The organism is Streptomyces sp. NPDC021225, assembly GCF_044332865.1.
Lineage (GTDB): Bacteria > Actinomycetota > Actinomycetes > Streptomycetales > Streptomycetaceae > Streptomyces.
In genome coordinates this window covers 173015-263219 of record NZ_JBIRPV010000014.1, presented here as the reverse complement: position 1 = coordinate 263219, position 90205 = coordinate 173015, and the positions used below count along the sequence as shown (strand labels likewise).

The following is a 90205-nucleotide window of genomic DNA, read 5'->3' as shown; positions in this document are numbered from 1 at the left end:
CTTTGAAACCGTTTCACCGGTTTCTCCGGGCGCTTCCCTTCGGTGTTTCCAACCTTACCAGATCCGTTTTCCGGTCCGTTCCCGGTCCGAATTCCGTTTCCGGCCCCCTGTTGGAGCGGGGTTTTTCGCGCCTTCCGGCGTGTTCACTACTTTAGCGGATTTCCTCCGGGGCTCATAATCGAGCTCCGGGGACAGAATTCCGGGCACGCCGAAATCCATCCCGATGAGGGGCCGTGCTGCAGTGGTTTGCCGCCGGTGCGGCGCGAGTGGCTGTCGAAGAACCGCTACGGCTCCGTGACAACTCGAAGGACTGTACACGACGCTCCGATGACGATCAACCACGCGGCCCCGTGGTCATTCGGGCCCCGAGGGAGTACGGTCCGGAGCCATGACTACGCGTGCGCGCAGTAAGCAGTGGTGGCCCGTCTGACCGGCGGCCCACTCAGCGCGCATCGCATCCACACGGCCGCCGCTCCGGCGGCCGTTCATGTGTCCCGTCCCGCACACAAGTCGGCTCTCCGGTCCGCGGCGGTCCCGACCTGACGGGAAGCGGCACAGACATGGCGATCGCACAGGCACAGGCACAGGCACAGGCGAAGACACAGACACCCGCACAGACGCGCTCACGCAGGCGGATCTTCAGTGGGGTCAAACCCACCGGCCATCTGACGCTCGGGAACTACCTCGGAGCCGTGCGGCGGTGGGTCCAGGAGGACCAGCACGGCGCCGATGCGCTCTTCTCCGTCGTCGATCTGCACGCTCTCACCGTGGAGCACGATCCGGCCCGGCTGCGGAGACTCAGTCGGCAGGCGGCCACGCTGATGCTGGCCTCGGGGCTGGACCCGGACCGGTGCACGCTGTTCGTGCAGAGCCATGTGGACGAGCACGCACGGCTGTCGTACCTGATGGAGTGCACGGCCACGGACGGCGAGATGCGGCGGATGATCCAGTACAAGGAGAAGACCGCGCGGGAGCGGGCGGGCGGCGGCAGCGTACGGCTGTCGCTGCTCACCTACCCGGCGCTGATGGCCGCCGACATCCTCGCGTACGGCACGGACGAGGTGCCGGTCGGGGACGACCAGGCGCAGCATGTGGAGCTGGCCCGGGTGCTGGCGCAGCGGTTCAACCAGCGATACGGGGCGGTCTTCACCGTGCCCCGGATGACGCGTCCGCCGGTCGCCGCCCGGGTCATGGATCTACAGGACCCGACCTCGAAGATGGGCAAGTCGCACGCCGAGACGGCGGGCATCGTCTATCTCCTCGATGAGGAGGACACGGTCCGCAGGAAGGTGATGCGGGCGGTGACGGACAGCGGGAGCGAGGTCGTGTACGACCGGGAGGCCCAGCCCGGGGTGGCCAATCTGCTGGAGATTCTCGCGGCCTGTATGGATGGCTTGGATGGCGCAGATGGCACGGATGGCACGGATGGCAAGGCGCCGGAGGAGCTGGCCGGTGAGTACTCGTCGTACGGGGCGCTGAAGAAGGACACGGCCGAGGCGGTGGTGGAGCTGCTGCGGCCGATCCGGGCCCGCCACGCGGAGCTGTGCGCCGACCCGTCGTATGTGGACGGGGTGCTGCGGGCGGGGGCGGAGCGGGCGCGCGGGCTGGCGCGGCCGCGGGTGGACGCCGCGTACGAGGCGGTGGGGCTGCTGCCGTCGGCCGGCTGAGCCCCTCCCACCCCGCCGATCCGGACCCCTCGGCTGTTCTCAGCCGTTGCCGGAGGCGAGCTCGCGGCTGCGGTCGCGGGCCGCCTCCAGGGCGGCGATCAGCGCGGCGCGCACGCCGTGGCTCTCCAGCTCGCGGATGGCGCTGATGGTGGTGCCCGCCGGCGAGGTCACCGCCTCGCGCAGCTTGACCGGGTGCTCTCCGCTGTCGCGCAGCATCACGGCCGCGCCGATCGCCGCCTGGACGATCAGGTCATGGGCCTTGTCGCGGGGCAGGCCCAGCAGGATGCCGGCGTCGGTCATCGCCTCGACGAGGAAGTAGAAGTAGGCGGGGCCGGAGCCGGAGAGGGCGGTCGCGGCGTCCTGCTGGGTCTCGGGGACGCGCAGGGTCTTGCCGACGCCGCCGAAGATCGCCTCCGCGTGTGCCAGGTGTTCCTCGGTGGCGTGGCTGCCGGGCGAGATGACCGACATGGCCTCGTCGACCAGGGCGGGGGTGTTGGTCATGACCCGGATGACCGGGGTGCCGGCGGCCAGGCGCGCCTCGAAGAACGCGGTCGGGATGCCGGCCGCGCCGGAGATCACCAGCCGGTCGACGGGGACGTGCGGGGCGAGCTCGTCGAGCAGGGCGCCCATGTCCTGCGGCTTGACGGTGAGGATGAGGGTGTCGGCGATCTTGGCGGCCTCGGCGTTGGAGACGACCTCGACGCCGTAGCGGGTCCGCAGCTCTTCGGCGCGCTCCGCGCGGCGGGCCGTGACCAGCAGGTCGGACGGGGACCAGCCGCTGCGGATCATTCCGCTGAGCAGGGCCTCGCCGATCTTTCCCGTGCCGAGCACGGCGACCTTCTCCGTCATGGTGCGGCTCACCTCGCGAGTTGCTGTGTGGAGCTGTTGTGCAGAGCTGTGTGAAGGGATGGGGACGTACGGGGCCATCCTCGCACCGGGGCGGGGTAGGTGTGTGGAGTGTCCAGGTGGCGGTACGGGGAGCCCGGCGCGTCGGGGGGTCGCCTCCGCGCGGGCGTCCGCCGGGGTAATCGGAGCTGACCGCTCCTGTTAGATGACTCCGCGTTCACAGATCGGTTACATAGCGACTTGCAAATGGTCACGATCCTTTGGACATAATGGAGTTCGGTGTCCAACTCGTGACCAGAGGGGGGGCGATGGTGAGGACCGTCGGGCATGCCGGCCGTGTGCTGTTCGCCGCGGTGTCTGTACTGCTCGCCCTCTTCATCGCCGCCGATTGCGCATCTGCGCAGGTCACCCACCCGCAGAGGATGGTCACCGCTCCCGTGGCCGAGTCCCGTCCGGCCGTCAAGGTCACCCCGTTCGCGCATCGCGACGCCGGGGCCGACGACTGCAAGGGGCTGCGCGGCGCACGGGCACCACTGACCGCGCCCACCACCACCGGCAAATCCGGATGTGTGTGCGGTTGCGACGCGGGCCGCCTGGAGCCGCGCTCCACGGCCGTCGCGCCTCTCACGGGACGGCAGGCCGTCCCCGTGTCGAGATCAGGCGAGCTGCCGGTCTCCCTCCAGATCTTCCGCTGCTGAGAAGCGCACCGCCCGCAGTGGCGGTCGACCACGCTCTCTCAGCTCATTCAGCCGGCGAACTCATCAGCTAGCGACCGATTCCATCGATCCCAACTGACGCAGCGCTATGCCGCGCCCGCGCCTGCCCATGTGCCGGTGCCGGGGCGCACTGGAGGCAACCCTCATGCCATTTCAAAAGACTCTTCTCAACCGTTTCCGCGGGGCGGGAGGCACCGACGGCTCGTCCGCCGGTGCCGGGACCTTCCGCGCCGACTTCACCGCGTCTCTCGTCGTCTTCCTGGTCGCCGTGCCCTTGTGCGTGGGCGTGGCGGTCGCCTCGGGTGTCCCGGCCGAGCTCGGCCTGATCACCGGCATCGTCGGCGGCCTGATCACCGGTCTTCTGCCCGGCAGCAGCCTTCAGGTCAGCGGACCGGCGGCCGGTCTGACGGTGCTCGTCTACGAGGCGGTGCAGGAATACGGCCTCGCGGCGCTCGGCGTCCTGGTCCTCGTCTCCGGGCTGCTCCAGCTGGCGATGGGCGCGCTGCGCCTGGGCCGCTGGTTCCGTGCGATCTCCGTCGCGGTCGTCCAGGGCATGCTCGCGGGCATCGGCCTCGTACTGATCGCCGGACAGCTGTACGCGCTCGCCGACACCAAGGCGCCGAGCAGCGGCCTGGGCAAGCTGGGCGGGCTGCCCGGTCTCGTCGTCGACGTGGCCGGGTCGAGCGCGGCGCTCAAGGCGGTGGCCATCGGCGCGGGCACGATCGCGGTGCTGGTGTTCTGGCCGCGCTGGAAGCGGGGCGCGCGGGTGCTGCCCGCTCCGCTGGCGGCGGTCGCGCTCGCCACGGTGGCCACGGTGGGGATGGACCTGCCGGTCGCGCGGGTCGAGGTGAAGGGTCTGCTGGACGCCGTGCAGCCGCCCGGCGGCGGTGAGTTCGCGCAGCTCGCGGAGATCGGCGTGCTCGGGACCGTGCTCGCCTTCACGCTGATCGCGTCGGCCGAGAGCCTGTTCTCCGCGGCGGCCGTGGACCGGCTGCACGACGGCCCGCGGACCGACTACGACAAGGAGCTCATGGCGCAGGGCGCGGGCAACGCGGTGTGCGGCGCGCTGGGTGCCCTGCCGATGACCGCGGTGATCGTCCGGAGCGCCGCCAATGTGCAGGCGGGCGCCAGGACGAAGGCCTCGCGGGTGCTGCACGGCGTGTGGCTGCTGGTCTTCGCGGTGCTGTTCCCCTCGGCGCTCGGCGTCATCCCGGTCGCGGCGCTGGCGGGTGTGCTGGTGCACGCGGGCTGGAAGCTGATCCCGGTCAAGGACCTGGGACCGCTGTGGCGTACGCACCGGGGCGAGGCCGTGGTGCTGATGGTGACCGCGACCGCGATCGTGGTGACCAATATGTTCGAGGGCGTGATCATCGGCCTGCTGATGGCGGTCGCCAAGTCGGCCTGGGAGACCTCGCATGTGCATGTCGAGGTGGCCGGGCTGAAGGGCGCGCCGGAGGACCACCCCGTACGCGTACAGGTGCTGGGCAACGCCACCTTCCTGCGGCTGCCCAAGCTGCTCGACGAGCTGGAGGCGCTGCCCCGCAAGCGCGAGGTGCGGCTGGATCTGAGCGGGCTGCGGCATGTGGACCACGCGTGTGAGATGGCGCTGGCCACCTGGGCCGAGCGGCACAACGCGGTGGTCAGCCGCGGCACCGAGAGCGGGCCCAGCAACTCCGGTGCGTCGGATTCGGCCGACACCGAGGACGCCGCCGACGAGCGAGCCCTGGCCTAGCCGCCGCGGCAACACGGAGGGGACAGACAAGGCCGACACGGTCGGTGCGGGCCCCCGACGCTCTGTGCGCCGGGGGCCCGCACCATGTGGTCCTCGGGGACGGCGGGCGCCCGGTGTCACTCGATCGCTTGCTTCCGCTTCTCCAGCGTCTCGATGGACAGCCGGGCCTGGGTCAGCTCGTCGAGGGTGCGGCGGTGCAGCTCCAGGTTGTCCTCCATGAGCTTCGCGTACTTCGTCGCCAGCTCCTTGTACTGCTCCTCGCGCGCGCTCAGCATCCGGGCCCGCCACGTCGCCGCGATCTGCCAGACGACCACGATGAGGAGCACGAAGACGCCCCCCGCGCCGACCACTCCTGCGGCTTCGCCGTTCATTCGGAAGTCTCCTTGAGAGGTTTCGCCCACGCTCGATACTCATCACGCTGGCAGCGCCGTGGACGCGCGTCAAAGGAAACCGGCAGACCTCGGGGGCGGTTGGGGGTGCGTCAGGGGTGACTCAGGGTTTTCCCCGACGGCCCGGAGGCCCGGGCCAGAGCGCCCTGCCGCCCGTACTGACCGCCCTTTAGGCTGAGGCAGCTTCATACGTACGTCATGGCACGTGCCGACGGGCACATGGGGAGGGGTGCGCGGTGCCGCTGAGCGCCGGTGATCCGAAGACCATAGGCGACTACCGGCTGCTGGACCGGCTCGGATCCGGCGGCATGGGCGTCGTCTATCTGGCGCATTCGGCCTCGGGTCGGCAGGTCGCGGTCAAGGTGGTGCACGCGCAGTTCGCCGAGGACGAGGAGTTCCGCACCCGCTTCCGCCAGGAGGTCGCGGCGGCGCGGCGGGTGAGCGGCGCGTTCACCGCCCCCGTCGTGGACGCCGACCCCGACGCCGAGCGCCCCTGGATGGCGACCCTGTACGTACCGGGGTCGACGCTGTCCGAGCGGCTGACCGAACACGGCCCGCTGAACGCCGCGGAGCTGCGGCAGCTGGCGCTGGGCCTGGCCGAGGCGCTGCACGACATCCATCGGGTGGGGGTCGTCCACCGCGACCTCAAGCCCGCCAATGTGCTGATGGCGGAGGACGGTCCGCGCGTCATCGACTTCGGGATCTCCCGGGCGGCGGACAACCAGGTGCTGACGGTGACCGGACGGGTCATGGGGACGCCTCCCTTCATGTCGCCCGAGCAGCTGAGCAGGCCCCGTGAGGTGACCGGCGCCTCGGACGTTTTCTCGCTCGGCACGCTGCTGGTGTACGCGGCGACCGGCAAGGGGCCCTTCGACGGCGAGAGCCCCTATCTGACGGCATATCAGGTGGTGCACGAGCCGCCCACGCTGGACGAGGTCGCACCGCCGCTGTACGGCATCGTCGAGCGCTGCCTGGCCAAGTCCCCCGATGACCGGCCCGGGATCGGCGAGCTGCTGCGGATGCTGGACGAGCTGCCGAGCAAGGGGGATGTGCGCACCGTGGGCGGCGGCTCCGCGAAGAAGAACGGGAGCGCCGACGGGGACGGGAAGAAGAAGGGGAAGGGGAAGGGGAAGGGGAAGGGGAAGGGGAAGGGGAACGGAGAGGGGAAGGCGGGGGCGGACCAGGGCACCTGGCCGACGTGGAGCGGCGTCCGGCGGCGCCGCCCCGTGCTCGCCGCCATCGTCGCCGCCGGGGCGCTGGCCCTCGGCGGCGGCGCCTTCGCGCTGTACACGCCCGGCGACGACGGTGGCGACGGGGTGCGTACGAGCGGCCATCCGGCCGACGCGCCTCGGGAGATCCCGCTCCCCCAGGGCTGGCGGCCGTGGCAGCTGCCCCTCCCCGAGGCCGCGAACTCCGGGCGGGCGGCGGGCGAACTCGCGGACTTCGGCAGCGAAGTCGGCGCCAGCTGCGTACGGCAGGAGACCAAGCTCTACTGCGGTGGCACCGGTTTCCCGACGACCCGCGTGGACGCGCTCACGGGGCGCGTCGACTGGACCACCGACGCGCTGGCCAACAGCAGCCTCTCCGGGACCGGCTCGGAGCCGATCGGGATGCGCGGCGGGCTGGTCTTCGTCCACGACAGCCCGTCGGACACGACGCTCCGGCTGCTCGCCCTGGACGCGGAGTCCGGTGACAAGAAGTGGGCGCGGGAGGTCAGTTCCAGCACCGATTCGGCGCTCTTCGACAGACTGATCCTGTCCAGCGCCTCCGACGACCGGTCCCTGATCGCCCGGGACGCGGCGACCGGCGAGACCCGGTGGGCGTACCAGGTGCCCCAGGGCCAGCAGTGCGGAGCCATCGTGTACGGGAACGCGCCGTACGGCCTGTGCTGGGACGACAACGAGGAGGAGGTCCTGTGGTCCACCCTCGTGCGGCTGGACAAGCGCGACGGCTCCGCCACCGAGCTGGCCCGGCTGAAGGACACCCAGGACGGTCTGGGGGTCGACGGTGACGACCTGCTGATCCTCCCGTTGGTGTCCGACGCCGAGGGCGACCGGTACCCCTATCTCCTCCGGCTGGACACCCGCACCGGGAAGCAGCGGCGAGTCCCGCTCCCGGACGCCGCGCAGGGCACGGGGGCGCTGGTCGACGGCCGGCTGTTCTTCGTCCAGGAAAGCGGCCGGGTCACGGCGGTGGACGCCGACAGCGGCAAGCAGCTGTGGAGCCGGCAGACGACAGTGGAGCGGCTGGGCAGGCCGATGGTCTCGGCCGCCGAGGACACCGTGTATCTGTGCAGCGGCAGCGGGCGGCTGTTGGCGCTGCACCTGCGGACGGGCGAGGAGCTGTGGCAGTCCGCGCCGCGCAGCGAGTACAGCGGGTCGGGCATCAGCCCCGTTCTGCCGCAGCTGCTCCGGGTGGGCGGCGCGATCGTGGCGGTGTCGAGCGACGGAACGCTCTTCTCGGTCGACCCGCGCCACCCGGAGGCCAAGCCCGCGGACTCCGCCAAGGCGACGAAGTCCGCGGCGTCCACCGCGTCCACGACCGCGCGGCCCTGACGGCTCCGACCCCGGTCGTGTCAGCCGCAGACGACGGTGACGAAGCCGTCGCTGCCGGTCTTCACATACGCGTCGGAGACGTACTGCCCCGGCGCGATGCTGTCCCAGATGTCCGAGGTGCCGTACGGGCCCGTGACCTTCTGCCCGCGGCGCTGGCAGCGGATCGGGACGCGGGTGTTGTAGGGCAGCACCTTGATCAGCTTGCTGGTCGTGCTGGGTCCGCTGCGGACGTTCACCTGGTAGCCGGGCGCGATCGGATAGGTGACCGTCGTCGCCTCGGCCGTCTCCACCTCGACCGTTCCCGCCTCAACCGTCCCAGCCTGAACGGTTTCCATCTCTTCCGTGGCCATCAGCCCACCCCCGTCGAACTTCATTCCGATCTTGTGCATATCTTGTGCACATGTCGCGTTACGTGACACGACCAGCGGAGGCTAACAGGGCTCGCACGTGTCATCGACTAGGCTCGCCGAGTCGCGACTGCGGCCGAATTCACGGGGGTGGGGAATGCCGCCGGTGCGCAGAGCCGGGACGGGCCCGGAAGCGGAGGATCCGGAGTACGCCGGTCAGTACCGGCTCGAGGCGCCTCTCGGCTCCGGCGGCATGGGCGTGGTGCACCTGGCGCGTTCGGCCTCGGGGCGGCGCCTCGCGGTGAAGGTCATCCATGCGGAGTTCTCCGAAGACCCCGAGTTCCGGGCGCGGTTCCGGCAGGAGGTGGCGGCCGCCCGGCGGGTCAGCGGGGCGTTCACCGCGCCCGTCGTGGACGCCGACCCGGACGGCGAGCGGCCCTGGATGGCCACCCTCTACATCCCCGGCCCCACCCTCGCCGAACACGTCAAGCGGAGCGGCCCGCTGCCCACCGGCGACATGGTGCGGCTGGCCGCCGGACTCTCGGAGGCGCTGCGCGACATCCACCGCGCGGGCGTGGTGCACCGCGATCTGAAGCCGAGCAATGTGCTGCTCGCCGCGGACGGGCCGAAGGTCATCGACTTCGGCATCTCGCGCCCGTCGGACAGCGAACTGCGCACGGAGACGGGCAAGCTGATCGGCACGCCGCCGTTCATGGCGCCCGAGCAGTTCCAGCGGCCGCGCCATGTGGGGCCCGCGGCCGATGTGTTCGCACTCGGGTCGGTGCTGGTGCACGCGGCGACCGGGCGCGGGCCGTTCGAGTCCGAGAGCCCGTACATCGTGGCCTACCAGGTGGTGCACGACGAGGCCGATCTGGCGGGCGTGCCGCACGTACTGCTGCCGCTCATACAGTGCTGCCTGGCCAAGGACCCGGACGAACGGCCCACGCCGGACGCCCTGATGACGGTCCTGCGCGCCATCGGCGGCCCCCATCCGCCCGCCCTGCGCGGGCCGCTCCCGCGCGTACCGGCCCAGCGCGGGCGTGGCACGGGCCCGCTGTGGGGCGATGACGACGACGGTGGCCCGTACGACGAGCGGGACCCGGCCCCCGAGGCGGGTCCGGACGCGGACCCTCAAACGGAAGCGGAGGGGGAAGCGGAGGCGGCTACGGCTGCGGAGGCCGAAGCCGAGCCCGATGTCGAGGACGAGGACGAGGACAAGGACAAGGACAAGGATGGTCCGGCCGGTGCCGACGACCGCGCCCGGTACGGCGGGCCGGACGCGGACACCCGGATCAGGGACGGCTCGGCCCACGGTGAGGCAGGGCGACGGCGGAGCCGAACGGCGCGGCGGTGGGTCGCCGTCGGGGTGCTGGCCGCCGTGATGCTCGGCGCGGGCACGGTCTGGGCGCTACAGCGGGACCACGGCGGACGGCGCTCGGCGCACGGCCAGCCGGCCGGCGCCACGAAGGCGGCGGCCTGGCGGCCGTGGAAGGGCACGCTGTCGGCCGAAGCATCCGGCGCGGAAGGCGAGGGCATCCGGGCGGCGTTCTGCTCACACGGAGACGGCGCGCTGTACTGCGCCGGGCGCGGCGTCGAGGCCGCCCGCCTCGACCCGGCCGACGGCGAGGTGGTGTGGTCGCGCCCGGCCACGGCGAGCCGCCCCGACGACGGCACGCCGACCGCCCCCGCGCTCTCCGGCGGCCTGGTCCAGGTGGTGTCGCCGGACGGGACGCGGCTGCGGGCGCTCGACCCGAAGACGGGGCACGTCCGTTGGAGCCGTGACGTCGCCTCGTACCAGGGCCGGGTCTACCCCTCGGGCGACACCGTGCTGATGGTCGCGGCGGACGGTGTGGTCACGGCGGTCAGCGGGGCCACGAACAAGCGGCGCTGGAGTCACACCGTCCCCGGCCACACCCGCCCGGCCTTCGTCTCGTACGGCGACGGCCGCACCGCCTACGCGCTCACCGCGTCGGCCGACGGCTCCCACACGCTGGTCACGGCGATCGACGCGGAGCGCGGCACGGTCCGCTGGAAGCGGTCGTTCAGCGGCAATCTCACCCCGGCGGGGACGAGTTCGGCCGGTACGAGTTCGGCCGGTACGAGTTCGGCCGGTACGGATTCGGCGGAGGTCCTGTACCTCACCGGCGCCGACGAGCAGACCCGCACCGCCGAGGTCGTCCGGTACGACCCGGCGCGCCACGCCGAGCACCGGGTCGCGCTGGCCGCGCCGGTCTCCTCGACCAGCGTGGCGGTGCGCGGCGACACGGTCTATCTGCTGTGCTCCGACGGCGGTCTGGTGGCGGTCGACCCGCGCCGTACGGATCCGGCCACGGCGCAGCGCTGGCGGCTGGAGACCTCGGTGGGCAATGCGTCGCCGCTGGTGGCGGCGGGCGACCGGCTGTACTTCTCGGCGGCCGACGGGCGGCTGCTCGCCGTGGACGCGGTGCGGGGCGAGGTGCTGGGGCAGACCCCGCCGCGTACGGGCAAGGCCGGGAAGAGCTATCTGGAGTTGGTGCCCGCGCCGGTGGCGGCGGACGGCAAGGTGTTCGGATCGGCGCCGGACGGCACGGTCTTCGGGGTGGCGGGACGGGACCCGGCCCGCTGGTGAAGACCCCGGTTACGCCGCGGCGCACGCGGTTAAAGTGATGCCGCACTGTGTGCCGGCCGGGCCTGCCCCGGCCGTGAGTTGGTCCGGCCGGGGCTCGATCCGGCCCGGCTTCCGGGCGGTTGGTGCGCGCCGGACACGACCTGGAGAAGACGGATGGCACTGCGCGCAGGGGATCCGGAGTCCATCGGCGGCTACACGCTGGAGCGCCGGCTGGGGGCCGGCGGGATGGGCACCGTGTATCTGGCTCGGTCGGAGTCGGGGCGGCGGATCGCGCTGAAGGTCGTCCACCAGCAGTTCGCCGATGACGACGAGTTCCGGGTGCGGTTCCGTCAGGAGGTGGCGGCGGCGCGGCGGGTGAGCGGGGCGTTCACCGCGGCGGTCGTGGACGCCGACCCCGAGGCCGAGCGCCCCTGGATGGCCACCTCGTATGTGTCGGGCCCCACCCTCTCGGAGCGGATCGGTGCGGGCGGCCCGCTGCGCGGCGAGGAGTTACGGAAGCTGGCGATCGGGCTCGCCGAGGCGCTGCGCGACATCCACCGGGTGGGCGTGGTCCACCGGGACCTCAAGCCCGCGAACATCGTGCTGTCGGACGAGGGCCCGCGCGTCATCGACTTCGGCATCTCGCGGGCGGCGGACCACCAGACGCTCACCATGACGGGGCGGGTGATGGGCACGCCGCCCTTCATGTCCCCGGAGCAGTTGCGGACCCCGCGCGAGGTCGGCCCGGAGTCGGACGTCTTCTCGCTGGCGGCGGTGCTGGTGTTCGCGGTCACGAGCCATGGCCCGTTCGCCGCGGACAGTCCGTACATCGTCGCGTATCAGGTCGTGCACGAGCAGCCGTCGTTGGACGAGGTGGCGGAACCGCTGCGGGGCTTGATCGCGGACTGCCTCGCCAAGGACCCGGCGGCCCGGCCGGGGATCGACCGGCTGCTGGAGCGGCTGCGGGCGCTGCCCGCCGCGGACTACACCGGCATCGGTACCGCGAAGGGAACCACCAAAGGAACCGCGAAAGGCGGCGCGAAGGGCGCCGCCGCGAGCACCCTGACGGAGAGCCGCCGGGCGCGCTGGGTGCGGGGAGCGCTGGTCGCGAGCGGCTTGGCCGCCGCCCTGGCCGGGACCGTCCTCGCGGCGCTGACCGCCTTCCGCCCCGGCACCCCGGGCGATGACGACGACGGGCCCGTCCCGGTGGCCGCCGCCTCGCTCCCGTCCGGCTGGCGGCCCTGGGACCGTGAACTCCCCTCTTCGTCCCTCGGTCCGGCCGTCGACGACCCGCGGTACGACAGTCGCTGCCTGGTGTCCGACGGCGACCTGTACTGCGGGGCGAGCGGGGTTCCCGTCACCCGGCTGAACGCCGCCACGGGGCGCACCGTGTGGCGCCATCCGGCCGGCGAGCCGACCGCCGAACTCGTCGGGGTGTCCGAGGGACTGGTGCACGCCGCGGTCCAGTTCGACAGCGGCCGGCAGCGGCTGGAGGCATACCGGACCGGGGACGGCGAGCGGGTGTGGCGGACCGACATCGGCGACACCGCCCAGGGCGCCACGTTCGCCAGGGGCCGCGGCCATGCCGTCCTCACCCAGAGCTGGGACGACGAGACGTTCCAGGCGGTCGACGCGCGCACCGGCGACATCCGCTGGACGCGCCGGATCAGCAAGAGCCTGAGCTGCCAGCCGAACGTCCTGGGCGGCCGCCCCTACGCCAAGTGCCACCCTGTGGACGATCCGTCACTCGAGCAGATCGAGATCTACGCCCTCGACCCCGGCTCGGGCAAGCCGAAGCGGATCGTCTCCCGCGCCACCCGGCTGGACTCGCTCGGCGTGGGGTCGGGCAAGCTGATCTACCTGGAGGGCGGGAAGGAAGACGACAGCTACACCGCCGTCCTGTCGATCGACCCGGACAGCGGGGCCGTCCGGCGCGCGCCGCTGCCCTCGGGCCTCCACTCGCTTCAGCTGAAGGTCTCCCTGGCGGGCGACACGATGTTCTTCATCCGGCAGAACGGCGAGGTCATGGCGGTCACGACCGGCGGCAAGCGGCTGTGGACCAAGGCCACGCAGGTGGAGTGGCTGACCGGCGCCGCCGTCTCGTCCCGGCGCGGCGCCGTGTATCTCGCCACCGCCAGCGGCCGGGTGGTCGCCCTGGCGCTGGCCGGGGGCCGGGAGCTGTGGCGGGGGGAGGCGCGTACGGATCCGGGCGGGGCGCCGGCCGATGTGATGCTGATCGGCGACGCGCTGTACGGGGTGTACGGGTACGACAGCCTGTCGGTCTTCAGCCAGGACGTCACCAAGCACCCGCTCACCGAAGAGCGGGACTGAGCTGACTGCCCCGGAGAAGCGGGGCCGGGCAAAGGAAACGGCCGAGGCGGCCCCCGGACGGCTCGCGTCGCGTCCAGGAGGCCGCCCCGGCCGAACAGCCGAGGCGCGGGGTGGCTAGCCGAGCTTGCTGACGTCCCGCACGGCGCCCTTGTCGGCGCTGGTGGCCATCGCCGCGTACGCCCGCAGCGCGGCGGACACCTTGCGGTCGCGGTTCTTCGGCGCGTACACGCCGCCGAGGGCCGCGCGCCGGGCCGCCAGCTCCTCCTCGCTCACCAGCAGCTCGATGGTGCGGGCCGGGATGTCGATGCGGATCCGGTCGCCGTCCTCGACCAGGGCGATGGTGCCGCCGGAGGCCGCCTCGGGCGAGGCGTGGCCGATGGACAGGCCCGAGGTGCCGCCGGAGAAGCGGCCGTCGGTGATCAGCGCGCAGGCCTTGCCCAGGCCCCGGCCCTTGAGGAAGGAGGTGGGGTAGAGCATCTCCTGCATGCCGGGTCCGCCCTTGGGGCCCTCGTAGCGGATGACGACGACGTCGCCCTCCTTGACCTGCTTGCCGAGGATCTTCTCGACGGCCTCTTCCTGGGACTCGCAGACCACGGCCGGGCCCTCGAAGGTCCAGATGGACTCGTCGACGCCGGCGGTCTTCACCACACAGCCGTCCTCGGCGAGGTTGCCGTGCAGGACGGACAGGCCGCCCTCCTTGGAGTAGGCGTGCTCGTTGTCGCGGATGCAGCCGTTCTCGGCGTCGGTGTCGAGGGTGTCCCAGCGCTCGGACTGCGAGAAGGCGGTCGCGGAGCGCACACAGCCGGGGGCTGCGTGGAAGAGCTCCACGGCCACGGCGGAGGGCGAGCCGCCGCGGATGTCCCACTGCTTGAGCCAGTCGGCGAGCGACGACGAGTGCACGGTGTGCACGTCCTCGTTGAGCAGACCGGCCCGGTACAGCTCGCCCAGGATCGCGGGGATGCCGCCGGCCCGGTGGACGTCCTCCATGTAGTAGACGCCGCCGGGGGCGACGTTCGGGGCGACCTTCGCCAGGCAGGGCAGGCGGCGGGAGAGCCCGTCGATGTCCTTCATGTCGAAGTCGAGCCCGGCCTCCTGGGCGGCGGCGAGCAGGTGCAGGATCGTGTTGGTCGAGCCGCCCATGGCGATGTCGAGGGCCATGGCGTTCTCGAACGCGGCGCGGGAGCCGACGGCGCGCGGCAGGACGGTCTCGTCGTCCTGCTCGTAGTAGCGCTTGGTGATCTCCACGACGGTGCGGCCGGCGGTCTCGTACAGCGCCTTGCGGGCGGTGTGGGTGGCCAGCACCGAGCCGTTGCCGGGGAGGGACAGGCCGATCGCCTCGGTGAGGCAGTTCATGGAGTTCGCGGTGAACATGCCGGAACAGGAGCCGCAGGTCGGACAGGCGTTGTCCTCGATGCGGGCGATGTCCTCGTCGGAGACGCTGTCGTTGACGGCCTCGGAGATCGCGGTGATCAGGTCGAGCTTGCGGACGGTGCCGTCGACCAGGGTCGCCCGGCCCGACTCCATGGGGCCGCCGGAGACGAAGACGGTGGGGATGTTCAGCCGCATCGCGGCCATCAGCATGCCGGGCGTGATCTTGTCGCAGTTGGAGATGCAGATCAGCGCGTCCGCGCAGTGCGCCTCGACCATGTACTCGACCGAGTCGGCGATCAGGTCGCGGGAGGGCAGCGAGTAGAGCATTCCGCCGTGGCCCATGGCGATGCCGTCGTCCACGGCGATGGTGTTGAACTCGCGCGCGATGCCGCCCGCGGCGTGAATCGCCTCGCTCACGATCCGGCCGACCGGCTGGAGGTGGGTGTGGCCGGGCACGAACTCCGTGAAGCTGTTGGCGACCGCGATGATCGGCTTGCCGAAGTCCTCGCGCGCTACGCCCGAGGCCTGCATAAGGGCTCGGGCGCCCGCCATGTTGCGGCCATGGGTGACGGTGCGGGACCTCAGCTCGGGCACGGTGCTCCACTCCCTCGTTTCCGGGTTGTCCCGGTGGTACGGGTTCTTGAGTCTTCTGAGCGTACGCCTACCACCGGGAAACGGACGGACCGTCCGGATCCCAAGACGCGCGGCTCAGTCCTCGGGCAGCCCCTCGTACTGACCCCGGGCTGCTCAGCGCATCGAGGTGGCTCAGTCCTCGGCCATGTAGCGCTGGAGCGTCGGCCCCACCATGGCGATGATGTCCTCCACCGGCGCGGAGGCCATCGGCTCCATCCGGACCACGTACCGCAGCATCGCGATCCCGATGATGTGCCCGGCCGCCAGCTGCGCCCGGAACTCCGGGTTCGGCACATCCAGCTCGTCCGCCATCCGCAGCAGCAGCCGCCGCTCGATCATGCCCCGCAGGACCGCGGCCGCCGCCTCGTTGGTCAGCGCGGAGCGCATCACGGCCAGCAGCGGCAGGCGGGTGACGGGGTTCTCCCAGACGCCGAACATGAAGCGGGCCATCCGCTCGCCCGCCCCGTCCCGGCTGCCGCCTTGCACCGCGTCAGGGGCGCCCATGGTGGGCGCGAAGATCAGCTCGACGGCCGCCCCGAAGATCTGGTCCTTGGTGCCGAAGTAGTGGTGGACCAGGGCCGGGTCCACCCCCGCGGCCTTCGCGATGCCGCGGATCGAGGTCTTGTCGTAGCCACGCTCGGCGAACTCGTTGCGCGCCGCGGTCAGGATCCGGTCGCGGGCGGCGGGTACGTCGGCGGCGCCCTCGGCACGGGGCGGACGGCCGCGGCGGCGCGGAGCGGGGGACTGCGCGGGCAGGGCCGGGGTCACGGGCCGGGCACCGCCCCGGTGGACGAGGCGGGCGAGTCCGGCGCGGCGGCCGGGCCCGCTGAGCCGGCCGCGCCCGGTGCGGCGGCCGCGTTCGCCGAGGCGAGATGGAGCCGGGTGAAGGCCAGCGCCTCCGCCAGGTCGGCCTCGCGCTCGGCCGTGGACATGGCCCGCCGGGTGTTGACCTCGACCACCACATTGCCGTCGAAGCCCGTGGCGGCCAGCCGCTCCAGCAGCTCGGCGCACGGCTGGTTGCCGCGCCCCGGCACCAGGTGCTCGTCCTTGTTGGAGCCCATGCCGTCGGCGAGGTGGAGGTGGGCCAGCCGGTCGCCCATCCGGTCCACCATGCCGAGCGCGTCCGTACGGGCGGTCGCCGTGTGCGAGAGGTCGATCGTGAAGTGGCGGTAGTCGTCGTGGGTGACGTCCCAGTCGGGCGCGTACGCGAGCATCTCCCGGTCGCGGTAGCGCCACGGGTACATGTTCTCGACAGCGAACCGCACGTCCGTCTCGCCCGCCATCCGCCAGATTCCGCGTACGAACTCCCTGGCGTACGCGCGCTGCCACCGGAAGGGCGGGTGGACGACGACGGTGGAGGCGCCGAGCTTCTCGGCGGCCGCCTTCGCGCGCTGTAGCTTCACCCACGGGTCGGTCGACCACACCCGCTGAGTGATCAGCAGGCATGGCGCGTGCACCGCGAGAATCGGCACCTCGTGGTAGTCGGAAAGCCGGCGCAGCGACTCGATGTCCTGGCTGACCGGATCGGTCCACACCATGACCTCGACACCGTCGTAGCCCAGGCGTGCGGCGATCTCGAAGGCCGTCGCCGTCGACTCCGGATAGACCGAGGCCGTGGACAGCGCGACCTTCGCATCCGGGATGCGCACCACTGGCTCTGTCACGAGGGACAGGGTACGGCGCTCCCCCGGACGGCTAAACCGCCACCGCTCGCGACGGCGCGAGCGGTGTGAGCGGCATCACCCCGGGAGGTGGTCCAGACGGCGCAGGATGACGCCCTCGCGCAGCGCCCACGGGCATATCTCCAGCGCGTCCACCCCGAACAGATCCATCGCGCCCTCCGCCACCAGCGCCCCCGCCAGCAGCTGCGGCGCCCGGCCCTCGGAGACCCCCGGCAGCTGCTCGCGCCTGTCGACGGGCATGGCGGCCAGCTTCGGCACCCACTGCTCCAGCGCCTGGCGGGTCAGCCGGCGCTGTATGTACAGGCCCTCGGTGGAGCGTGCCGCGCCCGCGATCCTGGCCAGCTGCTTGAACGTCTTGGACGTGGCGACCACGTGGTCGGGGGCGCCGTGGCGGCTGAAGTCGCCGACGATCCGGGCGATCTGCGCCCGTACGTGCCGTCGCAGCGCCCGTACCTCCTCCGGGGCGGGCGGGTCGCCGGGCAGCCAGCCGGCCGTCAGCCGGCCCGCACCCAGGGGCAGCGAGACAGCCGCGTCCGGCTCCTCGTCCATCCCGTACGCGATCTCGAGCGAGCCGCCGCCGATGTCCAGGACCAGCAGCTTTCCGGCCGACCAGCCATACCAGCGGCGGGCCGCGAGAAAGGTGAGCCTCGCCTCCTCCTCACCGGTCAGGACGCACAGCTCCACCCCGGTCTCCTCGGCGACGCGGGCCAGCACCTCGTCGGCGTTGGCGGCCTCCCGGACGGCGGAGGTGGCGAAGGGCAGCACATCCTCGACGCCCTTGTCCTCGGCGGCCTGAAGCGCCTCCTTGACCACCGCGATCAGGCGGTCGACGCCGTGGGAGCCGATGGCCCCGCCGTCGTCGAGCAGCTCCGCAAGCCGTAGCTCCGCCTTGTGCGAGTGGGCGGGCAGCGGGCGTGCGCCGGGGTGCGCGTCCACCACGAGCAGGTGGACCGTATTCGAACCCACATCCAGGACACCGAGTCTCATGGCCAGAACGCTACTGCGCGGATCGCCTGGTCAGGTACGGGTCCCGGCCCTGACCCGCTCCTCGTAAGCATCCGCGTGGGCATACGCTTGGCCCGTGGCAAAGACGAAAAAGGCGAAGCAGGACAAAGTCCGGAAGCGGCGTCCCGAGGCCGGGCAGCAGGCCGTGGCCGACGCTGCCGAGGACGAGCCGGTCATCGCGTTCGCTCCGGACCTCGCGGACACGTCGGGCGGCCCGGTATCGGGCGGCCCGGCGTCCGCCGACCTTGCGTCGGACGCCGATGACGAGGTCGGCCTGGACTTCGCCCGCGCCTGGGTCGAGTTCCCGGACCCCGCCGACGACGAGCAGGTCTTCCGCTGCGATCTGACCTGGCTGACCTCGCGCTGGACCTGTGTTTTCGGCCAGGGCTGCCAGGGCATCCAGGCGGGGCGCGCGAGCGACGGCTGCTGCACGCTGGGCGCGCACTTCTCGGACGAGGACGACGAGAAGCGCGTCGGCCGCCACGTGGCCCGGCTCACCCCGGACATCTGGCAGTTCCACGACGTGGGGCACGAGACGGGCTGGACCCAGTCCGGCGACGAGGACGACGAGCGCCAGACCCGCCGCTACGAGGGCTCGTGCATCTTCCAGAACCGGCCGGGCTTCAAGGGCGGCGCGGGCTGCGCGCTGCACATCCTGGCGCTCAACGAGGGCCGCGAGCCGCTGGAGACCAAGCCGGACGTCTGCTGGCAGCTGCCGATCCGCAGGTCGTACGCCTGGATCGACCGGCCCGACGACACGCGCGTGCTGGAGATCACCATCGCCGAGTACGACCGGCGCGGCTGGGGCCCGGGCGGCCATGACCTGCACTGGTGGTGCACCTCGGCGACCTCCGCGCACGGCGGCGGGGAGCCGGTGTACGCCTCGTACCGGGCGGAGCTGACGGAGCTCATGGGCAAGGAGGGCTACGACCGGCTGGCCGAGCTCTGCGAGCAGCGGCTGGCCTCCTCGCTCCCCCTGGTGGCCCCGCACCCCGCCGATCCGGTGGGCTAGGCCGGCGGTCGGGTGAGCCGGGTGGCCTAGGGCTTCGAGTGCTCCGGTCGTGGGCCGGAGGGGGCCCGGGACGGGTCGCTCGTCGGCGGCGTGGGCCCGCCGGGCGAGTCCGAGGGCTCGGGTGTGGGCTCGGGCTCGGCGCCGCGCCCCTCGATCACCACCACCGCCGCCGCCGGCCCCACCCTGACCCGCGCGCTCCAGTGCCCGGGCGGCTCGCGGTCCCCGTCCACGGACACGTTGATCGTCGTCGTCTCGCCGGGCCGCAGCACCCCGGCGGTGTGGCTCAGCTGGAGCCAGGGCGCGTCGGCTGCCGCCGACCAGCGCACCGGGGCGCCGCCCGAGGCCCTGAGCCTGATGACCGTGACCTCGCCACTGGGCTGTGCCTCGACCGTCAGCCGCCCCGGGCCCGGCTCGGTCCGCCCATGGCCCGATCCGGACCCGGGGCCGGACCCCGGCCGGCCGCCCGCGCCGCCGGGCGTGCCTCGCGGGCCCGGCGCCCGCTCGCCCGGCGCGGTGCCGGACCGTTCCGCCTTCCCGTCTCCGTCCCGGTCGCCCTTCCCGTGGCCCTCCCCGGCCCCGCCGACGACCTCCGCGGACGCGTCCGGCGACTGTTTACCCGCGGTGCCGCCGCGGCCGGGTTTCAGCCGCGAGCGGGAACGGTCCTGCGCGCTGCCCGCCGGGCCGTACGGGCGGCCGGTCTGCTCGCCGCGGGCGTCGCCTGACCGGTCGGGGGTGCGCTCGGCCGTGCCGTCCGCGTTGGCGGCGGCCACGGAGTCCGTGTCGTGGTCGTCGCCCGCCGTCGGGGTGCCCCGATAGGCGGCCCACAGCGCGAGCACCGGGGCCGCCACCACCGAGGCGACCACCGTCGTGGTGAGCACGCGGCTGCGCAGCCGGCTGCGGCGCGCCGCCTGCTCCTTGGGATCCATGGGGAAGCCCCGCCGGTCGAAGCGCGGCCGGGCGCTCAGGGCGCGCGCCGGGCGCGCGCCGGGCGCGCCCACCATCGCGGCGTGCACGGCGGCGCGCGGCGCCTCCAGGACGGGAAGGGCCGCGGGCGCGGCCGCCGTACCGGGCCAGGGGCCGCCCGCGGTAGCCCGCTCGGCCATCCCGCGGCACTCACGGCAGTCGTCCACATGACGTACGAGCTCACGGCGCAGCGCGGCGGAGAGCAGCACCTGGGTGTCGCCGGCCAGCCGGGAGACGACGGGGCAGTGGCCGAGCTCGACCACGGCGAGCGCGGCGCGCGTCCGCTCCACCTCGCACGCGGCGCTGGCGAGCAGGGCGCGGGTCTCATCGCGCTCCTTGCCGAGCGCCGCCGCGACCTCGTGCGGGCTGAGCCGGTGGCGCACGGCGAGCTCCAGCGCCTCGCGCTGCTCGGGAGTGGTCCCGGCGGCCTCGGGCCACGCGAGCGCGGCCAGCTCGCGGCGGCGCCGCGCGGCGGTGGACGAGGCCGGTCCGGCCGGGGGCGCGGACGCACCCGGGACGCGCCGGTCGCGGTGGCGCCGCTGGGCGGGCACCTCCGGCGGCCGGGGCCGGCCGACGGCGCGCTCGTGCTCCTCGGCGCCGGTGGGCCCGTCGGGGACCTTGGCCTCCTCCCGGTCCCCTCGGTCGCCGGGACCTCTCAGATCCTTCAGCTCGGTGAGCTTGCGCAGGCAGGCCCAGCGTGCGAGGGCGTAGAGCCAGGGCCGCCGCAGATCGCCCTCGGCGGCCACGCGCCCCCGCCCCCGGCCGTGCTGCCGCTCGGCGACGGCGAGCGCCTCGCCGAGGGCGGCGGTCGCGGCGTCGTGCTCGCACAGGACCGACAGGCAGTACGTGAACAGGCCGTCCAGATACGGTTCGTAGCGCGCCGGGGGATGCTGCGGGCGCGCGGCGGAGGCGCGCGACGCGCGGCGCGGCGCGCCGGATGCGCGGGACGCACCGGATGCGCCGGGCGAGTGTGTCGAGTGCTCGGGCCTGCTGCTCATCACTCGGCGACGGTAGGCGGATGATGCAGGCTCCCTCGCGCTTCTTGCGCTGTTTTAACCCTTACGGGTGACCATCTCCCTCATAAGGGGACAGGTGTCCTCCCAACGCGCCCCGGATCTGCTAAGCGCGGCCCGCCCACGCGTACCACCCGCCCCCGCCCGTGCACACGGCTGTCGGTGCCCGGCGCTAGCGTTACGGCATGGCTGCCCGTAGCTCCTCCCGTTCGTCCGCCAAGGACCGGCCCTCCTACCGCTGCAAGGAGTGCGGCTGGACCACCGCCAAGTGGCTCGGCCGCTGCCCGGAGTGCCATGCGTGGGGCACGGTCGAGGAGTTCGGCGCGCCCGCGGTGCGGACGACCGCGCCCGGCCGGGTCACCTCGGCGGCCCTGCCCATCGGGCAGGTGGACGGCCGTCAGGCCACCGCCCGCTCCACGGGTGTGGACGAGCTCGACCGCGTCCTGGGCGGCGGCCTGGTCCCGGGCGCCGTGGTGCTGCTGGCCGGGGAGCCGGGGGTCGGCAAGTCGACGCTGCTGCTCGACGTCGCCGCCAAGGCCGCCAGCGACGAACACCGGACCCTCTACATCACGGGCGAGGAGTCGGCGAGCCAGGTGCGGCTGCGCGCCGACCGCATCGGCGCGCTGAGCGAGCATCTCTACCTCGCCGCCGAGACCGACCTGTCGGCCGTCCTCGGCCATCTCGACTCCGTCAAGCCGTCCTTGCTGATCCTGGACTCCGTCCAGACCGTCGCCTCCCCCGAGATCGACGGCGCGCCCGGCGGCATGGCCCAGGTCAGGGAGGTGGCGGGGGCGCTGATCCGGGCGTCCAAGGAGCGCGGGATGTCCACGCTCCTGGTCGGCCATGTGACGAAGGACGGCGCCATCGCGGGCCCCCGCCTCCTGGAGCACCTGGTGGACGTCGTGCTGCACTTCGAGGGCGACCGCCACGCCCGGCTGCGCCTGGTGCGCGGTGTGAAGAACCGGTACGGGGCGACGGACGAGGTGGGCTGCTTCGAGCTGCACGACGAGGGCATCACCGGTCTCGCCGACCCGTCCGGGCTGTTCCTCACCCGCCGCGACGAGCCGGTGCCCGGCACCTGCCTGACCGTCACGCTCGAAGGCCGCCGGCCGCTGGTGGCCGAGGTGCAGGCGCTGACCGTCGACACCCAGATCCCGACCCCGCGCCGCACCACCTCCGGCCTGGAGACCTCGCGGGTGTCGATGATGCTCGCCGTCCTGGAGCAGCGCGGCCGGATCAGCGCGCTCGGCAAGCGCGACATCTACAGCGCCACGGTCGGCGGCGTGCGGCTCTCCGAGCCCGCGGCCGACCTGGCCGTGGCGCTCGCGCTGGCGAGCGCGGCCAGCGACACCCCGCTGCCGAAGAACCTGGTGGCGATCGGCGAGGTGGGCCTGGCGGGAGAGGTCAGGCGGGTCACGGGCGTGCAGCGGCGGCTGTCCGAGGCGGCCCGGCTCGGCTTCACCCACGCCCTGGTGCCCGGCGACCCGGGGAAGATCCCCGACGGCATGCGGGTGGTGGAGGTGTCGAACATAGGGGACGCACTGCGCGTACTGCCCCGCCGTAAGCGGGCCGAGCGGCCCGAACGGACGCCGGAGGAGGCGCCGCGCGGCTGAGGCCCTGCCTGGTGAACGCGGGCGCGGAAGCCGCGCTCCCGCCCCTGCCCACAGGCGTACGCCGGGAGACCCGGCGGGAGGGCGGTGACCGCCGGTAGACTTTGCCCTGGTCTCGCCCGTACGTAGCCCGCGCACCGGCACAGCAGGGCGGCCCGCGGCAGCGAATGACCTTGCGACGGAGGAGTGCAGTGGCAGCAGGCGACCGGGCAGCGGCTCCCGGCAAAGCCGACGGTCTGATGCGCGCCTCTCTGAGCGCCGTCGCCCCTGGCACGGCGCTGCGCGACGGCCTCGAGCGCGTCCTGCGGGGCAACACCGGCGGACTGATCGTGCTCGGCACGGACAAGACCGTCGAGTCGCTGTGCACCGGCGGCTTCGTGCTGGACGTGGAGTTCACCGCGACGCGGCTGCGCGAGCTGTGCAAGCTGGACGGAGCGCTGATCCTCGACAAGGACATCGCGAAGATCGTGCGGGCGGGCGTGCAGCTCGTTCCGGACGCCGCGATCCCCACCGAGGAGACCGGCACCCGCCACCGCACCGCGCAGCGCGTCTCCATCCAGACCGGCTTCCCGGTGGTGTCGGTCAGCCAGTCGATGCGGCTGATCGCCCTGTATGTGGACGGTCAGCGCCGCGTCCTGGAGGACTCGGCCGCGATCCTCTCCCGCGCCAACCAGGCGCTGGCCACCCTGGAGCGCTACAAGCTCCGCCTCGACGAGGTCGCGGGCACGCTCTCCGCCCTGGAGATCGAGGACCTGGTCACGGTCCGGGATGTGACGGCGGTCGCACAGCGGCTGGAGATGGTCCGCCGTATCGCCACCGAGATCGCCGAGTACGTGGTCGAGCTGGGCACCGACGGCCGTCTGCTGTCGCTCCAGCTGGACGAGTTGATCGCGGGCGTGGAGCCGGAGCGCGAGCTGGTGGTGCGGGACTACGTGCCCGAGCCCACCGCCAAGCGCACCCGTACGGTCCCCGAGGCGCTGGCCGAGCTGGACCGGCTGACCCACGCCGAGCTGCTCGAACTGGCCAATGTTGCCCGCGCCATGGGCTACAGCGGCTCCCCCGAGACCCTCGACTCCGCGGTGTCGCCGCGCGGTTTCCGGCTGCTGGCGAAGGTGCCGCGGCTCCCCGGCGCCATCATCGAGCGGCTGGTCGAGCACTTCGGCGGGCTGCAGAAGCTGCTCGCGGCGAGCGTGGACGACCTCCAGATGGTGGACGGCGTGGGCGAGGCGCGGGCCCGCTCGGTGCGCGAGGGGCTCTCGCGGCTGGCGGAGTCGTCGATCCTGGAGCGGTACGTCTAGCGGGCGCCTCGGTACGTCCAGCGGGCGCCCCGGTCCGGCGCCCGGCCCCTCCCTAGGCCCCGTCCGGGCCTAGGCCGTGTCCGCAAAGTCCCGCCGGGCCCGCGACGCCTGGCACGCTCCCCCAGCTACCGCTGGGGGTGCCCCCGCGCTGCGTTGTCGGGCTCGCCCAAGTACGCCCAGTACGAGGGCGACCCTCCGCCTTGCGATCGCACGCGCCCCCAGCTACCGCTGGGAGGTGCCCCCGCGCCGCGGGCTGATCCGACGCGACTTTGCGGACACGACCTAGCCCTTGTTGAGCACGAACGACACGCGCGCGGTGCCCAGCCCCTCCACCTTCGCCTCGACCAGGTACGTACCGGGCTTGGCCGACGCGTCGCCCGACGGCTTGGCGCAGTCCTCGGCGCTGCGCTTGCGGTCCCAGTCCACCGTGCGCTTGGTCTGGCCCTTGCCGGCCACCTCGACCAGCACGGACTTGCTGCCCTTCGGGCAGTCGTCGGACGCCCACACATGGTCGTTCTCGGCGTCCGTGATGGTCAGTGACGCCGCCGCGCGGCCGAAGTCCACCTTGCAGGCGGTGTCCGAGGAGTTCTTCACGATGATCTCGAACGTGGGTTCCTCGCCCGGCTCGTAAGTGTTCTTCACCCGCGAGTCCTTGACGCTGCGCACCGTCAGCTCGACCGCGCCCGGGGTGCAGGCGGCCAGGCTGGACCCGGCCGGGACGCTCTGCCCGTCCCCGATGCCGAGGGAGCCGCCGGTCCCGCCGCCGTCGCCGTCCGATCCCGCGGCGGACCCGTCACCGCCGGCGCCGCCCGTGTCGGTGCCGTCCCCGCTGCCGCCGCTGTCGGCGCCACCAGTGTCGTCGCCGCCGGTCCCGGCGTCGTCCGACTCGTCGCGCCCGCCCGGCCGTTGGCTGTTGACGGGCGTGGAGGAGGTGGGCCCCGGGGTGATGGTGCTCGCGGCGCCACCGCCGCCCGACCCCTTGCCCTCGTCCTTTCCACCGCCCCCGCCGGAGCCACCCCAGCCGAAGGCCCAGATGGCGAGCAGGAGGACGAGAATCAGAAAGGCCAGCGCAACAGCCCTCCGCCGCCAGTAAATGGAGGAGGGAAGCGGCCCGATCGGATTGCGCAGAGATCCCACGCGGAAACTCTACGAGAGATCCGCTCCGGTGCCCGCCAATAACCGCCGCTAGCTGCCCTACTTTTCTCATCATCCGACCGGATCCCGGCCGGACCCCGACCGGATCCCGGCCGAATCCACGGGAGAAGCGCGTCCTATCCGCCGTCTCCCGCGTCGGCGACCAGCCCCGCCTCGTACGCCACGATGGCCGCCTGGACGCGGTTGCCGACCTCCAGGCGGTCCAGGACCGCGCTGACGTACCCCTTCACCGTGCCCTCGACCAGGTGCAGCCGCCGCCCGATCTCCGCGTTGGACAGGCCCGCGCCGACCAGGGCCAGCACCTCGCGCTCCCGTGTGGTCAGGACCTCCGTGCGGGCGCGGGCCGCGGCACCGCGCGTCAGGCGCTCGCCGCCGAGTTCGGTGATGACGTGGCGGGCCACCTTGGGCGACAGAAACGCCGCGCCGCCCGCCACCGCCCGTACCCCCGCGATGAGTTCGTGCGGGTCGCCGGACTTCAGCAGAAAGCCGGTCGCGCCCCCGCCCAGCGCCCGGGAGATGTACGCGTCCTCGGAGAAGGTGGTGAGCATGGCGACCGCGGTGTCCGGCAGCGTGCGGCGGATCTCCTCGCACGCGGACAGCCCGTCCAGCCTGGGCATCCTGATGTCGAGCAGCGCGACGTCGGGGCGGTGGGCGCGCGCCGCCTCCACCGCCTCCCGGCCGTCGGCCGCCTCGGCGACGATCTCGATGCCGGGGCCGGCGGCCAGGACGGCCCGTACCCCGGCGCGGATCATGGCCTCGTCGTCCGCGAGCAACACCCTGATCGTCGGCTCGTTCCCCATCCGCATCCCCATCGGCGCCCGCCATCCCTATTCACTGCCGTTCAGCGGACTCAGACGCTACAAGCGGACGTACGCCGCCGCCCCTGACGAAAGTCAGGCCCGCCGGCCGGGCCTGACACGCCCCGAGCCGGCCCCGTGGTTTCCGGGGCGGGCGGCCGGCGTGCCAGGATCGTGGGTGACATGACTGCCATCCCCGCCGATTCCAAGCCCTCCGCCGACTCCGCCGAGACCGCGGGCGCAGGCGGCCCGGCCGGCCCCAGCGGGCCGGTCCTCCACAGCGCCGTCATCGACTGGTTCGACGGCCACGCCCGCGATCTGCCCTGGCGCCGCCCCGATGCCGGTCCCTGGGCCGTGATGGTCAGCGAGTTCATGCTCCAGCAGACCCCGGTGAACCGGGTGCTGCCGGTGTACGAGCAGTGGCTCGCCCGCTGGCCGAGCCCCGCCGACCTGGCCGCCGAGCCGCCCGGCGAGGCGGTCCGCGCCTGGGGGCGGCTCGGCTATCCGCGCCGCGCGCTGCGCCTGCACGGCGCGGCGGTCGCCATACGGGAACGGCACGGCGGCCGGGTGCCGAGCGACCACGCGGAGCTGCTGGCGCTGCCGGGGGTGGGCGAGTACACCGCGGCGGCCGTGGCCTCGTTCGCGTACGGGCAGCGGCACGCGGTCCTGGACACCAACGTCCGCCGCGTCTTCGCCCGGGCCGTCAGCGGCCGGGAGTTCCCGCCGGACGCCACGACCGCCGCCGAGCGCAAGGTGGCCCGCGCCCTGCTCCCCGACGACGAGCCGACCGCCGCCCGCTGGGCCGCGGCCACGATGGAGCTGGGCGCGTTGGTGTGCACGGCGCGCACGCCCCACTGTGTGCGCTGCCCGATCACCGCGCAGTGCGCCTGGCGGGCGGCCGGTTCCCCGGCGCACGACGGACCGCCGCGCCGCGGCCAGACCTACGCGGGGACGGACCGTCAGGTGCGGGGCAAGCTGCTCGCCGTGTTGCGGGAGGCGGTCGCGCCGGTTCCGCAGGCGGCGCTCGACAGGGTCTGGGACGAGCCGGTGCAGCGGGCCCGCGCGCTGGACGGGCTGGTCGCCGACGGCCTCGTGGAGCCGCTCGACGGCGGGCTCTACCGGCTGCCGCTGAGCTGACCCGCGCGGGCTTCCTTTCCCCGCCCCAAGTCGTTTCTGTGACAAGGCTGTGACAGGGCCACGACCCGACTCTGACACTCCGTCCGAACACCCCCGGCTGTTACACAACCTATGGGTAGCTGTGCATTCGCCGCAGGTCAGATGCACATGGTGTCGCAACAGCCGCTCCGTAGCGTCCTCTTCGTGCTCGGTGACCGCCGGGCACACAGGGTGGGAAAACGGCGGGATGGAGGCTGGCGATGTCCGGCAGCGGCAAGGTTCTGGATTTTGAAGAGTACGTACGCAACCGGCAGGACGCGCTCCTGCGCAGCGCCCGCCGTCTGGTCCCCGACCCGATCGAGGCACAGGACCTCCTCCAGACCGCGCTGGTGCGCACGTACGGCCGCTGGGACGGGATAGCCGACAAGTCGCTGGCCGACGCGTACCTCCGCCGCGTCATGATCAACACCCGCACCGAGTGGTGGCGCGCCCGCAAGCTGGACGAGGTCCCGACCGAGCAGCTGCCGGACGCGCGGGTCGAGGACGGCACCGAGCAGCACGCGGACCGCGCGCTGCTGATGGACATCCTCGGAGTGCTGGCTCCCAAGCAACGGAGCGTCGTGGTGCTGCGACACTGGGAGCAGATGACCACGGAGGAGACCGCGGAGGCGCTCGGGATGTCGACCGGCACGGTCAAGAGCACGCTGCACCGGGCGCTGGCCAGGCTGCGGCAGGAGTTGGAGAGCCGCGAGCTTGACGCCCGCGCGCTCGGCCGCCCGGAGGCCCGGGGCGGCGGCCAGGAGGGCGGCCAGAAGGGCGGTCGGGAGAGCAGCCGCGAGGGCGTCCGGGATCCACGCCCGCGCCGCCAGATCCCCCGGAACCACCAGATCCGCCAGACCCCGCAGGACCGGCGCCGAGGCCACGAGCGGGGGCAGGATCGGTGCGCGGCCTGATCAAGGCCTCTTCCAGCAAGGAAGCTCCCCGTAAGGACGCTCCACACAGGGTGGCTCCCCGCAGGGCCGCCCTGATCACGGGCGGCGCGGTCGTCGGCTTCGCCGCCGTCGGCGGGCTGGTGCTGGCCGGATGCGGCGACGCCGGCCAGGGCGTGCGCAAGGAAGGGCCGGCGCGTACGTCATGGGCCCCGGACAGCACCGACTCCCCGGAGTCGTATGTCCACGGCACCACCCCCTCCTCGACATCGACCCAGCAGAAGGTCGACGCCGTCGCGCTGGTCAAGAAGGACCCGAAGGTGAGCGAGCACCTGAAGGCGAGCCTGAAGCCGTGCAGCGCGAAGAGCGCCAAGAAGAGCGCGAAGAGGTCGGGGGGCTACCCGGTCGACGTGGCGTACGGCCGGCTCACCGGCTCCACCGCGTCCGATCTGGTGATCAACGTCATGACCTGCTCCGAGGGTTTCGGCATCGGCTCGTACGTGTACCGCAAGGTGGGCGGGACGTATGAGAACGTCTTTATGGACGAGCGCCTGCCCGTCTACGCCGACACCGTCAAGGGCAGCCTCCGCGTCACCAAGTTGATCTACGCCTCGAGTGACTCGGTGTGCTGCCCCTCGCGCCAGGATGTGACGACGTACCGGTGGGCCGACGCGCGTGGGCAGTTTCGCGTGGCCGACCACAAGGTCAGCAATGTGAACGAGGACGAGCTGCCCACGCCCGACGACGGAACGGAAGGCTGAAGTAAGGCCGTGGCCGAAACCCATGTGCTCTTCGTCGAGGACGACGATGTCATCCGCGAGGCCACCCAGCTCGCTCTGGAGCGCGACGGCTTCGTGGTCACCGCCGCGCCGGACGGGCTGACCGGGCTGGAGCGGTTCCGGGCCGACCGGCCCGACATCGCGCTGCTCGACGTGATGGTTCCGGGGCTGGACGGGGTGAGCCTGTGCCGCCGGATCCGCGACGAGTCCACGGTGCCCGTGATCATGCTGTCGGCGCGCGCCGACTCGATCGACGTGGTGCTCGGCCTGGAGGCGGGCGCCGACGACTATGTCACCAAGCCCTTCGACGGCGCGGTCCTGGTCGCCCGGATCCGCGCCGTGCTGCGCCGCTTCGGGCATGCGAGCGGACCGGGCCGGGGCGCGGAGCCGGAGCCCGAAGACCCCGAGGGCGGGGTGCTGCGCTTCGGCGACCTGGAGGTGGACCCGGAGGGGATGGAGGTCCGCCGGGCCGGTCAGCAGGTCGCGCTGACGCCGACGGAGATGCGGCTGCTGCTGGAGTTCTCGGCCGCGCCGGGCACCGTGCTCTCCCGCGACCGGCTGCTGGAGCGGGTGTGGGACTACGGCTGGGGCGGCGACACCCGGGTCGTGGACGTCCATGTGCAGCGGCTCCGGGGAAAGATAGGCCAGGACCGGATCGAGACGGTCCGCGGCTTCGGCTACAAGCTCAGGGGCTGAGCCCGGATGGTGAGGCTCGCTCTGCGCTCCGGACTGCGCTGGAAGGTCAGCCTGGCGATCGCGGCCGTGAGCGCGCTCGTCGCCATCGCGCTCAGCCTCGTCGTGCACAACGCCGCCCGCGTCTCGATGCTCGACAACAGCCGTGCGGTGATGGACGACCGGGTACAGGCCGCCCAGAAGTGGTACGAGAAGTCCGGATACCTCGGCTTCGGCGCGAAACTCGACGACCAGCGGCTTCCCGAGCAGCTGAAGAAGGAGGCCGCGCGCGGGCTGCGCGCCACCTACCTGGGAGATACCGGCGCCGCGGGCCCCGAGGTCTGGGCGTCGGTGCCGCTGCGGGACGGCCGGGTGCTGTCCGTGCACGCCCAGTTCAAGGACCGCGCCAAGATCCTGGGCGACCTGGACCGCGTCCTCGTCCTCGGCTCGGTGTCGGTGGTGCTGGGCGGTATCGCGCTGGGCGTGCTCATCGGCGACCAGCTCTCGCGGCGGCTGCGCAAGGCCGCCACCGCGGCCCGCAAGCTCGCCGAGGGCGACTCCGAGGTCCGGGTGCGGGACGCGATCGGCGGCCGGGTCCGGGACGAGACCGACGACCTGGCGCGCGCGGTCGACGGCATGGCCGAGGCGCTTCAGCAGCGGCTGGAGGCCGAGCGGCGGGTGACGGCCGATATCGCGCATGAGCTGCGCACCCCCGTCACCGGACTGCTCACCGCCGCCGAGCTGCTGCCGCCGGGGCGCCCGACCGAGCTGGTACGCGACCGGGCGCAGGCGATGCGCCAGCTCGTCGAGGACGTCCTGGAGGTCGCCCGGCTGGACGGCTTCGCGGAGCGCGCCGAGCTCCAGGAGATCGCCCTCGCCGAGTTCGTCACCCGCCGGGTGCGGGTCGCGGCCCCCGACGCCCAGGTCAGCGTGTTGCGCGACGCCCATGTCTCCACCGACCCGCGCCGCCTGGAGCGGATAATCGGCAACCTCCTGGCCAACGCCGCCCGGCACGGCAAGCCGCCCTTCGAGGTCACGGTGGAGGGGCGGGTGCTGCGCGTCCGCGACCACGGGCCCGGCTTCCCCGAGGCGCTGCTGAAGGACGGGCCGAGCCGCTTCCGCACCGGCAGCAAGGACCGGGCCGGGACGGGCCACGGCCTGGGTCTGACCATCGCGGCGGGCCAGGCGCGCGTCCTGGGCGCCCGGCTGACGTTCCGCAACGCGGAGCCGACGGCGGAGGGGCGGGAGGGCGCGGTCGCGGTGCTGTGGCTGCCGGAGTCCGCGCCCACGAACACGGGCAGCTTCCCGGTCATCGAGGTGCTGGACTGACCGGCCGGGCAGGGCCGTAACGCGTGAGGCGCGGCCGGTGCATCTCGCACCGGCCGCGCCTCACGCCGTTCGGGCTTCTCGCCCGTACCGCCGGGTCAGACCGCCTCGACCACCGGCGTCTGGTCGGCCGGGGCCTGGGCGTCGGCCTCCTTGGCCTTGGGGCCCGCCCCGCGCAGCGGGACCTCCTTGATGAACCAGGCCGCGAGGAAGCCGGCGATCGCGATCACCGCGCCCCACAGGAAGACCTGGTGCGCCCCGTTCGCGACCGCGTGGGTGTACGCGTCCCGGATCTCCGGGGGCAGCTTCGGGAGCATCGCCGGGTCGAGGTTGGCGCCGCCGGAGGTGACCGCCGCGCCCTTCTCCCCGGCCCGCTCGGTCATCGTGTCCTTCACCTGGTTGGTGAAGAGCGCACCGAGGATGGCGACACCGAAGGAGCCGCCGAGGGTGCGGAAGAGGGTGGCGGAGGAGGAGCCGACGCCCATGTCCTTCATCTCGACGCTGTTCTGCGCGATGAGCATCGAGGTCTGCATCAGGAAGCCCATGCCGGCGCCGAGCACCGCCATGTAGACGCCGGAGGTCAGGCGGGTGGTGCCGGTGTCCATCTGGGCCAGCAGGAACATGCCGGCCACCATCAGGCCGCCGCCGAGGATCGGGAAGATCCGGTACTTGCCGGTCTGGGTGGTGACCCGGCCCGCGATCAGCGAGACGACCAGCATGCCCAGCAGCATCGGGAGCAGCAGCAGGCCGGAGTTGGTGGCCGAGGCGCCCTGGACGGTCTGCTGGAAGAGCGGCAGGAAGGTCATCGACCCGAACATCACAAAGCCGGTGAGGAAGCCGATCACCGTGATGAGCGAGAAGTTGCCGTTACGGAATATGTGCAGCGGCAGCACGGGCTCGGCGACCCGGCGCTCGACGCCGACGAAGGCGATGAGCGAGGCGACCCCCAGCGCGCCGAGACCGATGATCTGGGCCGAGCCCCACGCGTACTCGTTGCCGCCCCAGGTGGTGATCAGCACCAGCGAGGTGATGCCTATGGTGAGGAGCGCCGCGCCGATGTAGTCGATCCGTGCCTGCGCGCGCTTCTTCGGCAGGTGCAGGACGGCGGTGATCGCGGCCAGGGCGATCGCGCCGAGCGGGACGTTGATGTAGAAGATCCAGCGCCATCCGAGGTGGTCGGTGAGGGTGCCGCCGACCAGCGGTCCGCCGATCATGGCCACGGCCATGACACCGGCCATCATGCCCTGGTACCGGCCGCGCTCCCGGGGCGGGACCAGATCGCCGATGATCGCCATCACACCGACCATCAGACCGCCCGCGCCCAGGCCCTGAAGGGCCCGGAAGCCGATCAGCTGCCCCATGTCCTGGGCCGCGCCGGACAGGGCCGAACCGGCCAGGAAGATCACGATGGACGTGAGGAACATGCCCTTACGCCCGTACATGTCGCCGAGCTTTCCCCAGATGGGGGTGGAAGCGGCGGTCGCCAGGGCGTACGCGGTGACCACCCAGGAGAGGTGTTCGAGCCCGCCGAGATCGCCGACGATGGTCGGCATCGCGGTGCCGACGATCATGTTGTCGAGCATCGCCAGCAGCATGGCGATCATCAGTGCGAAGATCACGACGCCGGTGGAACGGGGCTTGCGACCGGGCGGGGTCTGCGAGCCGGCTTCGGCCGCCTCCGCGCTGGGCTCTGGCGACGCGGTCGACGCTCCGCCTCCGGACTGATTCTGGGACATGATCTCCACTTCCCCCTGGGGTGCGGCGCTTTGTTGTGCCCGGCTACTTACTTGCCGCCCGGCTAGTTAAGTACAGTGGAGAAGGTACGACGCTAACTAGCCGGGCGTCAAGTAAGTTTTGTTCGGCCGCGCGCGGCCCCAGGACCACAGGAGAGCACCATGGGCAGCACACCGCAGGCGCGCCGGGGCGACACCCGGCAGCGCATCCAGGACGTGGCCATGGAGCTGTTCGCCGAGCAGGGCTACGAGAAGACCTCGCTGCGCGAGATCGCCGAGCGGCTCGACGTCACCAAGGCCGCGCTGTACTACCACTTCAAGACGAAGGAAGACATCCTCATCAGCCTGTTCCAGGACCTGGCCCGGCCGCTGGACGAGCTGCTCGACTGGGGCCGGCAGCAGCCCCGCACCCTGGAGACCAAGCAGGAGCTGGTACGCCGCTACAGCGTGGCCCTACAGAGCGCCCTCCCGCTGTTCCGCTTCATGCAGCAGAACCAGGCCGCGATGAGCCATCTGCGCCCCGGCGAAACCCTCAAGGACCGCATGATCGCCATGACGAACCTGCTGAGGGACCCCGACGCCGCGCTGCCCGACCAGGTCCGCAGCCTCAGCGCGCTCTTCGTCATGCATACGGCCATCTTCGCCATGCAGCACATCGAGGCCGACCCCGAGGACAAGCGGAAGGCCGTCCTCGAAGTCGCCCTCGATCTGCTGGCGCAGGCGCACCCGGGCGAACAGGCGCACCCGGGCGAAGGGGTTGGCGACGCCCCGGACGCGTCCTGACGGGCCCGCGTCCGGGGCGTGACTTGGGGGGGCCGGCGCCCGTGCGGCGACGCGTCAGATCTTGACGCCGTGCGCGCGCAGGAAGGCCAGCGGCTCGACGGCCGAGCCGTAGTTCGGCGTCTTGCGGATCTCGAAGTGCAGGTGCGGGCCGGTGGTGTTGCCGGTGTTCCCGGACAGGCCTATCAGCTGACCGGTCGTCACGGTCTGGCCCACCCACACCTTCACCTGCGACAGGTGGGCGTACTGGGAGTACGTGTTGTCGGCGTGCTTGATGACGATGGCGTTGCCGTACGCCGGGCCGTCACCGGCGCCGTTGCCGCCGGCCTTGACCACGACACCGCCGTGGACGGCGCGCACCTGGGTGCCGGACGGCACGACGAAGTCCTGTCCGCTGTGGTTGTGGGACCACAGGTTGCCCGCGAGGCCGAAGGCGGCGCCGATGTGGTACGAGGCGACCGGCGTCTCCCAGGAGAGGGCCTTGGCTTCTGCGGCCTTCTTGGCGGCCGCCGCGGCCTTCGCCGCGGCCTCCTGCGCCGCCTTCTTCTTCGCGGCCGCTTCCTCCGCCGCCTTCTTCTTCGCGGCGGCCAGCTCAGCGGCCTTCTTCTGCGCCGCGGCCTTCTCGTCCGCCGCCTTCTTCTTCGCCGCGGCCTCCTTGGCGGCCTTCTCGGCCGCCGCCTTCTTCGCGGCCGCCTTCTCGGCGTCGATCGCCTTCTGGAGGGCGTCGGCCTGCGCCATCACCGACTTGCCGACCTCACCGGCCGGGGTCACCGACAGCACGCTGTTGCTCTGCGACGTGTCCGCGGCGAGCGCGACCCCCGCGCTCAGCGCCAGCGAGGCACCCATTCCCGCGGCCAGCACGGCGGCGCGGGTACGCAGAACGGACTTGCCAGTTTTACGGGATTTGAGGTGCCGGGATTTGGCGCGCGGGGACATAGGGGGACTACCTCCAGAAACATGGGTGAGTCCCGGCCGGGGACCGGAACAGACGTTCTTTGGTAACCCGCCCGGGCCACGAGGCCAACCCCTGTCACTACTAATCCACGCCGTACGAAAAGCAGTCGCACCCGCAATTCGACCAGGGCCACGGACCCCGTCCGATATCCGTGATCACCCACCCAAGAATCCGGAACATCCACCTCCGCCCACCCCTCTGACCTGGCCAGACGCCACGTCCGGTGATCACATCGGGAATCTCGTACCACCGCGCGCGCCGTACGCGCGCCCCATAGTCGAAGGCACTCACTATTTTCCGTAGTAGGGCGCGAGTGATCTGTGGGCCATATCACCGCGCCATAAGATCGCCGATCGTCCGTCCCGGCCTTTCGATGTCCGTTTCGGGACCAAAGACCTTACGGCCCCGGTACGCTGTCCGATCAGAAGCCGTCGGCCGTCGCGCCGCACCAACCATCGGGGGGATGGGGACGTGGATCCCGCAACCATTGGCGCTCGCCTCACCTCGGCCGCCGTCACGCCGCTGATCAAGAAGCTCTTCCGGCAGGAGGGGCCCGGCGCGGGTCTGGTCGACAGGCCGGTCCGTGTCTCGGGGCTCGTCTCGTTCAAAGGCGAGAAGCGCACCCTGACGGAGAAGAACCTCCAGAAGATCGCCGCCGAGCTCGTCGCACAAGCCGTCCAGCACGCCGGACCGGGGGAACGGCCGTGCCCCGCCGACGAGGACGAGATCGTCGCCATGCACCTGGCGACCACGCTTCAGGCGCTGGGCGACCTCGACATGGACGATGTGCAGGCCGTGCGGCTCGGCCATGAGGCCCTCGCCCGGATGCTCATCGACGCCACCCTGGCCAAGGGCAACAAACTCTTCCTCAGCCAGGCCGCAACGGTGCTCTACCGACGTCTCGTGGACACCGCCTGCCTGCACATCCTGCACTTCTTCACCCAGCGCTCGACGTTTGTACCCCGCACCCTCGTCGAGCAGAGCGGCCAGCTGACCGACCTCATCACCAAGATCGACATCCTGATCGAGCGGATCCCCTCCCAGTCGGCCGAGGACGCGGGCTTCGAAAAGGACTACGCCGATTTCGTACAGAAGAAGTACGGGACGCTGACCATCGTCGGTATCGACCTCAGCCAGGCAGAGGCCAGCTGGCCCCTGGACGCGGCGTATCTGAGCCTGGAGGCGATCACCGCGGCGCGCGACCGGGCCCCGGCGGCGCTCGGCAGGGAGGTCGCCGCCCTCGACGGGGAGATCTCCGCCGGCCCCGAGGCCCCCATCCCCGCCGACCAGGCCCTGTCGGGCCACAGCCGGGTCCTGCTGCGCGGCGTCGCGGGCTCCGGCAAGACGACCCTCGTCCAGTGGCTCGCCGTCTGCGCCGCCGGCCAGGAGCCGCCGCGCGGCATGGAGCAGCTGATCGGCCGCGTCCCCTTCGTCCTGCCCCTGCGCACCATCGCCCGCCAGGACGCCCTGCCCACCCCCGACCGCTTCCTCGCCGCCGTCCACAACCCCCGCCACGGCGCCCAGCCCGCCGGCTGGGCCGATCGCGTGCTGACCGCCGGGCGCGGGCTGCTGCTCATCGACGGCATCGACGAGATCCCCGAGCCCGACCGGGAGCGCACCCGCACCTGGCTGGGCGATCTGCTCCTCGCCTACCCCGACAACCTCTGGCTGGTCACCTCGCGCCCCTCCGCCGTGGCCGACGACTGGCTGGGGGCCCAGGACTTCACCGAGTTCGCCCTGGCCCCCATGAGCCACGACGACCTCGGTGCCTTCATCGACCGCTGGCACGACGCCGCCCGCGCCACCTGCCGCAAGGCCGGGGAACGCGCCGCCCTCGACGGCTACCAGTCGGCCCTCCACACCGCCGTACGCACCAAGCCGGACCTCGGCCGACTCGCCACCAACCCCCTCATGTGCGGTCTGATCTGCGCCCTGCACCGCGCGCGCAACGGCTATCTGCCGCCCGGCCGCAAGGCGCTGTACGACGCGGCGCTGTCCATGCTCCTCACCCGGCGCGACACCGAGCGCCATATCTACACCCAGGGCGACGTCCAGCTCGACGAGGAGCCGCAGGTCCAGCTTCTCCAGCGGCTGGCCTACTACCTGATCCGCAACGGCGAGGCCGAGCTCGACCGCGCCCGGGCGGAGCGCATCATCGCCGACGCCCTCTCCTCCGTCCCCTCGGCCACCGCGCTCGGCGACGCCCCGCGCATCCTGAACCATCTGCTGTTGCGCAGCGGTCTGCTCCGCGAGCCGACGGTCGGCACGATCGACTTCGTCCACCGCACGTTCCAGGACTTCCTCGGCGCGAAGGCGGCCGTGGAGGAGGAGGACTTCGGGCTGCTCGTCGAGCACGGCGCCGACGCCCAGTGGGAGGACGTCATCCGCATGGCGGTCGCCCACGCCCGCCCGCGCGAACGGGCCAAGATCCTCAGCAAGCTGCTGGGCCGGGCCCGGGAAAACCCCCAGTCGGAGCTCCGCGTCTCCCTGCTCGCCCTGGCCTGCCTGGAGCACGCGCCCGATCTGAACTCCGAGGTGCGCGACGCCGTCACCGCGGACGCCCAGCGCTTCATCCCGCCCCTGAGCGCGTCGCGCGCCCGCGAGCTGGCCACGGTGGGCCCGCTCGTCCTGGAGCTGCTGCCGCCACCGGCCGACCTCACCGACGACCGGGCCTACTCCTGCGTGGTCGCCGCCTCCCACATCGGCACCGACGCAGCCATCCCCTATCTCTCCCGGTTCACCAACCACCCCGCGCTGCTCGTCCGTTCACAGCTCACCGCGAGCTGGGGGCGGTTCGACACCGAGCGCTACTTCACCGAGGTGATCGCGCGCCTCGCCCCGGACGATCTGTACTTCACGGCGGAGACGTGGGAACACCTGCGCCTCCTCGACAGCATGGGCGGCGTGTCCAAGCTCCAGCTGCGCGGCGACTTCGGCGAGGAGGAGCTCCGCACCAACCGCTCGCTCGCCCAGGTCACCCATCTGAGGCTGGACCGGAACGGTGCCCTCACCGACCTGAGCGCCCTGAGCCATCTGTCGGGCCTGCGCACCCTCGTCCTGACCAGGTGTTCCGGGGCCCATGACCTGACGCCGCTGTCCGCGCTGTCGCTCCGGAGCCTCGACTTCGCCCAGTCGCCGGCGAGGGGAGGGCCGTTCCCCAACGGTCTGAACACGCTGACGACGCTGAAACACCTGAAGATCGACATCAGCGTCGGCCGTCTCCCGTCGTCTCTCTTCCCCCACCAGATCACCTGGCTCGACCTGCACGTCTTCACACCGAGCCTGGACGCGGCCTGGATCGCCGAGGCTTTCCCGGAACTCCGCCAGCTGGGCATCACCTTCCGAAGCAGCGGCCCGGGCAGGGCCCGGCTCGACCTGACCCCCCTGGCCGCCCTTCCCGCCCTCGAGGCCGTCACCGTCGCCCGCGCGGAGATCACCGGCGCCGAATCGCTGACCGATGTCACCGTCACGGCACTCGACACCGTGCCATTGAGCACGGGGCTCCCAGCCGACCCCGCGGGGGCGGCTGAGGACTGACACCACGCTTCTCTGACTAGAGTCAGAGAATGGATGTGGCACAGATCGACCAGGTGCGGCGGTTCAACCGCACCGTCACCGAACGCGTGGGCGTGCTCCACGACCACTACCTGGGCCGCGACCGGCCCATCGGCGAGGCCCGGCTGCTCTGGGAGATCGGCGAGCAGGGCCAGGACGTACGGCGGCTGCGCGAACGCCTCGGGCTCGACTCGGGGTACGTCAGCCGGCTGCTGCGCGCCCTGGAGCGCGACGGCCTGGTGACGCTGGAGCCGCACCCGGAGGACAGACGCGTGCGCACCGTCCGGCTCACCGACGCGGGCCGCGCGGAGCGCGCCACGCTCGACCGCCGCAGCGACGAGCTGGCCGGCTCCCTGCTGGAGCCGCTCAACGACGCCCAGCGCGCCCGGCTGGTGGCGGCCATGGCCGAGGTCGACCGGCTGCTGACCGCCGCGACGGTCACCCTGGACGCGGTGGACCCGGACCACCCCGACGCCCAGCACTGTCTGCTGGCCTACTTCACCGAGCTTCAGGAGCGCTTCGAGACCGGCTTCGACCCCGCGCGGAGCCTGCTGCCCGACGCGGGCGAACTCCGTCCGCCGCGCGGCCTGTTCCTGGTCGCCCGGCTGCACGGCGAACCGGTCGGCTGCGCCGGCCTGAAGCTGCCGCCCGGCGCCCCGGCCGAGATCAAACGGATGTGGGTCGCGCCCCACACCCGTGGCCTCGGCCTGGCCCGCCGTTTCCTCGCCGAACTGGAGGCGCGGGCCGCCCGGCACGGACGCGACGTACTGCGCCTGGACACCAACAAGGCGCTCGACGCCGCGATCGGCCTCTACCACTCCGCCGGCTTCGCGGAGGTCCCGGCGTTCAACGACGAGCCGTACGCCCACCACTGGTTCGAGAAGCGGATCACCAAAGGCTGATCACCGAAGCCCACCGCCCTGCTCAACGGCTTCTACAGCCGGACCGCCCCCTCCCCGACGCCTGACGGCCGTCTCCGCGCCGGGCGGTGCTAGCCGGCTGTCCGGTGGTGTGCGAGGAGATACGGCTCGTCGAGGCGCGCGTCGTCGACGCGGTCTCGCGCGTCGGTGAGGAGCCAGTCCAACAGCTCCGGGGTGGCGTGGTACTCGTCGTAGAAACCCATGTGCAAGTCGGTGATCTCGAACTCGAACATCACGTCGTCGACGAGGTCTGCCAGGTGGGCGTCGGCGGCTGGGGTGCGGGTGGCGGTCCACAGGTCCAGCCAGGGGCGCAAGGTGTCGGTGGCGACGGTGATGAGGCTGAGGGTCTCCCTGACGGAGACGGGGCTGGGGTGGGTGTGCAGGGTGGTCCGCCACCAGGCGGACCAGACGTCACGGAGGGCGTCGGCCAGAGGCGCGTCCCATGTGGTCCAGCCCGCCTCCCGCAAGCGGGAGGCGATCAGGTTCTCGTCGACGTGGAACTGGCCGGTGACGACGGGGCGGATGATGCGTGGGGTCAGACGGCGAAAGAGCCTGGGGAAGTCGTCCCAGTGGCTGGGCACCTCCATGGCCACGGAAGTGACCATGTCGTCGGATATCAGGTGCAGGGGTCCGGAGAGCTCGGCGAGGTCCTGCTCGCCGTAGCAATACGTGCATCCCTGGACGGGGAAGGGCTCCTCACCGGCAAACGCACGGTCCAGGGCGTCGAGGGCTGTCGTGAGCTGCTGCTGGAAGTGGGACATTGCGACCTGCCGGGACTCCGTCCGGGCAACCGGCGAAGATCGCAGGGTATCAGCGGGGCCGCGTTGGACTGACGGGAAGCCCCCGCTCAGCGCGGCGAACTCGTCCCGGACGGCTGCCCGCCGAACACCGCCGCCGCCTCGACGAAACCGCCTGACGGGCGGGCCGGCCGACGTATCGTGAAAAGCCGACGTCCGCAGGGATGAGGGGGGCAAGGGGACACATGGAGCCGCAGATCGCAGATCTGGCACGGACAGCCGGGTCCACCGTGGTGGCCCTGATGGCCACCGACGCATGGCAGCGCGCCCGGGAGCGGATCGTCGCGTTATGGCGCCGGGCCCAGCCGGACCGCGCCGACGGGATCGACGGCGAGCTCGAGACCACGCGCGACGACCTGCTGGCCGCGCGTGACGCGGAGGACTCGGAGGACGAGGAGACCCGGCGCGAGCTGAGCGAGGAGTGGGCGGGCCGTATGCGGCGGTTCCTCGTCGCGCATCCGGAGGTCGTCGAGGAGTTGCGCCGGGTCCTGGACGAGTTGAGCCCGGCCCTGCCGGGCAACGATCAGGCGATGAACACCACCATCCATATGCGAGCCGAAGCCTCCGGCAGCGGCCGGGTCTACCAGGCGGGCCGCGACCAGCACATCACCGAGCGGTGAGCGCCGAAGGCCGAGCCTCCGGGCACGGACGGGTCTTCCAGTCGGCCGGCGACCAGCACATCGCCGAGCACCATCACCACTACGCGCCCGGCGCCTCTCTGTTCGCCGGGGCACCGACCCCGGGGCTCGGCGGCCCGGACACCGTACGCGTCCCCCCGGTGGGCCGTACCCCGGCCGTCCTGCGGGACCGGGCGGACCTGATGCGGCGATTACGTGCGGCGGTCGAGGGCGGCGGACAGATCCACGTACTGCACGGCATGGGCGGCTGCGGCAAAACGGCGGTGGCCCACGCGCTGTTCACCGAGGCCGTACGCGACCGGGCCAGGGTCGGCCTCTGGGTCAACGCCTCCGAACGGCTGTCCCTGCGCGCGGGCATGCTGGCCGTCGCCGCCGACCGGGGCGCGGGCCCCGGCGAGTTGGCCGCCGCGCACAGCGGGCAGCGCGCCGCCGCGGACCTCGTCTGGCACCACCTGGACCACTCCGCCGAACCCTGGCTCTTGGTGATCGACAACGCCGACGACCCGGCGATCCTGCAAGAGGGCGCCTGGCTGCGCCCCAGCCCGCGCGGCACGGTGCTGGTCACGACCCGGTACGCCACCTCGCGCGCCTGGCGGGGCGCGGTCCTGCACCCCGTCGGGGTGCTGCCCACCGAGGACGCGGCCCAGGTCCTGTGCGACCTCGCACCCCACGCGGGCACCCCGGCGGCGGCCGAACAGGTCGCCCTCCGCCTCGGCTGCCTCCCGCTCGCCCTGACCCTCGCGGGGTCCTACCTGCACCACCAGCTACTGGAGTCCTGGTCCATGGACGAGTACCGAAACCGCCTAGAAGCCGACCCGACCGGCCTCATCGACCAGGGCGCGGCCTTGGATTCCGGCCGCCCCGAGTCCCGCCACCTGGTCAGCCGCACCTGGCACCTGTCCCTGGATGCCCTCGCCGACCAGGGCCTCCCGGAGGCGACGACGCTGCTACGGCTCCTGTCCTGCTGGAGCCCGGACCCGCTGCCGCTCGCGGTGCTGAGCCCGGCGTCGCTGGGCGCGACGGGCCTGCTGGACGCCGCCCGCGTAGAGCCTGCTTTGCGCGGGCTGCTGGATCATTCCCTGGCCACGATCGTCTCCGCGCCGGGCGGTACGGATGGGGACCAGCCGGTGCGCTGCGTCCAGGTGCACGGCGTACTCCTGGACAGCGTCGCCTCGGGCACCCCTGCGGAGCAGCGTGCTGCTCTCGCGGAGGCGGCAGTCGCCCTGCTGGAGGCCGCGCTTCCGGCGGACGGCGGGGTCGGGGACGGGTTCGTTGCGCTGCTTGTGCCGCATGCGGTGCGGTTGCTGCGCGAGGGAGACGTTAGGACGGCGGAACGGGTGGTGGGGTTGGCCGTACGCCTCGCTGAACGCGTTCATGAGACGGGTGACTACGCCGCCGCCCTGGACCTGGCCCAGGAGGCCGCGGGGGCGGCGGAACGGGTGCTCGGTGCTGAGCACCGGCTGACGTTGAGCGCGCTGCAGCGCGCGGGGCGCTCGTTGTTCCGGCTCGGTCGCATCGCGGAGTCGGAGGAGGTTCACAGCCGGGTGCTGCGCGTCCGCGAACGCGTCTTGGGGCCTGACCACCCCGACACGCTCGAGTCGTGTCACGGGCTCCAGCAGCCGCTCTTCAGACTGGGGCGGCGGCCTGAGGCGCTGTCCTTGCTGCGTCGTGCGGCGGAGGGGCTGCGGAGCGCTTTGGGGGTGGAGCATCCCAGGGGGCTACGCAGCCGGGCGATGCTGATTGAAGGTCTTGCCGTGTGCAAGGAAGAGGCAGAATTCGACCGGACGTCTCCACAGACCGTCGAAGACTGCGCGCAGTACCTGGGCTGCGACCATCCCACAACGCTTGCGGCCAGGCATACGTACGCCTTCGGGGTCGCCCACTTCGGCAGAGCGGAAGAGGCCGAACCACTCGCTCGACGCGCACTGGCCGACCGCAAGCGCATCCAGGGGCCGACCCACCCCAAAACGCTCGCCGTCACGGCCCTGCTCGGCTACGTCACGGCGTCGCTCGGCCGTTGGGACGAGGCCATCCAGCTAACTCGACGCTGCATCGAAGCACGAGAGCGAGTACTCGGGCCCGAGCACCCCTTCCTCGTGGAGAACTACTCGGAACTGGCCGACTACCTCGCTCGCGCGGGGCGGACGGACGAGGCCGAAAGACTGGCGCGTGAAGCCTTCCCGCTGTGTGAGCGAGTTCTCGGCCCCGATCACCCTGCAACCCTTCGCGCTCTCCGGGTTCTGGAAGCCTGAGCGTGATCTAGCCAGCCTCGATGCCAGTGACTTTGCGGTGAGTATGGGACAGCGACACGCCGTGGTATCGGCGTGTCGCTGTCCCATACTCACCGCAACTCAGGCTTCGGGCGCGAATTGAGGCTGACCCCTCTGCCCTGACCGGGCTCGCTCAGCCTTCAGCAGCCGCTTGTAGTCCGCCAGTACGCGCAGCATCCCGAAGCCTGTCCCCAGCGGGACCGTCCCGATGACCAACAGCGGCCGCTGCGGCTCCCGAAGGTCCGCACGTATGTCAGGCAGCCACACGCCCAGCGCGGCGAACTCGTCCCGAACGAGTTCGGCGACCCGCTCGCCGGGTGCCTGAGCGTTCACGTCTTGACCCCGGGCGGGAGTCCGAGCTCGAACCACACGGCCTTGCCTGTGCCGTCGAGTTGTTCGTCGACCGTCAGGCCGCATACGTCCGAGAGCGCGGTGACCAGGAACAGGCCGCGCCCGTGCGTCTCGTCGTTCGTCGCGCGGCGGGGCGACGGCAACGCGGGGCCGTCATCGTGGATTGCGACCCGCACGCGGGTGCACTCAATGGTGGCGGCGAGCCGCACGTCTCCCTTGCCGTGCTGATGCGCATTGGTCACCAGCTCTGATGTGCACAACGCTGCCGCGTCGGCGAGTTGGCCCAGTCCGGAGGCCACGAGCAGGTTGCGTACGAAGTCTCGGCACAGCCTGGGCGCGATAGGGATGCCGGGGGCGGACAAGGTGTATCGGTGCGGAAGTTGCTCGGTTCCGCCGATGGAATTCCCGGGGTCAGCCGCCCCCGGTTCGGTACGTACTCCCATGAGACGCCTCCGTGGCGTTCCGTAGGTGAGGGATCTGACGGATCCCCTACGTGATTCAGCCAACACACACTGTAGGGATAGACTCATCAGATCTGCAACCTACTCCCCCTATCGAGTGGACCGAGCCCACACCCGCAGGCAGACTGTGGGCGGAACCTCCAGGAGGCCTCGTCTTGGCACTGCGAACCGTTATCACTGAGCGGCAACGCCGACTCGGTTCAGAACTCCGAAAGTTGCGCGAGCAGGCTGGCTTGTCCATCAACGAGGCAAGTTCGCGGGTCGGCATGGGCGCCACACATCTGAGCCACGCAGAGGCGGCCCGCACCGCAATCGCGTTCGATCGGCTGCGCGCCTTGATGCAGGCCTACGAGGTCAGAGATGAGCCCTACGCCGACGCCCTTGCCAGCCTCTCGGAGGACAAGGGCAAGGGCTGGTGGAGCGGCTACAGGGGCGGCCTCTCGCCAGCTGCGTTGGACTTGGCCGAACTCGAATCCCGGACCTGCAGCATCCGTTCTTACGAGTCACTGTTCATCCCGGGCATCCTCCAACTCGAGGACTACACGCGTGCGATCTTCCGAGCCAACGACACGGTCACCACTCCGGAAGGCATCGACGCAGCAGTCAACTTCAGGCTGAGACGCCAAAAGGTCCTCACCAGCGATGATCCGCCGGAGGTCCACGCCGTGATCCACGAGGCTGCGCTACACATGCGCTTTGGCGGTGCGTCAGTAGCTCGCAAGCAGCTCCTGCGCCTCGTAGAGCTGGCTGAACTACCGCACGTGAGGATTCAGGTCCTACCCTTCACGGCAGAGGGGGTGTCCGCCGTGAACACCCCGTTCTGTCTCCTCACCTCGCACGGGGGAGCGCTTGAGACCGTGCAGATGGATCACGCGGACCAGTCCATGTTTCTGCACACCCCAGATTCAATCGCCCAGTACCAGAAACAGTTCGACCAGCTCTGCTCGATCGCTCTTCCTCCGGTGAACGCCAAGGTCACGTCCTCCCTCGATCGCGAGGGGCGGGATTCACTGGGGCTGATCCAATACGTCCTCTACAGCCACTATTAGGAATCGCGATCATGCCCATACGCAACTGGCGTAAGTCTTCCTTCAGCACCTCCGGGGCCAACTGCGTGGAACTCGCCACCGCCCACGACCGCATACACATCCGGGAGAGCGACGAGCCCGACACGACGCTCCGCACCACCCCCGCCACCCTCCGCTCCTTCATACGGGCCGTGAAGACCGGCGGACTCGACCACACCACCTGACCCGCCCGGGCAACCACACGCCCTCCAGGGCGCAACCAGGGAGAGTAGTGGCATATGGACGAATTTCTGGTGGAGCTATGCCGAAGCGGAACATTCGACCCTCTGGTTTTGGGCATGCCCCCCCCCGAAGCACTCGTCAGGGTGGTCGGCGACAGGGACGGGTTCGTGTCGCAGACGGAGCTCAGCTGGTGGCCCAGGCCCGGCGGCTGGTTCTACTCCGAAGAGAACGAGTCGGGAGTTTGGGTAACCGGCCCCCCTGGGCCGTAGCGCCGGCGCGGGGGCCGCAGTCGCTAGGGGCGGACCTGCTTGGGATCGGCGTCGAGCGCATCGAGCATTGCGTCGCCGTTCGTCCTCGCCCACTCGGTCAGCATGTGGATCGGATCGTTCAGCGCCGCTCCGAGCGGAGTGACCGGCCGAAGTCGCCGAGGCCGCCGCCTGGCTGCTCAGCGACCGTGCCTCGTACGTGACCGGCGTGGTCCTGCCGGTCGACGGCGGTGCGCTGGCCTAGCCCGCCACCGTCGCCGCCACCGGAGACCAGGGTTCCGCCGGGGGCGAAGGGCTTGGCGATAGAACATCCGTACGCCCAGACTGGCCGCATGCGCAGCCTCGTTGTGATCGATGCCCCGTCCAACCTCGGCCTCAGGCCGCCCGCCGAAGGCACCGTGCCCGGGTGTTACAAGCTCGCGGGCGCGCTCCGCGAGCAGCGGCTGCCGCAGCGGCTCGGGGCGCACGAGGGCGGGGTGGTCGTGCCGCCCCGCTACGACCGGGGCGGGTGGCGGGAGGGCGACGGCGTGTTCAACGCCGGGGCCATCGCCGCGTACACCCGCAAGCTCGCCGACCGCATCGAGCACCACGTCCGGGCCGGGAACTTCCCCGTGGTCCTGGGCGGGGACTGTTCCATCCAGCTCGGCGCCTCGCTCGCGCTGCGGCGCATCGGGCGGTACGGGCTCGCCGCCATCGACGCCTCCGCGGACTTCCGGCACCCCGGGAACTCCGAGCGGGTCGGCGCCGCGGGCGGCGAGGAGCTGGCGCTGGCGACCGGCCGCGGGCAGGCGGACCTGACGGACCTGGAAGGGCTGCGGCCGTATCTCAAGGACGAGGACATACGGATCCTCGGCATCCGCGACTACGACGAGGACCGGGTCGAGCTCTCCGAGCTGAAGATCATGAACGCGTCGGTCGGGGAGATCAGGGAATCGGGCCCGGAGGAGCTGGCGCGCGAGGTTCTGCGCTCCCTCGAAGCGCCCGTGACCGAGGGGTTCTGGGTGCATCTGGACGCGGATGTGCTGGACCCCTCCGTCATGCCCGCCGTCGACAGCCCCGACCCCGACGGGCTGCTGCCCGACGAACTCGCCGCCGTACTGCGCATTTTGGTGCGGTCGAAGCGCTGCGTCGGCCTCAACGTCACCATCTACGACCCCGATCTCGACCCCGAGGGCTCCTGCGCCGCCCTCCTCGCCGACCTCCTCCACACGGCGTTCACCTCGCCCTGAACCGGTCACGGGCCTTGCCCGGCCGCAGTAGCAGCGCAGCCAACAGGGCCGTCAGGGCCAGGGTGGCCGCCGCCACGAGGGTGACCACCGTGAAGCCCCGGTCGTACGCGTCGCGGGCCGCCGCGCGCAGCAGGTCGGCGGCGGCCGGGGCGAGGTGGTCGGCGGCGGTGTCGGCCGCGCCGATGGACTCGCGCGCGGCGGCGTGTTCGGCGGGCGGCACGCCGGGGACGGAGGAGGGCAGCGCCGTGCGGTAGGTGGCGGCCAGGACGGTGCCGAGGGCGGCGACGCCGAGGCCCGCACCGAGTTCGAAGGAGGTCTCCTGGATCGCGGCCGCTTCCCCGGCGCGATCCGGGTCCGCCGAGGACATGATGGAGTCCGCGCCGAGGGTCATCACCACTCCCGCGCCGAGGCCCGAGGCGAGCAGGGCGGCAGACGTCACCCCGTGGTGCGCGGGGCCGCCGCCCGCGTACAGGAGGAGCAGCGCGCCGGAGAAGAGCGCGAGCGCCCCGGTCAGGGCCCGGCGGTTGCCCCAGCGGCGCGCCGCCGACGGGGCGGCGACGGCGCCCACCGCGTTGGCCACGGCCAGGGGCAGCAGCGCGAGCCCGGCGCGGAGCGGCGACGCGCCGCCCACGAGCTGGAACCACTGGGTGAGGAAGAAGAGCAGAGCCGTATAGCCGCCGAAGCAGCCGACGACGCACACCGTGGCCGCGGTGAAGCGACGGTCGGCGAACAGCGAGAAGTCCAGCAGCGGCTGCGCCAGCCGGCGCTGCCGCCGTACGAAGAGGAAAAGCAGCGCCAGGCCCGCCGCGCCCGCGAGGGCGGGTCCCGGCTCGGGGCGCAGCTGTGCTCCGGTCTGCTTGAGGGCGTAGACGACGCCCGCCAGCCCCGCCGCGGAGAGCGCGACGCCCGCCAGGTCCCAGGAGCGGGGCAGGGGGTTGCGCGATTCGGGGATGAGCCGGGCCCCGGCGGCCAGGATCACCGCGATGACCGGCACATTGACCAGGAAGACCGAGCCCCACCACCACCGCCCGAGCAGGGCCCCGCCCACCAGCGGGCCGATCGCCGCGCCCGCGCTGTGGGCGGCGGTCCAGACGCCGAGGGCCAGGGCGCGCTCGCGCGCGTCGGGGAAGACGACGCGAATGATCGCGACGGTCGAGGCCATGATCATGGCGGTGCCCGCGCCGAGCAGCGCCCGGGCGAGGATCAGTTGCCCGGTGGTCTGGGCGAACGCGGCGCCGGCCGAGGCGAGGCCGAACAGCACGAAGCCGGCCAGCACCAGTCGTCTGCGGCCGATGCGGTCGCCCAGCGTCCCGCAGGTCACCAGCAGCGCGGCGACGGTGAGGGAGTAGACGTCCACGATCCACAGCAGCCCCACGCCGCTGGGGTGCAGGTCCCGGGTCAGGCTCGGGGTCGCCGCGTGCATGACGGTCAGATCGATCCCGGCCAGCAGCAGGCTCGCGCTCAGAACCGCCAGCACGGCCCACCGCCGCGGCGACGCCGGCGCCTCGGCGGAGGGGCCATGGGGAGGCTTGCCGGGGGTCCGGGCGGGGCGCGGCGTGCGAAGGCTCATGTCGGCACTGTCATCGGGCGGTTCCCGGCCCACAAGTACGGTCTTTTTTGTGCCGTAGTACCACTCTGGATACCTTTGCTGGATGCGCGGCAGCGTGGATGACACCCAAGATCAGTGCGCGGTCGAGATCGCGATGGAAATCCTCGGCGGCCGGTGGAAACTGGCGATCGTCAAGCAGCTCCTCACCGGCACCCACCGGTTCGGGGAACTCCGGCGCGCCCTGCCCGGCGTCACCCAGCGGATGCTGACCCGGCAACTGCGCGAGCTGGAAGCGGACGGGCTCATCGTGCGAACGGTCTATCCGGAGGTGCCGCCGAAGGTCGAATACGCGCTCACCGAAACGGGCCGCAGCCTGGAGCGCATCACGGATCTGCTCGACGCGTGGGGGCGCTGGTATCGGGACGCACGGCCGCGCGGCGAACAAGCCTGAATGAGCCGGTCGCGCAACAACCCGCCGCCCAAACGCCGTTGATATCCATCTGGTAGCGGCGCGGTCACGCGACGGAGCCGCAATTGAATCAGCGCGGCCGCAATGTGATCCGCGGCGCTCCGCCCTTTCCACGCTTCTGGATCGACCGCGGCAGCGAGCGCTCCATGCCGTCGCCGGACGGAATCGATCTCGTTGGATGCCCGCCGGCCCCGCACCGGACTATTGCGCGAGCCCGCCCCGGGAGCGATCGATTTCGTGCGCCGGACCTTCCGCCGTGCCTTCCACTCGGCCTTCCGCCGGGCCTTCCAGCGGACCCTCCGGGCCTATCCGAGTGCGAGACCGGTCGCCGAGCGGCACGATTTTCGACTTCCTGATCGAACACAGCCGCCAGGGCGGCCGGGAAGAGACGGCCGGGGAGGGGTGATCGGAATGCCGGCGGCCGGCCCGGCGCGATGAATGCGCGTACATCGTGAAGGTCCTGCTCGCCGCCCGGAAAGGCGCCCGCCCGGTACCCGCACGCCGTCGGAAACTCCGGAGGTACGCGCCCCGGGTGCGCCGCTTTACCCGGGATCCGGTCCGTCCGGCCATCTCGGAAGAGGCCCGGGCACTCGGCCGGATCGGTCCTGTCGGGCCGGAAATGCTGCCCTATCCGGCAGCCGTCCTGAACGAGGGGCCACACGCTCCTGATCGGCGCCCCAGCCGATGCCCCAGCCAGTCCCGCAGCCGACCCGCAGCCGACCCGCAGCCGACCTCCCAGGAGGGCCCTGACGGCCCGCTGACGGCCCGCTGACGGCTCTCGGGGCCCACCCCCACCCAAAGGGGCTGCCCCGGACCGTGAGAACGGTTCGGGGCAGCCCCTGTGCGCTCTGGGCGGGAGGTCACGCCTCCTTGCTGAGGTTCGGACCCGCGCCGCCCGCCGCGGACTCGATCGGCGGGGTGTCGGGCAGGGCCGACTTCTCCTCGCCGCGGAAGGTGAACTTCTTCTCCTCACCCTCGCCCTCGGTGTCCACGACCACGATGTGACCGGGGCGCAGCTCGCCGAAGAGGATCTTCTCCGACAGCACGTCCTCGATCTCGCGCTGGATGGTCCGGCGCAGCGGCCGGGCGCCCAGCACGGGGTCGTAGCCCTTCTTGGCCAGCAGCTTCTTGGAGTCGCCACTGAGCTCGATGCCCATGTCGCGGTCCTTGAGCCGCTCGTCCACCTTGTCGATCATGAGGTCGACGATCTGGATGATGTCTTCCTCGCTGAGCTGGTGGAAGACGACCGTGTCGTCGACGCGGTTGAGGAACTCGGGCCGGAAGTGCTGCTTGAGCTCCTCGTTGACCTTCGCCTTCATCCGCTCGTAGCCGGTCTTCACATCGCCCTGGGCGGCGAAGCCCAGGTTGAAGCCCTTGGAGATGTCCCGGGTGCCGAGGTTGGTGGTCATGATGATGACCGTGTTCTTGAAGTCCACGACCCGGCCCTGGGAGTCGGTCAGGCGACCGTCCTCCAGGATCTGGAGCAGCGAGTTGAAGATGTCCGGGTGGGCCTTCTCGACCTCGTCGAAGAGGACCACGGAGAACGGCTTGCGGCGCACCTTCTCGGTGAGCTGGCCGCCCTCCTCGTAGCCCACGTATCCGGGCGGGGAGCCGAAGAGCCGCGAGACGGTGTGCTTCTCGCTGAACTCCGACATGTCGAGCGAGATCATCGCGTCCTCGTCGCCGAACAGGAATTCGGCGAGGGTCTTGCTGAGCTCGGTCTTACCGACACCGGACGGGCCCGCGAAGATGAACGATCCACCGGGGCGCTTCGGGTCCTTCAGACCTGCACGCGTGCGCCGGATGGCCTGCGAGAGCGCCTTGATGGCGTCCTTCTGGCCGATGACGCGCTTGTGCAGCTCGTCCTCCATGCGCAGCAGCCGGGAGGACTCCTCCTCGGTGAGCTTGAAGACCGGGATGCCCGTGGCCGTGGCCAGGACCTCGGCGATCAGCTCCTCGTCCACCTCGGCGACGACGTCCATGTCGCCGGCCTTCCACTCCTTCTCGCGCTTCGCCTTGGCGGCCAGGAGCTGCTTCTCCTTGTCGCGCAGGCCCGCGGCCATCTCGAAGTCCTGCGAGTCGATCGCGGACTCCTTCTCCCGGCGCACATCGGCGATCTTCTCGTCGAATTCGCGCAGGTCCGGCGGTGCGGTCATGCGGCGGATGCGCATCCGGGAGCCGGCCTCGTCGATCAGGTCGATCGCCTTGTCCGGGAGGAAGCGGTCCGAGATGTAGCGGTCGGCCAGGGTGGCGGCCGCGACCAGGGCGGAGTCCGTGATGGAGACGCGGTGGTGCGCCTCGTAGCGGTCCCGCAGGCCCTTGAGGATCTCGATGGTGTGCGGCAGCGAGGGCTCGGCGACCTGGATGGGCTGGAAGCGGCGCTCCAGGGCCGCGTCCTTCTCCAAGTACTTGCGGTACTCGTCGAGCGTGGTCGCGCCGATGGTCTGGAGCTCGCCTCGCGCCAGCATGGGCTTGAGGATGCTCGCCGCGTCGATCGCGCCCTCGGCGGCGCCCGCACCCACCAGGGTGTGGAGCTCGTCGATGAACAGGATGATGTCGCCGCGGGTGCGGATCTCCTTGAGCACCTTCTTCAGGCGCTCCTCGAAGTCACCGCGGTAGCGGGAGCCGGCGACCAGGGCGCCCAGGTCCAGGGTGTAGAGGTGCTTGTCCTTGAGGGTCTCGGGCACCTCGCCCTTGACGATGGCCTGGGCCAGGCCCTCGACGACCGCCGTCTTGCCGACGCCGGGCTCGCCGATGAGGACCGGGTTGTTCTTGGTGCGGCGCGAGAGCACCTGCATGACCCGCTCGATCTCCTTCTCGCGCCCGATGACCGGGTCGAGCTTGGATTCGCGGGCGGCCTGGGTGAGGTTGCGGCCGAACTGGTCCAGGACGAGGGAGGTGGAGGGGGTGCCCTCCGCCGGGCCGCCGGCCGTGGCGGCCTCCTTGCCCGAGTACCCGGAGAGCAGCTGGATGACCTGCTGCCGGACCCGGTTCAGGTCGGCGCCCAGCTTCACCAGGACCTGGGCGGCGACGCCCTCGCCCTCGCGGATCAGGCCGAGCAGGATGTGCTCCGTGCCGATGTAGTTGTGGCCGAGCTGGAGGGCCTCGCGGAGCGACAGCTCCAGGACCTTCTTGGCACGGGGGGTGAAGGGGATGTGCCCGGACGGGGCCTGCTGGCCCTGGCCGATGATCTCCTCCACCTGCTGGCGGACCGCCTCGAGCGAAATCCCGAGGCTCTCCAGGGCCTTAGCGGCGACACCCTCACCCTCGTGGATCAGGCCCAGGAGGATGTGCTCGGTGCCGATGTAGTTGTGGTTGAGCATCCGGGCTTCTTCCTGAGCCAGGACGACAACCCGCCGCGCGCGGTCGGTGAACCTCTCGAACATCGTTAATCGCTCCTCAGAGCGGTCAGGCAGTAAGGGGGCGCTCCCCTCTCTGTCCTTCCGCAGCTTAGTCCCGCAAGCGGGGACCGCTCATTCCAACTGCCGACGCCCATCCGGATCACCCCGCTCTCGCGAGGAAGGCAGCACACGCTCCCTTTCCCCGAACAGCCGACAACAGCTCCAACCCGATGGTGCGAGACGATGTTCCCGCAGGCCAGGCATCTACGCCCGCCGCCACTACGCCCGTGGCGAACGCGACCGCCTCCCGGCCCAGGGACCGCCCCTCCCACTAGGCATCTCTTACCCGCATGGGCTGACACTCCATGCGGCGCGGGCCGGTTCCCTCCGCTACGGGCGAACAACCTTGCGCCCGTTCACCACTCCTGTAAGCCCCTTGGCGGATACGGGGCGCGTACGCGTCGCGACATTGCGCGATCTGCGGCGCGGGGCTCTCGAAGGACCTCTCGGAGCACATGGCTCTCGAAGGACGTGATATTCGGAGCACGTGACTTTCGGAGAGGGACGGAGTTACTCCGGGCATGCCCCTCACGACTCCGGGCCTCGCTCAGTGGTACGAGAACGAGCTGGGATGGCCGACGACCGGCAGCAATCCCGTCGAACTGCTCACGGGGGTGCGCTTCGACGTGCTGGAGCTGCCGGCCGACGCCGGTTTCGCCTTGCTGCGGCGCGTACCGCGGACCGGTCCGGTCGCGGTGGAGGGCCCCAGGATGCGGCTATGGGTGGCCGCGGGCGGCGCAGACGAGCTGCCGGGGCTGCTCGACTGGCTGGAATGGGGCGATGTCCCCCTCGATCTGACCGCCATCGGTGCAGGCGGCCGGATCACCGCGCCGTGCCCCTCCTCCCGGCCGCTGGGGACGGCACGTGGAGAGCAGGGCCCGCAGGAGGCCGCCGTGTGGCTGCGACCTCCCGAGCCGGGGGGCGGGGTGGAGCCGATGCTGCCGGTGGCAGGGTTCGGGGGCGATGGGGACGCCCCCGATCTCGTACGGCTCGTGGGTGCGGCGGCCACGGAGTGCCACCGTGCCCGGTTGCTGCGCGCTCGGCCACTGCCGGGACAGCGGGGAGCCCGGCCGACCGGAGAAGGTGACGCAATCAGGCGTTGGCCTTCTCGTATGCCTCGCGCACAGTCGCCGGGACACGCCCGCGGTCGTTGACCTCGTAGCCGTTCTCCTTGGCCCAGGCGCGAATCTTCGCGGTGTCCTGGCCGGCACCGGCCGCCGCGGGGCGGGCCTTGCCGCGGGTGGCGGCAGCGCGGCCACCGGTGCGACGGCCGCCCTTGGTGAAGGGCTCCAGGGCGTCACGGAGCTTGTCCGCGTTGTCCGTGGTGAGGTCGATCTCGTAGCTCTTGCCGTCCAGCGCGAACGTCACAGTCTCGTCCGCCTCGCCGCCGTCGATGTCGTCGACAAGAAGGACCTGAACCTTCTGTGCCATGAGGTTCCTTTCTTCAGAAACCGGGAGCTCGGGCCGCAGCGTTAGGCGCTGATGTCCCCACCCCCAGGTAATTACACTACGGGAGAATAGGAAACCGCTTTTCCCGGAAAAACACAAACCCCCCGGGAAGGTTCGGTCGATGGACCACAGGGGAACGCTCTGTTCCGGAGCCATGCGATAGGGGAGCGATTCGGACATAGGGCCCGCGATCACAGTTGCAGAAGCATCCGGCTGTTGCCAAGGGTGTTCGGCTTCACCCGTTCGAGCCCCAGGAACTCCGCGACGCCCTCGTCATAGGAACGCAGCAGCTCACTGTAGACATCACCGTCGACCGGCGTCTCGCCGATCTCCACGAAGCCGTGCTTGGTGAAGAAGTCGACTTCGAAGGTGAGGCAGAAAATGCGCCGTACGCCGAGCCAGCGCGCCGTTTGCAACAGCTTGTCGAGCACCAGGTGGCCTACACCACCACCCTTCACGGCGGGATCCACCGCGAGAGTGCGAACCTCCGCCAGGTCTTCCCACATGACATGCAGCGCACCGCAGCCAATGACCTCCGCGTCGCCGTCCCGCTCCGCCACCCAGAACTCCTGGATGTCCTCGTAAAGCGTCACCGTCGCTTTGTCGAGGAGGATGCGATCAGCCACGTAGACGTTGATGAGGCGACGGAGGGCCGGCACATCACTGGTCCGGGCACGGCGGACGGTGACTGCTTTAGATTGAGCCAAGGACATGCTCGGACGCTATCGCCGGTCTCATCGCCCGGACTCACCGGGGCTCTCACGGGGCTCTTCGAGTTGTACGACGCGCATCGCATCCCGCAGCGCATCTCGCTGCTCTTCGGACATCATCCCGAAGAACGCGACGAGCGCGGCGGCCGGGTTGTCACTGGCGGACCATGCCTCGTTCATCAGTGCGGCCGAGTAGGCGGCGCGCGTGGAGACCGCGGCATATCGATAGGCGCGCCCTTGCACCTCGCGGCGCAGCCAGCCCTTCTGATGGAGGTTGTCCATTACGGTCATGACCGTCGTGTAGGCGATCGAGCGTTCCTGTTGAAGGTCTTCCAGGACTTCCCGGACCGTGACCGGGCGGTTCCACTTCCACACCCGCGTCATGACCGCGTCTTCAAGGTCTCCCAATGGCCGAGGCACACGTGAATAATAGTGGGAGATGTCGCGAATGTCGGGTTCATGCGCGCAAAAAAGGGGCGCACATCCCGGGACGATGTCATCCCGGGACGTACGGCCCCATCGGTTCCGGGCGGGTCAGGAAGCGCTGGGCCGCGCCTGCTGCTCGGCCTCGGCGCGGGCGAGCGCCGCGTCCACGGCGGCGTCCTCCTTGGCCTTGTTGGCACCGCCCTGGCTCTTCACGATCGTCCTGATCAGCGCGGTGAAGGCCACGGCCATCACCACGGGCGGGACCAGCGCGGAGACGTAATCCATGGCTGTCGCTCCTCCAGACTCGAGGCGTCCAGATTACGGGGTGCGCCCGCCCGGCCTCAGGCGGGGACCCGTCCGAGCCGGGAGTCGCGGTCCGGCGGCGCGGCCGGGCGGCGGCGCTTGGGCGGGAAGACCTCCGCCGGTGTGGGCACCGGCCGGCCCGGACGCGGCGCCTTGTGGCCCGGCTCGCCGCGCTTCGGTTCGCCACGCGTCGGTTCGCCACGCGTCGGCTCGGCGCGCCCGGGTTCGCCCTTCTTGGGCTCCTCCCGCTTGGGCTCGCCCTTTTCGGGCTCTTCTTTTTTGGGCTCGCCCTGGGCCGGGCCGCCCCGCTTGGGCTCCTCGCGGGCCCCGCGCTCGGGGGCGGACGGCTTCTTGCGCGGCTCCCGCGCGGGTTCGCCGCTCTTCTGCACCGCCCGGACGCCGCCCGCGGGGGCCCCGCCGGGCAGCACCCTCAGACGGACCGCCGCGGACCGGCCGTCACGGGGCCACAGGGCCCCCGCCGCGCGCTCCGCGAGCCGGGCCCGCACCCCTCGCTCGGCGAGCCGCTCGCAGTGGCGCAGCAGGGCGCGACGGCGCTCGGCCTCGCCGGTCCCGGCCGCGGACCGGCACAGCGCGCGCAGCGCGGCCAGGTCCTCGGGAAGCGGCTCGTAGCCGGCCGCCAGGACGCCCTCGAGCTGGTCGAGATAGCCGACGGCGGCGCCTGGGAGGGCGGCGCGGTAGCGGGCGAGCTCGTCGAGCAGAAAGGCTCGCAGCCGCCCGCCCTCGCGGACCGCTTCGTCCACGGCCTCGGCGAGGCGGAGGCAGTCCTGGACCTCCTCCGTCCGGTCCGGGCCCCCGTGGCCGGGGGAGAGGGTGACGGGATGGGGTTGGAGGGCGATGGCGAGGGCGCGTCGGAGCACACGCAGCTCATCCGCACTGAACGCCATTCCGCCGCGGGATCCATATGGCGTGGGCATGGGCCGACTTTAAGTGCTAAGCGGACAAAATTCGCTGAGCGCGGGGCGGTGCGGCGCGTTGCGGAAACATACGGATGATGTGACGGATGACGCGGAAGGCGCATGGTGCCGCGGCGGGCGCGGAAACGTGCGGGGCGGATGTGAAAGGTCCGGTGAACGCCGGCGCCCCCGGCCTCGGCCGCTCGGTGTGCGAGCGGGCCGACGGCCGGGGGCGCCGGGGTGGGTGAGTCGGGGTGGGTGAGTCGGGGTGGGTGAGTCGGGGTGCGCGGGCCGGGGTCAGACGCGGGCCGCTCGGCGGCGGCGGGTGACCACCACCGCGGCGCCGCCCAGCGCGAGCGCCACCGCGGCGCCGCCCGCCATCAGGCCGATGCCGCCCGCGCCGGTCAGGGCCATCGTGCCGCCCTTGGAACCGTCGTCGGAGGAGCCGCCGCCCGTGGCGGAGTCGCCGGAGCCGGACGTCCCGCCCTTCTGGGAGCCGGAGGCCGAGCCGTCACCGGAGCCGCCGTCGGTCGAGCCGGCCGTGCCGTCACCGCCCGTGGAGGAGGACTCGTCCGGGCCGCCGGACGCGCCCTTGAAGGTGATCTTCGCGGTGTCGTTGGCCGAATTCGGGTCGTTGGTGCTGAAGCCCGCCGGGCCGGGGACCAGCTTGACGGTGCCGGTGGCGTTCTGGTCGGCGCCCTTGGCGATCTTCACGCCGAGGCCGTACATCTGGCCCTCGCCGGGCAGCTCGGTCGAGGCCTCGGGGCACAGATAGCGGCTGTGGCCCGGCTCGAACTTCTTGGTCTCGGTCTCGCTCACATACGTCAGGCACTCGCCGGTGGTGTCCTGATCCGGCTCCTCGTCGATGTGGTTGGTGAGCCCGGTGACGCCCTTGGGCAGCGTGATGTCGGCGTACAGAAGCGGCTGGCCGTCCTTGCGGTACGCGGCCGCCGGGCCGCCGTTGGTCAGCCCGAACCGCAGCCCGCCCGTGGTGCCGTCGGCCTGCGGGGTGATGGCGCCGCCCACGGCGCGGAAGTCGGCGTGGTTGTCGGTACGGAGGGAGACGCTGCTCTTGCCGCCGGTCTCGAAGTCACCGCCCGGGGCGGCCGTGAAGGCGATCGGGGACCCGGTGCCGGGGGTGCCGTTCGGGTTCGCCTCGCTGCCCGCCGGGACGGCCTCGACCGCGTAGTCGATCCAGGGGGCCAGGGCGGCCTTGGTCACCTTGACGGTCAGCGGGGTGTCGAGCTTCGCGGACCGGCCCGGTTCGATCGCGGTGTCGATGGAGCAGTAGACGCGCGCGGAGTCGTCCCATTCGGAGCCGAAGCTACAGTTCTTCGGCTTGGTCGTGAATTCGATGCCCGGGACGCTGCTGAGTTCGATATTGACGCGCTCGGCGGGCAGATCCCCGGTGTTCCGCACCGTCAGGGGCAGGTCCACCGTGGAGCCGGTCTTGAGGCCGTCGCGGTCCGGCAGTTTACCCACGACCAGTTGGGGCGAGCCGACCACGACCTTGGAGGAGCCCTTGTCCCCGGTCGCGCCGTCGGCCGTCACCTCGTAGCTGATGGTGCCGGAGGCACCGGGCTCGGCGTCGGAGTCGGCGGTGAGCGTGAACGGCTCCCAGGGGCCGTGGAGGTTGCCGTTGTCGAGGCAGGTGACGACCGCGCCGGAGGCGGTGCACTGCTCGTTTTTCGCCTTGATGGTCGCGACGCCTTCGAGGCCGCTGGCGTCGATGACCATCTTGGCGTTCTCGGGCAAGGGGAATTCGGCCCCGCCGTCAGCGAACGAATAACCCACACTCGGGGCGACGGCCTCCTGGCCGGCGGCCGCCGACGGCAGGGCGATCTGCCGGGGCGCGGTGATCTCGGCCCAGGGTTGGGTCGGCTCGTCCTCCGCGTAGGCGGAGGGCGCGCCGACGGCCGTCCCGAGCGCGATCACCACTCCGACGGCCGCCACATGAATCGTTTTCCCCTTATGCCACATGCGTCCCATGCCCATCTCACGACGACCCGACTACGTTCGCCCGCAAGACCGTTCCGCTGACCGGATGGTTGCCCTCCGGTGAACGGAAAGTTGTGAGCAGGGGTGGGAGAGGGTGAGGCGGGACCGGGGCGGGTCAGCCTCGCGCGACGTTGCGCTCGTACACCAGGCGCAGGCCGATCAGGGTCAGCCACGGCTCGTGCTCGTCGATGACCGAGGACTCGCCCAGCACCATGGGGGCCAGGCCCCCGGTGGCGATGACCGTCACATCCTCGGGGTCGTCGGCCAGTTCGCGCGCCATCCGCCGGACCACGCCGTCGACCTGGCCCGCGAACCCGTACAGAATGCCGGCCTGCATCGCCTCGACGGTGTTCTTGCCGATGACGCTGCGCGGCCGGGCCAGCTCGATCTTGCGCAGCTGCGCGCCGCGCACCCCGAGCGCCTCGACCGAGATCTCGATGCCGGGCGCGATCACCCCGCCCACGTACTCGCCGCGCGCGCTGACCGCGTCGAAGGTCGTCGCCGTGCCGAAGTCGACGACCACGCACGGGCCCTCGTAGAGCTCGACGGCCGCCAGGGCGTTGATGATCCGGTCGGCGCCGACCTCCTTCGGGTTGTCCATCAGGATCGGCACCCCGGTCTTCACCCCGGGCTCGACCAGGACGGAGGGCACGTCCCCGTAGTAGCGGCGGGTCACCTCGCGCAGCTCGTGCAGCACCGAGGGGACGGTGGAGCAGATGGAGATGCCCTCGATGCCGTCGCCCAGCTCCTCGCCGAGGAGAGGGTGCATGCCCATCAGGCCCTGGAGGATGACGGCCAGCTCGTCGGCGGTGCGGCGGGCGTCCGTGGAGATCCGCCAGTGTTCGACGATCTCGTCGCCGTCGAACAGGCCCAGCACGGTGTGGGTGTTTCCCACGTCGATGGTCAGCAGCATCGTCAGTTCGCCTCGGCCTCGCGCAGGTCCAGGCCGATGTCGAGGATCGGGGAGGAGTGGGTGAGCGCGCCGACGGCGAGGTAGTCGACACCCGTCTCGCCGTACTCCCGCGCGTTGGCCAGGGTGAGGCGGCCCGAGGACTCCAGGGCGGCGCGGCCCGCGACCAGCTCGACCGCCTGCCGGGTCTGCTCCGGGGTGAAGTTGTCGAGCAGGATCAGATCCGCGCCCGCGTCGAGCACCGGCGGGATCTGGTCGAGGGTGTCGACCTCCACCTCCACGGCCACGTCCGGGAACTCGGCGCGCACGGCCTTGAACGCCTCGGCCACGCCGCCCGCCGCGATCACGTGATTGTCCTTGACCAGGGCCGCGTCCGACAGCGACATGCGGTGGTTGACGCCACCGCCGCAGCGCACCGCGTACTTCTCCAGCACGCGCAGCCCCGGGGTGGTCTTGCGGGTGTCGCGGACCTTCGCCTTGGTGCCCTCCAGGGCCTCGGCCCAGGCGCGGGTGGCGGTGGCGATGCCGGACAGCCGGCACATCAGGTTGAGCGCGCTGCGCTCGGCGGTGAGCAGATCGCGGGTGCGGGTGCGGACGGTGAGCAGCTTCTGGCCGGCGGCGACCAGGTCGCCGTCCTCGACATGCCGCTCGACCTCGAACGCGTCGGTGCAGACGATGGACAGCACCGCCTCGGCGACATGCAGCCCCGCGACGACGCCCGCCTCGCGGGCGGTGAAGTCGCCGGTGGCCATGGCGTCCTCGGGGATGGTGGCCACGGTCGTCACATCCACGCCGTGGTCGAGGTCCTCCTCGATCGCCAGGTGCGCGATGTCCTCGACCTTGACGGGGTCGAGCCCGGCGTCGGCCAGGAGCTGGGCGAGGTCGGGGTCCAGGCCGCACTCCATCGGGTCGAGGTCGTACGCCTCGTCGTCGGCGCCGCAGCCGCAGGCGTCACCGCAGCCGGGGCCCCCGCCGGGGAGGCCGATCTGAAGCAGCGGGAGTTCCACGGGCTGGGGGCGGTCGTCGGGGGTGCTGCTCACGGGTGGGACTCCGTATCCGTTCGGGGGGTGGTGAGTGGGGGGAACGCCCCGGTCGCGGGGGACTCCCCGGTCTTCGGGGACACCCCCGTCGCCGGGAACGCCTCCGAGTCCGTCGTACGGACGTCCAGCGTGTCGTCGGGGCGCAGGGTGACCAGGAGGTGGCGGTGCCAGGCCCGGTCGTCCCGGTCGGGGCGGTCCTCGCGCCAGTGGCAGCCGCGGGTCTCCTCGCGGCGGAGGGCGGCGGCCACCAGGACGCGGGCGACGAGGAGGAGGTTGGTCGCCTCCCAGGTGTCGACCCCGGGCTCGGCCGTCTTGCCGTCGCGGCCGAGCGCCTCGGTGGCCTCGCCGTGGACCTGCTCCAGCCGGGCCGCGGCCTGGGCCAGGCTCTCGGCGGACCGGATCACCCCGGCCCCCTCGGTCATGATCCGCTGGATGGTGTAGCGGGCCTCGGGCGGCAGCAGCGGCCCCTCGCCGGGGGCCACCCGCGGGGCGGGGGCCCGGTGCGCCTGCGGGGCCGGGGCGGAGGCGATGTCCTCGGCGATGCGCTCCGCGAAGACCAGGCCCTCCAGGAGGGAGTTGGAGGCCAGCCGGTTGGCGCCGTGGACCCCGGTGCAGGCGACCTCGCCGCAGGCGTAGAGCCCGGGGACGGTGGTGCGGCCGCGCAGGTCGGTGCGTACGCCGCCGCTCGCGTAGTGGGCGGCGGGCGCCACCGGGATGGGCTCGGTGACCGGGTCGATGCCATGGGCGCGGCAGGCGGTGAGGATGGTCGGGAAGCGGTGCTCCCACATCCGCTCGCCGAAGTGGCGCGCGTCCAGATACATGTGCTCGGCGCCCTGCTCGAGCATCCGCCGCAGGATGCCCTTGGCGACGATGTCGCGGGGCGCGAGCTCGGCCAGCTCGTGCTGCCCCTGCATGAAGCGGACGCCGTCGGCGTCGACGAGATACGCGCCCTCGCCCCGCACTGCCTCCGAGACCAGCGGCTGCTGCCCCTCCGCCTCCGGGCCGAGCCACAGCACGGTGGGGTGGAACTGCACGAACTCCAGGTCGGAGACCTCCGCCCCGGCGCGCAGCGCGAGGGCCACGCCGTCGCCGGTGGAGACGGCGGGGTTGGTGGTGGCGGAGAACACCTGGCCCATGCCGCCGGTCGCGAGGACCACCGCGCCCGCGCGGACCGCGCCGACGCCGTCCCGCCGGCCCTCGCCCATGACGTGCAGGGTGACGCCCGCCGCGCGGCCGGACGCGTCCTTGAGGAGGTCGAGCACCAGCGCGTTCTCAACGGTCTCGATGCCGGCCGCGCGCACCGCCTCGACCAGCGTCCGGGAGATCTCCGCGCCGGTCGCGTCGCCGCCGGCGTGTGCGATGCGGCGGCGGTGGTGGCCGCCCTCGCGGGTCAGCAGGATCTCGCCGGTGTCGTCGTCGGCGTCGAACCGGGCGCCGGTGCCGATCAGGCGGCGTACGGCGCCGGGGCCCTCGGTGACCAGGGCGCGCACGGCCTCCTCGTCGCAGAGCCCGGCGCCGGCGACCAGGGTGTCGTCGAGGTGCTGCTCGGGGGTGTCGCCCTCGCCGAGGGCGGCCGCTATGCCGCCCTGGGCCCAGCGCGTGGAGCCGTCGTCGAGGCGGGCCTTGGTGACGACCGTGACCTTCGCCCCGGCGGCGGCGCAGCGCAGCGCGATGGTCAGGCCGGCGACGCCCGAGCCGACGACCACGACGTCGGCCTCGATGGCCCAGCCAGGGGCCGGGGCGCGCAGCGCCGCGCCGGCGGGCGCCGGCTTCTTCTCTTGGATCATCACGCGGCTCCGAACCACAGACGGACGTTGTCTATCAGGCGCGTGGTACCGACCTTGGCGGCGACGGCGAGGACGGCCTCGCCGGTGTGGTCGTCGGCGACCTCGGTGAAGTCCGAGGGGTCGACGAGCGCCAGATAGTCGAGGGCGAGGGGTGGTTCGAGGGCGGCCGCCTCGTCGAGCGCCGCGCGCGCGGCCGTCCGGACCGCCTGGGGGGAGGCGACAAGGGGGAGCCCGCCGGGGCTGCCGGGGTTCTCGGGGCCGCTGTGTTCCGGCGCCGCCTGCCGCCCCGCGTCCCGGCCCGCGAACAGCGCACGGGACAGGGTCAGGGCGGTGCTCCGCTCCGGCGCCGACAAATAGCGGTTACGGCTGGAGAGCGCGAGGCCGTCGGCCTCCCTGACCGTCGGAGCGCCGACGATCTCGACGGGGAAGTCCAGGTCGAGCGCCATGCGGCGGATCACGGCCAGCTGCTGGGCGTCCTTCTCGCCGAAGAACGCGAAGTCGGGGCGGGTGAGGTGGAGCAGCTTGGCCACGACGGTGAGCACCCCGTCGAAGTGCCCGGGGCGCGAGGCGCCCTCGTACCCCTCCCCCATGGGCCCGGCGGCCATCCGCACCGAGGGCTCGCCGCTCGCGTACACCTCGCCGACCGGCGGGGCGAAGACGATGTCCGCGCCCGCGGCGGCCGCGACCTCGAGGTCGGCGTCGAGCGTGCGCGGATAGCGCTCCAGGTCCTCGCCCGCGCCGAACTGAAGGGGGTTGACGAAGACGGTGACCGTCACCATGCCCTTGGCGCCGACCCGGGCGCGGGCCGCGCGTATGAGGGAGGCGTGGCCGTCGTGGAGCGCGCCCATGGTCATGACGACGGCGACGCGCCCCGGCGCGGCGAACTGCGCCAGGGCGGCGTCGAAGTCGGCGCGGCTGGTGAACAGCTCCACATCGGGCTCGCCGGGCCCGGCCTTGCGCCACAGCTTCGGGCTCATGCTCCCGCCCCTCCCCTGCCGGGGGCGTCGGAGACGTCCGACAGGACGCCCAGCAGGTCCTCGGCGAGCTCGGGCTTGAGCAGCCCGTGGGCGAGCGCCCGGTCGGCGGTCGCGCGGGCCATCGCGAGATAGCCGGGCACGGCCTGGGGGGCGTGCCGGTGCAGCTCGGCGACATGGGCGGCGACGGTCCCGGCGTCGCCGCGCGCGACCGGGCCGGTCAGCGCGGCGTCACCGCTGCGCAGGGCGTTGTCCAGGGCGGCGCCCAGCAGCGGGCCGAGCATCCGGTCGGGGGTACCGACCCCGGCGGCGCGCAGCAGGTCCATGGCCTGGGCGACCAGGGTGACCAGGTGGTTGGCGCCGATGGCGAGGGCGGCGTGGTAGAGCGGCCGGGCGTCCTCCGCGATCCACTCGGGCTCGCCGCCCATCTCGATGACCAGGGCCTCGGCCGCCATGCGCAGCTCCTCGGGGGCGGTGACCCCGAAGGAGCAGCCCGCGATCCGCTGGACGTCGACAGGGGTGCCGGTGAAGGTCATGACGGGGTGCAGCGCGAGCGGCAGCGCCCCGGCGCGCAGGGCGGGGTCCAGCACATCCGTGCCGTACCGCCCGGAGGTGTGGACGAGCAGCTGCCCGGGGCGCACCGCGCCGGTCTCGGCGAGGCCGCTGACCAGGTCGGGCAGCGCGTCGTCCGGGACGGTCAGCAGGACCAGCTCGGCCCGCGCCAGCACTTCGGCGGGCGGGACGATCGGGACCTCGGGGAGCAGGGCGGCGGCCCGGCGCACCGAGGCGTCGGAGACGCCGGAAGCGGCGACGGGGCGGTGCCCGGCGAGCCGCAGCGAGGCGGCGAGGGCGGGGCCGACGCGACCGGCGCCGACGACCCCGACGGTGAGCCGGGCCGGGCGGTCCTGTGGCTCGGGAAGTGGATGTGCGTTCACTCGACGACGGCCTTCCGTTCCAGTCCTCAGGGGGTACCGGACGATTCCCCGCCATGCTACGCGAGTACCTGGGGATGATCCGGACCCGTCCCCAGGGCTGTGGAAAACCCTGTGGCCCGGCGGATCCCGGGTAGGCCATGCTCGGCGCATGGCGGACAGCGCGGACCAGCAGGAGCAACCGGAACAGCCGGGGCGGCCGGACGGGGCACGGGCCCGCAGGCTCGCGGCATGGCACGGCTCGACACGGGCACTGACCAGCCTCGCGGTGGGTGAGCGGCTCGGCGAGCGGCTGGCCCGGCTGACGGCGGACGCGGCCGAGGCGCACGACCTGGACGACTGGCTGGACTTCTACGGGGACGGGGTCGTCGAAAAGCTGGAGCGGCGGGTCGCCGACCTGCTCGGCATGGAGGCCGCCGCCTTCTTCCCCACCGGCACCATGGCCCAGCAGATCGCGCTGCGCTGCTGGGCGGGGCGCACCGGCAATCCGGCCGTGGCGGTGCATCCGCTCTCGCACCTGGAGATGCATGAGCGCGACGCCTATCTGACGGTGAGCGGGCTGCGCGCGGTACGGCCGACGAGCGAGCCGCGGCTGCCCACGGCCGAGGAGATCCGGGAGCTGGACGAGCCCTTCGGGACGCTCGCCCTGGAGCTTCCGCTGCGCGACGCGGGGTTTGCGCTGCCCACCTGGGACGAGCTGACCGCCGTGGTGGAGGCCGCGCGGGAGCGGGAGGCGGTGGTCCACTTCGACGGGGCGAGGCTCTGGGAGTGCGCCCCGCACTTCGGGCGTGAGCTGTCGGAGATCGCCGCCCTCGCGGACTCGGTGTACGTGTCGTTCTACAAGTCCCTGGACGGCATTTCGGGGGCCGCGCTGGCCGGGCCCGAGGCGCTGGTGGAGGAGGCGAAGGCGTGGCGGCACCGGTACGGCGGGCAGCTGTTCCAGCAGTGGCCCGCGGCGCTGGCCGCGCTGGCCGGCCTGGACCGTGAGCTGCCCCGGCTGCCGTCGTACGTGGCGCACGCCAAGGTCGTGGCGCGGGCGCTGGACGAGGCGTTCACGGCCGCCGGGGTGGCGTGGTTCCGGGTGCATCCGCACCAGCCGCACATCCACCAGTTCCAGGTGTGGCTGCCGTATCCGGCGGCCGACCTGGACGAGGCGGGGCTGCGGCTGGCGGAGGAGACGCGGACGACCCTGTTCGGCCGGTGGTGGGAGCCGGGGCCGCCGGGGCTGGCCATGACCGAGGTGACGGTCGCCTCATCCGCACTGGAGTGGACGGCTGACGATGTCGCGGCCGCGGTCGCCGCCTTCCTGGAGCGGCTGCCGGGGAGCGACTTGGCGGTCGGCTGAGGCGGTTGCCGCCTCAGCCCGCGCCGGGCGGCGGGCGAGGCGGGAGAAGAGGGCGGCGAGCCGGGCCACCCCGCGCGCCGGGCGTTCCTCGACCACCGCGCGGAAGTCGCGGTGCCGGCTCAGCTCGCGGATGGTGCGCCAGTCGCCGGGGCGGGGCGCGGGCGGGGCGGGTTCGCCGCGCTGAGCGGCTCGGTACAGGTCGAGTGCGTACTGCTCGGTGAGGCTCATGACACGAGGCTGCGCCCGCCCCCGGCCGCCGGTCACCTCGATTGACGATCGCCGTCAAGCGACGCCGGAGACCGCCGGCGCGGACCGCACCATAGGGGCATGGCCAACGTCATCGACATCACCGGGCTGCCGCCCGAGCGCATCGTCTTCAGCCCCTCCCCGCTCGCCGAGCTGGGCGCCGCGCTGCATGTGCTGTCCGAGCCCGGCCACCACCCGGGGCTGCACGGCTGGGCCACCGCCACCGCCTCGGGCCTCAAGCCGGACCTCGCCGACCGGCTCCACGAGGCGGACTTCCTGTGGCGCTCCTCCCGCTCCGATCTGCTGCTGCCCGCCGAGCCCGGGGCGACCCTCGCGGAGGAGCTGGACGCGCTGGACCGGATCGACGACGAGACGTTCGTGGCGGCGGCCTTCGAGATCGCCTGCTCCTCGTACGGACAACCCGTGCCGTCCCCGCTGGTCGACGCGGGCGAGCGGGCGCGGGCGCGCGAGATGGCCTCGGCCCGTGGGCCGAAGCAGGCCGCGTTCGTCAACCGGATGCTGGAGGACCCGGACGGGCTGCGGGTCTGGCTGCGCCGCCTGCTGGAGGACTGCGACCGGGCGTTCTTCGCGGACACCTGGCAGCGGGTACGGATCCAGCTGGCCGCCGACGCCCGCCACAAGGCGGAGCTGCTGCGGCACAAGGGGCTCGATGAGGCGCTGGCGGCGACCTCGGCCGCGCTGTCCATGACGCCGGGCGAAGGCGGTGGACGGCGCATCCTCGTGGACAAGCTCGCCGGGGGCGAGACGACGGCCGCCGGCCAGGGGGTCACCCTCATCCCGACCACCTTCGGCTGGCCGCATCTGCTCGTGGTGTACGCGCCCGGCCGGCGCCCGGTGATCCAGTACCCGATCGCGGCCCCGGACCTGCCGCCGCCCGCCGCGCTGGAACTGGTCCAGCGCAGGATGGACGCGCTGGCCCACCCGATGCGGATGCGCCTGTGCCGCTCCCTGGCCCGCGGCCCGCACACCACCGGCGAGCTGGCCGACGGCTGCGGCATCACCCCGCCGGAGGTCTCCCGGCACATCGCCGTCATGAAGAAGGCGGGGCTGCTGACCACCCGCCGCCGCGGCCGGTACGTGCTGCATCAGCTGGAGCTGTCGGCGGTGGCCCGGCTGGGCAGCGACTTCCTGGAGAGCGTCCTGAGGTAGCGGCGCCCACCCGACAGCCGGGCGTCAGAGCCGGGGGCCGCCGCCCGGGCCCTGGGCCCGTACCAGCCCCGACTCGTACGCCAGCACCACCACCTGCACCCGGTCGCGCAGCTCCAGCTTGGTGAGGATGCGGCCCACATGCGTCTTGACGGTCGCCTCGGAGAGCACCAGGCGCGCCGCTATCTCGCCGTTCGACAGCCCCTGCGCGACCAGCAGCATGACCTCCCGCTCGCGGTCGGTCAGCCGCTCCAGCTCCGGGCGGGCCGAGCCGCCGGGCCCGTTGCCGCCCGCGCCCGGCAGCATCGGCGCGAAGCGGTCCAGCAGACGGCGAGTGGTGCTGGGGGCGACGACCGCGTCACCGCTGTGCACGGCGCGGATCGCGGCGAGCAGCTCACCGGGCGGCACATCCTTGAGCATGAAGCCGCCCGCCCCGGCCTTGAGGGCCGAGAAGGCGTACTCGTCGAGGTCGAAGGTGGTCAGGATGAGCACCTTGGGCGCGTCCGGCTGCGCGCAGATCCGGCGGGTCGCCTCCACCCCGTCGAGCCTGGGCATCCGGACGTCCATGAGGACGACGTCCACCTCGGCGGTGCGCAGCGCCTCCAGGGCCTCCGCGCCGTCGCCCGCCTCGGCGACGACCTCCATGTCGGGCTGGGCCGCGAGCACCATCCGGAAGCCGGCGCGCAGCAGCGCTTGGTCGTCGACGAGCATGACGCGGATGGACATCCGGTCGGGTCCCTTCCCTTGGTTCCCTCAGCGAGCGGGTCTCGGTGAGCGGGCTTTCGGTGAGCGGCTACTTCGTGAACGGCGTCTCGGTGAACGCTCACCGCGAGCGTGACAGTACTGACTGGGCCGACCGGACCGGACGGCCGTGCCGCTCAGCCCGTCGGCTTGAGCGGCAGCAGGGCGCTGATCCGGAAGCCGCCGCCCGGCCGGGGGCCCGCGTCGAGGGTGCCCCCCACCATGCCGACCCGCTCCCGCATCCCGATCAGGCCGTGCCCCTGGCCGTCCGCCCCGCCGTCCTTGTACGTCTCGTGCCGCGCACCCCGCCCGTCGTCCTCGACGAGGAGGCCGAGCCCGTCGTCGAAGTAGGTCAGCCGCACGCTGGCCCCGACGTCCGGGCCGCCGTGCTTACGGGTGTTGGTGAGCGCTTCCTGCACGATGCGGTAGGCGGTCAGCTCGACGCCGCTGGGCAGCGGGCGCGGGCTGCCCACGATCTTGAAGTCCACCGGCAGGCCGGCGCCGCGCACCTGCTCCACGAGGTCGTCTATCTGTTCCACGTCGGGCTGCGGCACATAGTCGCTGTCGTCGCTCGGCGCCCCCGAGCGCAGCACGCCCAGCAGCCGCCGCATCTCGGCGAGCGCCTGGCGGCCGGTGCCGGAGATCGTCTCCAGGGCCTGCCTGGCCTGGTCGGGGGCGGCGTCCATGACATACGCGGCGCCGTCGGCCTGGACCACCATCACCGACACGTTGTGGGCCACGACATCGTGCAGCTCGCGCGCGATCCGCGCCCGCTCGGCGGCGACCGCCACCTTCGCCTGCGCCTCGCGCTCCTTCTCCAGGCGCGCGGCGCGCTCCTCCAGCTGGGCGTAGTAGGCGCGGCGCGTGCGGATGGAGTCGCCGAGCACCCAGGCCAGGAGGAACGGAATGACGGAGAAGACCATGGCGATGACCCCGCCGAGCAAGGTCCGCTGCTCCGGGCCCGGCCAGCGGATGGCGGCGATGACCGGCGCGACCAGGGCGGCGATCAGCGCGAAGCGGGACGCCCGGCGATCGCCTTCAACCGCCACCGTGTACGCGACGACCAGCATCGCGAAGTCCGAGGGGTTCACCGCCACATCGAGCGCGACCTGGAGCAGCCCGCACCCGATGACGAGGATCAGCACCTTCTCCGGGGCGCGGCGGCGCAGCGCGACGGCGGAGCACAGCGCGAAGACGACCGGCACGGCCACGACGCGCGGTACGGGATGCATGGGCGCCTTGACGATCCACACGAGCGAGAAGCCGAAGAGGATGACGGCCCAGAAGCCGTCCACCCCTGTCGGGTGCCTGCGGAGAAAGTCATAGAGGCGCTGCACGTCACCCAGCGTAGGCATGGTGGACACGTCCGGAGGTCAGCCGGACGGGCGATCCGTGAGTCGCCTCCCTACGACCCAAGGTGGATACCGGCTCCGTTTAGCGTGGTCCTGTGGCGAGCGAGACGCGGAATTGGCTGGGGTGGCGTGCCGCCACCGAACACGCACTCTACGGTCCGGAAGGGTTCTTCCGGCGCGCGGAAGGGCCGGCCGGGCATTTCCGCACATCGGTGCATGCCTCGCATCGGTACGCGAGGGCGGTCGCCGAGCTGCTGGGCCGGGTGGACCGGGCGCTGGGCCACCCGGACGAGCTGGCCCTGGTGGACATGGGCGCGGGGCGGGGCGAGCTGCTGACCGGCGTGCTCGGGTGCGTGGCGGACCTGCCCGCCCGGCCCGGCCCCCGGCTCGGCGAGCGGCTGCGCCCTTACGCAGTGGAGCGCGCGCCGCGCCCGCCCGGCCTCGACCCCCGGATCGGCTGGCTCGGGGACCTCGGTGAACTGCCGCCCGGCGGCGTCGACGGCCTCCTCTTCGCCAACGAATGGCTCGACAACGTCCCCGTCGACGTCGCCGAGACCGACGCGGACGGCGCCTGGCGGCGGGTCCTGGTCTCGCCCGAGGACGGCGCGGAACGGCTGAGCGGGCCGGTCGGCGGCGCGGACGCGGACTGGCTGGCCCGCTGGTGGCCGCCCGCGGGGCACGAGCCGGGGCTGCGGGCGGAGATCGGCCGGCCGCGGGACGAGGCGTGGGCGGAGGCGGTGCGGGCCGTGCGGTCGGGGCTCGCGGTCGCCGTCGACTACGCGCATGAGCGCGGGGCGCGGCCCCTGTTCGGGACGCTGGCCGGCTTCCGCGAGGGGCGTGAGGTGAGGCCCGTGCCGGACGGCTCCTGCGATCTGACCTCCCATGTGGCGCTCGACGCGTGCGCGGCGGCGGGCGCGTCCGCCCTGCGGGGTGCGGCAGCACATCGCGCGCTCGGGGATTCCCCGCTCGCGGATTCCGCGCTCGACCCTGTGGCCCTCCCCCAGCGCGACGCGCTGCGCGCCCTCGGGGTCGACGGGCGGCGGCCGCCGCTCGCCCTGGCGTCGAGCGACCCGGCGGCGTACGTCCGCGCGCTGAGCGGGGCGGGCGAGGCGGCGGAGCTGCTGGACCCGGCGGGCCTCGGCGGGTTCACCTGGCTGCTCCAGCCGACGGTCGCGGCGTGCGGCGGGCTGCCGGGGCCGGGCGACCAGGACTGAGAGACGGCGGGGCTGAGAGACTGGGCCCATGACGGAGACGACAGTCGGCATCGGCGGTGCCGCGGAGAGCACCGACATGGTGCTCAACATCGGCCCGCAGCACCCGTCCACCCACGGCGTGCTGCGGCTGCGGCTCGTCCTGGACGGGGAGCGGATCCAGCACGTCGAGCCGGTGATCGGGTATATGCACCGCGGCGCGGAGAAGCTGTTCGAGGCGCGGGACTACCGCCAGATCATCATGCTCGCCAACCGTCACGACTGGCTCTCCGCCTTCTCCAACGAGCTGGGCGTCGTCCTCGCCGTCGAGCGGATGCTGGGCATGGAGGTGCCGGAGCGCGCGGTGTGGACGCGCACCCTGCTGGCCGAGCTGAACCGGGTGCTCAACCACCTGATGTTCCTGGGCTCGTACCCCCTGGAGCTGGGCGGCATCACCCCGATCTTCTACGCGTTCCGCGAGCGCGAGGACCTTCAGCACGTCATGGAGGAGGTCTCCGGCGGCCGGATGCACTACATGTTCAACCGGGTCGGCGGCCTCAAGGAGGACCTGCCCGCGGGCTGGCTCGGCCGGGCGCGCCAGGCGGTGGCCGAGGTCCGCTCGCGCATGGACGTGTACGACCAGCTGGTGCTCGGCAACGAGATCTTCCGGGGGCGCACCCGCGGGGTGGGCGCGCTGGCGCGCGAGACGGTGCACGCCTACGGGGTCAGCGGGCCCATCGCCCGCGCCTCGGGCGTCGACTTCGACCTGCGGCGCGACGAGCCGTATCTGGCGTACGGAGAGCTGGGGGACACCCTGAAGGTCGTCGTCCGCGAGGAGGGCGACTGCCTGGCGCGCTTCGAGTGCCTGCTGGAGCAGACGCACAACTCCCTCGACCTGGCGGACGCCTGCCTGGACCGGATCGCCGAGCTCCCGCCGGGACCGATCAACCAGCGGCTGCCCAAGGTGCTCAAGGCGCCCGAGGGCCACACCTACGCCTGGACCGAGAACCCGCTGGGCCTCAACGGCTACTACCTGGTCTCGAAGGGCGAGAAGACGCCGTACCGGCTGAAGCTGCGGTCGGCGTCGTACAACAACATCCAGGCGCTGACCGAGCTGCTGCCGGGCACGCTGGTGGCCGACATGGTGGCCATCCTCGGCTCGCTCTTCTTCGTCGTCGGCGACATCGACAAATAATCGGCGAGGAGTCGGCGCGGCCCTACGAGATCGCGCTGCGCAGCTCGGGGATGTCGATGTGCTCGTCCTCGTCGTGCGCGGTCAGGTCGATGACCTCGCCGACCTCGCTCTTCCCGGCCTCCGCGAGGGTCTCCGCGCCGATCACGTCGGCGAGATCCTCGTCCGACGCCGCCTCCGGGCGCCCGGCAGGCTTGGCGGCCTTGGCCGGCTCGGTGGGCTCAACGGCCTTGGCGGGCTCCGGCTCGACGGGCTCGGGGGCGGCCTCGGCCGGCGCGGGCGACTCGGCGGCGGGCCCGACGGGCTCCGGCTGCCGCTTCTTGGGCTGCTGCTTCTTCTGCGTGCCGAAGTAGTCGAAGCCGCCCTCCGAGCGGGAGGCGGCCCGCCGCGCGGCGGCGTACGGCACGACCGCGGAGGCCGCCGTACGGGCGTGGGGCCGGGGCTCACCGGCCGGGTACTCACCGGCCGGGTGCTCACCGGCCGGATGCTCCCCGGCAGGCCGGTCCTCGACCGCGGGCTCCTCGGCGGGCAGTTCCTGCGCTACGGGCGCCGCGGCCGGACGGTCCTCGGTCGGCCGGTCATCAGCCGGTCCGTCCTCGGTCAACCGGTCCTCGGCCCGCGGCTGGCGCGGCACCCGCCCCCGCTCCTCGCGCTTCTCACGCTCCTCGCGTTCTTCGCGCTCTTCCCGCTCCTCGCGCTCCTCGCGCTGCCTGCGCGCATTGTGCAGCAGGTGACGCATCGCCTCATCGGCCCGCGCATAGGCCTCGGCGGTCGGGGCATCGCCCACCGGGGCGCCGATGGCCGGGGCCTCGGAGACCGGCGGCATGGCCTCCAGCTCCTTGGCCGGGGCCGCGGCCTCCAGCTCCAGCCGACGGCGGCCCTCCAGGGCCCTGGCCCGCTCTGTCTCGGCCGTGGCGTAGCGGCGCAGCAGCGCGGCGTGCTCATTGCGCAGCCGGGCCAGCTCGGCCCGCTTGGTGCGCAGCTTGCTGTTGAGCGCGGTCTGGAGCTCGGTGTTCTTCTCGGCGGCCGCCTCGAGTTCGGCGATCCGGTCCTCGTACTTCAGCTCCTGCCGCGCGCTCTCGCTCGCGACCTCGGCGACCCGCCGCCCGGCAGCGCGGTCCCAACTGCGCATCAGGATGGCGCCGACCACCGCGGCGGCGGCCGCGGTCGCGGCAAGGCCACGGATCACGACCGTATCGCCGACCAGCCAGGCACCGGCGGCACACGCTATTGACGCTGCTGCGACCGACGTAGCGGGAAGTAGCCTGTGCAGCGGTGGGGAATGGCGGTGGCGTCCACGTGGCATGGGCCGAAACTTACCGTGCGGGCGGCTCACATGGGGCCCCGCCCCGCCAAATTCCGGGCCGATCTGTGATGGATCCGAGATGGATCCGCCACGGTTCCGCCATCGAACCGCCGCCGATAGGCCCGAGAAGTGCCCGCCGGGCCCCGCCAATACCCCATCCGCGTCCCGTGTTTCACCAGTCCTTCACGGGACTAGCCCTTCACGAGTCCCTTCTCCTTCAGGTAGTCCTCGGCGACGTCGGACGCCTTGAGCCGCTCCGCGTCCACCTTCTTGTTGAGTTCGGTGAGATCAGCGGTGGTCAGCACCTTGTTGAGCTTGTTGAGCGCGTCAGCGATCTTCTTCGAGCCCGCGGACTTCGCATTCACGACGGGCAGGACGTTGTCGGCATTCTGGAGTTTCTTGTCGTCCTCCAGCAGGACGAGGCCGAACTGGCCGAGGGTGGCGTCCGTGGTCGTGGTCAGCACCATCTGGTCCTTGCCGTCCTTGACCGCCTGCTTGGCCTGGACGCTGCCGATATCCAGAGAGTCGATGCCGGTGATGTCTATCCCGTACGTCTTCTCCAGGCCGGGCTGGCAGAAGGGGCGCTTGGGGCATTCGTCGCCCGCCGCCAACTTGATCTTCTGCTTGGACTTTCCGAGGTCGGAGAGCGTCTTGAGGCCGTGCTCCGAAGCGAAGTCCTTGCGCACCGCGAAGGCGTTCTGATCGACGGCCTCGCCGGCCTCGAGCACCTTCAGTCCGCGGGGCTCGGCGAGTTCGCGGAGCGCCTTCACAGTGGCGTCGACGTCCGGGGAGGCGACGGGCTTGGCATTCTTGTCCTTCTTCAGATTCAGATATTCGGCCATGGTGGCCGCGTACTCCGGCACGACATCGATCTCGCCCTTCTCCAGAGCGGGTTCGTACAGTTCGCGGGTGGCGAGGGTCTTGATCGACGTCTTATAGCCGGCGTCCTCCAGCAGCCCCACGTACAGCGCCGCCAGGATCTTCGACTCGGTGAAGCCGGCCGACCCGACCACCACCGAGTCCTCGCTCTTCTTCTCCAGGCTGTCGCCGCCGCACGCGGTGAGGCCGGCCGCCAGCGCCGCGACGGTCGCGGCGGCCCCGGCCACTCGGAAGATCTTGCTCATTGGGATTCCCTATCCATATCCATAGATGACATGCGACGGCATGAGACGTCACGAATATTCAGCGCGCCCACATCTCCGCGGACATCGCCGTGAACATCGCGGTGAACATCGCGGTGGGCCGGGTGCCCGCTCACGACGGCGGGCCGGCCGCGCCGGTCAGCGCCGGCGTCTTCGACACCTGGCCCGCGGGCGGGCGCGGCTCCGCGGCCGCTACCCGGCCGCGCCTGCGGCGCATCGGGTCCAGCAGCCACTGAAGGCCGACGAACACGCCCTCGACCGTCAGCGCGAGGGCCGCGACCAGCACCGCCCCGGCCACCACCTGGGCGGTGTCGGTGACCCGGAAGCCCGCCGTGATGATCCGGCCGAGCCCGCCGCCGCCGGGCAGCGCCGCGAGCGTCGCGGTGGCCACCACCTGCACGGCCGCCGAGCGCACCCCGGTCATGATCATCGGGAAGGCGAGCGGCAGCTCGACCCGGGCGACCAACTGGCCGCCCGTCATCCCCATGCCGCGCGCCGCCTCGACGACCTCGCGGTCCGCCTCGCGCATCCCCACGTAGGCGTTGGTGAGCAGCGGCGGGATGGCGAACAGCACCAGCGCTATGACGGTGGGCCAGTCGCCGTGTGTGCCCAGCGGGCTGAGCAGCAGCAGGACCAGGACCGCGAAGGTGGGCACCGCACGGCCCGCGTTGGAGATGTTGACCGCAAGGGCGCCGCCCTTGCCGATGTGACCGAGCACGACGGCCACCGGCAGCGCGATCGCGCACGAGATCGCCAGACAGACGAAGGTGAGATACAGATGCTGGCCGAGCCGGTGCCAGACGCCGTCGACTCCCGACCAGTGCGACCCGGTGGCCAGCCACGACCAGGCCTCGCCGATGACCCCCATCAGGCCGTCCTCGCCTTCTGCCGCGCCTCAGGCCCGCTCTTCCGCCCCTGCTTCCGCGCCTGTTTGCGCGTTTTCTTCGCCCCGCCCCGCGCCCAGGGCGTCAGCAGCCGCTGGAGGGCGAGCAGCAGCACATCCGCCGCGACCGCCAGGGCCACGCACAGCACCGACGCGGTGAGCACCTGGGCCTTGAAGAAGCTCTGCATGCCCTCGTAGATGAGATTGCCGAGGCCGCCATAGCCGACGATCGCGCCGACCGTGGTGAGCGAGATGGTCGAGACCGTGGTGATCCGCAGGCCCGCCATCAGGGCGGGCAGCGCGAGCGGCAGCTCCACGCCGAGCAGCAGACGCACCGGGCCGTAGCCCATGCCGCGGGCCGCCTCGCGGGCCTCCTCGGGCACCGAGGCGAGACCGGCCATGATGTTGCGCACCAGGATCGTGAGCGAGTAGAGCACCAGGCCGGTGATCACCACCGCGGCCGAGATCCCGAAGAAGGGCAGCAGCAGGGAGAACATCGCCAGCGAGGGCACCGTATAGAGAATCGTCGTCAGCCCCAGCACCGGGCCCGCCACGGACCGCCATCTGCGGGCCAGCAGCGCCAGTGGAAAGGCGACCACGAAACCGATGGCGACCGACGCCACCGTGATCCACACATGCTGGACCGTCGCGTCCGTCAGCTCCTGACTTCGCGTCCGTACATATTCCCCGCAGATCCAGTCGTTGCTGATCAGGCAGCTCTGCCCGGCCACACGGTCACCTCCCCGTCAGTTTCCGGTGACCTGGCGACCCTAACCCCGGGCACCGACAATCTCGTCGGCTCGCCACACAACAGCAACAATTCAAACCCGGAATGCGGCCACAATGGGGGGCGTGATCCGCTTCGAGAACGTCACCAAGCGCTACGCCGACGGCACGACGGCCGTGGACGATCTGTCCTTCGAGGTCGCGGAAGGCGAGCTGGTCACGCTCGTCGGACCCTCGGGCTGCGGCAAGACCACGACCATGAAGATGGTCAACCGCCTCATCGAGCCGACCTCGGGCCGGATCTTCCTGGACGGCGAGGACATCGCCGCGGTCGACCCGGTGAAGCTGCGGCGCCGCATCGGCTATGTCATCCAGCAGGTCGGCCTCTTCCCGCACAAGACCGTGCTGGAGAACACCGCCACCGTCCCGGCGCTGCTGGGCTGGCAGCGCAAGAAGGGCCGGGACCGCGCCGCCGAACTCCTCGACCTGGTCGGCCTCGACCCGTCCGTCTACGGCGACCGCTACCCCGACCAGCTCTCCGGCGGCCAGCGCCAGCGGGTCGGCGTGGCCCGGGCGCTGGCAGCCGACCCGCCGGTGCTGCTGATGGACGAGCCGTTCGGGGCCGTGGACCCGGTGGTGCGCGAGCGGCTCCAGAGCGAGTTTCTGCGGCTTCAGTCCCAGGTGCGCAAGACGGTGCTGCTGGTGACCCACGACATCGAGGAGGCGGTCCGGCTCGGCGACCGCATCGCGGTGTACGGGGCGGGGCGGATCGAGCAGTTCGACACGCCCGCTTCGGTGCTGGGCGCGCCCGCCACGCCGTACGTCGCGGACTTCGTCGGCGCGGACCGCGGCCTCAAGCGGCTGTCCGTGACGCCGATCGAGCCGGGCGACCTCGAACAGCCCCCGGTGGTCCACCTGGACGACCCGCTGGCCAAGGCCGCCGCCCGGCTGTCGGGCGAGGGGGCGCGCTGGGCCGTCGTCCTGGACGACGAGGACCGGCTGCACGGCTGGATCCCGGCGGACGCGGCGGAGAAGCCGGGTGCGCCCGGGACCGTACGGAACCACGCCCGCCGCATGGAGGCGTGGCTTCCGGTCGGCTCCTCGCTCAAGCAGGCGTTCAGCACGATGCTTCAGCACGACGCGGGCTGGATAGCGGTCCTCGACGACGACCGCTTCCTCGGGGTGCTCACCCCCGCCCGCCTCCATGAGGCGCTGCGCCGCTCGATCGACGCCGACGCGGGCGGTATCGCCCGGGCGGAGGTGGAGCTTCAGACGGTCGCCGACGCGTGAGCGGGCGCGGCGGCCCGGCGGGCGGGTGACGCGGGGGTGACGCCGGCGTGGCTCAGCGGTCGCTGAGCCGGCCGCCCAGCCACTCCAGCGCGCTGGGCACCTCGCGCTTCCAGGTGTTGAAGTTGTGGCCGCCGCTCTTCAGGATGATGGAGGAGATCCTGGTGGGCTCGCCCCGCCCGTTGACCTCCTTGACCTTCTCGATGAACTTCACGGTGTCGTTGTAGTTCTTCTCACCGTGCTCGCTGCTGGAGACCAGCAGGGACACCGGCGGGGCGGGCAGGTGGTCCAGCCGCCACATCAGGTCGTTCTCCCGTTCCAGCCGCTTGCTGCCGCCGAACAGATCGCCGGTGGTCGCGTCGATCGGGGACTTGTACGAGGGGGAGAGCCCGGCCGCGGCGGAGAAGGTCTCCGGGTGGCGCATGGCCATCTTCAACGCGCAGTAGCCGCCGGTGGAATTCCCGATGACGCCCCAGTTGCGGGCGCGCTTGCCCACCCGGTAGTGGCCCTCCACCGCGGTCGGCACGTCCTGGGTGAAGAATGTCTCGGTCTGCGGGCCGCCCGGCACGTCCATGCACTCGGTGTCGCGCGGCGGGGCGACGGTCGGACGCAGCATCACCAGGACCATCGGCTGCATCCTGCCGTCTTTGACCAGCTTATGAGCGTTCTGAGGGTATTTCAGCCCGTTGATGAGTGCCTCGGTGGTGCCGGGGTACCCGGTCAGCACCAGCGTGGCCGGGAAGTCACGTCTGGAGTACTCCGGCCGGAAGTACTCCGGCGGCAGATAGACATACGCCTGGCTGCCCAGCCCGGACTGCGGCCCCTTGATGGTGACCTTCTCGATCCGCCCCGCGACGGCCGGCGAGGAGTTTCCGGTGATGTTCATCTTCCGTATGTCGGTGACCTGCACCCGGGTGTTGCCCGCGGCGTCGTGGTTGACCACCACGCCCGGCGTGGTCTCGGTGCCGAACAGGTCCGACCAGGAGCCGTAGAAGCCGAAGGACTGGTTGGCGAACAGGCCGAGCGCGGCGAACAGCGACACCTGGGTGACCAGCAGTATGCCGATCCGGCCGAAGACCGGGGCCACTCCGCGCCGGGCGAGCCGGGGCCAGAGCCATACCGTGGTGCCGAACAGCAGCACCGACGCGACGACCGACAGCATCACGACGTTGTTGCTCGTAAGACCCATCACTATCTTTCTGCCGGGCGGCCGGCTCCCCCGTGCCGCGATGGAACCCCGCCCGGTCAATCGCCGTCTTGCTAGGCGCAAAATGTCCAGATGCTGCGTCAGAGAGACGGTTCTCCTGACCGGAGCGACGGGAAAGCGGATGTCTGACAGTCAAGATGCCGAAAAGTCCGGAAGGGTTGCCTCCCGTCCGCGGAGGCGGCCGCGCGGACCCCGGCCGGAGGCGGTGCCGACCGCGGTCGGCACCGCCTGCACGCTGATCGGGCTGCTGAACATCGTCTTCCCACGCATCCGCTACAGCAGGGTGCACGCCCTCGCCGACGTACTGCCGGGTGCGGTGAGCTCGCTGGCCGCCGCCGCGTCCATCGTGGTCGGCCTGCTCCTGCTGATGCTGGCCCACGGCCTGAAGCGCCGCAAGCGACGCGCCTGGGTCGCCGCCGTGGGTCTGCTGCCCGTCGGCGCGGCCGCCCAGCTGCTGTACCGCCACTCGATATGCGGGACGGTGCTCTCGCTGGTGCTCCTGGGCGTCATGATCCGCTACCGGAAGGAGTTCGCGGCGCTGCCTGACCCGCGCAGCCGCTGGATGGCGCTGGCCAACTTCGTGGTGCTGGGCGCGGTGAGCGTCGGGATCGGTCTGCTGATCGTACGTGCGGACCCCGACGACGTGGTGGGCCGGCCGTCGTTCGGCCAGCAGCTGGACCATGTGCTGTGGGGGCTGATCGGCTTCGAGGGGCCCGTCGGCTACCGGGACGGCGCGGACTACACCGTCGGCTACTCCCTCGGCGCGCTCGGCCTGCTGACCGTCGCCACCACCGCCTACCTCGCCTTCCGCCCCGAGCACCCCGCCGCCCGGCTGACCGCCCAGGACGAGGAGCGGCTGCGCGAACTGCTCGCCGCGCACGGGCGCCGCGACTCGCTGGGCCACTTCGCGCTCCGCCGCGACAAGGGCGTCGTCTTCTCGCCGAGCGGCAAGGCCGCGGTCTGCTACCGCGTCGTCTCCGGTGTGATGCTCGCCAGCGGCGACCCGGTCGGCGACGTGGAGGCCTGGCCGGGCGCCATCGCCCGCTTCATGGAGGAGGCGCGGGCCCACTCCTGGACGCCGGCGGTCATGGGGTGCAGCGAGACCGGCGGCGAGGTGTGGACGCGGGAGACCGGTCTCGACGCGCTGGAGCTGGGCGACGAGGCGATCGTGGACGTCGCGGACTTCACCCTGTCCGGACGCGCCATGCGCAACGTCCGCCAGATGGTCAAGCGCATCGAGCGGGCCGGATACGAGACCCGGGTACGGCGCGCCGCCGATCTGAGCGAGGAGGAGCTGGCGGCCATCCGGAAGGCCGCCGCGGACTGGCGGGGCACCGACACCGAGCGCGGCTTCTCCATGGCGCTGGGCCGGATCGGCGACCCGGCGGACGGGGACTCGGTCATCGCGACCGCCCACAAGGCCCCCGAGGAGGGCGCCGCGCCCGGCCCGTACGGGGACCTCAAAGCCGTGCTGCACTTCGTGCCATGGGGCCGGGACGGGATGTCGCTGGACCTCATGCGGCGCGACCGCAGCGCCGACCCGGGCATGAACGAGCTGCTGATCGTGGCCTCGCTCCAGGCCGCCGGGGGGCTCGGGGTCACCCGGGTGTCGCTGAACTTCGCGATGTTCCGCTCGGCGCTGGCGCGCGGCGAGAAGCTGGGCGCGGGCCCGGTGCTGCGCGGCTGGCGGGCGCTGCTGGTGTTCCTGTCGCGCTGGTTCCAGATCGAGTCGCTGTACAAGTTCAACGCCAAGTTCCAGCCGCGCTGGGAGCCGCGCTTCGTGGTCTTCCGCCATACGCGCGACCTGCCGCGCATCGGCCTGGCGGCGATGCAGGCCGAGGGCTTTGTGTCGCTGGCCCTGCCCCGGCTGCTGCGCCGCGGGCGGCGCGCCGAGCCGAGGCCCTGCGCGCACCAGTCCGGGGCCACCGCGCACGGCCACCTGGAGCAGGCCGCGTGACGCGCCCCGGGCGGGCGAGGCGGCTGGTCCGGGTACGCCTAGTCTGGGGTGCATGAGGACGTTGCGTGGACGGGGGCGGGTGGCCGGACTGCCGGAGTGGGACCGGTGCGCGGTGATGGGCGTGGTCAACGTCACGCCCGACTCGTTCTCGGACGGCGGTCAGTGGTTCGACACCGAGCTGGCCGTCAAGCACGGTCTGGAGCTGGCCGCGGCCGGAGCGGACCTGGTGGACGTCGGCGGCGAGTCGACCCGCCCGGGCGCGCCCCGCGTCGACGAGGCCGAGGAGCTGCGGCGGGTCGTCCCGGTGGTGCGCGAGCTGGCCGCCGCGGGGCTGGTGGTGAGCGTGGACACCATGCGGGCCTCGGTCGCCGAGCGGGCGGTCGAGGCCGGGGCGCGGCTGGTCAACGACGTGAGCGGGGGCGGCGCCGACCCGGCGATGATCCCTGTGGTGGCCGCCGCCCGGGTGCCCTTCGTGGTGATGCACTGGCGCGGCCAGTCGATCGACATGAACAACCGCGCGGTCTACGGCGACGTGGTCGGCGAGGTCGTCGCGGAGCTGCGGGCGAGCCTGGAGCGGGCGGTGGCCGGCGGCATCGACCCGGAGCGGATCGTGATCGACCCCGGCCTCGGCTTCGCGAAGGACGCCGAGCACGACCTCGCGCTCGTCGCCCGGCTGGGCGCGCTGCGGGAGCTGGGGCGGCCGCTGCTGGTGGCGGCCTCGCGGAAGCGGTTCCTGGGGCGCGTACTGGCCAGGGACGGCGGCAGCCCGCCCCCCGCCCGGGAGCGGGACGCGGCGACGGCGGCCGTCTCGGCGATCGCGGCGCGGGAGGGCGCGTGGGCGGTGCGGGTGCACGAGGTGCACGCGAGCGCCGACGCGGTGCGCGTGGCCCGGGCCATCGAGGCGGCGGACACGGCGGGAGCGGTGTGACTTCCCTGACCGACAGCGAGCGGGTGGCACTCGCCAACACCGCGCTGTACGAGGCCATGGAGCAGGGCGACCACGGGGCGATGTCGCGGCTGTGGCTCGACGATCCGGCCACCGAGGTCTCCTGTGTGCACCCGGGCTGGCCGGTGCTGCGCGGGCGCGGCGAGGTGCTCCGTTCCTACGCGCTGATCATGGCGAACACCGACTACATCCAGTTCTTTCTGACGGATGTGGAGGTGTCGGTCATGGCCGACACCGCGATGGTGACCTGCACGGAGAACATCCTCAGCGGTGCCCCGGCGGAGGAGGAGGGCCAGCTGGGCCCGCTGGTGGGGCAGCTGGTGGTGGCCACGAACGTCTTCCGGAGGACCGGGGACGGCTGGAAGGTGTGGGCGCACCACGGATCGCCGGTGCTGGCGGAGCGCGACGAGAACGATGCCGCGGCCGACGCCGAGGGCCCGGACGACGGCCTGGACGGCGGCCCGGACCGACTTCTGCCCTGAGTTCACCCCTTTTTCGCCTCACCGGTTTTTTCGGCTCACCCGCCAGTGGTGCGCTCGTTCGAGGTGCGGCATGGACGGGTAGGGGGAACTCGCGCGGGGGCTCGGGGAGCGCGCGCCACGGCCCCCCGTGAGCGAGTGCTGTCCTTGCTCGCAGGTAGATTCGAAGGAGGTGCCCCCGCCGACGGCGGGGGACAGGTGGTGCGTTCCAGGCAGATCGGACGCACCCCGACCGACGACAGCAGGAGTGATTCGGGTGGATCGTGTCGCGCTGCGCGGCCTGAAGGCCCGCGGGCATCACGGGGTTTTCCCCCATGAGCGCGAGGAGGGCCAGACCTTCGTCGTGGACCTGGTGCTCGCCCTGGACACCCGGCCCGCCGCGGCCACCGACGACCTGACCAGGACCGTCCACTACGGCGAGGTGGCCGAAGAGGTCGTGGCGGTGGTGGAGGGGGAGCCGGTCGCCCTGATCGAGACCCTCGCCGACCGGATCGCCGAGCGGTGCCTCAAGCACGAGCTGGTTCAGGAGGTCGAGGTCGTGGTGCACAAGCCGGAGGCCCCGATCACCGTGCCCTTCGACGACGTGACCATCACCATCACCCGGAGCCGTCCATGATGAGCAGCAGCGACCCGACCGTGCAGCCCGTACCGGCCTCCGTCGTGGAGCGGGTGGACGCGGCCGATGTGACGTTGTCGAACCCCAAATGGGCGGTGATCGGGCTCGGCAGCAATCTGGGCAACCGCCTGGAGACCCTCCAGGGCGCGATCGACGCGCTGGAGGACACCCCGGGCCTGCGGGTCAAGGCGGTCTCCCCGGTGTACGAGACCGAGCCGTGGGGCGTGGACCCCGGCGCCCAGCCGTCGTATTTCAACGCGGTGGTGCTGATCAAGACCACGCTGCCGCCCTCCTCGCTGCTGGAGCGGGGACACGCCATCGAGGAGGCCTTCGAGCGGGTGCGCGACGAGCGCTGGGGCCCCCGGACGCTGGACGTGGACATCGTCACGTACCAGGACGTGATCTCCGACGACCCGGTGCTCACCCTGCCGCACCCCCGCGCCCACGAGCGCGCCTTTGTGCTCGTCCCCTGGCACGATGTGGACCCGGCGGCCGAGGTCCCGGGGCTCGGGGCGGTCTCGGGGCTGCTGGCCCAGGTGGGCCGGGAGGGCGTACAGCCGCGGGCGGACCTGGAACTGCGGCTCCCCGAATAGACGTTGATCCCGTAGATTCCGGCGCGATGGCGTACGACGTCGCGTCCACGTACGACTTGAGGGGCGACCGCTCGGTGAGGCAACTTCGGATCAGGGTCCTGGTCGGGCTGTTCGCCGCGGCCGGCGTGGTGTCATGGGCGGGCTCCCGGCTCTGGGACACGCTGGGTTCGCTGCCGAGCGTGCCGGTGGCCGCGCCGATCGTGCTGGCCCTGATCGCGGTCGTGCTGACCGCGACCGCCCTGTCCCTGCGGTCGCGGCTGCGCGCCCAGCGCGAGCGCCGGCCCGGCGCCAAGGGCGTCGACCCGCTGGTGGCCGCCCGGGCGTTGGTCTTCGGCCAGGCGAGCGCGCTGGTGGCGGCGCTGGTCTCGGGGATGTACGGCGGCGTCGGGGTCTTTCTCCTGATGGAGCAGTTCGACGTGCCCGCCCGCAAGGACCAGGCGATCTACGCGGGCGCCTCCGTGCTGGCGGGGGCGGCCGTGGTGGCCGCCGCGTTCTTCCTGGAGCGGGTCTGCAAGCTGCCCGAGGACGACGACACCGGAAACGGCCCGGGCGCGGCCGCCCGGGCCTGAGCCGCGCCCCAGGGCGCCGGCTGGGCCTAGCGCGCCATGATGAGACTCATCGCCTCGGCGCGGGTGGCCGGGTCGCGCAGCTGGCCGCGCACGGCCGAGGTGAGCGTCTTGGCGCCCGGCTTGCGCACCCCGCGCATGGTCATGCACATGTGCTCGCACTCCACCACCACGATCACTCCGCGCGGCTCCAGAATCCGCATCAGCGAGTCGGCGATCTGTGTGGTCAGCCGCTCCTGGACCTGCGGGCGGCGGGCGAAGACATCGACGAGCCGGGCCAGCTTGGACAGCCCGGTGATCTTGCCGTCGTTGGACGGGATATAGCCGACGTGGGCGACGCCGACGAAGGGCACCAGGTGGTGCTCGCAGGAGGACATCACCTCGATGTCCTTCACCAGCACCATCTCGTCATGGCCCAGGTCGAAGGTCGTGGTCAGGACCTCCTCGGGCTTCTGCCACAGCCCGGCGAATATCTCCCGGTACGCGCGGGCGACCCGCCCCGGCGTCTCCCGCAGCCCCTCCCGGTCCGGGTCCTCGCCGACGGCGATGAGCAACTCACGGACCGCCTGCTCGGCGCGCTTCTCGTCGAAGACGCCGACGGGGCCCTGGCCGTCCAGCGAAATGGGGTCGGTCATGGAGCTGCCTCGTTCCTCATGCGCACGGAAAACCAGAAAACCAGGAACCTGGAACCTGAAAAACGGCGGATGCCGCGCCCCCCAGGCTAAAACCTGGGGAACGCGGCATACATTCCGGGCCGGTATGGACCGATGAGGCCCACTCCGGGCCGCCGGGGCCGGGGCCCCGGGCGGCCGGGAGGATCAGCTCTCGGGTCCGGCCTCTTCCGGGCGCTCCGCACTGTCCTCGGGGGCGGTGGCCTTCGCGAGGCCGGCCGCCGCCGGGGGCTGGGTGCCATTGGCCGGGGCGAGCTCCCGAGGGGAGAGCACCGGCGGCCGGGTGGAGGGCGTACGCCGCGAGGAGCCGGTCCAGGCCGGGCGGGCCGGGCGCTTGACGATCGGGGCGAAGATCTCGGCGATCTGCTCCTTGTTGAGCGTCTCCTTCTCCAGCAGCGCCAGGACCAGGTTGTCCAGGACGTCGCGGTTCTCGACGAGGATCTCCCACGCCTCGTTGTGCGCGGCCTCGATGAGCTTCTTGACCTCCTCGTCGACCAGCGCGGCGACCTCTTCGGAGTAGTCGCGCTGGTGAGCCATCTCACGGCCCAGGAACGGCTCGGAGTTGTCGGAGCCGAACTTGATCGCGCCGAGCCGCTCGGTCATGCCGTACTGCGTGACCATCGCGCGGGCCGTGGCCGTCGCCTTCTCGATGTCGTTGGACGCGCCCGTGGTCGGGTCGTGGAAGACGAGCTCCTCAGCGGCGCGGCCGCCCATCATGTAGGCGAGCTGGTCGAGCATCTCGTTGCGCGTGGTCGAGTACTTGTCCTCGTCCGGCAGGACCATGGTGTAGCCCAGGGCCCGGCCGCGGGAGAGGATGGTGACCTTGTGCACCGGGTCGCTGTTCGGAGAAGCCGCCGCGACCAGGGCGTGACCGCCCTCGTGGTACGCGGTGATCTTCTTCTCCTTCTCGCTCATGATCCGGGTCCGCTTCTGCGGGCCGGCCACGACGCGGTCGATCGCCTCGTCCAGGAAGTGGTTGTCGATCAGCTTCTTGTCGCTGCGGGCCGTCAGCAGAGCGGCCTCGTTCAGCACATTGGACAGATCGGCACCGGTGAACCCGGGGGTGCGGCGGGCGACGGCGGAGAGGTCGACGTCCGGCGCGACCGGCTTGCCCTTCTGGTGAACCTTGAGGATCTCCAGACGGCCCTGCATGTCCGGACGGTCGACGGCGATCTGCCGGTCGAAGCGGCCCGGGCGCAGCAGCGCCGGGTCCAGGATGTCGGGCCGGTTGGTGGCGGCGATCAGGATGACGCCGCCCTTCACATCGAAGCCGTCCATCTCGACCAGCAGCTGGTTCAGTGTCTGCTCGCGCTCGTCGTGACCGCCGCCCATGCCGGCGCCGCGATGGCGGCCGACGGCGTCGATCTCGTCGACGAAGACGATCGCCGGGGCGTTGGCCTTGGCCTGCTCGAACAGGTCGCGGACGCGGGAAGCACCCACACCCACGAACATCTCGACGAAGTCGGAGCCGGAGATCGAGTAGAAGGGGACACCCGCCTCGCCCGCGACGGCGCGCGCGAGCAGTGTCTTGCCGGTGCCGGGCGGGCCGTACAGCAGCACGCCCTTGGGGATCTTGGCACCCACGGCCTGGAACTTCGCCGGCTCCTGGAGGAACTCCTTGATCTCATGGAGCTCCTCGACCGCCTCGTCCGCCCCGGCCACGTCCGCGAACGTCGTCTTCGGGGTGTCCTTGGTGATCAGCTTGGCCTTCGACTTGCCGAAGTTCATCACCCGGGAGCCGCCGCCCTGCATCTGATTCATCAGGAACAGGAAGACCACGACGATCAGCACGAACGGGAGCAGCGACAGCAGAATCCCGACGAACGGGTTCTGCTTCGAGGTCGAGACGTTGTAACCGTCCGGGATCCCGCCCTGCTTCTGGGCATTGGCCTGCAAGGTCCGGGCGATGTCGAGGCCCTGGTCACCGATGTAGGTGGCCTGGAGCTTGCTGCTGCCCGAGATCTTGGCGACGTTGTCCTTGAGCTCGATCTTGATCTTGTGCTCGTCGCCGGTCGTCAGCTCGGCGGACTGGACCTGGTTCCTGTTGATCGCCTTGACGACCTGGCTGGTGTCCACCGACTTGTAGCCGCCGGACGAGCCGACGACCTGCATCAACACGACCACGGCGAGGACGGCCAGCACGATCCACATGACCGGCCCACGGAAGTAGCGCTTCACGTCCATCCATACGGGGCGATTCCGCCCCGTCCCTCCTGCCACAGTGAGGCACGGCAGCCCTGGAGGGGCGGCCTGTGCGTGCGGTGTATTGCGGTGTATTTGCGGTGTATGAGCTGTGTAATCCTCAGTCTCAAAAAAGACTGACCTTCGGACGGTACCCCAGCATTGTCACCCGACGCCGCCGTGGACTGTTAACAAATCCGCCTTCCCCTGCTCCAACGGCGGGAAACCGCGCCAGGTTCCCAGAGGCCCCGGAAGGGGTCATCCGCCGTAGACGTGCGGGGCGAGCGTGCCGACGAAGGGCAGGTTGCGGTACTTCTCGGCGTAGTCCAGGCCATAGCCGACGACGAACTCGTTGGGGATGTCGAATCCGACCCATTTCACATCGATGGCGACCTTGGCCGCCTCCGGCTTGCGCAGCAGCGTGCACACGTTCAGTGAGGCGGGCTCGCGCGAGCCCAGGTTCGACAGCAGCCAGGACAGCGTCAGACCGGAGTCGATGATGTCCTCGACGATCAGGACGTGCTTGCCCTTGATGTCGGTGTCCAGGTCCTTGAGGATGCGGACCACGCCGGAGGACTGGGTGCCCGCGCCGTACGAGGACACGGCCATCCAGTCCATGGTGACCGGGGTGGACAGGGCGCGTGCCAGGTCCGCCATCACCATCACCGCGCCCTTGAGGACTCCGATGATGAGCAGGTCCTTATCCGCGTATTCCGCGTCGATCTTCGCGGCCAGTTCGGCCAGCTTCGCGTTGATCTCTTCCTCGGTGATGAGGACCGACTTCAGGTCGGTGCCCATGTCCTTGTCGTCCACCCGCGCCACTCTCGTTAGGGTTACCGGCTTCACTGGCTGGGCGCGTCAGCCCTGCCGGATGACCAGTCTGCCACCCTCCCGGCGGACCTCCACGCGGCCGGGGAGGTTGAGGGCCCGCTGACCGCGCCAACCGGTGATCAGGCGGTCCACCTCTTCGATGTGGCGGGCGAAGAGCGAACCGGCGGGGGCGCCCGCGGCGATCGCGGCGCGGCGCAGCACCCGGCGGCGGACGGCGGGGGGCAGCGCGTGCAGCCCGACGGCGTCGAGCTCGACGGCGTCCGGCTCGGCGGCATCGGGGCGCGCGGCATCGGGGCGGGCGGCAGCGGGCTGTGCGACACCGGGCTGAGCGGGGCCGGGGCGGGCGGCCTCGGCCCGTACGGCGGCCCGCACATCGGTGCGCACCTCCGCCTCCGCCCGGGCCGCCCAGGCGTCGAGGGCGTCGGCGTCGTCGCGCGAGAGCTGGGCGGTGCGGGCGAGCGCCTCGACGACGCCCTTGCCGAGGGCCTTCTCCAGGACGGGCAGCGCCTCATGGCGGACCCGGGAGCGGGTGTAGGCCGGGTCCACGTTGTGCGGGTCGTCCCATACGGGCAGCGACTGGGCCAGGCACGCCCGGCGCGCGGTCTGCCGGTCGAGCCGCAGGAAGGGGCGGCGGTAGCGGCCGCCGGCGCCGGAGACCTGGGCCATGCCGGACAGCGAGCGGATGCCGGAGCCGCGGGCCAGCCCCAGCAGGACCGTCTCGGCCTGGTCGTCGCGGGTGTGGCCGAGCAGCACGGCGACCGCGCCGTGGCGCTCGGCGGCGGCGTCGAGGGCGGCGTAGCGCGCGTCACGGGCGGCGGCCTCGGGGCCGCCTTCCCGGCCGACGGACACGGCGACGGACTCGACCGGCTCCAGGCCGAGCAGGCGCAGCCGCTCGGCGACCTCGGCGGCGCGCACATCGGAGCCGGTCTGGAGGCCGTGGTCGACGGTGACCCCTCCGGCGCGCACCCCGAGCTTGGGGGCTTCGAAGGCGAGGGCGGAGGCGAGCGCCATGGAGTCGGCGCCGCCGGAGCAGGCGACGAGCACCAGTGGCACGGCGCCGGCGGCGAAGGCCGGGGCGGGGGCGGGCTGCGAGGTCGGCGAGGTCGGGAAGTCGACGAGTACGTCGTGGAGGACGCGGCGGACCGCCAGGCGTATCGCGGCGACCGCTGGATGGGGACCCATGTCCGTTTCCCATCTGTCGTTCGAGGGGGTGCCTCGGGGCCGTTACGAGGATGTCGTCACGCTGAGTACGTCGATGGTGACAGAAGCGAGCTGTTCCCCGAGCATCGCACGCCTACCCGTCGCTCACGGTCCCTCGGACGAGTGATTTCGGATGAGTGATCAAGCGAATGATCAAAGGGTGCGTTCGCCCGTCGCCGCGGGTGCTCCGTCCCCTTTTCCCATCACCTTCCCGTTTCTTTCACGGGCCGTTCTTTCCCGCACCGTCCCGGCGCGGGACTACAGCTCCGTTCTGCGGTGCACGCGCGCGACCCAGTCCTCGGGTTTGCTGATCTCCGCCTTGGTCGGAAGGGTGTTCGGGGAGGTCCAGACGCGGTTGAAGCCGTCCATCCCGACCTGGTCCACGACGGCCCGCACGAACCGCTCCCCGTCCCGGTACTGCCGCAGCTTGGCGTCGAGCCCCAGCAGCTTGCGCAGCGCCTGGTCCAGTCGGCCCGCGCCGCTGGCCCGGCGCTTCTGGAACTTCTCGCGGATCTCCGCGACGGACGGCACGACCTCGGGCCCCACGCCGTCCATCACATAGTCCGCGTGCCCCTCCAGCAGCGACATCACGGCGGTCAGCCGGGCGAGGATCTCCCGCTGGGCCGGGGTCTGCACCAGCTCGATGATGCTGGGCGTGCTGCCGTCCCGGTCGCCGTCCGCCTCCGGCCGGCCGCCGCCCAGCGACTGGACCGCCTCGCGGAACCGCTCCAGGAGGGTGGCCGGGTCCACCTCGGTCTCGCCGAGGAAGGCCTGGATCTCGGACTCGATGTGGTCCCGCAGCCAGGGCACCGCGGTGAACTGCGTGCGGTGCGTCTCCTCGTGCAGACACACCCACAGCCGGAAGTCGTGCGGGGCCACGTCCAGCTCACGCTCGACATGCACCACGTTGGGCGCCACCAGCAGCAGCCGCCCGCCGCCCGAGGAGGCGGGCAGGTCGCGGCTCGGCGGCGCGAAGGTCTCGTACTGGCCGAGCACCCGGGAGGCCAGGAAGGACAACAGCATCCCCAGCTCGACCCCGGTCACCTTGCCGCCGACCGCGCCGAGCACGGCCCCGCCCGGCAGCCCCCCGCGCCGCTCCTGCACCTTGCCCAGCAGCGGCTTGAGCACCTCGCGGAAGCCCGCCACATTGGCCTTGATCCAGCCCGCCCGGTCCACGACGAGAACCGGGGTGTCCGAGCCCGGTCCGCCCGCCGGGGCCATCCGGGTGAACGCCCGGACGTGCTCCTCCGACGACTTGGCGTACCGGCGCAACTCCGCGACCACGGCGCGCGCCTCGTCGCGGCTCACGTCGGGGCCCGGCCGCACCAGCCGGGTCGCGGTCGCGACCGCGAGGTTCCAGTCGACCATCTCCGCACCACCGATGCTCGTCATGGCTTCACGGTACGTGGCGCGCGGTCCATCCGGGAGGCGACGAGGGCATCAGCGGCAGCCGCAGTTCGCGAGTGCGGACGCCATGCGGTCCAGCGCGCGCTGTGCCCCCTGGGGGTCGGTGGTTCCGTTCGTCATGAACGCGAAGACCAGAAGGCGGCCGTCCGCGTCGACGACGGCGCCCGCGAGCGTGTTGACGCCCGTCAGGGTCCCGGTCTTCGCGCGGACCACGCCCCGGCCCACCGCGTCCTGTGCGTAGCGGCCGCGCAGCGTGCCGGTGAAGCCGGCCACGGGCAGGCCGGTGAGGACCGGGCGCAGCTCGGGGTGGTCGGGGTCGGCGGCGCGCACCAGGACCTGGGCGAGCAGGGCCGCTGACACGTGGTCGGCGCGGTCCAGGCCGCTGCCGTCGGCGATCCGGGCGCCGGACAGCGGCAGCCGGAGCTTGTTCAGCCGGGCCATGACGGCCCGCCCCGCGCCGTCGAAGCTGGCGGGTTCACCGGCGGCGACGGCGGTCTGCCGGGCGAGGGCCTCGGCGATGTCGTTGTCGCTGTTGGTCAGCGCCCGCTCGACCAGGGCGGACAGCGGCTGGGAGCGTACGGTCGCGAGCGGCCGCACCCCCTTCCCGTCCTTCCCGTCCTTCGCGGCCTTGACGGACCTCGGCTCGCCCTTCACGGCGATCCCGCGGTCGCGCAGCATCGTGGCGAACTCCTCCGCCGCGTCGGCGGCGGGGTCGTGGGAGCGGGGGGCCGGGCCGTGGTCGCTGTCGTCCAGGCGGCCCTCGTCGACCATGAGCGGGGTGACCGGCGAGATGTTCTCGTTGGGGCCGATCGGATGCAGGACGGGCCCGGAGTAGAGGGACGTGTCGTAGCCGAGCCGGACGCTGTCAGTGCCGCTCTTCTTGAGCGCGGATGCCGTCTTGTCGGCCAGCTTGCGCAGGCTGGCCGGGGCGTCGGGGCCCTTGGCGGGGCGGGCGGTGAGGGTGGGGTCGCCGCCGCCGACCAGCACGATGCGGTCCTTGTCCTTGCCCTTCCCACCGCCCTCGGGGACGACGACGGTGGTCTTGATGCGGTGGTCGGGCCCGAGGGCGGAGAGCGCCGCGATGCCGGTCGCCAGCTTGATGATCGAGGCGGGCACGGCCTTGGCGTCCGCCCGCGCCCCGTACACCTGCCGCCCGGTCGCCGCGTCCACGACGGACACCGAACCCGTACGGCCCAGCGCGCCGGCGGCGCCGTTTTCGTCCAAGAGCGGCTCCAGCGCGTCGGCCAGGCCCGCCTGGGTGGGCGCCGGGACCGCGTCGTCGCCGCTGTCCGGGGAGGGCGCGACGGCGGCCGTGCCCAGGGGGGCCAGCACCGGCGCGGCGCCGGGCGCCGACCGCGCGTCGTCGCCGCCGTGACGCTCGCCACCTGTGCCCGGACTCCCGGCGGCGCGGGCCCGCTCGGCCTTACGCTGCCCGTTGTCCCACGGCCCGGCCGCGAGCACCGAAGCGACCGCCACCACCAGGCCGACAAAGGCGGAGACAGCCGACAGTCGCCACGTACGCCGCTGCTCCACCGTGGCGCTCCGCCACCGGCCCGTGGCGTTCTGCCACTGGCTCTGCCACCACCTGACCTGCCACGATCTGGCTTCAGGCACGTCGGACCAGCCCCTTTCGCCACCACACACCTGCGTGGGGGACACTTAATCACCAGACGTATGTGTTGATCATGGAGGAGCCACCCGTGGAGTTCGACGTCACCATCGAGATCCCGAAGGGTTCGCGCAACAAGTACGAGGTGGACCACGAGACGGGGCGCATTCGTCTCGACCGTCGACTCTTCACTTCGACCAGCTACCCGGCTGATTACGGCTTTGTGGAGAACACCCTCGGCGAGGACGGCGACCCGCTGGACGCGCTGGTCATTCTGGACGAGCCGACCTTCCCCGGCTGTCTGATCAAGTGCCGTGCGATCGGCATGTTCCGGATGACGGACGAGGCGGGCGGCGACGACAAGCTGCTGTGCGTGCCCGCGTCGGACCCGCGTGTCGAGCACCTGCGTGACATTCACCACGTTTCGGAGTTCGACCGCCTGGAGATCCAGCATTTCTTCGAGGTCTACAAGGACCTTGAGCCGGGCAAGTCGGTGGAGGGGGCCAACTGGGTGGGCCGCGCCGAGGCCGAGGCCGAGGTCGAGGCCTCCGTCAAGCGCCTGGAGGCGGCGGGCGGCGCGCACTGAGCGTGCTCGTGACCGCGCTTTGATGAGCTGAGCTTTGACGGAGGGCGGGCCGGGTTTTCCGGCCCGCCCTTTGTGCTGTCCTGTGCTGTGTGGGGGCCTGTGTGTGTGGGCTTGTGGGGGCTTGTGGGGGGGCTTGTGGGGGGCTTGTGGGGGCCTCAGAAGCCGCGGGTGCGCTTGGCGG

Annotated in this window: 79 protein-coding genes and 2 pseudogenes (1 of these 81 only partly in view); 37 read left to right on the top strand and 44 right to left on the bottom strand. The window is 71.9% G+C overall.

From position 1 onward, the window contains the following. Positions 1–560: 560 nt before the first annotated feature. Positions 561–1667 (top strand): tryptophan--tRNA ligase, encoded by a 1107-nt coding sequence (gene trpS / locus ACH4S9_RS40280; RefSeq protein WP_398376670.1) that lies wholly within the window; start codon positions 561–563, stop codon positions 1665–1667. A 39-nt stretch (positions 1668–1706) separates the two neighbouring features. On the opposite strand, the gene proC is transcribed toward trpS, so the two are convergent. Beyond that, on the bottom strand, positions 1707–2516 hold the full coding sequence (gene proC, locus ACH4S9_RS40275) for a pyrroline-5-carboxylate reductase (protein ID WP_311727216.1): 810 nt from the start codon (positions 2514–2516) through the stop codon (positions 1707–1709). Positions 2517–2821: 305 nt separating this feature from the next. On the opposite strand from proC, the gene ACH4S9_RS40270 reads away from it, so the two are divergent. After that, positions 2822–3211, top strand: a complete 390-nt coding sequence (locus ACH4S9_RS40270) for a hypothetical protein (protein ID WP_385351230.1) — start codon at positions 2822–2824, stop codon at positions 3209–3211. Between the two features lie 163 nt (positions 3212–3374). Then, positions 3375–4961 (top strand): SulP family inorganic anion transporter, encoded by a 1587-nt coding sequence (locus tag ACH4S9_RS40265; RefSeq protein WP_398376669.1) that lies wholly within the window; start codon positions 3375–3377, stop codon positions 4959–4961. A 116-nt stretch (positions 4962–5077) separates the two neighbouring features. Here the strand turns inward: ACH4S9_RS40265 and ACH4S9_RS40260 are convergent, their stop codons facing one another. Next, positions 5078–5332: a hypothetical protein gene (locus ACH4S9_RS40260; RefSeq protein WP_311727213.1), complete on the bottom strand. Its 255-nt coding sequence runs from the start codon at positions 5330–5332 to the stop codon at positions 5078–5080. A gap of 254 nt (positions 5333–5586) precedes the next feature. Between ACH4S9_RS40260 and ACH4S9_RS40255 the strand changes: the two genes are divergently transcribed. After that, positions 5587–7905 (top strand): PQQ-binding-like beta-propeller repeat protein, encoded by a 2319-nt coding sequence (locus ACH4S9_RS40255; protein WP_398376668.1) that lies wholly within the window; start codon positions 5587–5589, stop codon positions 7903–7905. Between the two features lie 20 nt (positions 7906–7925). Here ACH4S9_RS40255 and ACH4S9_RS40250 read toward each other — a convergent pair whose 3' ends face one another. Continuing rightward, positions 7926–8255 carry an SH3 domain-containing protein gene (locus ACH4S9_RS40250; RefSeq protein WP_398376675.1) on the bottom strand — a complete coding sequence of 110 codons (330 nt, stop codon included), beginning with the start codon at positions 8253–8255 and terminating at the stop codon, positions 7926–7928. Between the two features lie 154 nt (positions 8256–8409). On the opposite strand from ACH4S9_RS40250, the gene ACH4S9_RS40245 reads away from it, so the two are divergent. Beyond that, positions 8410–10860: a PQQ-binding-like beta-propeller repeat protein gene (locus ACH4S9_RS40245; RefSeq protein WP_398376667.1), complete on the top strand. Its 2451-nt coding sequence runs from the start codon at positions 8410–8412 to the stop codon at positions 10858–10860. A gap of 153 nt (positions 10861–11013) precedes the next feature. After that, positions 11014–13170, top strand: coding sequence for a protein kinase (locus tag ACH4S9_RS40240; RefSeq protein ID WP_398376666.1), 2157 nt, complete (start codon positions 11014–11016; stop codon positions 13168–13170). Between the two features lie 114 nt (positions 13171–13284). On the opposite strand, the gene ilvD is transcribed toward ACH4S9_RS40240, so the two are convergent. From ilvD to ACH4S9_RS40220, 4 genes are all read right to left on the bottom strand, one after another. Further along, positions 13285–15135 (bottom strand): dihydroxy-acid dehydratase, encoded by a 1851-nt coding sequence (gene ilvD / locus ACH4S9_RS40235; RefSeq protein WP_311727208.1) that lies wholly within the window; start codon positions 15133–15135, stop codon positions 13285–13287. A 171-nt stretch (positions 15136–15306) separates the two neighbouring features. Next, positions 15307–15942: a TetR family transcriptional regulator gene (locus tag ACH4S9_RS40230; RefSeq protein WP_311727207.1), complete on the bottom strand. Its 636-nt coding sequence runs from the start codon at positions 15940–15942 to the stop codon at positions 15307–15309. Beyond that, complete coding sequence (locus ACH4S9_RS40225; protein ID WP_311727206.1) at positions 15939–16838, bottom strand: sugar phosphate isomerase/epimerase; 900 nt, start codon at positions 16836–16838, stop codon at positions 15939–15941. Before ACH4S9_RS40225 ends, ACH4S9_RS40230 begins: the two co-directional genes overlap by 4 nt. A gap of 75 nt (positions 16839–16913) precedes the next feature. Next, positions 16914–17843, bottom strand: coding sequence for a Ppx/GppA phosphatase family protein (locus ACH4S9_RS40220; RefSeq protein WP_311727204.1), 930 nt, complete (start codon positions 17841–17843; stop codon positions 16914–16916). 94 nt (positions 17844–17937) lie between these two features. Here ACH4S9_RS40220 and ACH4S9_RS40215 point away from each other — a divergent pair, with 94 nt between their 5' ends. Next, positions 17938–18873 carry a hypothetical protein gene (locus ACH4S9_RS40215; RefSeq protein WP_311727203.1) on the top strand — a complete coding sequence of 312 codons (936 nt, stop codon included), beginning with the start codon at positions 17938–17940 and terminating at the stop codon, positions 18871–18873. A 26-nt stretch (positions 18874–18899) separates the two neighbouring features. Here ACH4S9_RS40215 and ACH4S9_RS40210 read toward each other — a convergent pair whose 3' ends face one another. Beyond that, positions 18900–20834, bottom strand: a complete 1935-nt coding sequence (locus ACH4S9_RS40210) for a sigma-70 family RNA polymerase sigma factor (protein WP_398376662.1) — start codon at positions 20832–20834, stop codon at positions 18900–18902. Between the two features lie 200 nt (positions 20835–21034). Between ACH4S9_RS40210 and radA the strand changes: the two genes are divergently transcribed. Both radA and disA read left to right on the top strand, forming a co-directional pair. After that, on the top strand, positions 21035–22462 hold the full coding sequence (gene radA, locus ACH4S9_RS40205) for a DNA repair protein RadA (RefSeq protein WP_311727201.1): 1428 nt from the start codon (positions 21035–21037) through the stop codon (positions 22460–22462). Between the two features lie 236 nt (positions 22463–22698). Further along, complete coding sequence (gene disA, locus ACH4S9_RS40200; protein ID WP_311727229.1) at positions 22699–23757, top strand: DNA integrity scanning diadenylate cyclase DisA; 1059 nt, start codon at positions 22699–22701, stop codon at positions 23755–23757. Between the two features lie 282 nt (positions 23758–24039). Here disA and ACH4S9_RS40195 read toward each other — a convergent pair whose 3' ends face one another. Together ACH4S9_RS40195 and ACH4S9_RS40190 are read right to left on the bottom strand one after the other, a co-directional pair. Next, positions 24040–24894, bottom strand: coding sequence for a hypothetical protein (locus ACH4S9_RS40195; RefSeq protein WP_311727200.1), 855 nt, complete (start codon positions 24892–24894; stop codon positions 24040–24042). A gap of 134 nt (positions 24895–25028) precedes the next feature. Then, on the bottom strand, positions 25029–25712 hold the full coding sequence (locus ACH4S9_RS40190; protein WP_361193534.1) for a response regulator transcription factor: 684 nt from the start codon (positions 25710–25712) through the stop codon (positions 25029–25031). A gap of 180 nt (positions 25713–25892) precedes the next feature. Here ACH4S9_RS40190 and ACH4S9_RS40185 point away from each other — a divergent pair, with 180 nt between their 5' ends. The 5 genes from ACH4S9_RS40185 to cseC all read left to right on the top strand — a co-directional run bounded on the left by ACH4S9_RS40185 (position 25893) and on the right by cseC (position 30534). Then, positions 25893–26846, top strand: coding sequence for an A/G-specific adenine glycosylase (locus tag ACH4S9_RS40185; RefSeq protein ID WP_311727198.1), 954 nt, complete (start codon positions 25893–25895; stop codon positions 26844–26846). A gap of 239 nt (positions 26847–27085) precedes the next feature. Next, entirely contained in the window at positions 27086–27778 is a 693-nt protein-coding gene (locus ACH4S9_RS40180; protein ID WP_398376659.1) for a SigE family RNA polymerase sigma factor, read from the top strand. 50 nt (positions 27779–27828) lie between these two features. Next, a complete protein-coding gene (locus tag ACH4S9_RS40175) occupies positions 27829–28515 on the top strand; it encodes a hypothetical protein (protein ID WP_358848778.1) in 687 nt (228 codons plus the stop codon). Positions 28516–28524: 9 nt separating this feature from the next. Continuing rightward, a complete protein-coding gene (gene cseB, locus ACH4S9_RS40170) occupies positions 28525–29229 on the top strand; it encodes a two-component system response regulator CseB (protein WP_311727195.1) in 705 nt (234 codons plus the stop codon). A gap of 6 nt (positions 29230–29235) precedes the next feature. Further along, positions 29236–30534 (top strand): two-component system sensor histidine kinase CseC, encoded by a 1299-nt coding sequence (gene cseC / locus ACH4S9_RS40165; RefSeq protein WP_311727194.1) that lies wholly within the window; start codon positions 29236–29238, stop codon positions 30532–30534. A 95-nt stretch (positions 30535–30629) separates the two neighbouring features. Here the strand turns inward: cseC and ACH4S9_RS40160 are convergent, their stop codons facing one another. Further along, positions 30630–32267 (bottom strand): MDR family MFS transporter, encoded by a 1638-nt coding sequence (locus tag ACH4S9_RS40160; protein ID WP_311727193.1) that lies wholly within the window; start codon positions 32265–32267, stop codon positions 30630–30632. Positions 32268–32426: 159 nt separating this feature from the next. Here ACH4S9_RS40160 and ACH4S9_RS40155 point away from each other — a divergent pair, with 159 nt between their 5' ends. Continuing rightward, the gene (locus ACH4S9_RS40155) at positions 32427–33047 is read left to right on the top strand and encodes a helix-turn-helix domain-containing protein (protein ID WP_311727192.1); all 621 of its coding nucleotides are present in this window, start codon (positions 32427–32429) and stop codon (positions 33045–33047) included. A gap of 54 nt (positions 33048–33101) precedes the next feature. Here ACH4S9_RS40155 and ACH4S9_RS40150 read toward each other — a convergent pair whose 3' ends face one another. Then, positions 33102–33905 (bottom strand): M23 family metallopeptidase, encoded by an 804-nt coding sequence (locus tag ACH4S9_RS40150; RefSeq protein WP_361186691.1) that lies wholly within the window; start codon positions 33903–33905, stop codon positions 33102–33104. 565 nt (positions 33906–34470) lie between these two features. Between ACH4S9_RS40150 and ACH4S9_RS40145 the strand changes: the two genes are divergently transcribed. Beyond that, positions 34471–37536, top strand: a complete 3066-nt coding sequence (locus tag ACH4S9_RS40145) for an NACHT domain-containing protein (RefSeq protein ID WP_398376658.1) — start codon at positions 34471–34473, stop codon at positions 37534–37536. A 29-nt stretch (positions 37537–37565) separates the two neighbouring features. After that, a complete protein-coding gene (locus tag ACH4S9_RS40140; RefSeq protein ID WP_398376656.1) occupies positions 37566–38456 on the top strand; it encodes a GNAT family N-acetyltransferase in 891 nt (296 codons plus the stop codon). An 89-nt stretch (positions 38457–38545) separates the two neighbouring features. On the opposite strand, the gene ACH4S9_RS40135 is transcribed toward ACH4S9_RS40140, so the two are convergent. After that, positions 38546–39235 (bottom strand): hypothetical protein, encoded by a 690-nt coding sequence (locus ACH4S9_RS40135; RefSeq protein ID WP_398376655.1) that lies wholly within the window; start codon positions 39233–39235, stop codon positions 38546–38548. 221 nt (positions 39236–39456) lie between these two features. Here ACH4S9_RS40135 and ACH4S9_RS40130 point away from each other — a divergent pair, with 221 nt between their 5' ends. Together ACH4S9_RS40130 and ACH4S9_RS40125 are read left to right on the top strand one after the other, a co-directional pair. Beyond that, entirely contained in the window at positions 39457–39891 is a 435-nt protein-coding gene (locus ACH4S9_RS40130; protein WP_311727186.1) for a hypothetical protein, read from the top strand. Beyond that, positions 39888–42161: a tetratricopeptide repeat protein gene (locus tag ACH4S9_RS40125; protein ID WP_398376653.1), complete on the top strand. Its 2274-nt coding sequence runs from the start codon at positions 39888–39890 to the stop codon at positions 42159–42161. The genes ACH4S9_RS40130 and ACH4S9_RS40125 overlap by 4 nt, the downstream gene beginning before the upstream one ends. Before the next feature lie 99 nt (positions 42162–42260). Here ACH4S9_RS40125 and ACH4S9_RS40120 read toward each other — a convergent pair whose 3' ends face one another. Both ACH4S9_RS40120 and ACH4S9_RS40115 read right to left on the bottom strand, forming a co-directional pair. Then, positions 42261–42512 (bottom strand): hypothetical protein, encoded by a 252-nt coding sequence (locus tag ACH4S9_RS40120; protein ID WP_311727184.1) that lies wholly within the window; start codon positions 42510–42512, stop codon positions 42261–42263. Beyond that, the gene (locus ACH4S9_RS40115) at positions 42509–42973 is read right to left on the bottom strand and encodes an ATP-binding protein (protein ID WP_311727183.1); all 465 of its coding nucleotides are present in this window, start codon (positions 42971–42973) and stop codon (positions 42509–42511) included. Before ACH4S9_RS40115 ends, ACH4S9_RS40120 begins: the two co-directional genes overlap by 4 nt. A 173-nt stretch (positions 42974–43146) precedes the next feature. Here ACH4S9_RS40115 and ACH4S9_RS40110 point away from each other — a divergent pair, with 173 nt between their 5' ends. Together ACH4S9_RS40110 and ACH4S9_RS40105 are read left to right on the top strand one after the other, a co-directional pair. Further along, a complete protein-coding gene (locus tag ACH4S9_RS40110; RefSeq protein ID WP_311727182.1) occupies positions 43147–44040 on the top strand; it encodes a helix-turn-helix transcriptional regulator in 894 nt (297 codons plus the stop codon). Between the two features lie 11 nt (positions 44041–44051). Beyond that, entirely contained in the window at positions 44052–44243 is a 192-nt protein-coding gene (locus ACH4S9_RS40105) for a DUF397 domain-containing protein (RefSeq protein WP_385351628.1), read from the top strand. Between the two features lie 290 nt (positions 44244–44533). On the opposite strand, the pseudogene ACH4S9_RS40100 reads toward ACH4S9_RS40105, so the two are convergent. Beyond that, a pseudogene (locus tag ACH4S9_RS40100) lies at positions 44534–44653 on the bottom strand (transcriptional regulator); the annotation flags it as partial. On the opposite strand from ACH4S9_RS40100, the pseudogene ACH4S9_RS40095 reads away from it, so the two are divergent. Together ACH4S9_RS40095 and ACH4S9_RS40090 are read left to right on the top strand one after the other, a co-directional pair. After that, a pseudogene (locus ACH4S9_RS40095) lies at positions 44653–44751 on the top strand (SDR family oxidoreductase); the annotation flags it as partial. The pseudogenes ACH4S9_RS40100 and ACH4S9_RS40095 overlap by 1 nt on opposite strands. Before the next feature lie 88 nt (positions 44752–44839). Further along, positions 44840–45736, top strand: coding sequence for an arginase family protein (locus ACH4S9_RS40090; RefSeq protein ID WP_385351625.1), 897 nt, complete (start codon positions 44840–44842; stop codon positions 45734–45736). Here ACH4S9_RS40090 and ACH4S9_RS40085 read toward each other — a convergent pair. Beyond that, entirely contained in the window at positions 45723–47306 is a 1584-nt protein-coding gene (locus ACH4S9_RS40085) for an MFS transporter (RefSeq protein WP_398376651.1), read from the bottom strand. The two genes, ACH4S9_RS40090 and ACH4S9_RS40085, sit on opposite strands and share 14 nt — an antisense overlap. An 82-nt stretch (positions 47307–47388) precedes the next feature. Between ACH4S9_RS40085 and ACH4S9_RS40080 the strand changes: the two genes are divergently transcribed. Then, positions 47389–47736 (top strand): helix-turn-helix domain-containing protein, encoded by a 348-nt coding sequence (locus tag ACH4S9_RS40080; protein ID WP_311727177.1) that lies wholly within the window; start codon positions 47389–47391, stop codon positions 47734–47736. Between the two features lie 878 nt (positions 47737–48614). On the opposite strand, the gene ACH4S9_RS40075 is transcribed toward ACH4S9_RS40080, so the two are convergent. Continuing rightward, complete coding sequence (locus ACH4S9_RS40075) at positions 48615–51140, bottom strand: ATP-dependent Clp protease ATP-binding subunit (RefSeq protein WP_311727176.1); 2526 nt, start codon at positions 51138–51140, stop codon at positions 48615–48617. Positions 51141–51676: 536 nt separating this feature from the next. Between ACH4S9_RS40075 and ACH4S9_RS40070 the strand changes: the two genes are divergently transcribed. Beyond that, a complete protein-coding gene (locus ACH4S9_RS40070) occupies positions 51677–52309 on the top strand; it encodes an SCO3374 family protein (RefSeq protein ID WP_311727175.1) in 633 nt (210 codons plus the stop codon). On the opposite strand, the gene ACH4S9_RS40065 is transcribed toward ACH4S9_RS40070, so the two are convergent. From ACH4S9_RS40065 to ACH4S9_RS40015, 11 genes are all read right to left on the bottom strand, one after another. After that, positions 52248–52586 carry an Lsr2 family protein gene (locus ACH4S9_RS40065; RefSeq protein WP_311727174.1) on the bottom strand — a complete coding sequence of 113 codons (339 nt, stop codon included), beginning with the start codon at positions 52584–52586 and terminating at the stop codon, positions 52248–52250. The two genes, ACH4S9_RS40070 and ACH4S9_RS40065, sit on opposite strands and share 62 nt — an antisense overlap. A 209-nt stretch (positions 52587–52795) precedes the next feature. After that, positions 52796–53317, bottom strand: a complete 522-nt coding sequence (locus ACH4S9_RS40060) for an amino-acid N-acetyltransferase (protein ID WP_311727173.1) — start codon at positions 53315–53317, stop codon at positions 52796–52798. Between the two features lie 21 nt (positions 53318–53338). After that, positions 53339–53734 (bottom strand): BlaI/MecI/CopY family transcriptional regulator, encoded by a 396-nt coding sequence (locus ACH4S9_RS40055; RefSeq protein WP_311727172.1) that lies wholly within the window; start codon positions 53732–53734, stop codon positions 53339–53341. A 114-nt stretch (positions 53735–53848) separates the two neighbouring features. Further along, positions 53849–54025, bottom strand: a complete 177-nt coding sequence (locus ACH4S9_RS40050) for a hypothetical protein (protein WP_311727170.1) — start codon at positions 54023–54025, stop codon at positions 53849–53851. Positions 54026–54081: 56 nt separating this feature from the next. Next, positions 54082–54978, bottom strand: a complete 897-nt coding sequence (locus tag ACH4S9_RS40045; RefSeq protein ID WP_361186729.1) for a hypothetical protein — start codon at positions 54976–54978, stop codon at positions 54082–54084. A 276-nt stretch (positions 54979–55254) separates the two neighbouring features. After that, positions 55255–56910, bottom strand: a complete 1656-nt coding sequence (locus ACH4S9_RS40040; RefSeq protein ID WP_398376650.1) for a hypothetical protein — start codon at positions 56908–56910, stop codon at positions 55255–55257. A gap of 160 nt (positions 56911–57070) precedes the next feature. Then, complete coding sequence (locus ACH4S9_RS40035; protein ID WP_311727167.1) at positions 57071–57868, bottom strand: type III pantothenate kinase; 798 nt, start codon at positions 57866–57868, stop codon at positions 57071–57073. Between the two features lie 2 nt (positions 57869–57870). Beyond that, complete coding sequence (gene nadC / locus ACH4S9_RS40030) at positions 57871–58905, bottom strand: carboxylating nicotinate-nucleotide diphosphorylase (protein WP_398376648.1); 1035 nt, start codon at positions 58903–58905, stop codon at positions 57871–57873. Then, the gene (locus tag ACH4S9_RS40025; protein ID WP_398376646.1) at positions 58902–60692 is read right to left on the bottom strand and encodes an L-aspartate oxidase; all 1791 of its coding nucleotides are present in this window, start codon (positions 60690–60692) and stop codon (positions 58902–58904) included. The genes nadC and ACH4S9_RS40025 overlap by 4 nt, the downstream gene beginning before the upstream one ends. Beyond that, positions 60692–61669: a pantoate--beta-alanine ligase gene (gene panC, locus ACH4S9_RS40020; RefSeq protein WP_398376644.1), complete on the bottom strand. Its 978-nt coding sequence runs from the start codon at positions 61667–61669 to the stop codon at positions 60692–60694. Before panC ends, ACH4S9_RS40025 begins: the two co-directional genes overlap by 1 nt. Continuing rightward, positions 61666–62601, bottom strand: coding sequence for a DUF2520 domain-containing protein (locus ACH4S9_RS40015; protein WP_311727163.1), 936 nt, complete (start codon positions 62599–62601; stop codon positions 61666–61668). The genes panC and ACH4S9_RS40015 overlap by 4 nt, the downstream gene beginning before the upstream one ends. A gap of 148 nt (positions 62602–62749) precedes the next feature. Here ACH4S9_RS40015 and ACH4S9_RS40010 point away from each other — a divergent pair, with 148 nt between their 5' ends. Then, the gene (locus tag ACH4S9_RS40010) at positions 62750–63943 is read left to right on the top strand and encodes a threonine aldolase family protein (RefSeq protein ID WP_398376642.1); all 1194 of its coding nucleotides are present in this window, start codon (positions 62750–62752) and stop codon (positions 63941–63943) included. Here the strand turns inward: ACH4S9_RS40010 and ACH4S9_RS40005 are convergent. Next, entirely contained in the window at positions 63851–64171 is a 321-nt protein-coding gene (locus tag ACH4S9_RS40005) for a hypothetical protein (protein ID WP_361186744.1), read from the bottom strand. The two genes, ACH4S9_RS40010 and ACH4S9_RS40005, sit on opposite strands and share 93 nt — an antisense overlap. 99 nt (positions 64172–64270) lie before the next feature. Between ACH4S9_RS40005 and ACH4S9_RS40000 the strand changes: the two genes are divergently transcribed. Continuing rightward, positions 64271–65359: a DUF5937 family protein gene (locus tag ACH4S9_RS40000; protein WP_398376640.1), complete on the top strand. Its 1089-nt coding sequence runs from the start codon at positions 64271–64273 to the stop codon at positions 65357–65359. Between the two features lie 24 nt (positions 65360–65383). Here the strand turns inward: ACH4S9_RS40000 and ACH4S9_RS39995 are convergent, their stop codons facing one another. Together ACH4S9_RS39995 and ACH4S9_RS39990 are read right to left on the bottom strand one after the other, a co-directional pair. Beyond that, entirely contained in the window at positions 65384–66082 is a 699-nt protein-coding gene (locus ACH4S9_RS39995; protein ID WP_311727158.1) for a response regulator transcription factor, read from the bottom strand. 152 nt (positions 66083–66234) lie between these two features. Beyond that, the gene (locus ACH4S9_RS39990; protein ID WP_311727157.1) at positions 66235–67434 is read right to left on the bottom strand and encodes a sensor histidine kinase; all 1200 of its coding nucleotides are present in this window, start codon (positions 67432–67434) and stop codon (positions 66235–66237) included. A gap of 110 nt (positions 67435–67544) precedes the next feature. On the opposite strand from ACH4S9_RS39990, the gene ACH4S9_RS39985 reads away from it, so the two are divergent. Continuing rightward, positions 67545–68663: an SAM-dependent methyltransferase gene (locus ACH4S9_RS39985; RefSeq protein WP_398376639.1), complete on the top strand. Its 1119-nt coding sequence runs from the start codon at positions 67545–67547 to the stop codon at positions 68661–68663. 28 nt (positions 68664–68691) lie between these two features. Beyond that, a complete protein-coding gene (locus ACH4S9_RS39980) occupies positions 68692–69834 on the top strand; it encodes an NADH-quinone oxidoreductase subunit D (RefSeq protein WP_398376638.1) in 1143 nt (380 codons plus the stop codon). A 22-nt stretch (positions 69835–69856) separates the two neighbouring features. Here the strand turns inward: ACH4S9_RS39980 and ACH4S9_RS39975 are convergent, their stop codons facing one another. The 4 genes from ACH4S9_RS39975 to ACH4S9_RS39960 form a co-directional block, all read right to left on the bottom strand. After that, positions 69857–71020: a hypothetical protein gene (locus ACH4S9_RS39975; protein ID WP_398376637.1), complete on the bottom strand. Its 1164-nt coding sequence runs from the start codon at positions 71018–71020 to the stop codon at positions 69857–69859. Positions 71021–71328: 308 nt separating this feature from the next. Further along, on the bottom strand, positions 71329–72261 hold the full coding sequence (locus ACH4S9_RS39970) for an ABC transporter substrate-binding protein (protein ID WP_311727152.1): 933 nt from the start codon (positions 72259–72261) through the stop codon (positions 71329–71331). A gap of 130 nt (positions 72262–72391) precedes the next feature. Next, complete coding sequence (locus tag ACH4S9_RS39965; RefSeq protein ID WP_398376635.1) at positions 72392–73147, bottom strand: ABC transporter permease; 756 nt, start codon at positions 73145–73147, stop codon at positions 72392–72394. Further along, positions 73147–73893, bottom strand: coding sequence for an ABC transporter permease (locus ACH4S9_RS39960; RefSeq protein ID WP_358843845.1), 747 nt, complete (start codon positions 73891–73893; stop codon positions 73147–73149). The genes ACH4S9_RS39965 and ACH4S9_RS39960 overlap by 1 nt, the downstream gene beginning before the upstream one ends. A gap of 121 nt (positions 73894–74014) precedes the next feature. Between ACH4S9_RS39960 and ACH4S9_RS39955 the strand changes: the two genes are divergently transcribed. Then, complete coding sequence (locus ACH4S9_RS39955) at positions 74015–75178, top strand: betaine/proline/choline family ABC transporter ATP-binding protein (RefSeq protein WP_398376634.1); 1164 nt, start codon at positions 74015–74017, stop codon at positions 75176–75178. A gap of 52 nt (positions 75179–75230) precedes the next feature. Here the strand turns inward: ACH4S9_RS39955 and ACH4S9_RS39950 are convergent, their stop codons facing one another. Continuing rightward, entirely contained in the window at positions 75231–76364 is a 1134-nt protein-coding gene (locus ACH4S9_RS39950) for an alpha/beta hydrolase-fold protein (protein WP_358843846.1), read from the bottom strand. Positions 76365–76503: 139 nt separating this feature from the next. On the opposite strand from ACH4S9_RS39950, the gene ACH4S9_RS39945 reads away from it, so the two are divergent. The 6 genes from ACH4S9_RS39945 to ACH4S9_RS39920 all read left to right on the top strand — a co-directional run bounded on the left by ACH4S9_RS39945 (position 76504) and on the right by ACH4S9_RS39920 (position 81542). Further along, positions 76504–78339, top strand: coding sequence for a phosphatidylglycerol lysyltransferase domain-containing protein (locus ACH4S9_RS39945; RefSeq protein WP_311727147.1), 1836 nt, complete (start codon positions 76504–76506; stop codon positions 78337–78339). 52 nt (positions 78340–78391) lie between these two features. Further along, a complete protein-coding gene (gene folP / locus ACH4S9_RS39940; protein ID WP_311727146.1) occupies positions 78392–79267 on the top strand; it encodes a dihydropteroate synthase in 876 nt (291 codons plus the stop codon). After that, positions 79264–79767, top strand: coding sequence for a nuclear transport factor 2 family protein (locus tag ACH4S9_RS39935; protein WP_358843847.1), 504 nt, complete (start codon positions 79264–79266; stop codon positions 79765–79767). Before folP ends, ACH4S9_RS39935 begins: the two co-directional genes overlap by 4 nt. Before the next feature lie 253 nt (positions 79768–80020). Next, the gene (gene folB, locus ACH4S9_RS39930) at positions 80021–80380 is read left to right on the top strand and encodes a dihydroneopterin aldolase (RefSeq protein ID WP_398376631.1); all 360 of its coding nucleotides are present in this window, start codon (positions 80021–80023) and stop codon (positions 80378–80380) included. Continuing rightward, complete coding sequence (gene folK / locus ACH4S9_RS39925; RefSeq protein WP_311727228.1) at positions 80380–80973, top strand: 2-amino-4-hydroxy-6-hydroxymethyldihydropteridine diphosphokinase; 594 nt, start codon at positions 80380–80382, stop codon at positions 80971–80973. Before folB ends, folK begins: the two co-directional genes overlap by 1 nt. 74 nt (positions 80974–81047) lie before the next feature. Continuing rightward, on the top strand, positions 81048–81542 hold the full coding sequence (locus tag ACH4S9_RS39920) for a DUF3180 domain-containing protein (RefSeq protein WP_311727227.1): 495 nt from the start codon (positions 81048–81050) through the stop codon (positions 81540–81542). A 26-nt stretch (positions 81543–81568) separates the two neighbouring features. Here ACH4S9_RS39920 and folE read toward each other — a convergent pair whose 3' ends face one another. The 6 genes from folE to dacB all read right to left on the bottom strand — a co-directional run bounded on the left by folE (position 81569) and on the right by dacB (position 89443). Further along, complete coding sequence (folE, locus tag ACH4S9_RS39915) at positions 81569–82174, bottom strand: GTP cyclohydrolase I FolE (RefSeq protein WP_311727143.1); 606 nt, start codon at positions 82172–82174, stop codon at positions 81569–81571. 183 nt (positions 82175–82357) lie between these two features. Continuing rightward, the gene (gene ftsH / locus ACH4S9_RS39910) at positions 82358–84394 is read right to left on the bottom strand and encodes an ATP-dependent zinc metalloprotease FtsH (protein ID WP_311727142.1); all 2037 of its coding nucleotides are present in this window, start codon (positions 84392–84394) and stop codon (positions 82358–82360) included. Between the two features lie 255 nt (positions 84395–84649). Then, positions 84650–85189 (bottom strand): hypoxanthine phosphoribosyltransferase, encoded by a 540-nt coding sequence (gene hpt, locus ACH4S9_RS39905; RefSeq protein ID WP_398376673.1) that lies wholly within the window; start codon positions 85187–85189, stop codon positions 84650–84652. Positions 85190–85249: 60 nt separating this feature from the next. Further along, positions 85250–86404, bottom strand: a complete 1155-nt coding sequence (gene tilS, locus ACH4S9_RS39900) for a tRNA lysidine(34) synthetase TilS (RefSeq protein ID WP_398376629.1) — start codon at positions 86402–86404, stop codon at positions 85250–85252. 276 nt (positions 86405–86680) lie between these two features. Further along, positions 86681–87814: a zinc-dependent metalloprotease gene (locus ACH4S9_RS39895; protein WP_311727140.1), complete on the bottom strand. Its 1134-nt coding sequence runs from the start codon at positions 87812–87814 to the stop codon at positions 86681–86683. A 48-nt stretch (positions 87815–87862) separates the two neighbouring features. Then, entirely contained in the window at positions 87863–89443 is a 1581-nt protein-coding gene (dacB, locus tag ACH4S9_RS39890) for a D-alanyl-D-alanine carboxypeptidase/D-alanyl-D-alanine-endopeptidase (protein ID WP_398376628.1), read from the bottom strand. An 86-nt stretch (positions 89444–89529) separates the two neighbouring features. On the opposite strand from dacB, the gene ACH4S9_RS39885 reads away from it, so the two are divergent. Beyond that, entirely contained in the window at positions 89530–90024 is a 495-nt protein-coding gene (locus ACH4S9_RS39885) for an inorganic diphosphatase (protein ID WP_014178498.1), read from the top strand. Between the two features lie 155 nt (positions 90025–90179). Here ACH4S9_RS39885 and ACH4S9_RS39880 read toward each other — a convergent pair whose 3' ends face one another. Beyond that, positions 90180–90205, bottom strand: partial view of a threonine/serine exporter family protein gene (locus ACH4S9_RS39880; protein ID WP_361186768.1) — the 3' portion only. Its footprint extends 1681 nt past the window's final position; only the last 26 of its 1707 coding nucleotides appear in the window; its start codon lies off the right edge, out of view; the stop codon is at positions 90180–90182.

Excerpts from the sequence above, each read along its gene's own strand:
- ACH4S9_RS39945 (WP_311727147.1), top strand. The coding sequence starts at position 76,504 with ATGTCTGACAGTCAAGATGCCGAAAAGTCCGGAAGGGTTGCCTCCCGT.
- hpt (WP_398376673.1), bottom strand. The coding sequence starts at position 85,189 with ATGGGCACCGACCTGAAGTCGGTCCTCATCACCGAGGAAGAGATCAAC.
- ACH4S9_RS40080 (WP_311727177.1), top strand. The coding sequence starts at position 47,389 with ATGCGCGGCAGCGTGGATGACACCCAAGATCAGTGCGCGGTCGAGATC.
- ACH4S9_RS40180 (WP_398376659.1), top strand. The coding sequence starts at position 27,086 with ATGTCCGGCAGCGGCAAGGTTCTGGATTTTGAAGAGTACGTACGCAAC.
- ACH4S9_RS40190 (WP_361193534.1), bottom strand. The coding sequence starts at position 25,712 with ATGGGGAACGAGCCGACGATCAGGGTGTTGCTCGCGGACGACGAGGCC.
- ACH4S9_RS40185 (WP_311727198.1), top strand. The coding sequence starts at position 25,893 with ATGACTGCCATCCCCGCCGATTCCAAGCCCTCCGCCGACTCCGCCGAG.
- ACH4S9_RS40260 (WP_311727213.1), bottom strand. The coding sequence starts at position 5,332 with ATGAACGGCGAAGCCGCAGGAGTGGTCGGCGCGGGGGGCGTCTTCGTG.
- ACH4S9_RS40005 (WP_361186744.1), bottom strand. The coding sequence starts at position 64,171 with ATGAGCCTCACCGAGCAGTACGCACTCGACCTGTACCGAGCCGCTCAG.
- ACH4S9_RS40210 (WP_398376662.1), bottom strand. The coding sequence starts at position 20,834 with ATGAGCAGCAGGCCCGAGCACTCGACACACTCGCCCGGCGCATCCGGT.
- ACH4S9_RS40070 (WP_311727175.1), top strand. The coding sequence starts at position 51,677 with ATGCCCCTCACGACTCCGGGCCTCGCTCAGTGGTACGAGAACGAGCTG.
- folP (WP_311727146.1), top strand. The coding sequence starts at position 78,392 with ATGAGGACGTTGCGTGGACGGGGGCGGGTGGCCGGACTGCCGGAGTGG.
- ftsH (WP_311727142.1), bottom strand. The coding sequence starts at position 84,394 with ATGGACGTGAAGCGCTACTTCCGTGGGCCGGTCATGTGGATCGTGCTG.
- ACH4S9_RS39950 (WP_358843846.1), bottom strand. The coding sequence starts at position 76,364 with ATGGGTCTTACGAGCAACAACGTCGTGATGCTGTCGGTCGTCGCGTCG.
- trpS (WP_398376670.1), top strand. The coding sequence starts at position 561 with ATGGCGATCGCACAGGCACAGGCACAGGCACAGGCGAAGACACAGACA.
- ACH4S9_RS39895 (WP_311727140.1), bottom strand. The coding sequence starts at position 87,814 with ATGACGAGCATCGGTGGTGCGGAGATGGTCGACTGGAACCTCGCGGTC.
- ACH4S9_RS40085 (WP_398376651.1), bottom strand. The coding sequence starts at position 47,306 with ATGAGCCTTCGCACGCCGCGCCCCGCCCGGACCCCCGGCAAGCCTCCC.
- proC (WP_311727216.1), bottom strand. The coding sequence starts at position 2,516 with ATGACGGAGAAGGTCGCCGTGCTCGGCACGGGAAAGATCGGCGAGGCC.
- ACH4S9_RS40065 (WP_311727174.1), bottom strand. The coding sequence starts at position 52,586 with ATGGCACAGAAGGTTCAGGTCCTTCTTGTCGACGACATCGACGGCGGC.
- tilS (WP_398376629.1), bottom strand. The coding sequence starts at position 86,404 with ATGGGTCCCCATCCAGCGGTCGCCGCGATACGCCTGGCGGTCCGCCGC.
- disA (WP_311727229.1), top strand. The coding sequence starts at position 22,699 with ATGCGCGCCTCTCTGAGCGCCGTCGCCCCTGGCACGGCGCTGCGCGAC.
- ACH4S9_RS40075 (WP_311727176.1), bottom strand. The coding sequence starts at position 51,140 with ATGTTCGAGAGGTTCACCGACCGCGCGCGGCGGGTTGTCGTCCTGGCT.
- ACH4S9_RS40060 (WP_311727173.1), bottom strand. The coding sequence starts at position 53,317 with ATGTCCTTGGCTCAATCTAAAGCAGTCACCGTCCGCCGTGCCCGGACC.
- ACH4S9_RS40090 (WP_385351625.1), top strand. The coding sequence starts at position 44,840 with ATGCGCAGCCTCGTTGTGATCGATGCCCCGTCCAACCTCGGCCTCAGG.
- ACH4S9_RS40160 (WP_311727193.1), bottom strand. The coding sequence starts at position 32,267 with ATGTCCCAGAATCAGTCCGGAGGCGGAGCGTCGACCGCGTCGCCAGAG.
- ACH4S9_RS40245 (WP_398376667.1), top strand. The coding sequence starts at position 8,410 with ATGCCGCCGGTGCGCAGAGCCGGGACGGGCCCGGAAGCGGAGGATCCG.
- ACH4S9_RS40240 (WP_398376666.1), top strand. The coding sequence starts at position 11,014 with ATGGCACTGCGCGCAGGGGATCCGGAGTCCATCGGCGGCTACACGCTG.
- ACH4S9_RS40025 (WP_398376646.1), bottom strand. The coding sequence starts at position 60,692 with ATGATCCAAGAGAAGAAGCCGGCGCCCGCCGGCGCGGCGCTGCGCGCC.
- ACH4S9_RS40130 (WP_311727186.1), top strand. The coding sequence starts at position 39,457 with ATGGAGCCGCAGATCGCAGATCTGGCACGGACAGCCGGGTCCACCGTG.
- ACH4S9_RS40250 (WP_398376675.1), bottom strand. The coding sequence starts at position 8,255 with ATGGCCACGGAAGAGATGGAAACCGTTCAGGCTGGGACGGTTGAGGCG.
- panC (WP_398376644.1), bottom strand. The coding sequence starts at position 61,669 with ATGAGCCCGAAGCTGTGGCGCAAGGCCGGGCCCGGCGAGCCCGATGTG.
- ACH4S9_RS40140 (WP_398376656.1), top strand. The coding sequence starts at position 37,566 with ATGGATGTGGCACAGATCGACCAGGTGCGGCGGTTCAACCGCACCGTC.
- ACH4S9_RS40105 (WP_385351628.1), top strand. The coding sequence starts at position 44,052 with ATGCCCATACGCAACTGGCGTAAGTCTTCCTTCAGCACCTCCGGGGCC.
- ACH4S9_RS40135 (WP_398376655.1), bottom strand. The coding sequence starts at position 39,235 with ATGTCCCACTTCCAGCAGCAGCTCACGACAGCCCTCGACGCCCTGGAC.
- ACH4S9_RS39970 (WP_311727152.1), bottom strand. The coding sequence starts at position 72,261 with ATGAGCAAGATCTTCCGAGTGGCCGGGGCCGCCGCGACCGTCGCGGCG.
- ACH4S9_RS40035 (WP_311727167.1), bottom strand. The coding sequence starts at position 57,868 with ATGCTGCTGACCATCGACGTGGGAAACACCCACACCGTGCTGGGCCTG.
- ACH4S9_RS40000 (WP_398376640.1), top strand. The coding sequence starts at position 64,271 with ATGGCCAACGTCATCGACATCACCGGGCTGCCGCCCGAGCGCATCGTC.
- ACH4S9_RS39965 (WP_398376635.1), bottom strand. The coding sequence starts at position 73,147 with ATGGGGGTCATCGGCGAGGCCTGGTCGTGGCTGGCCACCGGGTCGCAC.
- ACH4S9_RS40270 (WP_385351230.1), top strand. The coding sequence starts at position 2,822 with ATGGTGAGGACCGTCGGGCATGCCGGCCGTGTGCTGTTCGCCGCGGTG.
- ACH4S9_RS39980 (WP_398376638.1), top strand. The coding sequence starts at position 68,692 with ATGACGGAGACGACAGTCGGCATCGGCGGTGCCGCGGAGAGCACCGAC.
- ACH4S9_RS40010 (WP_398376642.1), top strand. The coding sequence starts at position 62,750 with ATGGCGGACAGCGCGGACCAGCAGGAGCAACCGGAACAGCCGGGGCGG.
- ACH4S9_RS40045 (WP_361186729.1), bottom strand. The coding sequence starts at position 54,978 with ATGCCCACGCCATATGGATCCCGCGGCGGAATGGCGTTCAGTGCGGAT.
- folK (WP_311727228.1), top strand. The coding sequence starts at position 80,380 with ATGAGCAGCAGCGACCCGACCGTGCAGCCCGTACCGGCCTCCGTCGTG.
- ACH4S9_RS40115 (WP_311727183.1), bottom strand. The coding sequence starts at position 42,973 with ATGGGAGTACGTACCGAACCGGGGGCGGCTGACCCCGGGAATTCCATC.
- ACH4S9_RS39995 (WP_311727158.1), bottom strand. The coding sequence starts at position 66,082 with ATGTCCATCCGCGTCATGCTCGTCGACGACCAAGCGCTGCTGCGCGCC.
- ACH4S9_RS40050 (WP_311727170.1), bottom strand. The coding sequence starts at position 54,025 with ATGGATTACGTCTCCGCGCTGGTCCCGCCCGTGGTGATGGCCGTGGCC.
- ACH4S9_RS40265 (WP_398376669.1), top strand. The coding sequence starts at position 3,375 with ATGCCATTTCAAAAGACTCTTCTCAACCGTTTCCGCGGGGCGGGAGGC.
- ACH4S9_RS40220 (WP_311727204.1), bottom strand. The coding sequence starts at position 17,843 with ATGAGACTCGGTGTCCTGGATGTGGGTTCGAATACGGTCCACCTGCTC.
- radA (WP_311727201.1), top strand. The coding sequence starts at position 21,035 with ATGGCTGCCCGTAGCTCCTCCCGTTCGTCCGCCAAGGACCGGCCCTCC.
- cseC (WP_311727194.1), top strand. The coding sequence starts at position 29,236 with ATGGTGAGGCTCGCTCTGCGCTCCGGACTGCGCTGGAAGGTCAGCCTG.
- folE (WP_311727143.1), bottom strand. The coding sequence starts at position 82,174 with ATGACCGACCCCATTTCGCTGGACGGCCAGGGCCCCGTCGGCGTCTTC.
- ACH4S9_RS40155 (WP_311727192.1), top strand. The coding sequence starts at position 32,427 with ATGGGCAGCACACCGCAGGCGCGCCGGGGCGACACCCGGCAGCGCATC.